Origin of the sequence: Bradyrhizobium guangzhouense (assembly GCF_004114955.1) — a bacterium.
GTDB classification, from domain to species: Bacteria; Pseudomonadota; Alphaproteobacteria; order Rhizobiales; family Xanthobacteraceae; genus Bradyrhizobium; species Bradyrhizobium guangzhouense.
In genome coordinates, this window is sequence record NZ_CP030053.1 from 3791546 (window position 1) to 3905435 (window position 113890).

At 64.7% G+C, this 113890-nt stretch carries 103 protein-coding genes and 4 tRNA genes (2 of these 107 cut by a window edge); 39 read left to right on the forward strand and 68 right to left on the reverse strand.

Annotated elements, in window-relative coordinates:
- Positions 1–1748: the 5' portion of an ATP-binding protein gene (locus tag XH91_RS18290; protein ID WP_128951858.1), read on the reverse strand. The gene continues 1294 nt to the left of window position 1, outside the view; the window shows 1748 of its 3042 coding nt (coding positions 1–1748); its start codon is at positions 1746–1748; the stop codon falls past the left edge of the window.
- Positions 1749–2038: 290 nt separating this feature from the next.
- The gene (locus XH91_RS18295) at positions 2039–2788 is read right to left on the reverse strand and encodes a trypsin-like peptidase domain-containing protein (protein WP_128951859.1); all 750 of its coding nucleotides are present in this window, start codon (positions 2786–2788) and stop codon (positions 2039–2041) included.
- Positions 2789–2908: 120 nt separating this feature from the next.
- Between XH91_RS18295 and XH91_RS18300 the strand changes: the two genes are divergently transcribed.
- Positions 2909–3211, forward strand: coding sequence for a hypothetical protein (locus XH91_RS18300; protein WP_128951860.1), 303 nt, complete (start codon positions 2909–2911; stop codon positions 3209–3211).
- A 193-nt stretch (positions 3212–3404) separates the two neighbouring features.
- On the opposite strand, the gene XH91_RS18305 is transcribed toward XH91_RS18300, so the two are convergent.
- Entirely contained in the window at positions 3405–4163 is a 759-nt protein-coding gene (locus tag XH91_RS18305; RefSeq protein WP_128951861.1) for a CBS domain-containing protein, read from the reverse strand.
- A gap of 139 nt (positions 4164–4302) precedes the next feature.
- Between XH91_RS18305 and XH91_RS18310 the strand changes: the two genes are divergently transcribed.
- Positions 4303–4989 carry a c-type cytochrome gene (locus XH91_RS18310; RefSeq protein WP_245477147.1) on the forward strand — a complete coding sequence of 229 codons (687 nt, stop codon included), beginning with the start codon at positions 4303–4305 and terminating at the stop codon, positions 4987–4989.
- 64 nt (positions 4990–5053) lie between these two features.
- Here XH91_RS18310 and XH91_RS18315 read toward each other — a convergent pair whose 3' ends face one another.
- A complete protein-coding gene (locus XH91_RS18315; protein WP_128951863.1) occupies positions 5054–5869 on the reverse strand; it encodes a hypothetical protein in 816 nt (271 codons plus the stop codon).
- A gap of 186 nt (positions 5870–6055) precedes the next feature.
- Here XH91_RS18315 and XH91_RS18320 point away from each other — a divergent pair, with 186 nt between their 5' ends.
- A complete protein-coding gene (locus tag XH91_RS18320; RefSeq protein WP_128951864.1) occupies positions 6056–6604 on the forward strand; it encodes a helix-turn-helix domain-containing protein in 549 nt (182 codons plus the stop codon).
- On the opposite strand, the gene XH91_RS18325 is transcribed toward XH91_RS18320, so the two are convergent.
- Positions 6601–8592, reverse strand: coding sequence for a primary-amine oxidase (locus tag XH91_RS18325; protein WP_128951865.1), 1992 nt, complete (start codon positions 8590–8592; stop codon positions 6601–6603). The two genes, XH91_RS18320 and XH91_RS18325, sit on opposite strands and share 4 nt — an antisense overlap.
- A gap of 15 nt (positions 8593–8607) precedes the next feature.
- Positions 8608–9804 carry a serine hydrolase domain-containing protein gene (locus XH91_RS18330; protein WP_128954897.1) on the reverse strand — a complete coding sequence of 399 codons (1197 nt, stop codon included), beginning with the start codon at positions 9802–9804 and terminating at the stop codon, positions 8608–8610.
- 180 nt (positions 9805–9984) lie between these two features.
- On the opposite strand from XH91_RS18330, the gene XH91_RS18335 reads away from it, so the two are divergent.
- Positions 9985–11016 carry a helix-turn-helix domain-containing protein gene (locus tag XH91_RS18335; protein ID WP_128951866.1) on the forward strand — a complete coding sequence of 344 codons (1032 nt, stop codon included), beginning with the start codon at positions 9985–9987 and terminating at the stop codon, positions 11014–11016.
- A gap of 17 nt (positions 11017–11033) precedes the next feature.
- Here the strand turns inward: XH91_RS18335 and XH91_RS18340 are convergent, their stop codons facing one another.
- Positions 11034–11840, reverse strand: a complete 807-nt coding sequence (locus XH91_RS18340; RefSeq protein ID WP_128951867.1) for an enoyl-CoA hydratase/isomerase family protein — start codon at positions 11838–11840, stop codon at positions 11034–11036.
- Positions 11841–11963: 123 nt separating this feature from the next.
- Here XH91_RS18340 and nthA point away from each other — a divergent pair, with 123 nt between their 5' ends.
- From nthA to XH91_RS18355, 3 genes are read left to right on the forward strand one after another with little or no spacing between them, the layout of a single operon-like run.
- Positions 11964–12599 (forward strand): nitrile hydratase subunit alpha, encoded by a 636-nt coding sequence (gene nthA, locus XH91_RS18345; protein ID WP_128954898.1) that lies wholly within the window; start codon positions 11964–11966, stop codon positions 12597–12599.
- The gene (nthB, locus tag XH91_RS18350; protein WP_128951868.1) at positions 12596–13255 is read left to right on the forward strand and encodes a nitrile hydratase subunit beta; all 660 of its coding nucleotides are present in this window, start codon (positions 12596–12598) and stop codon (positions 13253–13255) included. Before nthA ends, nthB begins: the two co-directional genes overlap by 4 nt.
- Positions 13255–13632: a nitrile hydratase accessory protein gene (locus XH91_RS18355; protein ID WP_164933961.1), complete on the forward strand. Its 378-nt coding sequence runs from the start codon at positions 13255–13257 to the stop codon at positions 13630–13632. Before nthB ends, XH91_RS18355 begins: the two co-directional genes overlap by 1 nt.
- 148 nt (positions 13633–13780) lie before the next feature.
- On the opposite strand, the gene queC is transcribed toward XH91_RS18355, so the two are convergent.
- On the reverse strand, positions 13781–14494 hold the full coding sequence (gene queC, locus XH91_RS18360) for a 7-cyano-7-deazaguanine synthase QueC (protein ID WP_128951870.1): 714 nt from the start codon (positions 14492–14494) through the stop codon (positions 13781–13783).
- Positions 14495–14620: 126 nt separating this feature from the next.
- Between queC and mazG the strand changes: the two genes are divergently transcribed.
- The gene (mazG, locus tag XH91_RS18365; RefSeq protein ID WP_128951871.1) at positions 14621–15475 is read left to right on the forward strand and encodes a nucleoside triphosphate pyrophosphohydrolase; all 855 of its coding nucleotides are present in this window, start codon (positions 14621–14623) and stop codon (positions 15473–15475) included.
- A gap of 95 nt (positions 15476–15570) precedes the next feature.
- Here mazG and hflX read toward each other — a convergent pair whose 3' ends face one another.
- The 4 genes from hflX to XH91_RS18385 form a co-directional block, all read right to left on the reverse strand.
- Positions 15571–16953: a GTPase HflX gene (hflX, locus tag XH91_RS18370; protein WP_164933960.1), complete on the reverse strand. Its 1383-nt coding sequence runs from the start codon at positions 16951–16953 to the stop codon at positions 15571–15573.
- 11 nt (positions 16954–16964) lie between these two features.
- Positions 16965–17213, reverse strand: coding sequence for an RNA chaperone Hfq (gene hfq, locus XH91_RS18375; protein ID WP_007591126.1), 249 nt, complete (start codon positions 17211–17213; stop codon positions 16965–16967).
- A gap of 247 nt (positions 17214–17460) precedes the next feature.
- Positions 17461–18831, reverse strand: a complete 1371-nt coding sequence (gene ntrX, locus XH91_RS18380; RefSeq protein WP_128951873.1) for a nitrogen assimilation response regulator NtrX — start codon at positions 18829–18831, stop codon at positions 17461–17463.
- Positions 18832–18848: 17 nt separating this feature from the next.
- Positions 18849–21284, reverse strand: coding sequence for a sensor histidine kinase (locus XH91_RS18385; protein WP_128951874.1), 2436 nt, complete (start codon positions 21282–21284; stop codon positions 18849–18851).
- A 183-nt stretch (positions 21285–21467) separates the two neighbouring features.
- Between XH91_RS18385 and XH91_RS38890 the strand changes: the two genes are divergently transcribed.
- Positions 21468–21614: a hypothetical protein gene (locus XH91_RS38890; protein WP_164933959.1), complete on the forward strand. Its 147-nt coding sequence runs from the start codon at positions 21468–21470 to the stop codon at positions 21612–21614.
- 192 nt (positions 21615–21806) lie between these two features.
- Here XH91_RS38890 and ntrC read toward each other — a convergent pair whose 3' ends face one another.
- From ntrC to dusB, 3 genes are read right to left on the reverse strand one after another with little or no spacing between them, the layout of a single operon-like run.
- Entirely contained in the window at positions 21807–23249 is a 1443-nt protein-coding gene (gene ntrC / locus XH91_RS18390; protein WP_128951875.1) for a nitrogen regulation protein NR(I), read from the reverse strand.
- A gap of 9 nt (positions 23250–23258) precedes the next feature.
- The gene (locus XH91_RS18395; RefSeq protein ID WP_128951876.1) at positions 23259–24428 is read right to left on the reverse strand and encodes a two-component system sensor histidine kinase NtrB; all 1170 of its coding nucleotides are present in this window, start codon (positions 24426–24428) and stop codon (positions 23259–23261) included.
- The gene (dusB, locus tag XH91_RS18400) at positions 24425–25426 is read right to left on the reverse strand and encodes a tRNA dihydrouridine synthase DusB (protein WP_206733141.1); all 1002 of its coding nucleotides are present in this window, start codon (positions 25424–25426) and stop codon (positions 24425–24427) included. Before dusB ends, XH91_RS18395 begins: the two co-directional genes overlap by 4 nt.
- 282 nt (positions 25427–25708) lie before the next feature.
- Here dusB and XH91_RS18405 point away from each other — a divergent pair, with 282 nt between their 5' ends.
- The 8 genes from XH91_RS18405 (at position 25709) to XH91_RS18435 (ending at position 32871) form a co-directional block, all read left to right on the forward strand.
- A complete protein-coding gene (locus tag XH91_RS18405) occupies positions 25709–26890 on the forward strand; it encodes a bifunctional 2-C-methyl-D-erythritol 4-phosphate cytidylyltransferase/2-C-methyl-D-erythritol 2,4-cyclodiphosphate synthase (RefSeq protein WP_128951877.1) in 1182 nt (393 codons plus the stop codon).
- 4 nt (positions 26891–26894) lie between these two features.
- Positions 26895–27503, forward strand: coding sequence for a CinA family protein (locus tag XH91_RS18410; RefSeq protein WP_128951878.1), 609 nt, complete (start codon positions 26895–26897; stop codon positions 27501–27503).
- 226 nt (positions 27504–27729) lie between these two features.
- Positions 27730–28437, forward strand: coding sequence for a c-type cytochrome (locus tag XH91_RS18415; RefSeq protein WP_128951879.1), 708 nt, complete (start codon positions 27730–27732; stop codon positions 28435–28437).
- A 10-nt stretch (positions 28438–28447) separates the two neighbouring features.
- The gene (locus XH91_RS18420) at positions 28448–29698 is read left to right on the forward strand and encodes a cytochrome c (protein ID WP_128951880.1); all 1251 of its coding nucleotides are present in this window, start codon (positions 28448–28450) and stop codon (positions 29696–29698) included.
- Positions 29699–29707: 9 nt separating this feature from the next.
- A complete protein-coding gene (locus tag XH91_RS38895; protein ID WP_164933822.1) occupies positions 29708–29884 on the forward strand; it encodes a hypothetical protein in 177 nt (58 codons plus the stop codon).
- On the forward strand, positions 29881–30447 hold the full coding sequence (locus XH91_RS18425) for a cupredoxin domain-containing protein (protein ID WP_128951881.1): 567 nt from the start codon (positions 29881–29883) through the stop codon (positions 30445–30447). The genes XH91_RS38895 and XH91_RS18425 overlap by 4 nt, the downstream gene beginning before the upstream one ends.
- Positions 30434–32056: a b(o/a)3-type cytochrome-c oxidase subunit 1 gene (locus XH91_RS18430; protein ID WP_128951882.1), complete on the forward strand. Its 1623-nt coding sequence runs from the start codon at positions 30434–30436 to the stop codon at positions 32054–32056. The genes XH91_RS18425 and XH91_RS18430 overlap by 14 nt, the downstream gene beginning before the upstream one ends.
- Positions 32056–32871, forward strand: a complete 816-nt coding sequence (locus XH91_RS18435) for a c-type cytochrome (protein WP_164933821.1) — start codon at positions 32056–32058, stop codon at positions 32869–32871. Before XH91_RS18430 ends, XH91_RS18435 begins: the two co-directional genes overlap by 1 nt.
- Before the next feature lie 153 nt (positions 32872–33024).
- Here XH91_RS18435 and XH91_RS18440 read toward each other — a convergent pair whose 3' ends face one another.
- Positions 33025–33507, reverse strand: a complete 483-nt coding sequence (locus tag XH91_RS18440) for a type II toxin-antitoxin system RatA family toxin (RefSeq protein WP_128951884.1) — start codon at positions 33505–33507, stop codon at positions 33025–33027.
- Positions 33508–33513: 6 nt separating this feature from the next.
- Positions 33514–34470 (reverse strand): lipoyl synthase, encoded by a 957-nt coding sequence (lipA, locus tag XH91_RS18445; RefSeq protein WP_128951885.1) that lies wholly within the window; start codon positions 34468–34470, stop codon positions 33514–33516.
- 130 nt (positions 34471–34600) lie between these two features.
- Here lipA and XH91_RS18450 point away from each other — a divergent pair, with 130 nt between their 5' ends.
- Positions 34601–35203, forward strand: coding sequence for a DNA-3-methyladenine glycosylase (locus XH91_RS18450; RefSeq protein WP_128951886.1), 603 nt, complete (start codon positions 34601–34603; stop codon positions 35201–35203).
- 95 nt (positions 35204–35298) lie between these two features.
- On the opposite strand, the gene XH91_RS18455 is transcribed toward XH91_RS18450, so the two are convergent.
- The 10 genes from XH91_RS18455 to XH91_RS18500 all read right to left on the reverse strand — a co-directional run bounded on the left by XH91_RS18455 (position 35299) and on the right by XH91_RS18500 (position 46517).
- Complete coding sequence (locus XH91_RS18455; protein WP_128951887.1) at positions 35299–38175, reverse strand: valine--tRNA ligase; 2877 nt, start codon at positions 38173–38175, stop codon at positions 35299–35301.
- Positions 38176–38304: 129 nt separating this feature from the next.
- Positions 38305–39069, reverse strand: a complete 765-nt coding sequence (locus tag XH91_RS18460) for a PopZ family protein (protein WP_164933820.1) — start codon at positions 39067–39069, stop codon at positions 38305–38307.
- Between the two features lie 303 nt (positions 39070–39372).
- Entirely contained in the window at positions 39373–40764 is a 1392-nt protein-coding gene (locus tag XH91_RS18465) for a TolC family outer membrane protein (protein ID WP_128954900.1), read from the reverse strand.
- A 206-nt stretch (positions 40765–40970) separates the two neighbouring features.
- The gene (locus tag XH91_RS18470; RefSeq protein WP_164933819.1) at positions 40971–41633 is read right to left on the reverse strand and encodes a protein-L-isoaspartate O-methyltransferase family protein; all 663 of its coding nucleotides are present in this window, start codon (positions 41631–41633) and stop codon (positions 40971–40973) included.
- A gap of 137 nt (positions 41634–41770) precedes the next feature.
- Positions 41771–41950: a hypothetical protein gene (locus XH91_RS18475; RefSeq protein ID WP_128951890.1), complete on the reverse strand. Its 180-nt coding sequence runs from the start codon at positions 41948–41950 to the stop codon at positions 41771–41773.
- Between the two features lie 214 nt (positions 41951–42164).
- Positions 42165–42239, reverse strand: a tRNA-Asn gene (locus XH91_RS18480).
- 136 nt (positions 42240–42375) lie between these two features.
- Positions 42376–42744, reverse strand: coding sequence for a hypothetical protein (locus XH91_RS18485; RefSeq protein ID WP_128951891.1), 369 nt, complete (start codon positions 42742–42744; stop codon positions 42376–42378).
- A 210-nt stretch (positions 42745–42954) separates the two neighbouring features.
- On the reverse strand, positions 42955–44658 hold the full coding sequence (locus XH91_RS18490) for a flotillin family protein (RefSeq protein ID WP_128951892.1): 1704 nt from the start codon (positions 44656–44658) through the stop codon (positions 42955–42957).
- Between the two features lie 19 nt (positions 44659–44677).
- On the reverse strand, positions 44678–45340 hold the full coding sequence (locus XH91_RS18495) for an OB-fold-containig protein (RefSeq protein WP_128951893.1): 663 nt from the start codon (positions 45338–45340) through the stop codon (positions 44678–44680).
- 13 nt (positions 45341–45353) lie between these two features.
- A complete protein-coding gene (locus tag XH91_RS18500) occupies positions 45354–46517 on the reverse strand; it encodes a PspA/IM30 family protein (protein ID WP_128951894.1) in 1164 nt (387 codons plus the stop codon).
- 289 nt (positions 46518–46806) lie between these two features.
- Between XH91_RS18500 and XH91_RS18505 the strand changes: the two genes are divergently transcribed.
- Positions 46807–47949, forward strand: coding sequence for a transporter substrate-binding domain-containing protein (locus tag XH91_RS18505; protein ID WP_164933818.1), 1143 nt, complete (start codon positions 46807–46809; stop codon positions 47947–47949).
- 228 nt (positions 47950–48177) lie between these two features.
- Here XH91_RS18505 and XH91_RS18510 read toward each other — a convergent pair whose 3' ends face one another.
- Positions 48178–48441: a hypothetical protein gene (locus XH91_RS18510; RefSeq protein ID WP_128951896.1), complete on the reverse strand. Its 264-nt coding sequence runs from the start codon at positions 48439–48441 to the stop codon at positions 48178–48180.
- A gap of 268 nt (positions 48442–48709) precedes the next feature.
- Here XH91_RS18510 and XH91_RS38900 point away from each other — a divergent pair, with 268 nt between their 5' ends.
- A complete protein-coding gene (locus XH91_RS38900; protein WP_164933817.1) occupies positions 48710–48916 on the forward strand; it encodes a hypothetical protein in 207 nt (68 codons plus the stop codon).
- Between the two features lie 41 nt (positions 48917–48957).
- Here XH91_RS38900 and XH91_RS38905 read toward each other — a convergent pair whose 3' ends face one another.
- The 9 genes from XH91_RS38905 to XH91_RS18555 form a co-directional block, all read right to left on the reverse strand.
- Positions 48958–49104: a hypothetical protein gene (locus XH91_RS38905; RefSeq protein WP_164933816.1), complete on the reverse strand. Its 147-nt coding sequence runs from the start codon at positions 49102–49104 to the stop codon at positions 48958–48960.
- A gap of 191 nt (positions 49105–49295) precedes the next feature.
- Positions 49296–49369: transfer RNA gene (locus XH91_RS18520), tRNA-Cys, on the reverse strand.
- A gap of 56 nt (positions 49370–49425) precedes the next feature.
- A complete protein-coding gene (locus XH91_RS18525; protein ID WP_128951898.1) occupies positions 49426–50178 on the reverse strand; it encodes an ABC transporter ATP-binding protein in 753 nt (250 codons plus the stop codon).
- Between the two features lie 8 nt (positions 50179–50186).
- Positions 50187–50891 carry an ABC transporter permease gene (locus tag XH91_RS18530; RefSeq protein WP_245477150.1) on the reverse strand — a complete coding sequence of 235 codons (705 nt, stop codon included), beginning with the start codon at positions 50889–50891 and terminating at the stop codon, positions 50187–50189.
- Between the two features lie 179 nt (positions 50892–51070).
- Positions 51071–51811, reverse strand: coding sequence for a tRNA-uridine aminocarboxypropyltransferase (locus tag XH91_RS18535; protein WP_128951899.1), 741 nt, complete (start codon positions 51809–51811; stop codon positions 51071–51073).
- A gap of 37 nt (positions 51812–51848) precedes the next feature.
- Entirely contained in the window at positions 51849–54953 is a 3105-nt protein-coding gene (locus XH91_RS18540) for an efflux RND transporter permease subunit (RefSeq protein WP_128951900.1), read from the reverse strand.
- Positions 54953–58099, reverse strand: a complete 3147-nt coding sequence (locus XH91_RS18545) for an efflux RND transporter permease subunit (protein WP_128951901.1) — start codon at positions 58097–58099, stop codon at positions 54953–54955. Before XH91_RS18545 ends, XH91_RS18540 begins: the two co-directional genes overlap by 1 nt.
- Positions 58100–58135: 36 nt before the next feature.
- Positions 58136–59548, reverse strand: coding sequence for an efflux RND transporter periplasmic adaptor subunit (locus XH91_RS18550; protein WP_128951902.1), 1413 nt, complete (start codon positions 59546–59548; stop codon positions 58136–58138).
- Positions 59538–60968, reverse strand: a complete 1431-nt coding sequence (locus tag XH91_RS18555; RefSeq protein WP_430644591.1) for an efflux transporter outer membrane subunit — start codon at positions 60966–60968, stop codon at positions 59538–59540. Before XH91_RS18555 ends, XH91_RS18550 begins: the two co-directional genes overlap by 11 nt.
- 500 nt (positions 60969–61468) lie before the next feature.
- Here XH91_RS18555 and XH91_RS18560 point away from each other — a divergent pair, with 500 nt between their 5' ends.
- From XH91_RS18560 to XH91_RS18575, 4 genes are all read left to right on the forward strand, one after another.
- Positions 61469–62782, forward strand: a complete 1314-nt coding sequence (locus XH91_RS18560; protein ID WP_128951903.1) for an NAD(P)/FAD-dependent oxidoreductase — start codon at positions 61469–61471, stop codon at positions 62780–62782.
- 4 nt (positions 62783–62786) lie between these two features.
- A complete protein-coding gene (locus tag XH91_RS18565; protein WP_128951904.1) occupies positions 62787–63623 on the forward strand; it encodes a DUF1365 domain-containing protein in 837 nt (278 codons plus the stop codon).
- Positions 63624–63717: 94 nt separating this feature from the next.
- Positions 63718–64947 carry an SAM-dependent methyltransferase gene (locus tag XH91_RS18570; RefSeq protein ID WP_128951905.1) on the forward strand — a complete coding sequence of 410 codons (1230 nt, stop codon included), beginning with the start codon at positions 63718–63720 and terminating at the stop codon, positions 64945–64947.
- A gap of 83 nt (positions 64948–65030) precedes the next feature.
- The gene (locus XH91_RS18575) at positions 65031–66065 is read left to right on the forward strand and encodes a cysteine synthase A (RefSeq protein ID WP_128951906.1); all 1035 of its coding nucleotides are present in this window, start codon (positions 65031–65033) and stop codon (positions 66063–66065) included.
- Between the two features lie 23 nt (positions 66066–66088).
- Here the strand turns inward: XH91_RS18575 and XH91_RS18580 are convergent, their stop codons facing one another.
- The 7 genes from XH91_RS18580 to XH91_RS18610 all read right to left on the reverse strand — a co-directional run bounded on the left by XH91_RS18580 (position 66089) and on the right by XH91_RS18610 (position 75925).
- Entirely contained in the window at positions 66089–66625 is a 537-nt protein-coding gene (locus XH91_RS18580) for a hypothetical protein (protein ID WP_128951907.1), read from the reverse strand.
- Between the two features lie 109 nt (positions 66626–66734).
- Positions 66735–68981 (reverse strand): O-linked N-acetylglucosamine transferase, SPINDLY family protein, encoded by a 2247-nt coding sequence (locus tag XH91_RS18585; RefSeq protein ID WP_164933814.1) that lies wholly within the window; start codon positions 68979–68981, stop codon positions 66735–66737.
- Between the two features lie 100 nt (positions 68982–69081).
- Positions 69082–71319, reverse strand: coding sequence for an O-linked N-acetylglucosamine transferase family protein (locus tag XH91_RS18590; protein ID WP_164933813.1), 2238 nt, complete (start codon positions 71317–71319; stop codon positions 69082–69084).
- Positions 71320–71409: 90 nt separating this feature from the next.
- The gene (locus XH91_RS18595; protein ID WP_128951908.1) at positions 71410–72150 is read right to left on the reverse strand and encodes an amino acid ABC transporter ATP-binding protein; all 741 of its coding nucleotides are present in this window, start codon (positions 72148–72150) and stop codon (positions 71410–71412) included.
- Positions 72151–72161: 11 nt separating this feature from the next.
- Complete coding sequence (locus XH91_RS18600; protein WP_128951909.1) at positions 72162–73682, reverse strand: amino acid ABC transporter permease; 1521 nt, start codon at positions 73680–73682, stop codon at positions 72162–72164.
- Positions 73679–74884: an amino acid ABC transporter permease gene (locus XH91_RS18605; RefSeq protein WP_128951910.1), complete on the reverse strand. Its 1206-nt coding sequence runs from the start codon at positions 74882–74884 to the stop codon at positions 73679–73681. The genes XH91_RS18600 and XH91_RS18605 overlap by 4 nt, the downstream gene beginning before the upstream one ends.
- Before the next feature lie 24 nt (positions 74885–74908).
- Positions 74909–75925: an amino acid ABC transporter substrate-binding protein gene (locus XH91_RS18610; RefSeq protein WP_128951911.1), complete on the reverse strand. Its 1017-nt coding sequence runs from the start codon at positions 75923–75925 to the stop codon at positions 74909–74911.
- A 372-nt stretch (positions 75926–76297) separates the two neighbouring features.
- Here XH91_RS18610 and metC point away from each other — a divergent pair, with 372 nt between their 5' ends.
- Together metC and XH91_RS18620 are read left to right on the forward strand one after the other, a co-directional pair.
- Positions 76298–77482, forward strand: coding sequence for a cystathionine beta-lyase (gene metC / locus XH91_RS18615; RefSeq protein ID WP_128951912.1), 1185 nt, complete (start codon positions 76298–76300; stop codon positions 77480–77482).
- 104 nt (positions 77483–77586) lie between these two features.
- Positions 77587–79269 (forward strand): Na/Pi cotransporter family protein, encoded by a 1683-nt coding sequence (locus tag XH91_RS18620; RefSeq protein WP_128951913.1) that lies wholly within the window; start codon positions 77587–77589, stop codon positions 79267–79269.
- A gap of 13 nt (positions 79270–79282) precedes the next feature.
- On the opposite strand, the gene XH91_RS18625 is transcribed toward XH91_RS18620, so the two are convergent.
- From XH91_RS18625 to XH91_RS18650, 6 genes are all read right to left on the reverse strand, one after another.
- The gene (locus tag XH91_RS18625) at positions 79283–79621 is read right to left on the reverse strand and encodes a lipid-A-disaccharide synthase N-terminal domain-containing protein (RefSeq protein ID WP_128951914.1); all 339 of its coding nucleotides are present in this window, start codon (positions 79619–79621) and stop codon (positions 79283–79285) included.
- Positions 79618–80349: a glycosyltransferase family 2 protein gene (locus XH91_RS18630; RefSeq protein ID WP_128951915.1), complete on the reverse strand. Its 732-nt coding sequence runs from the start codon at positions 80347–80349 to the stop codon at positions 79618–79620. Before XH91_RS18630 ends, XH91_RS18625 begins: the two co-directional genes overlap by 4 nt.
- A 62-nt stretch (positions 80350–80411) precedes the next feature.
- Positions 80412–81245: a phosphatase PAP2 family protein gene (locus XH91_RS18635; protein ID WP_128951916.1), complete on the reverse strand. Its 834-nt coding sequence runs from the start codon at positions 81243–81245 to the stop codon at positions 80412–80414.
- Positions 81246–82988, reverse strand: coding sequence for an ArnT family glycosyltransferase (locus XH91_RS18640; RefSeq protein ID WP_128951917.1), 1743 nt, complete (start codon positions 82986–82988; stop codon positions 81246–81248).
- A gap of 50 nt (positions 82989–83038) precedes the next feature.
- Positions 83039–85189: a penicillin-binding protein 1C gene (gene pbpC / locus XH91_RS18645; RefSeq protein WP_245477152.1), complete on the reverse strand. Its 2151-nt coding sequence runs from the start codon at positions 85187–85189 to the stop codon at positions 83039–83041.
- 83 nt (positions 85190–85272) lie between these two features.
- Positions 85273–90477: an alpha-2-macroglobulin family protein gene (locus XH91_RS18650; RefSeq protein ID WP_128951919.1), complete on the reverse strand. Its 5205-nt coding sequence runs from the start codon at positions 90475–90477 to the stop codon at positions 85273–85275.
- 405 nt (positions 90478–90882) lie between these two features.
- Here XH91_RS18650 and XH91_RS18655 point away from each other — a divergent pair.
- Both XH91_RS18655 and XH91_RS18660 read left to right on the forward strand, forming a co-directional pair.
- A tRNA-Arg gene (locus tag XH91_RS18655) sits at positions 90883–90959 on the forward strand.
- A 169-nt stretch (positions 90960–91128) separates the two neighbouring features.
- Complete coding sequence (locus XH91_RS18660; protein WP_128951920.1) at positions 91129–91365, forward strand: hypothetical protein; 237 nt, start codon at positions 91129–91131, stop codon at positions 91363–91365.
- Between the two features lie 67 nt (positions 91366–91432).
- Here XH91_RS18660 and XH91_RS39900 read toward each other — a convergent pair whose 3' ends face one another.
- Positions 91433–91564 (reverse strand): hypothetical protein, encoded by a 132-nt coding sequence (locus XH91_RS39900; RefSeq protein ID WP_283810021.1) that lies wholly within the window; start codon positions 91562–91564, stop codon positions 91433–91435.
- A gap of 353 nt (positions 91565–91917) precedes the next feature.
- Here XH91_RS39900 and XH91_RS38910 point away from each other — a divergent pair, with 353 nt between their 5' ends.
- Positions 91918–92067, forward strand: a complete 150-nt coding sequence (locus tag XH91_RS38910; RefSeq protein ID WP_164933812.1) for a hypothetical protein — start codon at positions 91918–91920, stop codon at positions 92065–92067.
- A gap of 296 nt (positions 92068–92363) precedes the next feature.
- On the opposite strand, the gene XH91_RS18665 is transcribed toward XH91_RS38910, so the two are convergent.
- From XH91_RS18665 to XH91_RS18675, 3 genes are all read right to left on the reverse strand, one after another.
- Entirely contained in the window at positions 92364–93155 is a 792-nt protein-coding gene (locus XH91_RS18665) for a hypothetical protein (protein ID WP_128951921.1), read from the reverse strand.
- A 199-nt stretch (positions 93156–93354) separates the two neighbouring features.
- The gene (locus tag XH91_RS18670) at positions 93355–93591 is read right to left on the reverse strand and encodes a hypothetical protein (RefSeq protein ID WP_128951922.1); all 237 of its coding nucleotides are present in this window, start codon (positions 93589–93591) and stop codon (positions 93355–93357) included.
- An 88-nt stretch (positions 93592–93679) separates the two neighbouring features.
- Complete coding sequence (locus tag XH91_RS18675) at positions 93680–93916, reverse strand: hypothetical protein (RefSeq protein WP_128951923.1); 237 nt, start codon at positions 93914–93916, stop codon at positions 93680–93682.
- A gap of 263 nt (positions 93917–94179) precedes the next feature.
- Between XH91_RS18675 and XH91_RS18680 the strand changes: the two genes are divergently transcribed.
- Positions 94180–94527 carry a DUF6481 family protein gene (locus tag XH91_RS18680; RefSeq protein ID WP_128951924.1) on the forward strand — a complete coding sequence of 116 codons (348 nt, stop codon included), beginning with the start codon at positions 94180–94182 and terminating at the stop codon, positions 94525–94527.
- Between the two features lie 169 nt (positions 94528–94696).
- On the opposite strand, the gene XH91_RS18685 is transcribed toward XH91_RS18680, so the two are convergent.
- Complete coding sequence (locus XH91_RS18685; RefSeq protein ID WP_128951925.1) at positions 94697–94939, reverse strand: pentapeptide MXKDX repeat protein; 243 nt, start codon at positions 94937–94939, stop codon at positions 94697–94699.
- A 350-nt stretch (positions 94940–95289) separates the two neighbouring features.
- Between XH91_RS18685 and XH91_RS18690 the strand changes: the two genes are divergently transcribed.
- Genes XH91_RS18690 through XH91_RS18700 form a run of 3 tightly spaced genes read left to right on the forward strand, consistent with a single transcriptional unit; the run spans position 95290 to position 98218 of the window.
- On the forward strand, positions 95290–96312 hold the full coding sequence (locus XH91_RS18690) for a TRAP transporter substrate-binding protein (protein ID WP_128951926.1): 1023 nt from the start codon (positions 95290–95292) through the stop codon (positions 96310–96312).
- Positions 96309–96863, forward strand: coding sequence for a TRAP transporter small permease (locus tag XH91_RS18695; RefSeq protein ID WP_128951927.1), 555 nt, complete (start codon positions 96309–96311; stop codon positions 96861–96863). Before XH91_RS18690 ends, XH91_RS18695 begins: the two co-directional genes overlap by 4 nt.
- Positions 96860–98218, forward strand: a complete 1359-nt coding sequence (locus XH91_RS18700; RefSeq protein ID WP_128951928.1) for a TRAP transporter large permease — start codon at positions 96860–96862, stop codon at positions 98216–98218. The genes XH91_RS18695 and XH91_RS18700 overlap by 4 nt, the downstream gene beginning before the upstream one ends.
- A 136-nt stretch (positions 98219–98354) precedes the next feature.
- Here XH91_RS18700 and XH91_RS18705 read toward each other — a convergent pair whose 3' ends face one another.
- The 4 genes from XH91_RS18705 to XH91_RS18720 are packed head-to-tail and all read right to left on the reverse strand — an operon-like array spanning position 98355 to position 104056.
- Positions 98355–99266 carry a hydroxymethylglutaryl-CoA lyase gene (locus tag XH91_RS18705; protein WP_128951929.1) on the reverse strand — a complete coding sequence of 304 codons (912 nt, stop codon included), beginning with the start codon at positions 99264–99266 and terminating at the stop codon, positions 98355–98357.
- A gap of 15 nt (positions 99267–99281) precedes the next feature.
- Positions 99282–101285 (reverse strand): acetyl/propionyl/methylcrotonyl-CoA carboxylase subunit alpha, encoded by a 2004-nt coding sequence (locus XH91_RS18710; RefSeq protein ID WP_128951930.1) that lies wholly within the window; start codon positions 101283–101285, stop codon positions 99282–99284.
- Between the two features lie 4 nt (positions 101286–101289).
- Positions 101290–102894, reverse strand: a complete 1605-nt coding sequence (locus XH91_RS18715) for a carboxyl transferase domain-containing protein (protein ID WP_128951931.1) — start codon at positions 102892–102894, stop codon at positions 101290–101292.
- Between the two features lie 34 nt (positions 102895–102928).
- Positions 102929–104056 (reverse strand): isovaleryl-CoA dehydrogenase, encoded by a 1128-nt coding sequence (locus XH91_RS18720; protein ID WP_128954905.1) that lies wholly within the window; start codon positions 104054–104056, stop codon positions 102929–102931.
- A gap of 172 nt (positions 104057–104228) precedes the next feature.
- On the opposite strand from XH91_RS18720, the gene XH91_RS18725 reads away from it, so the two are divergent.
- Positions 104229–105257, forward strand: a complete 1029-nt coding sequence (locus XH91_RS18725) for an AraC family transcriptional regulator (protein ID WP_128951932.1) — start codon at positions 104229–104231, stop codon at positions 105255–105257.
- Positions 105258–105288: 31 nt separating this feature from the next.
- Here XH91_RS18725 and XH91_RS18730 read toward each other — a convergent pair whose 3' ends face one another.
- Positions 105289–105780, reverse strand: a complete 492-nt coding sequence (locus XH91_RS18730; protein WP_128951933.1) for an Lrp/AsnC family transcriptional regulator — start codon at positions 105778–105780, stop codon at positions 105289–105291.
- Between the two features lie 89 nt (positions 105781–105869).
- The gene (locus tag XH91_RS18735) at positions 105870–106175 is read right to left on the reverse strand and encodes an ETC complex I subunit (RefSeq protein WP_128951934.1); all 306 of its coding nucleotides are present in this window, start codon (positions 106173–106175) and stop codon (positions 105870–105872) included.
- A 271-nt stretch (positions 106176–106446) separates the two neighbouring features.
- Here XH91_RS18735 and XH91_RS18740 point away from each other — a divergent pair, with 271 nt between their 5' ends.
- Positions 106447–107625 (forward strand): OpgC domain-containing protein, encoded by a 1179-nt coding sequence (locus tag XH91_RS18740; RefSeq protein WP_128951935.1) that lies wholly within the window; start codon positions 106447–106449, stop codon positions 107623–107625.
- A gap of 201 nt (positions 107626–107826) precedes the next feature.
- On the forward strand, positions 107827–108252 hold the full coding sequence (locus XH91_RS18745; RefSeq protein WP_128951936.1) for a translational machinery protein: 426 nt from the start codon (positions 107827–107829) through the stop codon (positions 108250–108252).
- 16 nt (positions 108253–108268) lie between these two features.
- Here XH91_RS18745 and XH91_RS18750 read toward each other — a convergent pair whose 3' ends face one another.
- Positions 108269–108463, reverse strand: coding sequence for a hypothetical protein (locus tag XH91_RS18750; RefSeq protein WP_128951937.1), 195 nt, complete (start codon positions 108461–108463; stop codon positions 108269–108271).
- A gap of 308 nt (positions 108464–108771) precedes the next feature.
- On the opposite strand from XH91_RS18750, the gene XH91_RS38915 reads away from it, so the two are divergent.
- On the forward strand, positions 108772–108930 hold the full coding sequence (locus XH91_RS38915; protein ID WP_164933810.1) for a hypothetical protein: 159 nt from the start codon (positions 108772–108774) through the stop codon (positions 108928–108930).
- A gap of 883 nt (positions 108931–109813) precedes the next feature.
- Here XH91_RS38915 and XH91_RS18760 read toward each other — a convergent pair.
- The 4 genes from XH91_RS18760 to XH91_RS18775 all read right to left on the reverse strand — a co-directional run bounded on the left by XH91_RS18760 (position 109814) and on the right by XH91_RS18775 (position 112221).
- Positions 109814–109890: transfer RNA gene (locus XH91_RS18760), tRNA-Pro, on the reverse strand.
- Between the two features lie 100 nt (positions 109891–109990).
- Positions 109991–110476 (reverse strand): DUF192 domain-containing protein, encoded by a 486-nt coding sequence (locus XH91_RS18765; protein ID WP_128951939.1) that lies wholly within the window; start codon positions 110474–110476, stop codon positions 109991–109993.
- A gap of 151 nt (positions 110477–110627) precedes the next feature.
- Positions 110628–111260, reverse strand: coding sequence for a cold-shock protein (locus tag XH91_RS18770; RefSeq protein WP_128954906.1), 633 nt, complete (start codon positions 111258–111260; stop codon positions 110628–110630).
- 199 nt (positions 111261–111459) lie between these two features.
- Positions 111460–112221: a Sir2 family NAD-dependent protein deacetylase gene (locus XH91_RS18775; RefSeq protein WP_164933809.1), complete on the reverse strand. Its 762-nt coding sequence runs from the start codon at positions 112219–112221 to the stop codon at positions 111460–111462.
- Positions 112222–112489: 268 nt separating this feature from the next.
- On the opposite strand from XH91_RS18775, the gene XH91_RS38920 reads away from it, so the two are divergent.
- On the forward strand, positions 112490–112654 hold the full coding sequence (locus tag XH91_RS38920) for a hypothetical protein (protein ID WP_164933808.1): 165 nt from the start codon (positions 112490–112492) through the stop codon (positions 112652–112654).
- A 74-nt stretch (positions 112655–112728) separates the two neighbouring features.
- Here the strand turns inward: XH91_RS38920 and XH91_RS18780 are convergent, their stop codons facing one another.
- The gene (locus XH91_RS18780) at positions 112729–113007 is read right to left on the reverse strand and encodes a hypothetical protein (protein WP_128951940.1); all 279 of its coding nucleotides are present in this window, start codon (positions 113005–113007) and stop codon (positions 112729–112731) included.
- A 279-nt stretch (positions 113008–113286) separates the two neighbouring features.
- On the opposite strand from XH91_RS18780, the gene XH91_RS18785 reads away from it, so the two are divergent.
- On the forward strand, positions 113287–113517 hold the full coding sequence (locus XH91_RS18785) for a hypothetical protein (protein WP_128951941.1): 231 nt from the start codon (positions 113287–113289) through the stop codon (positions 113515–113517).
- A 219-nt stretch (positions 113518–113736) separates the two neighbouring features.
- Here the strand turns inward: XH91_RS18785 and XH91_RS18790 are convergent, their stop codons facing one another.
- Positions 113737–113890, reverse strand: the 3' portion of a protein-coding gene (locus XH91_RS18790) for a hypothetical protein (protein WP_128951942.1). Its footprint extends 44 nt past the window's final position; only the last 154 of its 198 coding nucleotides appear in the window; its start codon lies beyond the right edge, outside the window; its stop codon occupies positions 113737–113739.

Consider the following 113890-nt stretch of genomic DNA (forward strand, 5'->3'; position numbering starts at 1 on the left):
AGCGTGTCTTCGCGGTCGGCCTGCTCGGACCGCGCCAGCAAACTGGCTTCGATGCGCTTGTGCAAGGCCTGGCGCTCGTGCAGGGTGATGGTGTCGTAGACAGCGTCCCGCGTGATGCCGTGCTTGAAGCGAAGCATATCGCCGGCTGGATCGGCGAAGAGAAAATCCGCGTCGGCCAATGCCCGCAAGGTCTCCGCGTCGGGCTCGCTGCCGCAGGCCGCCACGAGCAGGCTCTTCGGGACCGTGTTTCCGATCACCGCAGCGGCGCGGACAATCTTCACCTGACCCGGCGGCAGGCGCGACAGGCGCGACGCGACCAGCGTGGCGATCCATCCGCCTTGCTGGCTGCGCATCTCGAACGATGCATTGTCGTTGGCCGCGATGGAATGGCACAGCTCCTCGATGAACAGTGGCACCCCGCCGGCATAGGCGTGAACACGGGCCACGAGGAAGGGATCGGCTTGCGGCACCCAGCGTCGTACGGCGATGTCGGTTTCCCCTCCCGCAAACGGCTTCAGCAGCATATGCGGCGCGCCGGAAATCCACTCGGTGCCGTCGTCGCGCGGCCGGCTGGCGAGGATGAAGCGCGGTCCATGGGGCAATTGCAGGAGTTTTTCCAGCAACTGCCGGCTCGCGTCGTCGGACCATTGCCAGTCGTCGATCACCATCATCAACGGCCCTTGTGCCGACAAGACGGTAAAGAACCCGAGCAGGTCACCGACGACGCCATCGACGGTCATGCGGCCGCCGCGCGCATCGGCGCCGGTCGAGGCGAGTGCGACGATCGTTTCCGCGCGTGGACCGAGTTCGGCGAGCCATGGCTGCAGCGCGTCGCGGGCCGTCTCGTCGGCTTCGGCGATCGATGCGTCCGGTCGTATGCCCAAAGAGGCGCGCAGCATCTGCAGAAACGGTTGGAGCACCTCGGCGCCGACATAGCTCTCGCAGCTCCCCCGCAGCAGCTTGAACTGATCGGTATCGCAGTCTCGCAGCACCTCTTCCAGCAACCGCGTTTTGCCGAGCCCGGGACCGCCGACGACGACGGCACATCGTCGCGAGACCGGCTGTGGTTCGCTGAGAAAGCCCGTCAGAAAGTCGAACACTTCGTTGCGCCCGGTGAAGGGCGTCAAGCCGCGCCGGGACGTTGCGTCAAACCGCCGGGTCACCATGCTTCGTCGCAGCACCGCACGCGCTTGCGGCATCTCCGGCCCGGCGTCCGGCACCTGAACCAGGGCGCCGAGCTCGAAGAAATTCGCGTGCGGCCCAAGGGCATCAATGCTGGCGAGGATCTGGCCCGGGGCAGCCCGACGCGACAAATGCGCAGCCGTATTCACGACATCGCCGACCAGGTCATATCGGCCGGACTCGATATCCCCCTCGGTCAGAAGCAAGGTGCCCGCGTGGATGCCCGAATGCATGCGAAGCGGCAGTAGAGCCGGGGACACGCTGTCGTGGCGCAACAAGCCAACCCACCTGTGAATGTCGATGGCGGCTTCGGCGGCACGACGACCGTCATCCTCGCCGGACCGCGGATAGCCGAACACGGCCAGAACGCCATCTCCCTGCGTCCGGATGACGCGCCCGCCATGCTTGGACACCGCGCGATGCCAGATATCCCTGAGCTGCCCCAGCAGTTCGGAGAGATGCTCGGATTCGATTTCCCGGCCCAGCATGGTGGACCCGACGAGGTCAGAGAAAAGCACCGTCAATCGATGACGTTCGGCTTTCAGGTCGCGGGTCTGCGTGATCATCGGCGCTGTCGAGGCCAGCTCGTTCCCAAACAGCAAGCGCGGCCCAAGCTGGCGCCAGACCGGATGCCGCAAGATATATCATACACACCAGTAGGGTGCCGGCTAGCGTCCTAGATCACAAAGGTAAATCTCGCGCGACGGCATATAAAGATCGGCAGATTTGCCGCCGCGGTTGCTTTGGACCGGCGGACCACGACCGGCTCGCGCCTAAATCTGCGATATGGGGCACGCGTCAGCACGATACCGTCGCGGCCAGGACGATCCGTTGCGCCATCGCCTGCCGAGGCGTCCTACTGTGCGGCCACAAAGAGCCTCCGGACCGCGGCGACCGGCGCGGCAAAGGCAAACCCGTTGCGTCGCGCAAGGACAATTCCGACCAGATTCCCCTGCAGATTGACCAGCGCACCGCCCGAACTCCCTTGGCCGACGCGGACGTCCGATTGGATCAGATCGCCGTTGGCGATACCCGGGCACGAACGATGCAAGGCTGACACGATCCCAAGCGTCACGCTTTGCCCCCAATCCCCGGGGTTTCCGATCGCCAGGACCGACTGTCCCACCTCGATCGCGCCAGCGTAGTCGAGGGTCATCGCACGAAGATTGTCGGGGGCGACGCGGAGCAGCGCAACGTCATCCCGATCGGATCGCATGAGCACAAGGGCGTCCAGCGCCCGGCCATCCTGGAGTTTTGCCTTCACGACTGACGCGCTGGCAACCAGGTGATTTGCAGTCACGATGAAGCCTGCCAAGGCATCCACGATGACACCCGCTCCCTGCCATTCCCGCAGCGTCGGAGGATCGGGCAACCCGGCTTCCGGATCAAAGATCCGCGGCTCCGACGGCACGCCCCAAGCCCGGATTCCCACCACGGCCGGCGAGATGCGCTTCACGAGAGGCGCAAGGTTCGTCGTCGAGAACGTCTCAGCCTGCTCCCTATCGAATTCATTGGCGCGGCAGACGCCGGATCCAAGGACAAGCGCCAGGCCCAACACGGGCACGACCGTCCATGTGAGGGAGCGGCAGAAGGTGGCAAGTGGCATGAGAGACGCCTATCCGAACGACGCTACTCGAGCAGCCTAACAACAGCGGATCAGGCGCGATTTGAGGAGGCTCAAAGTTCGCCGCGCCCTCTTCGGTGCCGCTTACGGATATTTCCTTAGGTGAAGCGCCCGAATTTCGGCCCCAAGACTGGTGCGTTAGAAATCCATTGCCAGCACGGATTCGGCTCGTTGACGATGGAGCCTGCAGTGAACCATTCGATGTACACTGTCGACAAGACAACCCATCTGAAGGTGGTCGTTTTGGTGCTTGCCGGTAGCATCGCCATGATGGCGATCACGCTGAGCGCCCGACTGGCTCGTCCTGAAGTCAATGCGCAGGTGACGGCGACCCGGACCGTTTACAAGCCCCGTCCCGACCACACCCTGACCGAACTGACCCGGCTAGAGAAGCATCCAATCTAGAACGTTTGACGGAGTGCAGCGAATGACCAACGAAGCAATCAAGGCGTTGATGGTACTTGCGCTCTACGGAGTACTTGAGATCGCACTCTTCTCCCCGTCCATCAGCAGATTTGCCAAGCGCATGGTGCCGTCTGGCAATCGTCGCGGGGGCCGTCGGTAAATTCAGGAGGAGCGATTGGGCTGCGTGCCCTGACTACAATGGCTCGTCGTCCAGCGTGGACGGCTCCATCTGCAGCGACACGAAATCGCCTCCGCCGTAATCGTCCTCGGGATCCGGTCGATCCGGCTGGAGATAAAGCCGGTTCTCCACGGCACGAACGCCTGCAACATTCTCGCACGCCACGGTGACCGCCCGATGCGCGTTTTCACCCCTGATGACGCCACGGAGTGTGACCGTGCCGTCCTTTACGCTGACGTTCAGGCAGGTCGGCTGCCGCGGTATCCGGGCCAGCGCGGCGAGGACGGAACGACGAATCTGACCGTCGTCCCTGGAATAGCCGAAGGCACTGGTCAGCGGACCGGCAACGGCCGACAGGAAGTCGGATCGGGTAATGATTCCGACGATGCGCTCGCCGCGCATGACAGGCACGTGGTTCAGATGCCGCCGCTCCATCATGTCGGCGACCTCGACAAGCGGCGCGTGCTCGGTGGTGAAAACCGGCTGGCGTGTCATCACCTGCTCGACCGTGCGTCCGTGCTCCTTCACGAACTCAGCTGCAGTCCGATCGGCTCCGCGCAACATCGTGAGCAAACGGTTGCGTTCGTGCGCCGTCCCGATTTCAGTCCGCCTGAGGAAATCGCTTTCGCACAGGATGCCGACGAGTTTCCCGGCCAGGTCCACCACGGGCAGGCCGCTGATGTGATGGGCAAGCATCACCTTGATTGCATCGGCGACCAGTGCCTCCGGTCGTATCGTTACAACGCGTCTGGACATGATCTGGTGCGCGCGCATGTCTTCCTCCGAGAGAGACACAACAGGTATTTGCTGCGACAAATGACGTCTTGATCAGGATCAACGCCCGCCCGGTCCGCGATGCCATCCTGGAAACCAATATCGGAACACTTCGAACATGCGCTTACGAACGGTTCTGTTGACTGCGATCATCGTCGCGCTGTCCGCCTCCGGGGCGGCGGCGCCGGCCGGTTTGTCTGCGACACTGTCCGACCTCATGGCCAGACTTCAGCTTCAGCACGCAAAGCTTTGGTTTGCGGGCAAGCTGAGCAATTGGAGCCTGGCGAACTACGAGATTCAACAGATCGATGCCAATCTTGAAGCGACCAGCAGGTTGCTCGCGAACCCGTCACAAGCCGAACGCGCCAAGGAGCAGATGAGGGCCGTACGCCAGGCGGTCCAGTCGAAGGACGTCCCCGCGTTCATGGCATCGTATGCCGGCCTGACAAACGAATGCAACGGTTGCCACCGGAGCAGCGGATATGCATGGATCGTCATGCAGGTTCCGCTCACCCTGCCCGTTCCCAATCAGTTGTTCGTCGACCAGGTATCCGAGGGGCGCGCAATTGCCAACGCAACTTGCGGAACGTGCCACGTCGTCGCTGATGCTGCGAAGGAAGCACCTGCGTTCCGGCCGTCCCCGCCGACGTTTCCGGAGATCATCAGCCGACCGTCCTTCTCGGCCGACGGTCTGCGGCATTTCCTGACGTCGGGCCATCGGCGACTGGGACCAGACCAGGCAATGCCGAATCCGAGGCTCTCCGAATCCCAGGTCGAAGCCGTCGTGGCCTATCTGGAGACATTGCGCGCTGACAAGCAGCGCTGAGACGCGCCCATCTGCCCGGGGGTGCCCGTGCTCAAACGTTGCCGCAATCTCCGGCCGATGCACGCTAACGCAACGGCAGCAACTCCAGCTGGCTCTGCGCCGTCTTCACGGCCGCCGCGAACCAGCTCTGGCTGGGCGCCTCCTTGGCAAAACACTTGGTATAGGCCGCCATCGCCCGGTCTTCCCTGGCCATGTCGTCTTTCGGCACATTCTTTGCCATCATCTGCTTCCAGACCTTTTCGCAGGCCGGGATGTCGGCCGTCTTGATGGCCTCGCTCGCGGCAAGGAAGAACACCTTATCGCCCTGGATCGCAACGACGTCGATCTCGTGCGGCGGCCCCTTGAGGTCGCCATTGCCGCGCACGCCGAGCACCGCGACTGCGGCGCTGACTGACGCCGGCTTGGTGATCGGCAACTCGGCATATTTCGCGAAGGCGGCGTCCTGGATCGCGGCATAGTAAAACGTATCGGACTTGAACGCCGCGTCGATCTCCTGCGGCATGGGATCCTGGCGATGCTCGGCAAGCCAGTGCTTGAGCAGCGAGGTCGTCGTCACCACGGCCTGCTGCTTGTCACCCTCTGTGGCAAAGGCGAGCCCGTCAAGGTGGCCAAAGCCGATGTCGCCCTTGAACAGCGTGTCGACGTTCGACTTGCCCTCGGCCGGCAGCCCCTTGATGGCAACCGGCCCGACCAGGCCGCGCAGCACGCCGGTCAACTCGTCGAGCGCGGCATCGTGTTGCTTGCTGGTCTCGTCGCTCTCCTTGGCCTTCGAAAACTTTGCGATGTAGCGGTCGCGCAAATCGAGATAGTGCTGCTGGGAAGAGGCTGCGTGTGCAGACGTGGCGAGGGCAAGCAGGCAGAGCAGAGCGGTCAATCTCATTGCGATGTCCGAAGGGTTTTGCGGCAATCTCCAATCTTGGTGACGTTGCGGGCCCGGAAGGTTCATTCCTTGCGGTGTGCCCCGCTCCGCCGGAGAACCAATCCTTCACCAAGCCTGCCGGGTTCGATTGAGCGCCGGAAGCCCGGGAGGTAAATTCCGCTGCAATGTTTCCCGGGAACGACGTCCATGAGCGACTTGCGCGCTGCGACCAGGCAATCCACGGCAAGAACCGGGATCATCGAGTTCGAAGGCGCCAGGGGAACGGTGAGCATCCCCTGCACCATCGCTGACGTCTCCGGCACCGGCGCGCGGTTGAGGCTCGACTGGTCGCTGGCGTTTCCGAAAGTGGCCACGCTGATCTTCGCCGACGGCTTGCGCAAGGCCTGCCGCGTGGCCTGGCAAAAGCGGCGGCTGCTCGGTGTCGCGTTCGCCGATGGCGTCGCGAGTGCCGACGAGCAGGCCCTGATGATGACCGAGGAGGAGCAGGCCCTGCACCGGCGGCACATTGGCGCCCAGGTCAAAGGCGCGCGCGAGGCCCGTGGCTACACCGAGGCCCAGATCGCGAACCTCGTCGGCATTTCGCCCGACTTCGTCACGCGTGCCGAACGTGGCGAGATCAGCATCCCGCTGCACCAGCTCACCCGCATGGCCGACCTGTTTCTGGTTGACCTCGACAGTCTCGTCGCAGGCCCGGCGTCGATCGACCGTCCGCCGGCTGAGGCCCTGCTCCGCTAGCCCTTGTGGCAGCATGCCCCGCTGGCGGCGTCCTGTTCGCCCGCGAGCACGCTGCGGCTGTTGCGGTCCGGCGGGATGTCGAAGGCCGCGTTGGCCGCGAAGAAGCCGGTCGGCTTCAGCGTGAAGCCGGCATATTCGACCGGCATGATCGGAAAATCCTCGGGCTTGCAGATGTGGGTGTGGCCGAACGAGTGCCACAGCACGATATCGGCGTTCTCGATGTTGCGGTTCTGCGCGGCGTAGCGCGGCAACCCGTCGCCGCCGGCATGGTTGTTGGGATAGTCGCCGCTGGCGTATTTCTCGTCCTTGTCGAAGGCGGTGACCCAGACGTGCTTGGTGGCGAAACCGCCGCGCCTGCGCACATAGCTACCCTCCTGCGCCAGCATCAGCGGGCTCGGATTGACCATGAGCTTGTAGGCTGGCGCGTTGCCGACCGAGTTGGTCTCGTTGGGATTGCTGATCTTCCAGAACCGGCCGGTCTCGCCATTGGCGGTGGCCGCCGCATCGCGCTCGCGTGACAGCACGCGCGTCGTCGTGTCGAAGGCGTTGCCATGCGGGTTGTCCGCGCCCCAGGGCCGCGGCACGAATTCGTGCTCACTGACGGTGTTGCCGCCGCCGTCCAGATCCATGTGCATGCGCACGTTGAAGAAGTGCTGGTGCGTCGGGCCGCCGAGGACATCGTCGACCATGCCGCCCCATTTGTACGTCTCGCCCGGCTGCACGGCTGCGGTCTGGATGATGCCGGTGAGTTTTGTCTCGAGCTGGATGGTGCCGTCCTGGTAGAGGTACCAGTAGAATCCGTAATCGTAATTGCCGACGGTGGCGAAGAACGAGATCACGAGCCGTCGGGAACGGCGCACCTCGAACAGGCCGTTGCGGAATTCGTAGTGTTTCCAGGCAATTCCGTAGTCTTCTTCATGCATGCAGATGGCGTTCTGCATGACGAAGGGGTTGCCGTTGTTGTCGGCGGCCGGCACGTCGAAATACCTGATATGACCGAGGCAGTCGCAGCCGAGCTCCAGCGCGTTGGCCAGCATGCCGAGGCCGTATTCGCCGGCATCGAACGCCGACTTCCAGAAATGGTTCGCGGTCGGATCGGCGTAAGGCACCACCATCTCGGTGACGCTGGCGCGATGGATCAGCGAGCGTCTGCGCATCCCGTCCTGGTAGGCGAGCTGGTGCAGCACCAGTCCCTCGCGCGGCGTGAAGCCGACCCGAAAACTCCATTTCTGCCAGTCGACCTTCCAGCCATCGACCTTGAAGCTTGGACCTTCCGGCTGCTCGATATGCAGCGGCTTGATGTCGATGCGGGGATTGGCGACCTCATGGGCGCCGTAGTTCCGCTTCTTGCGCGGGATCGGCACGATCGGATCCGCGTCGGTGAGGTCGATGACCCTGCCGCCGATGAGGTCGACGACGGCGACCACGCCCTCGATCGGATGGGCGTAGCCGTTGTCCTGGAGATGTTCGCGGAAGAAGCTGACGGCGCGAACGATGCGCGCGCCGCGTTCATAGTCGAAATCGAAGAAGCCCGAGGAGAACGGATCGACCTGGACCAGCTCGATGTCCTTGTCGGTGAGCCCCCGCCGAACCATCGCCGCGCGCCAGCCCGGATCGGCCTTCACGACGGCCTCGCACTTGAAGAACTCCTCCAGCATTACCGATGGCTGCCCATAGGGTGCCTCGCGGTTCGGGATGACCTTTCGGGCGACGATCTCGTTGCGGCCGAGGTCGACGATGTGCTCGATCGCCTCGCCCGTCACCACGTCGAGAGTCAGCGCGAATGCACGACGTGGCGTCGCGCCCGCGGCCAGCTCCTGCTTGGTCGGCTCTTCCAGCCGAACAGTGGGGAAGCGGCAGTTCGCCGGCGAGGCTGACGCCGCGCGGACCAGCGCGCAGGCCGCAGTGATCTCCTCGGCGGTCAAGGGATCGAGCGGATGCGGCGTCGCGAGCTGCGTTGATGAACTGGCATTGACTGTATCGAGCATGGCGATGTCCTGACATCAGCGCGGAGCGAGATGTGTCGCGATGGCGCGGAAGGCGGCAAACCAACGCTGGTCGACCGGCACGTCCATCGCCTTGGGCTGCGTCGCCAGCTTGACGATGACGATGTCCGCGTCGAGATCGACATAGAGATGCTGGCCGTGGATGCCGATCGCGGTGAGCGCATTGCGCGCCGGATCGATCGTGAACCATTTGCCGCGATAGCGCGCGCCCGGGAAGAATTCGGCGAGATCGCCGTCCGCCCAGGCCTTGGGATCGCCGTTCTCTCTGATATCGTCGATCCACCAGCCCGGCACCACCTGCCGCCCCTCGACCACGCCGCGATTGCGCATCATCTCGCCGAAGCGCAACAAATCGCGCGCGGTCACGGAGATGCCGCCGGCGATGCGGCCCATGCCGTGGCTGTCCAGCGTGAGCGAACCGTCTTCCTCCGCGCCCAGGGGCTGCCACAGATAGTCGGAGAGGATGCGGTGGTAGGGCATGCCGCAGGCGCGCTCATAGATCCAGCCGAGCACCTCGGTGTTGGTCGAGACGTAGTGGAACACCTTGCCGTGCGGCTTGCCGGTGCCTCGCAGCGTCGCGAGATAGGCGCGCTGATGGCTGGGCTCGACGCCAGGCGGCGGCACATCCCAGCCCGAGGAGAAGCGATAGCGCGCCACATCGCCGGCGGGGTCCTCGTAGTCCTCCTCGAACTGGATGGCGACAGCCATGTCGAGAAGGTTGCGGACTGTGCAGGTTCCGTAGACCGAGGTCTCGAGCTCCGGCACGTAGCGCACCACCCTCGCCTCGGGATCGACCAGGCCGCGCGCGGCCAGTACGCCGCCGAGCGTGCCTGATATCGCTTTGCTGATCGAGCAGATCAGATGCGGCGTGGTCACGCTCATGCCGTCGCCGTACCATTCGTGGATCAGCGTGCCCCGATGCATGACCAGCAGCGCATCGGCGAAGGTCTCTCGCAGCGTCGCCTCGATCGTGGTTGCTTTGCCATCGGGGGCGGTGAAGGCGAGCTTGGCCAACTCGCGCGGTGCGCTCACGATCGGCGTCGGCTGTGCAGAGCGACGGATTTCGGCGGTCGGCAGCACTTCACGGGTGTGGGTAAAGCCCCACCGGATGGCTGGAAAACTCCGCCAGTTGGCGCGGGTCACCTGGGCCTCCGGCACCGGCGGGCTGCCGCGCATGATCTCGGTCGGTCGCATCTCGATCCCTCCGCAAGCCAGCCCGGCTCGGGCGCCGGGGGTGGTCATGGGAAGACTGCACGGCATCAGGGCCGGGCGTTATCAAAATCCCGCAATATTTTGCTGGACAGCGCCTCTGGCCGTGCCAGTCTGGCGTCCTTCTTGCTAGCTGCTCGGCGAACCGAATTCCGACGTGCCGTCATGGCCTTAAGCGCAACTCTTCCGATTCAAGACTCGGCTGCCAACCTGTTTCAGGCGAGCAGCACGGACGTGGACGAGCATTGCGCCGGGCTCGGTCGTTGGCGGCTGAGCTACGACCAGATCAGCGCCGGCGCGTTCCGCGGCAGCTTCACCCAGCTCTCCCTGCCCCGCGTCGAGGTGTTCCGCGAGATCACCAGCCAGCAGGTTCGCCAATATGGCCAGCTAGGCGCCAACAGTTTTGGCATCGGCCTGCCCTGGCATGGCGACGGCGAGATCAATTGCAACGGCGCCAGCGTTGCAGGCGCGCAAGTGATCACCTGCATCGACGCCGAGGTCGACATGTGCACGCCGAAGGCGTTCGAGTTTCGCGGCGTCGTCACCAGCGCGGCGCTGATCGAGGAGCTGGCCGCTCGCCTCGACATCGAGCTGCCGCGCACGGTCTGGCACCAGCTGCGGGCGATGGAGATGGCGGAGGCGCCGGTCGCGCGGCTGCGCGCGCACCTCGCAGCGATCCAGGAGATGATCACGACGGCGCCTGAACGCTTCGACGATGCGGGCGTCCGGCAAGCGCTGGTAGATGCTCTCCTCGTCGACATCATGGACATGCTGCCGACGGCACGCCCGACAGCTCCCGGCCGCAATGTCGTGGCACGCAAGCGTACTGTCGACCGCGCCCGCGCCCTGATGCATGGCAGCGGCGACCGCTCGCTCTCGCTGCTCGAGATCTGCAAGGCGGTGGGCGCCAGCCCGCGCAAGCTCGGCTATTGCTTCCAGGAGGTCCTGGGCACGAGCCCGATGCACTATTGGCGCGCGATGCGGTTGAACCGCGTGCGGCGCGACCTCAAGCGCGGCACTGAAGCGTCGGTCTACGACGTCGCCGTGCAGCACGGCTTCTGGCACTTCAGCCAGTTCTCGCTCGACTACAAGCGGCACTTCTCCGAGCTGCCCTCGGAGACGCTGCGGCGCGCCAGATCATCGCCGGCGATCTGCACGAGCTGGACCAGCCATCAATCGACTTCGAGTAGCCCGTAGGCCGGGCCGTGGATGGTCTAGCGTCCCCGGAAGCGCGGCTTGCGGCGGCCCAGGAATGCCTCGACACCCTCCTTGTGGTCCTCGCTGAGGCTTGCGAGCGCAAACTGGTCGACATCCATGTGGCTGGCGAGATCGTCCAGCGCATGCGCGAGCCGGTTGACGGTCAGCTTGGTCATGGCAACCGACAGCGGCGGCTGCGCGGCCACCTTGCGGGCCAGCTCGATGGCGGCATCAAAGGCCCTGCCGGGGTCGACGACCTGTTCCACCAGGCCCCATTGATAGGCTTCGTCTGCGTTGATGCGTTCATCGGCCAGAATCACCGCCTGCTTGGTGCGGGCCGGTCCGATCAGATGCAGCATGCGCGGGATGCTCTGCCAACTCATGTTCATGCCGAGCCCGATCTCGGGCACCCGCAGATGCGCGTCGCTCCCCATGATGCGGAAGTCGAGCGCGACCGCGAGCGCCACGCCGCCGCCGATGCAAAAGCCTTCGATCGCGGCGATCGTGATCTGCTCCATCTCCTGCCAGGCGTGTGTCAGGCGCGGCCCGAGCTTCAGATGCCGCCGCAGCGCACCGAGATCCATGTCCTTGCGCGCATGCCCTTCAGCGTCCTTCAGGTCGAAACCGGCGCTGAAGGCGCCGGCATTGCCGGCCAGAACCACGACCGACGTCGCCGCGTCGTCCTCAAAACTGCGCGCGGCCGCCGTGAGCTGCCGCATCGCCTCCGGCGACAAGGCATTGATGCCGTCATGACGGTCGAACCGCACGACCGCGATCCGTCCCTCGGGCCCGAGACCTTTCTCGATCTTGACCAAGTCCTTCATTGGCGCCTCCAAAGCTGATTTTTTCTTTGATCGTAGCGCACATCAGGCGTCACGAATATGAGACCAATGGTGCCGCTACGAGCGCTCGACAGGACAGGATCATTGAGCTTAATCTTTCCCGCCATGAGCCACGATCACGACCATCATCATCACCACGATCACGATCATTCGGAACTGTCCGAGACCGAACTGCGCGTGCGCGCGCTCGAGACTGTCCTGACCGAGAAGGGCTATGTCGAGCCGGCTGCGCTCGACGCCATCATTCAGGCCTACGAGACCAAGATCGGCCCGCACAACGGCGCCCGCGTCGTCGCCAAGGCCTGGACCGACCCGGCGTTCAAGGCGGCGCTGCTGGAGGACGGCAGCAAGGCGATCGGCACGCTCGGCCATGTCAGCCGCGTCGGCGACCATCTCGTCGTGGTCGAGAATACGGCCAAACGTCACAACATGGTCGTGTGCACGTTGTGCTCCTGCTACCCCTGGGAAATGCTGGGGCTGCCGCCGGTCTGGTACAAGGCCTCGCCCTACCGTTCGCGCGCCGTGAAGGATCCGCGCGGCGTGCTCGCCGATTTCGGCGTGAGTGTGCCCAAGGACGTCGAGATCCGGGTGTGGGATTCCACCGCCGAGACGCGCTTCCTGGTGCTGCCGATGCGCCCCGCAGGCACGGAAGGATGGAGCGAGGCGCAGCTTGCCGAGCTCGTGACGCGCGACTCCATGATCGGGACCGGCTTTCCCAAAACGCCGGGAGCACCGTCGTGAACGGCGTGCACGACATGGGCGGCATGGATGGGTTCGGCAAGGTCGAGCCCGAGCCGAACGAGCCGATGTTCCATGAAGAATGGGAGTCCCGCGTGCTCGCCATGGTCCGCGCGATGGGCGCGGCCGGCGCGTTCAACATCGACACCTCGCGCTTCTATCGCGAGACGATTCCGCCGCACGTCTATCTCTCCAGCTCCTACTACAAAAAGTGGTTCCTGGGCCTCGAGGAGATGCTGATCGAGAAAGGCTACCTCACCCGTGAGGAGGTCGCTGCCGGCCATGCCATGCAGCCCGGCAAGGCGCTCAAGCACGGCAAGTTCGATCTCGGTCAAGTCGAGCGCATCATGGTGCGCGGCCAATTCGCCCGCCCTGCTCCGTCGCCGGCAAAATTCAACATCGGCGACCGTGTGCGTGCCAAGAACATCCATCCGGCGACGCATACCCGGCTGCCGCGCTATGTCCGCGGCCATGTCGGCGTGGTCGAGCTCAACCACGGCTGCCACGTGTTTCCTGACACGGCGGCGATGGAGCGTGGCGAGAATCCGCAATGGCTCTACACGGTCGTGTTCGAAGGCCGCGACCTCTGGGGCGCGGACGGTGATCCGACCCTGAAGGTCTCGATCGACGCGTTCGAGCCCTACCTGGATCCGGCGTGATGAGCAGCAGCGCTGCTGCCGCAGCGACGGCCGCCATTCCAAGCATTCCGCGTGACGACGACGGTCCGGTGTTTCGCGCGCCGTGGGAGGCGCACGCCTTTGCGATGGCGCTGACGCTACACGATCGCGGCGTGTTCACCTGGCCCGAATGGGCTGCAGCCTTGGCCTCCGAGATCAAGCGCGCGCAGGCCGCCGGCGACCCTGATACGGGCGAGACCTACTATCTGCACTGGCTCGCTACGCTGGAGGGCCTCGTCGCACGCAAGGGAGTCGCGTCCGCGGAGACGCTGCATCGCTATCGTGACGCATGGGACCATGCCGCAGATCGCACGCCGCATGGCAAGCCGATCGAGCTGCGGGACGAGGATTTTTGCTAGCTGGCGCCGTTTGTTGTCGCCCGGCTTGACCGGGCGACCCAGTACGCCGCGGCTTTTCCGTATCCCACGATCGTCTCTGGAATACTGGATCACCCACTTTTTGCGGGTGATGACAGCGGAGGCGACGGTAACAGCGGAGACCGGAGCGCTATCGCCCTGCTACAAATTCCCGCCACCCCTTCGCCCGCAGGCTGCACGCCGGGCACTCGCCGCACCCATATCCCCAATCGTGCCGCGCGCCGCGTTCGCCGAGATAGCAGGTGTGCGACTGCTCGCGGATCAGATCGACCAGCGCATCGCCACCGAGATCATGCGCGAGCTTCCACGTCGCGGCCTTGTCGATCCACATCAGCGGCGTGTGTAACTCGAACCGCCGGGCCATGCCGAGCGAGAGCGCTGATTGCATGGCGCGGATGGTCTCGTCGCGGCAATCGGGATAGCCGGAATAGTCGGTCTCGCACATGCCGCCGACGATGTGGCTAATGCCGCGCCGATAGGCCAGCGCCGCGGCGAATGTCAGGAACACGAGGTTACGGCCGGGCACGAAAGTGTTCGGCAGGCCGTCGGCGCCCATCGCGATCGCGACATCGCGCGTCAGCGCAGTCTCGGACACGGCCGCCAGCGTCGGGATCGACAGGGTGTGGCTATCGCCGAGCTTTGCCGCCCAATCCGCGCGCAGGGCCTTGATGCCCTCGAACAGGCGGTCGCGGCAGTCAAGCTCGACGGCATGGCGCTGGCCATACTCGAACCCCAGGGTCTCCACGCGCGCGAAGCGGCTGAGCGCCCAGGCAAGGCAGGTGGTGGAATCCTGGCCGCCGGAAAACAGCACCAGCGCGGTTTCGGAGGAAAATTTGTCGCTCATGGGCCGCGCTTTAGCACCGCATGGCAGAGCCGCCAACCGGTGGAAATCGGCCTGTTCCGCACCGTGACGCTGGGATCGGTCAGCCGCTTTTGGCATAAGGCTTTGGACCCAGGAGACTGCCCCGCAATGACCCCTTCCCGCGATATTTCCCGCCTGATCGAGATCATGGCGGCGCTGCGCACGCCGGTGACCGGTTGCCCCTGGGACCTCGAGCAGGATTTTTCGACGATCGCGCCCTACACGATCGAGGAAGCCTATGAGGTGGTCGACGCCATCGACCGCGGCGATCTCGACGATCTGCGCGAGGAGCTCGGCGACCTCCTGCTGCAGGTGGTGTTCCACGCCCAGATGGCGTCCGAGCAGAACGCCTTCGCGTTCGGCGACGTGGTCGAGGCGATCACACGGAAAATGATCCGGCGTCATCCCCATGTCTTCGCCGACAAGGACGGCAATCTCGCCTCCTCCCACGTCAAGGAGGTCTGGGACCGCATCAAGGCCGAGGAGAAAGCCGAGCGCGCCGCGCGCCGGCCGCCGGAGACAACGCCGCAGCACACGTCGTTGCTGTCGGGCGTCAAGGCCGGCCAGCCCGCGCTGACGCGCGCGATGGAGCTGCAGCGCAAGGCCTCGACCGTCGGCTTCGACTGGAACGATCCGCGCGCGGTGCTGCAAAAAATCCGCGAGGAAGCCGACGAGATCGAAGCCGCGCTCGACCGCAACGACAAGCAGGAGATCGCGGAGGAGACCGGCGACCTCATGTTCGCCCTCGTCAACCTCGCCCGCCATGTCGATGCAGATCCGGAAGCCGCGCTGCGCGCGACCAACGCGAAATTCGAAAAGCGCTTTGCCTATATCGAGCGCGCGCTGGAGGCGCAGGGACGCACGCTGGAGCAGGCGTCGCTGGCGGAGATGGACGCGCTGTGGGATGCGGCGAAGCGCGAGACGAAACCTGCATCAGAAGGACGCAGGGAAGCGCGCCGCTAACTCCGCTGTCGTCCCGGATCTGCGCTTACGCTTGTCCGGGACGACGGTGCTGTTGAGGAACCAGTTGTGAAACTCACACGGCAGGGCCGCAGCGTCTACGTCGCGTGATGCGGCACAGCGTCGAACCGGTTCACCACGATATCCCGCTTGGTCTCGTCCACCCGCACGGTCATATCAAAACGACCATCGTGCAGCTCCTTCGCCAGCACCTCGGAATTGCGGTGCAGCCAGCTGATGCCGGCGCCGTCGGCGGCATCGATCGAGAGATCGAGCGTGGTGCGTGTTGCAGCGAGCCGCTCCTCGATCGCCGCGAGCAGCGCATCGATCCCCTCGCCCGACACGGCCGAGACCAGCATCGCCGGATGGTCCTCGGGCCGGCGGGCGGCGATATTCAGAAGCTCCTCGCGCTGTTCGGAATCGTAACGGTCGATCTTGTTCCAGACCTCGATGATGCGACCGGAATCGTCAGGATTGATGCCGAGCTGGCGCAGCACCGCGTCGACGTCGCTTTGCTGGGCCTCGGCATCCTCATGCGAGATGTCGCGCACATGCAGGATGACGTCGGCCTCCAGCACCTCCTCCAGCGTGGCGCGGAAGGCGGCAACGAGCTGGGTCGGAAGGTTGGAGATGAAGCCGACGGTGTCCGAGAGCATGGCCTTGCCGCCATGCGGCAGCGTCAGCGCGCGCAGCGTCGGATCGAGGGTCGCGAACAGCATGTCGGCAGCCTGCACGTCGGCGCGGGTCAGGCGATTGAACAGCGTCGACTTGCCGGCATTGGTGTAGCCGACCAGCGCAACCACGCGGTACGGCACGCGCTGGCGGCCGGCGCGATGCAGCCGGCGCGTTGCCTGCACCTTCTTCAGCTCGCTTTCGAGCTTGGTGATGCGCTCCTGGATCAGGCGGCGGTCGGCCTCGATCTGCGTCTCGCCGGGGCCGCCCATGAAGCCGAAACCGCCGCGCTGGCGTTCCAGATGGGTCCAGGACCGCACCAGGCGCGAGCGCTGATAGTTGAGATGGGCGAGCTCGACCTGGAGCGAGCCTTCCTTGGTCTTGGCGCGGCGGCCGAAGATTTCCAGGATCAAGCCGGTGCGGTCGAGCACCTTGGCCTGCAATTCCTTCTCGAGATTGCGCTGCTGGATCGGAGCCAGCGCGCAGTCCATCACCACGAGCTCGACGTCGAGGCTCTTGGCGAGCGCGGCGATCTCCTCGACCTTGCCCTTGCCGATATAGGTCGCGGGCCGGATCTGGTTGATCGGCGCGATGATGGCGTCGGCAATCACGAGATCGATCGCGCGCGCGAGGCCAGCGGCTTCATCGAGCCGGGCTTCGGCGTCGCGTTGGACGTGACTCTCCGATTGCGCGTCGGCACTTCCCGCGCGCACCCGCAAATAGGGGCCGACGACAAGCACCCGCCCCGTTTGCTTAGCCCCTGCCGATCGCGGACGATCGGCCTCCCCGTCGAAATTTCGGGGTTCCAATCAGATCACTCTCAAGCCGGCTGATCCTCGCCGCCTTCGAACAGCTGGATCGGAGCGCCCGGCATGATGGTCGAGATCGCATGCTTGTAGACCAGCTGCGAATGACCGTCGCGCCGAAGCAGCAAACAGAAATTGTCGAACCAGGTCACGATGCCCTGGAGCTTCACTCCGTTGACCAGAAAGATCGTCAGTGGCGTTTTGGTTTTGCGAACGTGATTGAGGAAGGTGTCCTGTAGGTTTTGTGCGCGGTCTGCCGCCATTGTTTTTTTCTCGCTTTGAGTTTCTTTTTATTGCGCCGGGAGCGACCCTGTTTTCAAAATTGGGCCTTCTTCCGGTTGCCGCTCCTCATGAGATCCCCCTCGGAGGAACGGCTGATCGATTAGAGGACAGGTGGACATTTTAGGCAAGCTGCTTCACGCGGCAGGCCCCGCCCTAATTCTCCGAAAAACTACGGAAATAGATGATCTTTCGCGGATATCCCACAGGTGCAACCCCGACCTCGGGGCCCTAACCGACCCCGAGCGCCTTCAACTTCCGGTGTAGTGCCGACCGTTCCATGCCAACAAACTCGGCGGTGCGAGAAATATTTCCTGAGAAACGGCTGATCTGGGCAATCAAATAGTCGCGCTCGAACACTTCGCGTGCCTCTCGCAGCGGCAGGCCCATGATGTGCTCGCCATTGTTGCTGGTCGGCATCGCCGGCACCATCGAGCCGACGTCCTGAGGCAGCATGTCGGCGGTGATGATCACCTCCGGACCGCCTCCAGCCAGAATCATGACTCTCTCAACGTTGTTGCGAAGCTGGCGCACATTGCCCGGCCAGACATGCGATTGCAGCACTGCCATCGCGTCCTGGCCGATCTGACGCTTCGGCAGGCCGCTGCCGGCCGAGATCTGCTCCATGAAATAGTCGATCAATTCAGGAATGTCCTCGCGCCGCTCCGACAGCGCCGGCACGCGGATCGGCACGACCGAAAGCCGGTGATAGAGGTCCTCGCGGAAATGGCCGGCCGCGATCTCCTCTTCGAGATTGCGCGCGGTCGAGGAAATGATGCGGACGTCGACCTGCACCTTCGCGGTGCCGCCGACGCGCTGGAACGACTGCTCGACCAGCACGCGCAGGATCTTGTTCTGGGTCTCGCGCGGCATGTCCGCGATCTCGTCGATGAACAGCGTGCCGCCGTGCGCCTCTTCCAGCGCACCCGGCTTGCGCGGCTGCTCGCCGTTGGACTGCTCGATACCGAACAGCTCATGCTCCATACGCTCCGGCGTGATCGCCGCGGCGTTGATGACGACGAACGGGCCGTCGGCGCGGCCCGAGGCCATATGCAGCGTGCGCGCGGTGAGCTCCTTGCCGGCGCCGGCGGGGCCGACGATCAGGATGCGGCTGTTGGCCTTGGCCGCGCGCTCGATGGTCTGGCGCAGCTGGTTCATGCTCGGCGAGCGGCCGACCAGCGAGCTTGCGCTCGGCGCGAGCTGCTTCAACTCCTTGACCTCGCGCTTGAGCCGCGAGTTCTCCAGCGCCCTGGTGGCGACCAGAATGAGACGGTCGGCCTTGAACGGCTTCTCGATGAAATCATAGGCGCCGCGCTTGATCGCGGCGACCGCGGTCTCGATGTTGCCGTGGCCGGAGATCATCACCACGGGCAGATCGGCATTGTCCTTCTTGACCTGCTCCAGGAGCTGCAGGCCGTCGAGCTTGGAGCCCTGCAGCCAGATGTCGAGGAACACCAGATGCGGCCGGCGGTTGGCGATCTCGGCCAGCGCCGAGTCGCTGTCGCGCGCGGTCCTCGTGACAAAACCCTCGTCCTCGAGGATGCCCGCAACGAGATCCCGAATATCGGCCTCATCATCGACAATCAGAATTTCACTTGCCATGTGTCGCGCCTGTCTTCTCAGCTGCCTGTCGAGGCTTCGATTTTCGTTGAATCATTGGTCTTTTCAGCGGGCTCTTTGGTTTCGGCCGCCGGCTGTTTTGTTTCCTGCGCCGCGACGGGCACCTCGGCGGAATCCGCGGCCGTTTGCTTGATTTCGGGCGCGGCTGCGCCCTTGGCCGTATCCGTCACCGCTGCTGGCAACGGCTCGGCATCTTCGGCCTTCTTGGCCTGTCCGGAAACCGCAAAGCGCATGCGCATCCAGGCGCCACGCTGGCCTTCGCGGAAGTCGGAGGCATCCTTCAGCTCGATGCGGCCGCCATGGTCCTCCAGCACGCGGCCGACGATGGCAAGGCCAAGGCCTGTGCCCTTGGCGCGCGTCGTCACATAGGGCTCGAGCAGCCGCGAGCGCGCGACCTTGGGCAAGCCGATGCCGTTGTCGATGACGTCGATCAAGACGTCCTCGCCCTCGCGCGACACCACGACGTCGATGCGGCCCTTGCCACCATCCTTGCCGAGCTCCTCCGGCGGGACCTGCTCGATCGCCTCGGTGGCGTTCTTGACGATGTTGGTGACCGCCTGCGAGATCAGCCGCCGATCGAACTGGGCGCGCAGCGGATCCTCTTTGAACTCGGCCTCGATATCGAGCTCGGGATGGGCGACCTTCATCAGGAACACCGCCTGCCGCACGGTGTCGGCGACGTCCTCGCCTTCCATCACGGGTTTTGGCATCCGCGCAAAGCGCGAGAATTCGTCGACCATGCGCCTGATGTCGTCGACCTGGCGCACGATGGTGTCGGTGCACTGGTCGAAGATCTGCTTGTCCTTGGTTTCGGTGATGTCCTTGCCGAATTTGCGGCGGATGCGTTCGGCCGAGAGCTGGATCGGTGTCAGCGGGTTCTTGATCTCGTGAGCGATGCGGCGCGCGACGTCGCCCCAGGCCGAGGTGCGCTGCGCCGAGACGAGCTCGGTGATGTCGTCGAGCGTGATGATGTAGCTGTCATGCGGCTGGTTCTTCTCGGCGCTGACGCGCACCGACAGATTTCGCTCGGCGCCGTCGCGCGTGATCGTGATCTGGCCCTGCACCAGGCGCTGGGTGCCTTCCCGCGACGCCTTCATCATCTCGTCGAGCTCGGGCAGCACGTCGGAGAGTGGATGTCCGAGCGTCTCGGCCTCGGAATGCCCGATCAGCTTCTCGGCGGAGCGATTGAGGATGCCGACGCTGCCCGAGGTGTCGACGCCGATGATGCCGGCGCTGGCGGAGGACAGCACGGCCTCGATGAAGCGCCGGCGGCTGTCGATGAGGTCGCTGGCATTGACGAGCTCGTCGCGCTGGCTGCGCAATTCCTGCGTCATCTTGTTGAAGGTCTCGCCGAGCTGGGCGAGATCGCCTTCGGACTGATGCACGGCCACCTTCACATGGAGGTTGCCGGTCGAGACGGTGTGAGCGGCGTTCATCAGCCGACGGATCGGCGCCACAAGCGAGTTGGCGAAGTTGAGGCCGATCAGCACGGACGCCATCAGGATGGTCAGCGCGATCACCGCGAACATCAGCGCGAACGCGACCTGAATGCCGAGCCGGCGCGACTCGATCTGCGCATACTCGGCGGCGCCGATCTCCGTCTGGTTGACCTGACTGACGACATTTGGGTCGAGCGGGCGGGCGACATACAGGAACGTATCGTTGAAGGCGCGCAGGCGGATCACTGCAGCGACGGAGCTCGCGTCCGGAAGGACCGCGATTTCCGGCTCGGTCTCCTTGACGTTGCTGAGAAAATCCGGTGCCGGCGGCGAATAGGCCAGCCGCATGCCGGTGTCGGCAGACTCCAGGATGTTGGTGTTCTTGTCGATGATCATCGCGCCCGGCAAGTTGCGGGACGCGGCGCTGGCCGTCAGAATTTCGCGGAACGACCGCCGATCCTGATCATAGAGCGGCCGTGCGTGGGCAATGTCGTTGGCCATTCCCAGAATGTCGCCCTGGATCAGCTGGGCATGGTCGTTCATGTAGGCCCGCGCGATCGTCAGCGAGTTCTGGATCAATTGGTTGGTGGGGCCCGAGAACAGCCGGTCGAGACCGCGCTCGATGGTGACGTTGGCGACGACGGCGACCAGCACCGCCGGCAGCACGGCAACGATCGAGAACAGGCTGACGATCTGGACATGGAGGCGTGCCGCCGCCCGTCCCCGCCGCCGGGCCAGGATCAGCTGCCAGAGCTCGCGGACGATGATGCCGACCAGAAGCAGAATCGTGCCGGCATTGATCAGGTAGAACGAGCGCACCACTTGCGGCGTCGGCTCGATGCCGGTCAGCCCGGTCAGGACCAGGAAAGTCAGGAGCGCCGAGAGCAGCGCCAGGGCCACCGCAAACGGGGCCAGCCAGCGTCGGGCGGACCAGCGCCGGGGCTCTTCGGCTGGGGCCGTGTCAAAGGATGCGGCCGAGGTGTCTGCGCTGGTCATTCCGGCAATGGGTGCTGAAAACGGGTCCGCCCGGGCGGATACTGATGTATTCGTACCACATTGTTGCCGAATTGCGACAATTCCGCGGCGTCTCCGCCGCGGCAGACCGGCGCATCAACAGGAGATGCTGGCCATTTGCGAGTTTCCCCGGAACGGAATCCGCCCATCCGAGCTTAAATCGGCATGGAAAGGATATTTCTCGCAACCATGGTGTCGGCCGTGCTGCTGCTGATCGTGGCCTCTGACCTGCTGGTCAACGGCCCGGGCAGGCAGGATCAGGCCGCGGAGCTCGCCAACATTCAGCCCGTCATGGCGCGCCTCATCAGGTAGCTGAGAGATGCAGCGCTCGGTGGTTGCAAGACCAGTCGAACGTTCCCGAGGAACATTTCAGCCCTATCAGGACTTTTGATCTCCGCGCCTGCCACGGACGGCCAGCGCGATCCGGACAGGCTCAGCTCCGCTGTGGTAGGGGGAGCTGAGCCACTCCCGCGCCAACGCTTTCCGCGCTTGTCGCGCGGGGGGCTACCCCCCGCTCCTGTACACCTGGATATCGAGATCCCGGATCTTCTTCCGCAGCGTGTTGCGGTTGAGGCCGAGCAGATCGGCGGCGCGGATCTGGTTGCCGCGGGTGGCGGCGAGCGCGGCCGTCAGGAGCGGCACCTCGATCTCCTTGAGGATGCGGTGATAGAGGCCCGGCGGCGGCACGCCGTTCGGGAAGCCCTGGAAGTGCGATGAGAGATAGGCTTCCACCGCGCCGCCGAGATTGTCGACACCTTGCTGAACCGCGGCACCCGGGCTGACCGAGGGCGGCGCCAGCTCGCCGTCGATGACGGACGCGGTGATCACGTCCTGCGGATAGAGCGCGGCGAGGCGACGGGCGAGGTTCTCCAGCTCGCGCACGTTGCCGGGCCAGCGATGCTGCTTCATCCGCTCCAGCGCCAGCGCATCGAGCTTCTTCGGCGGCAATCCGTCCTTCTCGGCCAGCGCGAAGAAGTGTCGCACGAGATCCGGAAGATCCTCGATGCGTTCGCGCAAGGGCGGCAGCCGCAGGGGCACGACGTTGAGGCGGAAGAACAGGTCCTCGCGGAACAGCCCCTGCTGGATCAAGACGCGCAGATCCTTGTTGGAGGCCGCGACGATGCGCACGTCGGTCTTGATCGGGGTGCGGCCGCCCACCGTCGTGTATTCGCCCTGCTGCAGCACGCGCAGCAGGCGGGTCTGCGCTTCCATCGGCATGTCGCCGATTTCGTCGAGAAACAGCGTGCCGCCTTCGGCCTGCTCGAAGCGGCCCGACGCGCGCGTATTGGCGCCGGTGAAGGCGCCGCGCTCATGGCCGAACAGCTCGGATTCAATGAGGTCGCGCGGGATCGCCGCCATGTTGACCGCGACGAACGGGCCGTTGCGCCGCTTGCCGTAATCGTGCAGCGCGCGCGCCACCAGCTCCTTGCCGGTGCCCGATTCGCCCGTGATCATCACGGTGAGGTCGGTCTGCATCAGGCGCGCGAGCACGCGATAGATTTCCTGCATCGCCGGCGAGCGGCCGACCAGCGGGATCGCCTCCATCTCGGCGTCATCGTCCGCCGCCGCGACCCGCTCCTTCGGCTCGGCCAGCGCACGGCCGACGATGGCGATCAGCTCCTTCAGGTCGAACGGTTTCGGCAGATATTCATAGGCACCGCGCTCGGAGGCGCGGATCGCCGTCATGAAGGTGTTTTGCGCGCTCATGACGATGACGGGCAAATTCGGCCGCATCTTCTTGATCCGCGGCAAAAGGTCGAAGGCGTTTTCGTCCGGCATCACGACGTCGGTGATGACGAGATCGCCCTCCCCCTGGCTGACCCAACGCCACAACGTTGCGGCGTTGCCGGTCAGCCTGACTTCATAACCGGCCCGGGAAAGTGCCTGGTTGAGAACCGTGCGGATGGCGGTGTCGTCATCAGCTACGAGAATGCTACCTGCGGGCATCGTTAATCCTCATTTTGCCCCCTGTGATGCAGACGACGACTTCCCGGCAGAGCCGTCGCGACTGCTGTGATCTGCGTGTTTGACCGATGTCGAGTACATCGGCATCAGCACGCGGAAGGTGGTCTTGCGCGGCTGAGACTCGCATTCGATGATGCCGCCGAGATCGCCGACGATCTTGGCAACCAGAGCAAGACCGAGGCCAGAGCCGGTCTGCTTGGTGGTCACGAACGGGTCGAACAGGTTGGGCAGAAGATCGTCCGGCACGCCTGGTCCATTGTCCCTCACGCAGAATTCGAGCGGCAGGGATACCCGGGATTTTTGACCGGGGACTGACAGGCGCACGCCGGGGCGGAACGCGGTGGTGAGCTGGATCTCGGCGTCGGGGACGTCGATCAGCGCTTCGGCGGCATTCTTCACCAGATTGAGGAACACCTGGATCAGCTGGTCCTGGTTGGCCAGCACCGGCGGCAGCGAGGGATCGTAGTCCTCGATGAAGCGGATGTTGCGGGCAAAGCCTGACTGCGCCAGCCGCTTGACGTGATCGAGCACGGAATGGATGTTGACGGGACCGCGCACCACGGGTCGCTCGTCGCCGAACACCTCCATGCGGTCGACCAGCGTCACGATGCGATCGGCCTCGTCGCAGATCAGGCGGGTCAGCATGCGATCTTCGGAGGATGCCTGCTGCTCCAGGAGCTGCGCCGCGCCGCGGATGCCCGAGAGCGGATTCTTGATCTCATGCGCGAGCATCGCTGCCAGCGCGATCACCGAGCGCGCCGCGCTGCGGTGGGTGAGCTGGCGATCCATCTTGTCGGCGATGGAGCGCTCCTGCAGCATCACCACGATATGGCCGGGCCGCTCGGTGAGCGGGGCGACATGCAGATCGACCTGCCGATCGCCGCCCATGCGCGGCGTGCCGAGATCGACCTTGTATTCGTTGACCGGCGAATTCGAGGAACGCACCTGATCGATCAGCGCCAGCAAGGGGCTGCCGAACGGCACCAGCTCTTTCAGCGACTGGCGCTTCAGAAACTGCGTCGAGATGTCGAAGAACGCTTCGGTCGCGATATTGGCGGCGACGATCTTGCCGTCCGGCCCGATCATCAGCACGGGATTGGGCAAGGCATCGAGGATAGCCTCGCTGTCGGCCGGCTTGCGATGGTCGGCGGCTGAGCTCATGCAGCGGCGCTCCATGCAAAATCGTCGAATGCATCCTGCAGCGATTGGTGGACGAGCCCAGGATCCTCGGAGGTCAAAATCTTCTGGCGCCACGCCTTCAGTGTCTGGGCCGGCGTGCCGCTGGCCGCGGCCGCAACATCGAGGGCCCAGCCGAGATGCTTGCGCGCATGCCTGAGACCGACGCGCAGGCCATAGAGTGCGCAGACGCCCTCATACAGCGTGCGGACATAATGCAATTGCGTCACGAGCGAGGGCGTGGCTTCAGCCGCCCCGCCCTTCAGCCGTCGCCCGATCTCGCCGGGCAGCCAGGGCTGGCCGTTGGCGCCGCGACCGATCATCACGGCATCGGCGCCGGAGGCCTCGAGCGCCGCGAGCGCCTTCTCGTAAGAAGTGATGTCGCCATTGACGACAAGGGGAATGGAGATGGCCTCGCGCACCGCGCGGATCGCATCCCAATCGGCCTCGCCCTTGTAGAACTGGCAACGGGTGCGGCCGTGAACGGTGACGAGCCTGACGCCGGCGGCCTCCGCGCGACGCGCCAGCTCCGGCGCGTTGCGGGTGCGATCGTCCCAGCCGAGCCGCATCTTCAGCGTCACCGGCACTTTCACCGCCGATATCGTGGCTTCGATCAGGCCGACGGCGTGATCGAGATCGCGCATCAGGGCCGAGCCCGACTGGCCGCCGGTGACGTGACGGGCCGGACAGCCCATGTTGATGTCGATGATGTCGGCGCCTTCGGCCTCGGCAATCCGGGCGCCTTCCGCCATCCAATGCGCCTCGCAGCCGGCGAGCTGAACGACGTGAGGTCCGACACCGGTCGCTTCGCAGCGCAACCGCGACATGCGATGGCCGCTGGCGAGTTCATCGCTGGCGGTCATTTCGGAGACGACGAGACCGGCCCCCAGCTCGGCGGCCAGACGGCGGACGGGTGAGTCCGTCACTCCCGACATCGGTGCCAGGAAGACCGGGTTGGCGATTTCAATATCGCCTATTTTCAACGGCTTAGAGCCGGATACTGCCGAGCCGGTCACAGGGGTCTCGTTGCGTGGGCAGCGCCTCATCGCGCCTGCCATGATCTATCTTGCGCACAATTCTTGTGCAGTCAAGCGTCATGCCTACAGTTTAGACAGTTCTGCAGATCTTTCAAGTGCAGTGCAGCAAAATGCTTGACGCCACAATCCCGGGAAACCCCTTTTTTTGCGGGCCTGCCGTGCTAGAGCCATGCCGGCAATCACCCCACTCTCCCCGGCTCCCCCTTAGCAGTTGAATATTTGAGTCCTATGGCGAAATCACAGCGCACCGCAGTCGTTCTCGTTGCGGCCGGACGTGGCCTGCGCGCAGGCGCCGGCGGCCCCAAGCAATATCGAGAGATCGGCGGCGTGCCCGTGATCTACCGCGCCATGGAAGCGTTCAGCACCCATCCTGACGTGTTCGCCGTGCAGCCGGTGGTGAACCCCGACGACAGCGCCATGTTCGCTGCAGCGGTCGCAGGCCTCAAGCACGAGGCACCGACCCATGGTGGTGCGACGCGCCAGGCCTCGGTGCTGTCGGGCCTCGAAGCGCTTGCCAAGCACAAGCCCGACATCGTCCTGATTCATGACGCCGCGCGGCCCTTCGTCTCGGCGGGCGTGATCTCGCGTGCGATCGAGGCGGCCAGTCGCACCGGCGCCGCCATCCCCGTCGTCCCCGTCACCGACACCATCAAGGTCACCAGCGCCGACGGCAATGTCGAGGACACGCCTGACCGGGCGCGTTTGCGAATCGCGCAGACGCCGCAATCCTTTCGTTTCGATGTCATCCTCGAGGCGCATCGTCGCGCGGCCAAGGACGGACGATCTGATTTCACCGATGACGCTGCGATCGCCGAATGGGCGGGATTGACGGTTGCGACCTTTGAAGGCGATGTTGCGAATATGAAGCTCACCACCCCCGAGGATTTCGTGCGCGAGGAAGCGCGCCTGGCCAGCCTGCTCGGCGACATCAGGACCGGCACGGGATACGACGTGCACGCCTTCGGCGAAGGCGACCACCTCATGCTCTGCGGCGTGCGCGTGCCGCACACGAAAGGTTTTCTCGCGCATTCCGATGGCGACGTCGGCCTGCATGCCTTGGTCGATGCGATCCTCGGCGCGCTCGCCGATGGTGACATTGGTTCGCACTTCCCGCCGAGCGATGCGAAGTGGAAGGGCGCCTCCTCCGACCAGTTCCTGAAATACGCCATCGAGCGCGTTACGGCGCGCGGCGGCCGCATCGCCAATCTCGAGGTCACCATGATCTGCGAGCGGCCGAAGATCGGGCCGCTGCGCGATGCCATGCGTGCACGCATCGCCGAGATCTCCGGCGTCGACATCTCGCGCGTCGCGGTGAAGGCGACCACCAGCGAGCGGCTCGGCTTCACCGGCCGCGAGGAAGGCATCGCGGCCACCGCGAGCGCTACCATCCGCCTGCCCTGGAGCGCGTAAGGTCATGGGCGGCAGCGACGCACGCGCCCTCTCCCGCTCGCTGCTCGATTTGTGCCGGATGCGCAAGCTGACGATTGCGACCGCCGAGTCCTGCACCGGCGGCCTCGTGGCCGGCGCGCTGACCGACATCCCCGGCTCGTCCGACGTCATCGACCGCGGCTTCGTCACCTATTCCAATGATGCCAAGCGCGCGATGCTCGGCGTCGAGGCAACCACGCTCGCCAATTTCGGGGCCGTCAGCAAGGAGACCGCAACCGCAATGGCGGTCGGCGCACTCGAACGCGCGGATGTCGATCTTGCCGTTGCCATCACGGGCATCGCGGGCCCTGGCGGCGCCACGCCGGGCAAGCCGGTCGGCCTCGTCCATTTCGCCGCCGCTGCGCGCGACGGCCGCATCATCCATCGCGAGCAACGTTTTGGCGCGATCGGCCGCACCGCGGTGCGCCAGCGCTCGGTGGTCGAGGCGCTGCGCATGCTGATGGAGCTCGCCCGCGGCCCGCAAGCTGCCGCCAAGCCGCAACGCGCCGCCGCGAGCCGCCTGCGTCCCCGCGTCACGCGCACGCCGCGCCGCCATGCGGCAAAGCGCCGGCCGCCACGGTCGCCGCGGGGGTGACCGCACCCCGCGCTGTCGCGCGCAACGCGCGTTGCGGGACTGCGCGTCCTGATTGCTTTTCAAATTGCACGCAAATTTGTCGAAATCGATCGCGATGTGCGATGCAATGATGCGACTAAAACGTCGTAACGCTCAAGCGATCTTGCGCCGGAAAATATTGGCGCAATAATGCCGCTCTACGTTGTGATCCGGAATCAACCGGACCAGCATTGTGGAGGGCGACGAAGTGTTCGCTCGCGCCGCGGCTTCGGCCGCACTTGTTGTCACTTTGGCCGCCTTTGATGGTGCGGCCGCGCAAACGGCGAGTCAGCCGCCCGATACGATGGCGGCGCGGGTGGAAGCCTGCACGCCCTGCCACGGCAACAAGGGCGAAGGCACCAGCGATGTCTATTTCCCGCGCCTCGCCGGCAAGCCGTCGGGCTATCTCTACAATCAGCTGCTTGCTTTCAAGAGCGGCCGGCGGAAGTACCCGCCGATGAATTACCTGCTGGAATTCCTCACCGATCCGTACCTGCAGCAAATGGCGGAGTATTTCGCCGATCAGCATCCGCCTTTGCCGCCCGTCGCAGCCAACGATGCGAGCCAGGAGGTGCTGCAGCGCGGTCAGCTCCTGGTGTCGCGCGGTGACCCTCAGCGCCAGATACCGGCTTGCGGGAGCTGCCACGGACCGGCCTTGACCGGAATGGAGCCGGGAATTCCGGGCCTGCTCGGACTGCGGCCGAACTACATCAGCGCGCAATTGGGGGCGTGGCGCTATGGCACCCGCACCGCGAAAGCGCCGGACTGCATGCAGCAGGTCGCTGCCCGGCTGACCGAGGAGGACGTCACGGCAGTGGCGGCATGGCTTGCAAGCCGACAGGCCCCGGTGAACCTTGCTCCGGTACCCAAGGGCACCTACGTGCTGCCATTCGCCTGCGGCAGTGAAGGGGATTGAGGAGATGGGGATGCGTTGGTGCTCACCAATCCTTGGCGCCTGGCTGTTGCTCCTGGCCGTTTCGACCGCCGAGGCCCAGCAGGTCGACCCCGCCGGCAGCAACATCATCGCGCGCGGCGAATATCTGGCCCGCGCCGGCGATTGCATCGCCTGCCACACCGCGCCGGAGGGCCGAACATTCGCCGGCGCGCGCGCCATGCCGACACCGTTCGGGACTCTGTATTCGTCCAACATCACGCCGGACCGGGAGACCGGGATTGGCAAATGGACCGCGGAGGACTTTTACAAGTCGATGCATTACGGCCGCTTTCCCGACGGCGGACTGATGTATCCGGCAATGCCTTTCGCGTCCTACACCAAGGTTACACGCGCCGACACCGATGCGATCTTCGCCTATTTGAAGTCGATCCCGCCCGTGAACCAACGAAACCGCGAGCATGATCTGCGCTTCCCCTATGACAATCGCCAGCTCATCCTCGGCTGGCGCACGCTGTTCTTCAGCGAGGGCGAATTCAAGCCCGATCCGAGCAAATCGGCCGAATGGAATCGCGGCGCCTATCTGGTCGAAGGCCTCGGCCATTGCGGCATGTGCCACTCGCCGATCAATGCGCTCGGCGGCACCTCGCAGTCCGACGCCTTCAAGGGCGGCCTGATCCCGATGCAGAACTGGTACGCGCCCTCGCTGACCTCCAATCGCGAGGCAGGTCTCGGCGACTGGAGCATCAAGGACATCACCGACCTGCTCCAGACCGGCGTCTCAGCACGTGGCGTGGTTTACGGCCCGATGGCCGAGGTCGTGCACAACAGCCTGCAATATCTCAATGACGAAGACACCAGGGCGATGGCGGTGTACCTCAAGGGCATCGCCGAAGGCTCGTCACCGCCGCCGGCAAGCACGGTGCTCCCGAACACCGAGAGCAGCCTGCTGATCAGCCTCGGCAAGACCGTCTACGACAAGAATTGCGCCAGTTGTCACGGCACCCAGGGCGAAGGAAAGCCGCCGCACTGGCCACCGCTCGCCAACAATCAGTCGATCGAGATGCAGTCCGCGGTCAATCCGATCCGCATGGTGCTCAATGGCGGCTATCCGCCCGGCACCAAGGGCAATCCGATGCCCTACGGCATGCCGCCCTTCGCCGGTCTCCTCTCCGACAACGAGGTCGCGGCCGTCGTTTCCTACATCCGCACGGCCTGGGGCAATCGCGGCACGCCGGTGTCGGCGCGCGAGGCCAATGACCTGCGCTCCGCTCCGTTGAACTGAGGATCCGCCATGTTCAATTCCGATCCTCCGACAAGCCCGGCCGCCGCCGACGAGGCCGTTGAGGAAATCGTTGCGCAGGGGCCGTCAGGCGCCATCGTGCTGGCCGGCATAGCCACGGCCTGCGTGGTCGCGATGTGGCTCGCCTTCTATCTGTTCGTCTTCCTGCCGCGCGGGCCGCTGCAATGAGCGCAGAGCAAGCCCACGGCAGCAGCGTCGAGGTCGCCGCCCGCGCCGAACGGCGCTGGGCCGCGATCGCCGTCATCATCATCGTCGGCATGGCACTTCTCGCAGCTTTCGCCGGCATCCATCAGGCGACCATGCCGCAGCCGCGCGTCGAGACCACCGATCCCTCGCGGATTCATCTGTCCGGTGAATTCGTCGAGAGCAATCTCGGCAGTGTGCTGGAGGATAACGGCAATGTCACCGTGCGCGCGATCGGCCAGCAATATTCGTTCACGCCGGCGTGCATCGTGGTGCCCGTGGATACGCCGATCACGCTGCGCGCCACCAGCGCCGACGTCGTCCACGGCATCCTGATCCAGGGCACGAATATCAACACCATGCTGGTGCCCGGCTACATTTCCGAGCAGCTCATGCGCTTCACGCGGACCGGCGACTATCTGATGCCCTGCCAGGAGTTCTGCTCCTTCGGCCATGAGGGCATGTGGGGCAAGGTCAAGGTGATCGACAAGACCGAATTCGCAAGCCGCGCGAAGACCGGCGGGAGGCTGAGCTGTGTTGGCCAATAGAAAGCTCATCCTCGCCCATTTCTGGCTGGCCTTCGCCGTGTTCGGCGTCGCGCTGACTCTCGGCGCCTGGCAGATGTTCATTCGCAGCCCGCTCGGCACCTGGCTCTCCAACCCCGAGCTCTATTACCGCTCGCTGACCGCGCATGGCACGGTCATGGGCTATGTCTTCCCGACCCTGGTCGCGATGGGATTTGGTTATGCCATCAGCGAGTCCGCGCTGGAGCAGCGCCTGGTCGGCGTGCGCTGGGCCTGGACCGGGTTCTGGCTGATCGTCGCCGGCAGCGTCATGGCGGTGATCCCGATCGCGCTCGGGCGCGCCTCGGTACTCTACACATTCTATCCGCCGCTGATCGGCAACGTGTTCTACTATCTCGGCGTGGTGCTGGTCGTCGTCGGCTCCTGGATCTGGGTCGGCTTGATGTCGATCAATCTGCGCGTCTGGCGCAAGGCCCATCCCGGCGCGCCGGTGCCGCTGGCGATGTTCGCCAATGTCGCGGGCTCTTATCTGTGGGCCTGGACCGCGGTCGGCGCTGCGCTCGAGCTACTGCTGCAGATCATCCCGGTGGCGGCGGGTCTGAAGAACACCATCGATGCGGGTCTTGCCCGCATCTTCTTCTCCTGGACGTTGCACGCCATCGTCTATTTCTGGCTGATGCCGACCTATATCGCCTATTACACCATCGTGCCGCGCGCGATCGGCGGCCGGGTCTATTCCGACACCATGGCGCGGATCTCCTTCATCCTGTTCCTGGTGGTGGCGATGCCGATCGGCATGCACCACACGTTTGCCGATCCGCAAGTCGGTGCCGGTTTCAAATTCATCCATTCGGCCTTCACGGCACTGGTCGCACTGCCGACGCTGCTGACCGTGTTCACGATCTGCGCCTCGGTCGAGATCGCGGCGCGCCTGCGCGGCGGCCGCGGCCTGTTCGGCTGGATCGGGACCCTGCCCTGGGACAATCCGATGATGCTGGCGCTGGCGTTTTCGTTCGTCATGCTTGGCTTCGGCGGCGCCGGCGGCCTCATCAACATGAGCTATCAGCTCGATGCGTCCATCCACAACACGCAATGGATCACCGGCCATTTCCACCTGATCTTCGGCGGCGCCATCGTCATCATGTATTTTGCGATCGCCTATGACCTGTGGCCGCATCTGACCGGCCGCGAGCTGGTCGATGTCAGGCTGATCCGCACCCAGCTCTGGCTGTGGTTCATCGGCATGATCGTGACCACCTTCCCGTGGCACTGGGTCGGCATTCTGGGCATGCCGCGCCGAATGGCCTATTTCGACTTCGGCGATCCCGCGATCGCGCCGCAGGCGCTGTCCGTCACCCTGTCCGCAATCGGCGGCTTCATTCTGCTGACCTCGGGCATTCTCTTCCTGGTCATCCTGGCCCGCGGCATGCGCGGGCCGCAGGTTGACGCCGGTGCCTATCGCTTCGCCTCAGCCGTGCACCAACCCACGACGGTGCCGGTCGCGCTCAACACCCATGCACTATGGGTGGCGCTGATGATCGCGCTCACCATCACCAATTACGGCTACCCGATCCTCAACCTCGCGACATCTGCGGGAACGTCGGTGCCGGCCGTCTATGTCGGAGCGCAGTGATGAGCACGCGCGATCTCTTCAGCTTTCAAAATCGCCACTTCAAGACCGCCGTCGGCGTCACCGCCGCGATCCTGATCGTGACGGCAATTGCCGGTTTCGTCGTGCTGCCCTTCGCACAGCCCTGGATCCAGTTCGCCAACGTCTGGGATGCGATTTGCAGCGCCGCAGGCGTGGTGCAGCGGACCGCAAGCGTTACAGCGCCCGAACAGACGAAACGCTTGTCCGAGGTCGTGCTGACCTCGCGCACGCTGGCGCGTCCGAGCCAGGAGGCGATCGGTCGCGGCGCAACGCTGGCGCAGCGCTGCGCGATCTGCCACGGCCCGACCGGCATCAGCCGCGCGGATTCGCCGAACCTCGCAGGCCAATATGCCGCGGTGATCTACAAGGAGCTGCACGATTTCCGTTCCGGCGCGCGCAGCAATGCCGTGATGTCGCCGTTCGCCGTCAACCTGACCGACGACGAAATTGCCGATCTATCAAACTATTACGCCTATCTGCCACGGCTGCCGGCCTACCATCCGACGCCGCAACTGCCCAAGCCCAACATCGTCATCTATGGCGCGCCAATGCGCGGCATCGCGCCCTGCGGCGCTTGCCATGGCAGCCTCGACAACAAGACCGGCAGCCCATGGCTGGAGGGACAGTCGGAGGCCTACATGAAGGCACAGCTCCAGGCATTTGCCGAAGGCGAGCGCCGCAATGACATCAGCCAGCAGATGCGCAACATCGCCCGCGCCATGACGCCGCAGGAGATCGAGGCGGCCGCCGCGTATTACGCCTCGCAGCCGCCCGACATCGTGAAGGCAGTGGATTGAAGAAGGTTTCGTGCCCCGGACGCAGCGCAGCGCTCCTTCAGCGGTGCGCTGCAGAGCCGGGGCTCATCTCTCCGAGGCGTTCGTGCTGCGTGGGTCCCGGCTCTGCGCCGCAAAGCTGAGAACGATGCAGCGCGTCCGGGACACGAGAGTTACCTACGACGACGCGAGCTTCGGCCGGCCGTAGATCGCATCCGCCCGTTTTTCGAACGCGGTGGAAAACCGCGCGAAGGCAGCGTCGAACATCGAGCCCATCAGCATGGCCAGCATGCGGCTCTTGAACTCATAGGCGAGGAAGAAGCCGACGTCGCAGACGTCATTGCCGTCCTGCTGGCCTTTCGGCTCGAACGTCCAGCGGTTTTCCAGATTACTGAACGGACCTTGCAGATATTCGACCAGAATCTTCAAGTTGGCGCGATCGAGCGTGACCCGGCTGGTGAAGGACTCCTTGACCAGCTTGAAGGACACCGTCATGTCGGCGACCAGCACCTCGGTGCCATCGGGCTTGGCCATGCGCTGGCGGATCTTCAGCGCGCTGCACAGCGGCACGAACTCCGGGTAGCGCTCGACGTCGGCGACCAGATCAAACATCTCGGATGCGCTGTGGTTGACACGGCGCTTGCTCGAAAATCGGGGCATATCGGTTCAGCGCGCGGTCGCGGCCCGCGCGGCCTTCAGTCTCGCAAAATCCTCACCGGCGTGATGCGACGAGCGGGTCAGCGGGCTCGCCGACACCATCAGGAAGCCCTTGGTGTACGCGACCTTTTCGTAAGACGAAAACTCGTCCGGCGGCACGTAGCGCATCACGGCGTGATGCTTGCGGGTCGGCTGGAGATATTGACCGATGGTCAGGAAATCGACGTCGGCAGAGCGAAGATCGTCCATCACCTGCTGCACTTCGTGGCGCTCCTCGCCGAGGCCGACCATGATGCCGGACTTGGTGAAGATGGCGGGATCGAGCTCCTTGACCCGCTGCAGCAGCCGGATCGAGTGGAAATAGCGCGCGCCTGGCCGCACCGTGAGATAGCGCGACGGCACCGTCTCGAGATTGTGGTTGAAGACGTCGGGCCGCGCGGCGACGACGACTTCCAGCGCGCCCTCCTTGCGCAGGAAGTCCGGCGTCAGGATCTCGATCGTCGTCGAGGGACAGGCAGCGCGGATCGCGCGGATGGTGTGAGCAAAGTGCTCGGCGCCGCCGTCGGCGAGATCGTCGCGGTCGACCGAGGTGATGACGACGTGGGCGAGACCCAGCTTGGCGACGGCCTCGGCGACGTTCTGCGGCTCGGCCGCATCCAGCGCATTGGGCAGGCCGGTCTTGACGTTGCAGAAGGCGCAGGCCCGGGTGCAGGTGTCACCCATGATCATGAAGGTCGCGTGCTTCTTGTCCCAGCACTCGCCGATGTTCGGGCAGCCTGCCTCCTCGCACACCGTGTGCAGGCCGTTGGCGCGCACGATGTTGCGGGTGTCGGCATAGCCGCGGGTGTTGGGCGCGCGCACGCGGATCCAGTCCGGCTTCGGCGGCGAAGCGGAATCGGGGCGGTTCACCTTTTCGGGGTGGCGCGGGCGCAGCGGGTTCGTGATGGTATCGACAATAACGACCATGATCTGTCCGGTCTGTTCAGGTCCTACCTAGTCGGTCTGGCTGTCTGCCGCAACCCGGCTCGCGCCGCTTCAGGGAACATGGCAGATATGGGCAATATCCTGCTCTGTTCTCAGGCGATTCTCACCTCGAATGGCTCCAGTCTCGAAGACTTCCACGCCCCGGCTCGGCAAGGCCCTGAAGCGCAGCTTTTTCGACCGCGACGTCCGCGAGGTCGCGCGCGATCTGATCGGGGCGACCATGCTGGTCGACGGCGTCGGCGGCATCATCGTCGAGGTCGAGGCCTATCATCATACCGAGCCGGCGGCGCACTCCTACAACGGTCCGACGCCGCGGAACCAGATCATGTTCGGCCCGCCCGGCTTTGCCTATGTGTACCGCTCCTACGGCATCCATTGGTGCGTCAACTTCGTCTGCGAAGAGGCGGGCTCGGCCAGCGCCGTGTTGATCCGCGCGCTGGAGCCGACCCATGGCCTCGCCGCGATGCGCCGCCGCCGCCATCTCCAGGAGGTGCACGCGCTGTGCTCGGGCCCGGGCAAGCTGACCGAGGCCCTCGGCATCACCATTGCGCACAACACCCTGCCGCTAGACCGACCGCCGATCGCACTGCATGCACGGACGGAGGATGTCGAGGTCGCGACCGGCATCCGGATCGGCATCACCAAGGCGGTCGAGCTGCCCTGGCGCTATGGCGTCAGAGGCTCGAAGTTTCTGAGCAAGCCGTTTCCGAAGTGATCATCGTCATTCCGGGGCGGCTCGAAGAGCCGAACCCGGAATTTCGAGATTCCGGATTCGATGCTTCGCATCGCTCCGGAATGACGGTGGTGGGGCTACGACGCCTGCTTGAGCCGCTCCAGCGCCTCGAGCAGCTTGGCCTTGCGGGCCAGCGCCGCCTCGCGCTTTTCGCGCTCTTCCTCAACGACCTCCTCGGCCGCGTTGGCGACGAACTTTTCGTTGGCGAGCTTGGACTCGGCACGCTTGATGTCGGCATCGGCCTTGCCGATTTCCTTGTCGAGGCGTGCACGCTCGGCGGCGAAATCGACCACGCCCTTCAGCGGCAGCGCGGCGACCTCGCCACGGACGAGGAGTTGAACCGCACCGTCAGGTGCGCGATCGGCGAAGGAGATGTCCGACAGCCGCGCCATCCGCTTGATGACGTCGGTCCAGCGCGGCGCGCGCTCCCTGGTCTCCGCCGAGGCCCCCGCGAGCACCAGCGCGGTCAAAGTCGCCGGCGCAATGTTCATCTCGGCGCGCACCGAGCGGATCTGCGTGATCAGGTCGATCACCCAGCCGATCTCCGCTTCCGCCTTGGGATCGGTGAAGTCGGCATGGTCGAAGATCGGCATCACGAACGCCGGCGAGACCAGTGGATCGGTCGGTCCGGCCGCAGCCGCAAGCATCGCAAGCTGCTCCGTCGTCGGTTCGGTCCGCTTCAGCGGCCATGGCGCCAGCGCGAGCAGCCCGTCGCGCTTGGCCGTCACCTCCCACAGCTCTTCGGTGATGAAGGGCATGAAGGGGTGCAACAGCTTCAGGATCTCGTCGCGCGCCCAGGCGACCATGGCGCGGGTCTCGTCCTTGGCGGGGCTATCAGGGCCGAGCAGCACGGGCTTGGCGAGCTCGACATACCAGTCGCAATAGACGTTCCAGACGAAGCGGTAGATGCTGCCTGCGGCATCGTTGAAGCGATAGGCTTCGATGGCCTCGGTCACCTCGCGCGTGGTTTGCGCACTCTCATGCGCGATCCAGCGGTTCAGCGTTTCCTTGGCCTTTGCCGGCTCGAAGCCCTCGGGCACGGCGCAATTGTTCATCTCGGCGAAGCGCGAGGCGTTCCAGAGCTTGGTCGCGAAATTGCGGTAGCCCTCGACGCGGCTGGTGGCGAGCTTGATGTCGCGTCCTTGTGCGGCCATCGCGGCCAGCGTGAAGCGCAGTGCGTCGGCTCCATATTCGTCGATCAGGTTGAGCGGATCGATGACGTTGCCTTTCGACTTCGACATCTTGGCGCCCTTCTCGTCGCGGACGAGGGCGTGGATGTAGATCGTCGAGAACGGGATCTCCTTCATGAAGTGAAGGCCCATCATCATCATCCGGGCGACCCAGAAGAAGATGATGTCGAAGCCGGTCACCAGCGCATTGGTCGGGTAATAGCGCTGCACTTCGGGCGCATCTTCAGGCCAGCCGAGCGTCGAGAACGGCCACAGCGCCGAGGAGAACCAGGTGTCGAGCACGTCCTCATCGCGCGTGATGAAGCCTTCGCGCTTGTTGCGGTCGAGCGCCATCTCGCGGCCCTGCTCGGCCGTGATGACCTCCTGCTCGACGTAATAGCCGAGCGCGTGGCTGATCGCCTCCTCCTCGGTCTCCGCGACGAACACCTTGCCGTCGGGGCCGTACCAGGCCGGGATCTGATGGCCCCACCAGAGCTGGCGCGAGATGCACCAGGGCTGGATGTTCTCCATCCACTCGTAATAGGTCTTTTCCCAGTTCTTCGGCACGAAGGTCGTCTCGCCCGAACGCACCGCCGCGATCGCGGGTTTTGCCAGCGTCTTGGCGTCGACATACCACTGGTCCGTGAGATACGGCTCGATCACGCTGCCCGACCGATCGCCGTGCGGGACCATGTGGGTGTGCGGCTCGATGCGCTCGACAAAGCCGAACGATTCCAGCCGCTCCACGATGCGCTTGCGCGCCGCGAAGCGGTCGACCTTGTGGAACTCCTCGGCGAATTGCGCGGCGCCTTCCGGCAGGCCCTTCAGATAGTCCTCGTTGTCGAGGAGGTCGAGGCAGCCTTCCTTGTCCAGCACGCTGATGCGGCGCAGGCCGTGGCGATTGCCGACCTCGAAATCGTTGAAGTCGTGCGCCGGCGTCACCTTGACCGCGCCCGAACCCTTTTCGGGATCGGAGTATTCGTCCGCGACAATCTTGATCTTGCGGCCGACCAGCGGCAGGACCACGTTCTTGCCGATCAGCTTCTGATAGCGCTCATCCTCGGGATGCACGGCCACGCCGGTGTCGCCGAGCATGGTCTCGGGCCGTGTCGTCGCAACCACGATGAAGGTGGAGCGATCCTCCGGGTCGAAACTCTTCCCCTCGATCGGATAGCGCAAATACCAGAGGTGGCCCTTCACCTCGGTCTGCTGCACTTCGAGATCGGAGATCGCGGTGAGCAGCTTGGTGTCCCAGTTCACCAGCCGCTTGTCCTTGTAAATCAGCCCATCGCGGTGCAGCTCGACGAACACCTTGATGACGGCCTTGGACAGGCCCTCGTCCATGGTGAAGCGCTCGCGCGACCAGTCGCAGGAGGCGCCGAGGCGCTTGAGCTGGTTGATGATGGTGTCGCCGCTCTCGGCCTTCCACTGCCAGACCCGCTCGAGGAACTTCTCGCGGCCCATCTCGCGGCGGCCGGGCTGCTGGCGCTCCATCAGCTGGCGCTCGACCACCATCTGGGTCGCGATGCCAGCATGGTCGGTACCGGGCTGCCACAGCACGTCGCGGCCGCGCATGCGCTCGAACCGGCACAGGATGTCCTGCAGCGTATTGTTGAGGGCGTGGCCCATGTGCAGCGAGCCCGTCACGTTCGGCGGCGGGATCACAATGGTGAAGGGCACCGCGTCGCGGCGGTCGGGACGGCCGGCCTTGAAAGCAAGGCTGTCCTCCCACACGACGGACATGCGGGCTTCGATATCGGCGGGCTGGTAGTTTTTCTCGATCATGGGGCTGCTAGAAAGCCGCGCGCGGGGTTCAAGTCAACGGAAAGCTCAGCGGCAAAAGGGCTTTCCGGCCCGACCGGCAGGTCAAGTATGACATAGGAGCAGGGCTTTATCGGGGCCGGACGGCCCGGTTCAGCGGCCGCCGCGCGAGACCCGCTCGATTTCCGCCTTCACAATGCGCTCGACCAGGCCCGGCAGATTGTCGTCGAGCCAGGATTTCAGCATCGGGCGCAGCATCTCCTTGACCAGATCCTCCAGCGTCCGCGCGTTGCTGCTGAGCACCGTGTGGGCCAGCGAGTTGAAGGCGGATTCGACCGCCGAGACGGTCGACTGGGCGAGAATCGGCTGCTGCGGCGGCAGTGGCGGCGCGTCATAATCGACCGGCGCGTAGGACGGCGGAGGTGTCGGACGCGGCGGCGGCGCCTCGGCGAATTCGAGATCGTCGCGTGGCTCGACCTTGCGGAAGCTGGGCGGTGGCGGCGCCGGTGTCGGCTCCGGATCCATCGCCATCTCGTCAGTCAGCTCCAGCACGTCGGGCTCTGGCTCAGGCTCGGGTTCTGGCTCCGGAGCCCGCATCTCGGGCGCAGGCGTGGCCTCGTCGAGCCCAGCCAGCAGCGCGTCGATGTCGTCCTGGCTGTTGGGACCGGCATCAGCGTCCGGCGCGGGCGGCGGTGGCGGCGCGGGTTTCGCAGCCGGCGGCGGCGCGGGCTTTTCGGCGGCAGGTTTTGCAGGCGCGATCTTGGATGGAGGAATGTCGGCCATCGGCTTCGCTGCGGGCGCTGCCGGCTTTGCAGCCTCGGCGGGCGGCGGCTTCGCCTCGTCATCGGCAATGATGCGCCGGATCGAGGCCAGAATCTCCTCCATGGAGGGTTCTGTGACCTTTGCAGGCTGCGTCATCTCCGACTCCACATCATCAACGCCCTCGCATGCGTTGTTTTACACCAAGCACGACGGGATTGGCCGGTTCCGGACGTGTGCCCCGACAATTTCGTCGCGACAGCCAGACTTGTCCCCAGATCACGGCTCAACGAGAGGCGGCGCGCCCCTGCCCCGTCACTCAAGCAACACGCACGCAACATCGGATGCGGGCCGAATCGACCAGCAGCATCTTGGCAAGGCTATGTCAGGGCTTTTGACGATTGCAAGCAAAGCGCCGGTCGGTCTCTGCAGTTTGCGAGGCCGACCGGAGAACTACGGCAATCAGCGTCCGTCAGGCGTACGCACGCCGGCCCAGCTGTCGCGGACCTGCTGGTAGTGCACGCTCGGATCATAGACGGTGGTGTTGAGGCCGAGCACCTGCGGTGCGAGGCGGCCGACGGCGGCGAGCACATTGTAGGATGCAACGACCCGATCGTGCTGTGCGGTAACAAGCGCGACGCGCGCATTGACCAGCGCCTGCTGGGCATTGAGGACGTCCAGCGTCGTGCGCTGACCGGCCTTGGCCTCTTCGCGTACACCGTTCAGCGCGATCTCGGACGCGGTCACCTGCGCCTGCGCGGACTGCACCTGCGCCTTTCCGGCCTGCAAAGTCCCCCAGAACTGCACCACGTTGGCGCGAACCGTGTCGCGAGTCTTTTCGAGGTTCAGACGTTGCTGCGCCAGGTTTTCCTTGGATTGGCGGATCAGCGAATATTCTGCGCCGCCCTGGTAGATCGGCACGGAAGCCGTCGCGATGGCCGACGCGGTGCTCGTTCGGAAGACCGTCAGCTGCTGCTGGTAGGCCGTGCTGGCAGTCGCCGCGACCGTGACCGTCGGCAGCAACGCGCCTTCGTTGATCTTGACCTGGAGATAGTTGACGTCGATGCCGTACATCGCAGCCGTGACGTCGGGATGTTCGGTCAGGCTGAGCTCGACGGCCGAGGCAAGCGTCGGCGGTAGGAACCGGTCGACCGGCGAGCCCGGCGCCAGATTCGCCGGCTCGTTTCCGATGATCCGGCGGAAATTTGCGCGCGTCGTCGTGAGCGTCGATTCCGCGGTCAGCGCTTGAGTCTTGCCGGCGGCGAGCTGCGCCTCCGATTGTGCGACGTCCGTGCGTGTCACCTCGCCCACGTTGAAGCGATCACGCGTCTGCTTCAGCGTCTGTTCGAGCACGCGCACGTTGCTGCGCTGGACCTCCAGTGTCGCGGAGTCGCGCAGATAGTCCATATAGATCGTAGCTGCACTCAGAAGCACGGATTGGTCCATGCTGCGCAGCGCCTCGCGCGTGCCGGAGACCTGGCTCTCCGCTGCGCGCGTCTTGTTGGCGGTCTGATTGCCATTGTAGAGAGTCTGGCTGACGCTCACGCTGGCGGCGTTGGGCTGAAGAGGCGGATCGCTATGGATCGCAAGGCCCTTCTGCGTCGCCTGGACATCCTGATACTGATACCCAGAGCTGAGGCTCAAATTGACCTTGGGGCGATAGCCGGACAGGGCTTGGGGCACGCCTTCGTCGGTCGAGCGTACCTGCGCGCGCTGTGCGTTGAGCTGCGGATTGTTCTGATAGGCGCGCACCAGCGCAGCCTCGATCGTATCCGCCAATGCAGGCGTCGGCCCGGCAAGTGCCATCAGCAGGACCGATACTGCCGCTCCGGTGAAAAGCTTCACCCCATGCATCCCTGAAATTCCGTTCATTCTCACGCCAAGCTCGTGCCCGCGAGCCTGGTAACCGTATCCGAGTGGAGTCGTTGCCCCGCCGCAACATAAGACGCGGTCAAGCGCGACGGAACTACCTCGGGGTGGTTCTCAGTGGAAACTCTTCACGTGCAGCATCCCGGCCACACTTCTGATTCAGAACGGGATTTTAACGGGGATTTCGGCCGTCAGAAGACGAAGGCGGCCGCCTGTTCCAGGCCGGGGAGCACCGGGGCAGCCGCGTCGAACAGCGGCCGGTAGCCGAACTCGCCATGGGAGCGGGTCACGATCACGGCCCGCGATGGCCTGGATTCGGCCGAGACCCCCACCAGACGACCGCCCTCCCCGAGCTGGCCAAACAGGCCGTCCGGCGTCACCTCGGTCGCACCGTTGAGGACGATCACGTCATAGGGCGCGGCAGCCGGGTCGCCCTCGGCGCAGGCGGCGGCCTTGCAGGTCACGTTGGTGAGCCCGAGCGCGGCGAAGGCGTCCTGGGCTTTCGTCACCAGCGCCGAATCGCTTTCCGTGGCCGTAACCTGGCGCGCGAGCTTCGCGGTCAGCGCGGCGAGGTAACCTGTCGCGCATCCGACCACCAGCACGTTGTCGCCCTCGCCGATCTCGGCGGCCTGGAGCAGCTTGCCGATCAGTTGCGGCTTGATCAGGAAGCGCTTGGCTCCGCCCTCGCTGACGTCGAGATCGAGATCGAGATAAGCCAGTGCCTGTCGGCTCGCAGGCACAAAGGCCTCGCGGGGAACCGTGAGCATGGCATCGAGAATGCGGCGATCGGTGACGTCATTGGTGCGCACCTGGCCATCGACCATTTTCTGGCGCGCGGTCGAGAAACCGGACATTTGCAGACCCTGCAAGGCGGACGATGCCGCGGAGATGAATTCGCGGCATCTTTGGAACAGGCTCCGCGAAAACGCAACACGTCCGTTGGCCGGTCGGCCAACGGCTGCGCAACGTCAGCGCATGGGGGCGCGGCGGCCTATTCGATCGCAACCGCCAGACGGCCAATCAGGGCCGCCACTTCGTCCAGCCGCGCCGAATCGGGTGTCTCGATCGCGCGAGCAAGACAGGCCAAGCACTGGTCATCGCTCAATTCAGGGATATCAGCCGGCAGAATCGAGGGGGCCTGGCGGGCACGATCGATCTGGATGTCGGGCATGTGAATCAGCTCCGTAAGAGTCCGGCCCAACTACGCTCGATGTGAATTAAGTCGATTTGGTGCCGCCTGTGTTGCGCTGCGTGTCTCGGCGTACACATCCGCTTGAACGCGATTCTGCTGGGAATACCGGCGAGATGGCGTTGAGAGATCGGTCGAGCAAGATCGCGCGCAACATCAATGCGCGCCTGCAAATAATTGAAAATAAAGCGGAATTTGGCTCCCCGGGCTGGATTCGAACCAGCGACCATCCGATTAACAGTCGGATGCTCTACCGCTGAGCTACCGAGGAAAAGGGCGAACCGTTCGTTCGCGCGCGGCTGCGTATAACAAAGCCGATTGCGCTTGCAAAGGACGAATTCGTCATCATCCGCAAAGCATCGAGGAAGGGCTGATCCAGCCCCTCCTCAGGCTCGGATCAGGCCGAGTTATTCGGCGACAAACGAGGTGGTCTTGGTGCCGGGGTCGTAGCGCAGCCGCAGCGCTGTGAACTTGCAGAGGTTGACGTTCTTCCACAGCACGGACTCGTTGTAGTTCTGCCAGTCGACGCGGATGTTCCAGACGCAACCTTCATCGTCATCGTCGAACTCGACATAGGTGCTCGCCTGGTTCTGCAAGACCTTGTCAAGTTCGTTGTCCCATTCGTCCAGGCCATCGTCAGGGGCATTGAAGCCCAGGAATTTGATGGCGTAGCCGGTCTCGTTGACGACAGTGACGTTGCGCGCATCGGCGGCAAAGGCTGCCGTGGCGGTGAGAGACAGGCCGACGGCAATAAGTCCGGAGAGAAAATACTTCATCTGAAATCCCCCGATCGAAACAGGCATCAGCGCCCGACGTCGATCGGCGCAGGCGCCGCGGCAACAAACAATGTTGCCTTGAGAAATTCGTCCGGAGCGCAGTCGAAAGGTTCAACACACAATCGAACTGCACTCCGGAGCCGTGCGCGACGCGAGACGCGCACGAGCAGTTTTTATCGTTTCGATTTCTCAGCAGCAATGAACCGGCATTCACAGATCGGCGGAGTTTGTTTTCTCCGGCGCGGGCACCGCCGCCGGCGTTACCGCCGCACCATTGGCCTTGCCGGTCACCGCGCCGACCAGTGCCTTCACGGGATCATCGCCGGGCGCAAAGCCGCCCTGGCGCAGGATCTCGTCGATCATCGGCCGCAGTGCATGCACCTTGAGGAGCTCGCCGGCGAGCCCCTCGCCGAAGCCGACGCCGCCGCCCGCAGCCCCGTTGCTGCCGAACGCGCCGCCCGTATGCAGGATGCGGACGTCCTTGAGATTGGCGATCGGCTTGACCATCTCCGCCAGCGCCAAAGGCATCGTCTCGATCCTCTTCTTGGCGATCTCGAAATCAATCACGTTGCTGCCAAGCTTGTTCTGCGCCTCGTTCTTCATGGTGATGACCGCAGCCTCGGCCTCGCCGATATTGCGGACGCCAACCGCCTTGATCTTGTTGGACTCAGCCTCGGCGGTCGCCAGCGTCTTGACGGCCTCGGCGCGGTCGAGCGAGGCCTTCTTGTCGGCTTCGGCCGCGACGATCAGCTCGGTCGATTTGCGCTCGGCCTCGGTGCGGGCCGCAAGTACCTGGGTGAGACGGGCGCGATCGGCGACCTCAACGGCGCGCGCGGTGACGACCTTTTCCTCCGCCGAGACGGCCAGCGCTTCGGCGGCCTTGGCTTGGGCCACGGCCTCGGAGGTCTGCTTGCTCTTGGACGCGATCTGGATCTCGTTCTCTTGCGTGGCGATCTGGATCTCGCGCTGCGCGTCGGTCTTGCGCTTGTTGATGGCGAGATCCGATTCGATGACCGCGGTTTCCTTGACCTGCTTGGCGCCGGCCTCCTTCTCCGCGACCGCCCGGTCGGTGTCGATGCGGGCGTTCTCTTCCGTCAGGCGCGCGGTCTGTGTCGCGGTTGCGACTTCGGCGCGGGTGCTCGCGGTCTTGTTGGCGATGTCGCGCTCCTGCGACAGCTCGGCCTCCTTCTTGGTCCGCTCGATCCCCAGCGTCTGCTGGCGCGCCTCGAGATCCTTCTGGGCGATCGCGACCTCGTTGTCGCGCACGATGGCATTGCGGTCGCGGCGGCGGGTCTCGGTGATGGTCTTGAGCTGGGTCAGGCCCTCGGCGTCGAAGAAGTTCTCCGGATTGAAGAACTTGACGTCGGTCTGGTCGAGCTTTGTCAGTGACACCGACTCCAGCTCGAGGCCGTTCGATTTCACGTCGGACTCCACGGTCGCCTGCACGTGCTTGACGAAGTCCGAGCGCTTTTCCTGGAGTTCCAGGATGGTCATGGTCGCCGCCACCGAGCGCAGGCCGTCGACGAATTTTGCCTCGACCTGGTTGCGGAGGGCCTCTGCATCGTTGGTGAGTGCGCCCAAGGTCTGGCTCGCGAGTGCAATGCTTTCGTCATCGGGGCGAACGCGGACGTAGAATTCGGCGACGATGTCGACGCGCAGCCGGTCCTTGGTGATCAGGGACTCCCGTTCCTTGCGCTCGACCGTGAGCCTGAGCGTTTTCAGGTTGACGCTGGCATAGGAGTGGAAGATCGGCAGGATCATGGCGCCGCCGTCGAGCACGACTTTCTTGCCCCCTAAGCCGGTGCGCACGAAGGCCTCGTCGCGCGTCGCGCGTTTGTAGAGAATGGTGAAGATAATGCCCAAGACGATGATCAGCGCGACGCCGATCATGGCCGGGACTGCAATGTCGAACATGACTTTCTCCAATAATGACCTAGCTGCTGCTTAGAGCGGGTTTGGTCGGTTTTAGTTCATCGTCGGCCCTGACAGCCACGAAGCGGGTATCGATGCGATCGACCAGCAGCACGAGCGTGCCCTGCGGCAGAGGCGAAGAACTGGGAGCGGCCACCGCGGAGACGAAGTGGCGGTTGCCGTGGATATCGGCGACGCTGACGCGCCCGGGCGGGCCCTGGTCGAGCGGGCCGACGACCACCTCGCCGACGCGGCCGACGAGATCGCCGAGGCCGATCGCGTAGCTTTCATCCTTCGGAATGATCCGGGCGATGCCCCGGCTCATTCCGCGGACCAGCGGGATCGAGACGCCGACCGCCGCAAGCGAGGCGAGACCGGCCGGCAAGGGCCCGGCCACCATCCGGGCAACGTCCTGGATGAGGAAGCCGGTGATCGAGAAAGCCCCCAGCGCCAGCAGCAGGAAGATCAAGAGCGGCACGCCGCCGACATTGATCCAGGAGATGGCGTTGATCACACCATTGTCGCTGGGATGGCTGAAATCGATGCTGGTGCCGAGCATCTCGCTCAAGGAGGCCCCGACCAGCATCGTGACCACTTCGAGCGTGCCGACGATGAGGATCATGGCCGCCGTGATCGCGAACGGCCGGACCTCGGGCGACATGACGTGTTCGAGCAATGCGCTCATGACACGATACTCGTCAGGAGCGCGACTTCAACCGCGCGAGCCTGGCCGCAATCTCCTTGTCGCGATGGAGCGCGCTGAGCTCGTCGATGTCGCTCGAATACGGAATGCCCGCCGGCACGCCGGTGACGCGCGCCACCGCCCGGCCGGCACGCAACGCCTTCGCCGCAGCCGACGTGCCGCCGCGCTTGCGGGGCGAATGCGAGGCCTGGTGGCTTGCTTCGGCCTCGCTCTTTGCGAGATCGACGCGGCGCTGCTCGGCATCCTGCAGCGCCGAGAGCACGGCGCGCAGCGACGTCACGCATTGCTCGATCTTCTCGTTGTTCTCGTCGATGGCGCGGGACAGCACCTCGAACTGTGCCTCAAGATCCATCTGCCGGGCGATGCCGGCACGGGCGAGATCGTCGCGACCGTCGGTGATCGCGCCCTCGATCTTGGCGGCGAGGTCAGTCATCTCGCGTTCGATCTCGGTGCGGCGGGCGTTGAGGCGGTATTCCTCGGCGCGCGCGGCGGCGAGCGCATCGCGGGCCTCGCTCTCGGCGCGCTCGATCTCGCGAATGGCCTGGCCGACCACTTTCAGCTTGTTGTTACCTTCCGCCTGCTCGATCGCGTCATAGGCGATGCCGGCGATCAGACGTCCGACCCGGGACAGGAAATTCTCGGGAGCGGCTGCGATGGTATCCATGGCGTTCTCCTCCTCTGGCAGACTGTTCGGCGTGACGCCGTAGTGAACCTCGAAACCGTCGTCGGTGCGGATCAGGTGCGCGGGCACGCTCTGGCCCCAGCCCTCCGCGTAGCCGACGTAGTCGAAGGGCACGCTGAAGCGCCCCTGCACGGTGGAAATCGAAATGGTGGCCGGCCCCTTGATCTTGGCGAGCTTGTCATCGAGCGGCAGGCGGCGGCCATACGCCGCGCGATACTCGGCCCGGTCGCGCAGGCCCAGCGTCACCAGCCGCGACGGCAGCGCAGTCTCTTTCCGGATCGGCTCATAGGCATGGGCGTGCAGCAGCACGACGTTGGAGCCCACATTGTGGGTCCGCGCGACCTCATCGAGGATCTCCATCATCCGGTCATAGGCCTGGAACGTCGCCTCCATGGCGGCCTTGGCGGCCGGGTCAGGGGCAAGCCTGTATCGAAGCGCCGATGGCGCGTTTCGGGGCGACGGGCTCATGGAAAGCACTAAAGCACCATTTTGGTGCTTTACAAGGGGAGAACTCGATCACGTTCCACTGATCCTGATGCACTCTATGGGTTAGTCGCCGTCGCCGGGGGCCGCGTTCAAGGCAGGGCCGTCACTCCCAGATCACCGCCGATCAAGACTTCTTGCACGCGCGGGTTGCAGTTTGATGGAAAATCGGAAGCCGATTAGCTCACCCACTTCCCCGACGGATCATCCGACTGTTAATCGAATGGTCGGCGTTCCGATTCACGTTATCCAGAAGCGCTCAGCTCCGACCGGACAACCATCGATGGCTCCTCCGCATCAGGCGACCGGCTCTCGCGCTCGAACCGCCCGGCTGCCGTGGGCGCTCGCAGTCAGGATCGTGTACTGGCTGGTGTTGACAATGTTCATCTCCGTGGCGTGGTCGGCGGCTCAGGCCGAGACCGCCAAGCTGCGTGTCGCGACCCGCATCGTGCCGCCCATGGTGGTCGAAAAGAACGGCGTGCTGGGCGGCTTCAGCATCGAACTCTGGAACAGCATCGGCAAACGACTGAACCGCGAGACCGAATATGTCGTGTTGCCCGATGTGAGCGAATTGCTCGACGCGGTGGCAAGCGGACGCGCCGATCTCGCCATCGCAGCGATCTCGGTCACGTCGGAGCGAGAGGACAGGTTCGACTTCTCTCAGCCGATCATGAACTCAGGCTTGCAAATCCTGGTACGCGGCACGGCCGTCAATGTCGAAGCCAATCCGCTGCGCGAGCTGATGCAATTGTTCTTCTCGCGCACCCTGCTGGTCTGGCTCGGCATTGCGCTGCTCCTGATCCTCGTGCCGGCGCATCTGATGTTCCTGGTCGAACGCACGCATCACAGCGGCATCATTCCAACCAAACAATATTTCCCCGGCATTTTCCATGCGATGTTCTGGGCGGCGGGCACGCTGGCCACCCAGGCCGATCAGATGCCGCGGCACTGGATGGCTCGCATCGTGGCCGTGCTGTGGATGTTCACGGGCGTGGTGTTCGTCGCGTTCTATACGGCGCAGCTGACGGCTTCATTGACGGTGCAGCAGATCAAGGGGCCGATCAATAACCAGCAGGACCTTGTCGGCAAGACCGTCGGCACCACGAGGGGTAGCACGGCAACGGCCTATCTGAACGAGCTCAAGGCACAGGTTCGCGAGTTCGAGAAGGTCGATGACCTCTACAAGGCGCTGCTGGACCGGCAGGTCGACGCCGTCGTGTTCGATGCGCCCGCCCTGCTCTACTACACCACGCACGACGGCAGCAGATTGGCGCGGACCGTTGGTGACGTGTTTCACAGGGAAGACTACGGCATCGTCTTTCCCACCGGCAGTCCATTGCGCAAGCAGGTCAACGAAGCCCTTCTGGGACTGCGCGAGAACGATACCTACCAGCGGATCTACGAGGAATGGTTCGGCAAGCGCTAGTCGATCAGCGAACCGGGATCCCGTCATTCGACGGCGTGCAAATCAGATGATTTCGCTGCAAAGCGTATCTACGTCATGAATCTGTCAGATATGATTCGAAGCCCTTCCGGGTCTGCGTCGGATATCAGCCATTCAACAGCTTGTCCGCAGCATATCCACAGTCATCGCCCGAAGGATTTGTGCAGGAGTCGCAAAGTACTTGCTGCGCACAAATCCACAGGGAGATCGTCAGCCTCCGGCCTGGTCGAACACGCTGCGGCAGGCCTCGCTCAGGCTCGAGCGGTTGCGGCGCAGGCACGCGGTGATCGCACGCACGTTGGGGATTTCGCCGGCGCAGAGCCGGTAGACGTCGGGGGTGCAGGCCCGGCGCTGCTCCGCTGTGCCCTGCTGCGCGTCCGCGGTGGATGCAAACAACGTCAGGAACAGGCCGAGTGTGGAAGCGCGACGCGCCCGGCTTCTCACACCCGCAAACCGCAAGAACCTCGCCTTCATGACCGGTCTCCTGTCTACCCTGCCCGCCCGGCCGCCTTGGCCGGTGTGGGCAAAGAGGTAGGAGGAATAAATCGCGGGGGATGTGATCTCCTTCACACTTGCCGCCGCCTGGAGCCGCCTAGAGTTCCATCGGGGCTTTCTGGGGACTTTTCAGAAATCGCTAACCAAATCGATCCCGATCGCCCGATCGTTAAAATGCGAACGATCGGATCAATCGGGAAACAAACCGGCTTTGCGACAGTGCGCCATCCGCGTTCCGGAGGGTGTGATGAGCGAAGCCGAATTCAATTTGATGCTGGATGCCGTCCGGGACGCCATGATTCACGACAATTTCGCAGCCGCGCCGGAGGAGGACTTCGTGCCCCGTTCGTGGAGCTTCGACGCGGCGGGCAAAACCGCGCTCAAGGCCGCGAACGACAATGAGGGCGCCTGGCCCCTGCTGCCCTTTCCGGACGGCTGGTACGCCGCCTGCTGAGACCCTCCGGCCGAGCCTGACGGCCGGCCACTAGCCTCCGATCAATTCTTGACGCTGTCCTCGTCGTCCTGCTGCGCCCTGTCGGGTGCCGCCGGCGGGAAGATGCTGTCATAGATCGCGCGCGCCTCGGCAATGAGGCGAGCCCTCTCCAGCTCGGATTTCGGGATAAACCGGACGATCTCGCCCACGTGTGCTCCAGCGCTCGATGGATGGGACTGATCCCTTCGCAGATGCGAAGTTTATGCCATCGGGCCTGAATCGAGGGTTTCCAACAAGCCCCGGGCAAACCCGGTGGGCGCGGCTCGCGGCGGCGCTGTCCGCGTCTTTCACGGACCGGCACGACATCAAAATTTATGATGAAATATCAGAAGCTTGATGATGGAGGCCACGTCGGGACTCGAACCCGAGTAAACGGTTTTGCAGACCGGCGCGTAACCACTCCGCCACGTGGCCCCGTAAGGGCGGAGCAATATAGGGGATCAACGGCTTAGGCAACCCCGACGGGGCAGTTACACCTTCGCGGCCCCGAGGTATCGGGCGAGAACCTCCTCCGTCGTGCCTGATACCACGATCCGCCCCTGTTCCAGCAGGATGGCGCGGTTGCAGGTGCTCTTGATCAGATCGAGATCGTGCGAGGCCAGCACCAGGATGCCGGCGCGGGCCACGATCTCATCGAGTCGCAGCCTGGCTTTCTTCCGGAACTGCTGGTCGCCGACGCCGATCCATTCGTCGAGCAGCACGATCTCGCCTTCCACGGCGGTGGCGACCGCGAAGATCAGGCGCAGCATCATGCCGCTGGAGTAGGTGCGCAGCGGCAGGTCGAGCCGATCGCCGAGCTCGGTGAACTCGGCGATCTCGGCGCGCCGCGCGTCGATCTCGATGCGCCGTGCGCCGATCACGAGGCCGCGGCGCATGATGTTCTCGTAACCGGTCGCCTCCTCGTCGAAGCCGGCCGAGAGGTCGAACAGCGAGAGGCGGCGGCCGAGCACGTCGAGGCTACCGGCGGTCGGATGGTAGATGCCGGCGAGAACCCGCAAGAGCGTGGTCTTGCCGGCGCCATTGGCGCCGACGATGGCGAGGCGATCCCCCGCACGGATATCGAGGTCGATGCCGTCAAGCGCCGTGACGATGTGTGGACGCGCTGCCGCACGGCGCAGCGTCACGGCGCGAACGAAGCGGCTGCGCAGCGAGCGATCGCGGAACGAGAGTACCGGGAACGTCACCGAGACATTGCGCAGCATGATGTGGGCTTGGGGGCTCATCCCGCGCCTCACAGCCAATACGCCACGCGGCGGCGGTATCTTGCGTAGCAGCCGAGCCCGATGGCCGCCGCAGTGAGCGCGTACGCGATGCCCAGCAGCCAATGCGCCGCGTCTATCGGCTGCGACAATAGCGGCTTGCGCACGAGATCGAGCAGCGTCGTAAACGGATTGACCCATGTCAGCCAGGCGAGCGCGGTGCCGCGCACGCTGTCCTCGGTCCAGATCACGGGGGTGAGGAAGAAAACAAATTGCAGGCCGCTCACGATGGCAGATCCAATGTCGCGAAAGCGCGCGCAGAGCACACCGAGCGCGACTGCGCCGCCGAGAAGAACGATCAGCAGAAGCGCAAAGCCGGGCAGCGCGAGCAGCATGGTCGAGCGTAGCGGCCAGGGCATCGCGACATGGAGCATGACGACGATCAGGAGATGATGGGCGAAGATGAGGACGTTGCGCGCGATCATCTGCAGCACGTGCACGATCAGCGGTGCCGGCACGGCCTTGATCAGATGGCCGGAGGCCACGAAGACGTTGGCGCCTTCCTGGAGCGTGGTCGCGATCAGCGTCCAGACGATCAGACCGACCGCGAAAGGCGGCAGGAAAGCAGCGATGTCCTGCTTGAACAGCGCGGCATAGACCGTGCCGACGCTTGCGATGGTCGCTGCCAGCGTCAGCGTGATCCAGAGCGGTCCGATCACGGTTCGTCGGTAACGCAACGAGATGTCCATCAGGGCGAGCGTGCCCCAACGATCGAACTGCGCGGCCTGGGCCAGGATCTCCTTCGCTGCGCTCAGAATTCGGCTGCCCCCTTCTGGCTCCGGACCGGTCGACCGGCGGTCTGTATCTGCCCGTTCATTGCAGGGCAATCAACCGTTGAAGGGACGTCGGCCTGACGTCATGACCGTTTGCCGCGGCGGAAATCGCGCCGGCGGCCCTTTGGCGCCGGCTTCGGCGCCAGGTCCGGCATCTCGGCCTGAACTTCGCGGTAGCGTGTCAACAGCCGTTCAAAACTGGCGTTCAGCGTCTCGGCGATGTCGGGGCGCCGCTCGAGCCCCGCCAGCAGCGTGGCCGCGGCCTCGATGGTCGATAGTCCATCCTTGCGCGGCTCCTTGCGCAGGCGACCATAGCGCGACGGATGTTTCGGGTTGAGGATGATGCGCTGGCATTTCAGCATCCAGGGATTGCGCCACCACAGCGCCTTCGCCTGGCTCCAGGTGCCGTCGAGCAGCACCACGCCTTCGAGCTTGTTGAAGATGGCACGCTGGTTCTCCGCGACCTCGCCCTTGCGGTTGAGCGCGACGATCTCGCCCTCCACGTCGAGGTCAGCCGCGCGCGCCGAGCCGAGATAGAGCACAGCCCAATGCGAGGCGTTCTCGATGGGATGGCCGAGCGCCTTGGACAGGCTCGGCCAGGACAGGCCGACCTTCACGGTCGCATCAGCGAAATGCTTCGCCAGCAGTCGCGCAGTGCCGAGCGCCCTGTCCTGCTCCTGCGGATGCTGCAGGATAAGGAGCGACAGCTTGTTCTCGATCGGGGTGACACTGTCGCAGATGCAGAGCGGCATCGGCTTCTGGCAGTGCGGGCATTCAGGGATCGGCTCAGGCGCTGTGGCCGCGGTCTCGGCTGGGTTCGACATGACCGCCGCTATACGCTCCGCACGGCGGTTCAACAACCTATTCCGCCGGGGCGGCCAGCGGCTGCGGCTCGGACCGCCGACGCAGGCGGTCAATCAGCAGGTAAATCACGGGCGTGGTGTAGAGCGTCAGGACCTGCGAGACGAACAGGCCGCCGATGATGGTGATGCCGAGCGGGCGGCGCAGCTCCGTGCCTGGCCCGGTCGCGACAACAAGCGGAATGCCGGCGAACAGCGCCGCCATGGTCGTCATCAGGATCGGGCGGAAACGCGCCTGGCAGGCCTCGAAGATCGCCTCCGCCGAGGACAGGCCGCGCTGGCGCTCGGCGTCGAGCGCAAAGTCGACCATCATGATGCCGTTCTTCTTGACGATGCCGATCAGGAGGATGATGCCGACAAAGGCGATCACCGTCAGCGGCGTGTTGGTGATCTGCAGCGCCAGCAGCGCGCCGAGGCCGGCCGAGGGCAGCGTCGAGATGATCGTGAGCGGATGGGCGAGGCTCTCGTAGAGCACCCCGAGCACGATATACATCGCCACCAGCGCGCCGAGGATCAAGAGCGGCTGGCGGCCGCTGGTCTTGGCGAAATCGCCGGCATTGCCGTCAAAGCTGCCGCGGATGCCCTCGGGCATGTGCAATTCATCGACCGCACGCTGGATGTTCTGCGTGGCGGCCTGGAGCTCGACGCCGGGCAACGTGTTGAACGACACTGTGGTCGAAGGGACCGACTGCGAATGATAGACCGCGAGCGCGGCAAGCCCGCGTGTCGCGTGGACCACCGCCGAAAGCGGCACCTGCACGTCGCCCGCACCCGCGACATAGATCCGCTCGAGATTGGACGGATCGACCTGGAATTTCGGATCGATCTCCAGCACGGTCATGTACTGGTTGCGCTGGGTGTAGATGATCGAGATCTGGCGCTGCGAGAAGGCGTTGTTCAAGGCATTGTCGATGTCCTGAACCTTGACGCCGAGCGCTGCAGCCTTCTGGCGATCGATGTTCAATGTGAGCTGAAGTCCGCCGGGATCGCGGTCGCTCGAAATGTCGGTGATGCCCTCGACCGTCTCCATGCGCTTGGCCACGATCGGCGCCCATTTCTGCAGCAGGTCGAGGTCGGTGCTCGAGAGCGTGTACTGGTAATTGGAATCGCTCTGCCGGCCGCCGGCGCGGACATCCTGCGCGGCGAACATGAACAGGCGAATGCCCGGTACGGGGAACAACGCCTTCCGGAGACGATCGATCACGACCTGGGTCGAGACGTGGTCGCGCTCCTCGGGCGGCTTCAGGCTGATATACATGACGCCGCGGTTCGAGGTCGCGCCTCCCGGCCCGGCTCCGCCCCCTACGGTCGAACCGATGCCGGCCACAGCCGGGTCCTGCATCACGATGTCGGCCAGCCTTTGCTGGAGCGTCAGCATCGACTGGAACGAGATGTCCGCCGAGGCCCGTGTCGCACCGATAACGAAGCCGGAATCGTCCGTCGGGAAATAACCCTTGGGCACCTTGGCATAGAGCACCACCGTCAGGCCGATGGTGGCGAAGAACACCAGCAGCGTCAGCAATGGGAATTCGAGCACCGCCCGCAGGGTGCGGGCGTAGAACGCGACGATGCGCGACAGCGAGCCTTCGATCAGGCGATCGAACAGCGTGGCGGACTCCGAGGTGGTCTGCTTGACATAATGCGCGCAGATCATCGGCGTGACCGTCAGCGACACCAGGGTCGACACGACGATCGCGAAGGTCAGCGTCAGCGAGAATTCGCGCAGCAGGCGGCCGACGATACCGTCCATGAAGATCAGCGGCGTGAACGCCGCGATCAGCGACAGGCTGATCGAAACCACCGTGAAGCCGATCTGCTTGGCGCCCACGAGCGCCGCCTGCATCGGCCGCATGCCGTGCTCGAGATTGCGGAACATGTTCTCGATCATGACGATGGCGTCGTCGACCACGAAGCCGACCGAGATCGCGAGCGCCATCAGCGACAGATTGTCGATCGAGAAACCTGCGACCCACATGCCGGCGCAGGTGCCGGCCAGCGCCAGCGGCACCGATATGCCGGCGGCAATCGTCGGCGTCAGGCGGCGCAGGAACACGAACACCACGACCATCACCAGCACGGCGGTCGCGAGCAGCGTCCACTGCATGTCCATCACGCTGGCGCGGATCGTCGAGGTGCGATCGACCAGGGTGGAGACGTCGACACCGGCCGGGATCCACTGCTTCAGCGCGGGGATCAGCGCCTTGACCCGGTCGACCGTGTCGATGACGTTGGCATCGCCCTGCTTGGTGATCTGGATCAGCACCGCCGGTTGCTTGTTGAACCAGGCGATCGAGCGCGCGTTGCGGACGCTGTCCTCGATGTCGGCGACGTCGGAAAGGCGGACGAAATTGCCGTTCGAGCTCTTGATGACGATGTCGCGGAATTCCTGCGCCGTGCGCATCTGCCTGTTCAGCGACAGCGTCTCGCTCTGGCGCTCGCCGTTGAAGATTCCGACGGGACCAAGCGGGTTGGCGTTGACGATCGCGGTGCGCACGTCGTCGGTCGCTATCCCCGCATTCGACAGTGCCACCGGGTTGAGTTGGATCCGAACCGCAGGCTGGTCGGCGCCTGACACCGTCACGTCGCCGACGCCGGGCACCTGCGAGATGCGCTGCGCCAGCACGGTATCGGCGACGTCGTAGATCGCGCTGGCGGACAGCGTCCTGGAGGTCAGCGCCAGCACGAAGACCGGTGCGCCGGCCGTGTTGGCCTTGCGAAAGCGCGGCAGCGCCGGCAGGTCGCTGGGCAGGTCGACGAGAGCCGCATTGATGGCGGCCTGCACGTCGCGCGCCGCCTTGTCGATGTTACGACCGATGTCGAACTGGAGCTGGATGTTCGCGGTGCCGAGCGACGACGTCGACGTGATCTGGTTGATCCCCGCGATCTCTCCGAGCCGCCGTTCCAGCGGCGCAGCCACGGTCGCGGCCATCACCGACGGGTCGGCGCCGGGCCGGCTTGCCGAGACGAAGATGGCGGGGAAGTCGACGTTCGGGACCGAGGCGACGGGGAGAAACTCGTAGGCGACGGCTCCCAGCAGGAACAGCCCGATCGACAGCAGTGTGGTCGCGACGGGGCGGCGGATGAAGGGCTCCGAGATCGATGCCATCACTGCATCCCCTCGGTCGCGCCGGCCGTCGGCGCCTCGGGCTCGGGCGGCGGCAGCGCCTGCTCGAGGCGGCGGTTGATGCGGTCGAGCGCGAGATAGATCACGGGCGTGGTGTAGAGCGTCAGCAGCTGGCTCAGCAGCAGGCCGCCGATGATGGAGATGCCGAGCGGAAAGCGCAGCTCGGCGCCGGTGCCGCTCTCGATCGCCAGCGGCAGCGCGCCGAACAGAGCTGCCAGCGTCGTCATCATGATCGGGCGAAAGCGCAACAGGCAGGCCTGCACGATGGCTTCGTGGGCCGGCATGCCCTGCCCGCGCTCGGCTTCGAGCGCGAAGTCGATCATCATGATCGCGTTCTTCTTGACGATGCCCATCAGGAGGATGATGCCGATCAGGCCGATCACCGAGAGGTCCTGCCCAAACAGCATCAGCGCCAGGATGGCGCCGACGCCGGCCGAGGGCAGCGTCGAGAGGATCGTGATCGGGTGGATGTAGCTCTCATAGAGCACGCCCAGCACGATGTAGATCGTGATCACCGCGGCGAGCAGCAGCCAGGGCTGGCCGGCCAGCGCTTTGGCGAATTCGGCGGCGTCGCCGGCATAGACGCCGACGATGCTATTGGGCATCTCGATCCGGGTTTCGATCGCTTTCACCGCCTCGACGGCGTCGCCGAGCGCAGCTCCCGGCGCGAGGTTGAAACTGAGCGAGATCGCCGGGAATTGCGCCTGGTGCGAGATCGCCAGCGGCGCCGTGGTACGCTTCAAGGTCGCCACCGCGTCGAGCGGCACTTGCGCGTTGGGCGCGCCGGCGGTCGCGCTGGCGCCGCCCGGTAGATACAGCTTCGACAGGATCGAGGGATCGCGCTGGTACATCGGCAGCGCCTCCAGCACCACGCGGTACTGGTTGGCCTGGCCGTAGATGGTCGAGATCTGCCTTTGGGCAAAAGCGTCGTTGAGCGTGTCGGTGATGGCTTGCAGGCTGACGCCGAGCTGGCCGGCGCGGGTGCGGTCGACCTCCAGCTGCGCGCGCAGGCCACCTTCCTGGGCTTCCGAGGAGACGTCGCGGAACAAGGGATCGTGCCGCATCTCGTCGACGAGCTTCTTCGCCCATTCCGACACCAGCGCCGCGTCGGTGCCGGTCAGCGTGTACTGGTACTGCGAGCGGCTCGACTGGGTCGAGATCTGCACGTCCTGCACCGGCTGGAAATAGACGGTCATGCCGGGAATGCCGGAGACCTTCTCCTTCAACCGCGCAATGACCACGCCGACATCGTCGCGTCGCTCGCCGCGCGGCTTCAAGGTCATGACCAGGCGCCCGACATTGGTGGTCGGATTGACCGAACCCGCGCCGATCACCGAGACCACGCCCGTGACGTCAGGATCGGCCTTGATGGCGTCGGCGGCATCGGTTTGACGCTTCTGCATCTCGGCAAACGACACGTCAGGCCCGGCTTCGGTCACGGCCGTGATCGAGGCGGTGTCCTGCAGCGGCAAAAACCCCTTTGGCGCGACCACATAGAGAACGAGAGTTGCGGCCAGCGTGACAAAAGTCACGACCAGCGTGGTGCGCTGGTGCCGCAAAACCACGAGCAGCGTGCGGTGATAGGATTCGACCGTGCGGTCGATGAAGCGGCTGACGGCGGCGAGGCCCGGAATCGCGAGCTCCTCATGGGCGTGCTTGAGCAGCCGCGAGCACATCATCGGCGTCAGCGTCAGCGAGACCACCGCCGAGGTCACGACCGCGATGGTCAAGGTCAGCGCGAATTCGCGGAACATGCGTCCCACGAGGCCAGACATGAACAGCAGCGGGATGAACACCGCAATCAGCGACACCGTCAGCGAAATCACGGTGAAGCCGATTTCGCTGGCGCCCTTGAGCGAGGCCGTCATCGCGTTGTCGCCATTCTCCATGTGGCGGACGATATTCTCGATCATGACGATGGCATCGTCGACGACGAAGCCGGTGCCGATCGTCAACGCCATCAGCGACAGATTGTCGAGGCTGAAGCCGGCGAAATACATGATGCCGAAGCTCGTGATCAGCGACAGCGGCAACGCGACGCCGGCAATCACGGTTGCGCGCAGCGAGCGCAAGAACAGCAGCACGACCAGGGTTACCAGCACAACGGCAAGCACGAGCGTGAACTGCACGTCATGGACCGAAGCGCGAATGGTGACGGTGCGGTCGGAGACGATCGTCAGTTTGACGCCGGCCGGAATCGCACGTTGCACCTTCGGGATCTCGGCACGGATCTGCTTGACGACGTCGATGACATTGGCGCCGGGCTGGCGCTGGATGTCGATGATCACGGCCGGCGTGCCCTGGTACCAGCCGCCGGTGCGGTCGTTCTCGAGCCCATCGACGATCTGCGCGACGTCGCCGATCGTCACGGGCGAGCCGTTGCGATAGGCGATGATAATCGGTCGGTAGGCGTCGGCGGCGGCGATCTGGTCGTTGGCCGCGATGATGTAGGCCTGCTGGGCGCCGTCGAGCGAGCCCTTCGGACCCGAGACGTTGGCGTTCGCGATGGCGGCGCGCAAGTCCTCCATGGCGATGCCGTAGGCGGCAAGCCGCGCCAGATCCGCCTGGATGCGCACGGCCGGCTTCAGCCCGCCGAGCACGGAGACGCGGCCGACGCCGGAGATCTGGCTGAGCCGTTGCGCCAGCAGCGTGTCGGCGATGTCGCTCATCGCCCGCAGCGAGATGGTGTCCGAACGCAGCGCCAGCGTCATCACTGGCGCGTCCGCCGGATTCACCTTGGCGTAAGTCGGTGGATAAGGCAGCGTCTTTGGCAGGACGCCGGCGGCGGCATTGATCGCGGCCTGCACGTCCTGGGTCGCACCGTCGATGTCGCGGTTGAGATCGAACTGGAGCGAGATCTGGCTGACGCCGAACGAACTCGTCGAGTTCATCGCCGTCAGCGACGGGATCTGGCCGAGCTGCCGCTCCAGCGGCGCGGTGATCAATGAGGCGATCACGTCGGGGCTGGCGCCCGGCAGCTGGGTCGACACCTGCACGGTCGGAAAGTCGACCTGCGGCAGCGCCGAGACCGGCAGCGCGAAATAGCCGAGCACGCCGCCAATCAGCAGCGCGATGCCAAGCAGCGACGTTGCGATCGGACGACGGATGAAGGGTTCAGAGACGCCCATGGGATGCGCCTGCCGCTCAGGCGGCTGTTGCCGGGATCATGGCTGCTTGGCTCCAGATCCGGATGGTTGAGCCCCCGGCCCCGGCGCAGGCCCGGTCTGGCCCTTCTGGTCGCCCTCGCTGCTCTTCCGCTTGGCGCGGAATTCGCCGTCCTTGCCTTGTCCGCCCTTCTGGCCATCTTTGGCCTGACCGCCCTTCGCGTCAGCTTGCGGAGCGCGCGTGCGCTTGCGCGGAGCGAGGTCGGCCGACGGCGTCTGCTCGTCGCGGCCGATGATGACCTTGGAGCCGTCGGACAGGTTGGCGAAGCCCGTGGTGACCACCTTGTCGCTCGCCGTCAGGCCGCTCGCGATGACCGCGTCATGCTCATTCTGCTGCGTCACCGTCACCGGCTTGGCCGAGACGATGTCGCCCTCGCCGATGACATAGCTGAACGTGCCGATCGGTCCGCGCTGCACGGCAGACGTCGGCACCACCAGCGCCTGGTTCAGCGTTTCGACCTTGAGGCGGACATTGACGAACTGGCCGGGCCAGAGCTGGTAATTCGCGTTCGGGAATTCCGCCTTGAGCCTCAGCGTACCCGTGGTCTGATCGACCTGGTTGTCGATGCCCGTGAGCTTGCCGGTGTCGATCACGGTGACGCCGTCATTGCCGAACACGTCGACCGCCAGCGCGCCTTTTGCCGCGGCCGCGTTCACCCGCATGATCTGCTGCTGCGGCAGGCTGAACCACACCGCGATCGGCTGCAATTGCGTGATGACGACGAGGCCGGTGGTGTCGGAGGCGTGGATGATGTTACCCTGGTCGACCTGGCGCAGACCGACGCGGCCCGACAGCGGAGCCACGATCTTGGTGTAGCTCAGCGTTGCCGCCGCATTGTCGATCGCGGCCTGGTCGGCCTTGACCAGCGCCTCGGTCTGCGCGACCGCCGCACGCTGGGTGTCGGCCTGCTGCTTGGAGCCGGCGTTGGAGGCGGCGAGTTGCTCGTAGCGCGTCAGGTCGATGCGCTGGTTGGCGAGTTGGGCTTCGTCCTGGGCCTTCTTGGCCACAGCCTGGTCATACGTCGCCTGGTAGAGCGCCGGATCGATCTCGCCGAGCACGTCGCCCTTCTTGACGTCCTGGCCTTCGGTGAATTTCACCGCGATCAGCTTGCCGTCGACCTGGGAGCGCACGGTGACCGTGTTGAGCGCGCGGATGGCGCCGACGCCGTCGAGATAGACAGGCACGTCCTGGACCCTCGGCGTTGCCGCCAGCACCGGCACCGGCAGATCGGGCCGCTGCTGGCCGCGACCTCCGGCCGCCTGCTGCGGTTGCTGATGCCACACGGTCCAGCCGAGATAGCCGAGCCCGCCGAGGATCGCGAGCGTGATCAGGGTCATGACGAAGCCGCGGCCGCGCGACTTTTTCGCCGTCCCTGCTTTCGCGCCGTCCTTCGTATCCGGCTTAAAGAGCATTGACCGGTTTCTCCATTCGCGGCTCCCAGCCGCCGCCGAGCGCCTGATACAGGCTGACGATGGCCAGAAGGCGTGCGAGCTGTGCCTGTGACAGCGTGTCTTCGGCCTGGAACAGCGTCAGCTGGGTGTTGAGCACGGTCACGATATCGGCCGTGCCGGCGCGCAGCTGCTGCTCGGCGAGATCGAAGGCGCGCCGCGAGGCGTTGACCACGTCGCGCTGCAATTGCAGCTTGATCGTGGTCTGCTTGATTGAAAATAGTGCGTTGTCGACGTCGGTGAAGGCCTGAACGATGGTCTTGCGATAGGTCTGCAGCAATTCGTCCTGCCGCGCCTTGGCATATTCGAAATTGCCGAGGATCTTGCCGCCGTCGAAGATCGGCTGGGTCGCGCTGCCGACCAGCTGGAAGAACGCCGCGTGCGGCTGGAACAGCGAAAACAGCGCCGAGCTCTGATAGCCGCCGTTGCCGGTGAGCTGAATGCTCGGGAAGAATTGCGCACGGGCATTGCCGATATTCGCGGTGGCGGAGGCAAGCTGCGCCTCCTGCCGCCGGATATCAGGCCGCTGCGTCAGCAGCTCCGACGGCAGCCCGGGCGTGACGCGCGGAATGGCGATCCGGTCCAGCGAACCGCCGGCAAGCCGCACGCTCTCCGGCGGGCGCGACACCAGCACCGCGAGCGCGTTGGCATTCTGGTCGAGGGTCTGGCGCAGCGGCGGCACCAGCGCCTTCTGGTTGGCCAGCACGCTCTCCTGCTGAGCGACGTCGAGATCAGTCCCCGTCCCGGCCTTGCGGCGTTCGCCGATGGCATCGAGGATGCGCTGGGCGCTGGCGATGTTGCGCTGGGCGGTGCGCAGGCGGTCCTGCGAGGCCAACACCTGGAAATAGGCGTTGGCGACGGCGGCGAGCGTCGTCAGCGCGACGGTATCGCGATCGAAACGGTTGGCCTTGGCGGTCTCCTCCGCCGTTTGCAGTGCATCGCGGTTCTGGCCCCAGAAATCGAGCTGGTAGCTGGCGCTCAGCGACGAGGAGTAATTGACGACCTCGCGGCCGCCGTTGGTGAGGCCGGATGAGCTCGAGCCCGACGTGCGCGAATAGGTCTCCGATCCGCTCCCCGACAGGCTCGGCAACAGCGCCGCGCCTGCCTGCCGCGCCTGGGCGTCCGCCTCGACGATGCGCGCGACGGCGGCAGCGATATCGAGATTGACGGTCTGCGCCTCTTCCATCAGTTGCGTCAGCTCGGCCGAGCGGAAGCCGCGCCACCAATCCAGCGTCGGCGGCACGTCCGCCTTCCCGGCGTATTTGTACTGCGCAGGGACATCGAGCGCGGGATCGGGCAGGTCCTGGGTCAGCACGCAGGCGCCCGAGCTCGCAGCCAGGCACAGGACCGCGACGGCTCGCAATGTCCGGGATGCCGGTCTCAGGGCTCCTCCCAGGACTTGTCCAAGGACTTGCCCAGGGATCTGCCCAAGTATCTGCCCAAGGAATTGCCGCCCGGCGAGGGCCGGAACCCGCTGTGTCACATCCACCCCCTGCCGGGCAGAGCACGCCGCCGCGACGCGGCCGGACAAGCCGATTCGCGGGCGGGCGGCCGGAGGCCATTCTGTAACTCATTCACAGCGTGATGCTTTCTGCGGAACCTGAAATCCATACTAGCCGGGCACGGAACTGCGGGACAGTCCCGCACCTGCGAAACGCACAGCGGACCGTGCCCGCGCCCCAGCCATCGGAATGAAAGATATGCCTGTCTTGCAGCAGTTTTTCGATTCCGGAAAAGTTCGGAAACACGATCAAGCTTACAAAGATTTCATGTGATATTGCAGCCACAGTTGTTCCTAAGACGCAACGCCGGGGCCCGCTCTCCACTGAAACCCGCGCCGCAACGCACCGTAGCTTGTCCAGCACGAGGCAGGGACATTGACGCATGCGCATCGCGGTGATCGGAACGGGCATTGCCGGCAACACGGCGGCCTGGACGCTTTCCCAGCGCTATCCCGTGACTGTCTACGACCGCGAGCTGCGACCCGGCGGCCACAGCCATACCGTCACCATCGACTATCAGGGCACGCCCGTGACCGTTGATATCGGCTTCATCGTCTACAACGAGCTCAACTATCCCGACCTCACCGCGATGTTCGCCCATCTCGGCGTCGAGACGGTCGCAAGCTGCATGAGCTTTGCAGTGTCCGCCGATGGCGGTCGTTTCGAATGGCGCGGTGGTGGCAATGATTGGTGGGCGACCGGGGCCGGCCTGTTTGCGCAGCCCAGCAATCTTCTCTCCCCCTCCTACCTGCGGATGCTGACAGAAATATCGACATTCGGCCGTCAAAGCGTCGACGACCTCCGCAACGGCCGTTTGAGCGGACTGACGCTCGGCGCCTATTTCCACCAGCGGCAGTTCTCCAAGCGGCTGCTGACCGACTATCTCGCTCCAATGGGAGCTGCCATCTGGTCTGCTCCGGCCGACGAAATCCTCGATTTCCCCGCCGAGAACTTCGTCGCCTTCTTCGACAATCATCGCCTGCTGCACTATGACCGGCCGGTCTGGCGCACGGTCAAGGGCGGCAGCCAGACCTATGTCAGGCAGCTTCAGGCCGCGTTCAGCGACCGCATCCGGCTCGGCTGCGCCGTGACGTCGATTACGCGCACCGCGCATGGCGTCGTCGTCGGTGACAGCCACGGCCGGCACGAGAGCTTCGACCATGTGGTGATTGCGGCGCACAGCGATCAGGCGCTTGCCATGCTGGCGGATGCAGATCCGCGCGAGCGCGACATCCTCGGAGCCATCAACTATTCCCCGAACAAGGTCTATCTGCATCGCGACACCAGGCTGATGCCAAAGCGCCGTCGTGCCTGGGCCTCGTGGAATTTTCTGCGTTGGCAGCGCGAGGGAGCGGCAATGAACGACGTCGCGGTGACTTACTGGATGAACCGGCTCCAGGGTATCGATGCCGACAAGCCGCTGTTCGTCAGCCTCAACCCGCCGTTCGAACCCGCGCCCGAGCTCACCTTTGGCCAATATCTCTGCGAGCATCCGCAGTACAATGCGGCCGCCTTTGCCGCGCAGAAGCGGCTGGCAGAGATCCAGGGGCTGCGGCACACCTGGTTCTGCGGCGCGTGGACCGGCTACGGCTTTCACGAGGACGGCCTGCGCTCGGGCCTTAGCGTGGCCGAGGCGCTCGGGGCGACCGCGCCCTGGCGCACGGCTCCCGTCGAGCTGGCGGAGGCCGCGGAGTAGCTTGATGGTGAGGAAAGCCCACCCAGCATCGGAGGCCGCCGCGCTCTATTTCGGCGACGTCATGCATGCGCGGCTCAAGCCCATGGGACATCGCTTCAGCTACCGCGTCATGAGCCTCTTGATCGATCTCGACCGACTGGACCAGGCGGACAGGCAATCGGCGCTGTTCGGTGTCAACCGTACCGCCCTCTACAGTTTCCACGAGAAGGACCACGGCCCGCGTGACGGCTCCTCGCTGCGAGCCTATGCGGAGCGCTGTGCCGCCGCTGAAGGCATCGACCTCGGCGGCGGCCGGGTCGAGCTGCTGTGCTATCCCCGCCTGCTCGGCTACGGCTTCAATCCGCTCTCGGTCTATTTTTGCCGTGACGCCGATGGCGAGCTGGTGCTGGTGATCTACGAGGTCCGCAACACATTCGGCGAGATTCATCCTTACATCCTGCCTGTCAGGGCCGGCGAGCTGAACGCCGCGGGTCTTCGGCAGCAACAGGACAAGCTGTTCTACGTCTCGCCCTTCGTGCAGATGGCGATGCGCTACCATTTCCGAGTGCTGCCGCCGTCCGACACGGTCAAGCTGCGCATCCTGGAGACCGACGATGATGGCCCGCTACTCGCAGCGACCTTCAGCGGCCGCCGCAAGGCTCTGACTTCGCCTGCCCTGCTGCGATCCTTCTTCAGCCTGCCGCTCGTCAGCCTCAAGGTGATGGCGGCGATCCACTGGGAAGCACTGCGGCTCTGGCTGAAGGGAGCCCGCCTGGTGCCACGCCCCGATACCGCAGGGCAGCGCAGCGACGAAACCATCTTGGCGCGCGGTAAATCGCGCCCCTATATTGTTGGTCGCTGACCGTTTGCGGGGCGCGCTCGGATCAAGCAACAGAGCGGGATGGGCGCGCTCGGCTCGCGGTCGGACAGTATCCGTTGAGGTGATGGATCTGCCGATGCCCAATGCCATTTCGGTGACACCTGATGACGTCGAGACGGTGCTCGCCGACCTGCCGCGCATCGTTCGCCTTGCGCTGACCTTCGGGTCGCGGCTGCGGCGCGGCACGCTCGACGTCACTCTGCCCGACGGCCGGGTGATCCGGCTCGGCGGACACGAACCGGGTCCGGAAGCCGCGATGCGGCTGCACAATTACGGCTTCGCATCGCGCCTGATCAACGGCGGCGACATCGGCATCGCCGAAGCCTACCTCGCCGGCGATTGGGACACGCCCGATCTCACCCAGTTTCTCTACCTGTTCTGCGTCAACCACGACCTGATTCAGGCGATGCTGCGCGACAAGCCGCTGATGCGGTTCGTGCAAATGGTGCAGCACTGGTTCAACCGCAACACGCGCCGCCAGGCGAGGCGCAACATCCACGCTCATTACGACATCGGCAATGCGTTCTATTCCGCCTGGCTCGATCCGAGCATGACCTATTCCTCGGCGCTGTTCGAGGGCTCGACCACCGACCTCACGACAGCGCAAACCAACAAATACCGCCGCCTCGCCGAGGCGCTCGACTTAAAGCCCGGCCAGAAGTTGCTCGAGATCGGCTGCGGCTGGGGCGGCTTCGCCGAATTTGCCGCCAAGACGTTTGGCGCGCGCGTCGTGGGCCTGACCATCTCCACCGAGCAGCGCGATTTTGCGCAGAGGCGGATCCACGAGGCAGGCCTCGCCGAACAAGTCGAGATCCGGTTGCAGGATTATCGCGACGAACGCGATCGCTACGACCGGATCGCCTCGATCGAGATGATCGAGGCGGTCGGCGAGGAATTCTGGCCGCGCTATTTCGCCCAGCTGCGCGACCGGCTGCTGCCCGGCGGATTGGCAGGCATCCAGGCCATCACGATCCAGGACCGGCTTTTCCAGGGCTACCGGCGCGAGGTCGACTTCATCCAGCGCTATGTTTTTCCAGGTGGCATGCTGCCTTCGCCCGAAGTGCTGAAATCGCTCGGGGACCGTTTCAGCATACCCGTCATCCGCGAGCGCATCTTCGGGCAAGATTATGCCAAGACGCTCGCCACATGGCGGAATAATTTTCGCGCGGCATGGCCGGCTCTCGCTCCCCTCGGATTCGACGACCGGTTCCGGCGGCTGTGGGAATATTATCTGGCCTATTGCGAGGCCGGATTCCTGTCCGGCAATATCGACGTCCGGCAGGTCATCTTCGCAAAGCAGCAATAAGAGTTGGCGCCCTCGCCTTGTGTGGCTGGCGACCCTACTTTAGGGTCTGACGACTTCTCGCCTCCAGCTGGTAATTGCCTGACATGACCATCAAAAACGACGTTGTCGACGCCATCGGCAACACCCCGCTGATCAAGCTCAAGCGCGCATCCGAACTGACCGGTTGCACCATTCTCGGCAAGGCCGAGTTCATGAATCCCGGCCAGTCGGTCAAGGATCGCGCCGGCAAATGGATGATCCAGGAAGCCGAGAAGCGCGGCGAGCTGAAGCCGGGCGGCCTCGTCGTGGAAGCGACGGCCGGCAACACCGGCATTGGTCTCGCGGTGGTCGCGAGCGCCCGCGGCTATCGCACGCTGATCGTGATCCCGGAGACGCAGAGCCAGGAGAAGAAGGATTTCCTGAAGCTGTGCGGCGCCCAGCTGCTGGAGTCTCCGGCGCTGCCCTACTCCAATCCGAACAATTACCAGCATGTCGGTCGCCGTCTTGCCGACGAGCTGCGCAAGACCGAGCCGAACGGCGTGCTGTTCGCCGACCAATGGAACAACCTCGACAACGCCAAGGCGCATTATGACTCGACCGGTCCCGAGATATGGGCGCAGACCGGCGGCAAGGTCGACGGCTTCGTCTGCTCGGTCGGCAGCGGCGGCACCCTCGCCGGCACCAGCCGTTTTCTGAAAGAAAAGAACAAGGACATCCGGATTGCCTGCGCCGATCCACACGGCGCCGGCATGTTCGAGTACTTCCGGACCGGCACCGCAAAGGCGAGCCCGGGCGACTCCATCACGGAAGGCATCGGGCTCGGCCGGAAAACCGCGATCGTCGAGAGCGCCAAGGTCGACGATGCCTATCTCATTCCGGACGCCGAAGCCGTGACTGTCATCTACGAGCTGCTCCAGCACGAAGGCCTGTGCCTCGGCGGCTCAACCGGCATCAACGTTGTCGGCGCGATGCGGCTCGCCAAGCAGCTCGGGCCCGGCAAGACCATCGTCACCATCCTCTGCGATTCCGGCAGCCGCTATCAATCGAAGCTGTTCAACGCCGACTTCATGCGCGCCAAGAACCTGCCCGTGCCGGAATGGCTCGAGAAGCGCAGCAACATCAAGCTGCCGTTCGTCTAGCCCGAGCCGTCGGCTCCAGCCGCTCAGCTCCAGCCCGGACGCGCCGAGCCTTGCGACACGCGCGCCAGGCGCTGGTCGGACGCCGATGGCTTGCCGGCCGCACGCGCGGGCGGCTCGAACGGGTTGATGTAGACGGCCCCGCTGCCGGCGCTCGGCCAGAAGGTGAGCGCCAGCAGCAGGCCGAGATTGACCAACCCGCCGACCATCGTGCCCTGATGCTCCCCGCCGATGGCCCAGGCCGGAAACCGCCCCGCCACCACGTGATCGACGATCATGAGCGCGATCCAGGCCGGGATGACGCAGACCGGATCCCACCCGATGTCGCGGATGCGCATCGATTGCAACATGAAGGTCGCAAGACCAAAGCAGACGATCGCGCCGATGATGGCCCAATTTCGGGTGAGGTCCTCGGGGCGGACCATGCTCGGCGACGTCGTGCGCAGCATGGCCATCGCAATTGCAAAGCAGATCGCGGTCATCACGATCGCCAGCGCAACCGTGGCCAGGAAGAAATGCAATCGCCCCAGGCGCGCATTGAGGCCGAACACGAAACCGAGCATTTGACGCTCCCCTTTTGCGCCACTTGCGCAAAAAGAGCTTTCGGACGCGTGAAGCGGCGGGCGTCATCATCGGCATGGTTATTGGCCGGCGATGAAGTCGCGTAAAACTTTAGGTTTCGGAGTCCTCGCCGGAGGCCGAAGCCGCCGCACAATAGTCCCGCCAGAACCGGCGGTAACCCGCTTCGAGCTCTCGCGTGTAGATCTCGACATTGCCGGCCGGCGAGGCTGCGATCTGGGCCGGCAATCCCGCGCGTAACTTCGCCAGATAATCCGGCTGCGCCGCAAACTTGGACGCAATCGCGACATAGCCGTCATCGTCGTCGGCGACCCAGTCGCCGAGCCCGACGGAGGCCACGATGGAGCCGCCGGCCCGCGAGGAGGCACCGTTGCCGAGCTTGGCGACGACGGGAACGCCCTTGTAGAGGGATTCCCAGGTGCTGATGCCGCCATTTTGCGGAAACGTATCGAGCGAGATATCGATCTGGTCAAAGGCCATCAGGTGGTCGTCGCGCGAAGTGCTGCCGAGGCACGTAATGTTCTCCTCGGCAATGCCCTGCGCCACGAAACGCGCGATCAGACTGTCGCGCAGCAAGGGATCGTCGAGCAGACCGTGCTTGAGGATGATCTTCGATCCCGGCACCTCGCGCATGATGCGCGACCACACCCGGATCGCATCATCCGATATCTTGTAGATGCGGTTGAACACGCCGAATGTGACGTAGCCGTTGCGAAGCATCGGCAGTTCGCCGGGATGCAGATTGGTGACAGGCTCCATCGTGATCAGGCATGGCAGATCGTAGATCTTTTCGGCAAACAAATGCCGAACCGAAGGCGGGATGAAAATGGGATCCGCGAGCACGTAGTCCATGGTCGGTATGCCCGTGCCCGTCGCGTGTCCGAAGCCGGTGGCCTGGATAGGGGCAGGCTTCCGAGCGAAAACCGCCAGCCTGTTACCGGTCGTATGGCCGGATACGTCGATCAGGATGTCGACATTGTCAGCCTGAATGCGATCGGCGAATTCGTCGTCCGAGAGGCCCCAGGCGTCGACCCAGACGTCCGCCATCGACTTGAACGCGGCGGTGTACTCGTCGGCTCCCGGCCAAGAGTAATAGCAGATGATTTCGAATTTGGCGCGATCATGGTTGCGCAGCACCGGCAGCAGGGTCAGGGCCGCCGAGTGATGCCGGAATTCGGCAGCGACATAGCCGACCACAATCCGCTTTTCCGGATCGAGCGGCCGCTTCGGCAGCTTCAGCCGCGACAGCTTTGAGCCGATCAAGTCCCACCAATCCCGTCGTACCGCCTGCTGGAGCGCGAAATCGGCCTCGGCGCGGTAGTCTTGCAAGAAGATCTTTCCCCTGATCGCGTCCTCATAGTCCGGCCGGATCGCCAGCGCGCGATCGAGATATTCGATCGCGGCGTCCATCTCTCCCTGGTTCGAATGCGCAAAGCCCATCAGCGCAAGCCCCATTTCGGAGCGCGGATTTTGTTCGATCAGGGCCGTTGCGGCGGCAATCGCCTGCGCGGTCCTGCCCATCACGACGCAGACCTGAGCCTTTCCCCGGAGCGCCAGTTCGAGCTTGGGCGAGATCGCAAGCGCCGCCTCGAAATCAGCAAGCGCCGGTTCGAGACGCTGCAACCTGTAACTGAGCCGCCCACGCTGGGCCAGAATCCTCGGCGAGCCCGGCTTGATCGCGAGCGCCATGGCAAGCTTGGCTGCCGCCTCGTCGTAATGCCGGAGATCCATGCTGACCATGCCGTTACCGACGATGGCCTCGGCGTGACGCGGCTGAAACAGCAGGGCGCGATCGAAGCTCTCCTTGGCGCGCGTGAGCTGCCCAAGCAATATCTCGACCATGCCGCGATTGCAGAACGCATCGGCATAGTCGGGTTTGATCTTGATTGCGCGCTCGTGCAACTCGAGCGCCTGTTCGTACTGCCCCAGATGCATCAGCGTATTGCCGAGGTTGGTGAGCGCCACCACAAAATTCGGCTTCAGCGCAATGGCCCTCTCCTGGCATCGCCGCGCCTCCTCGTAATTGCCGAGGTCGAAATGCACGGTCGCGAGGTTGTTGTGGGCATCGTGCAGGCGCGGATCCAGCGCAATCACGCGCTCGAGCAGCTGTTGCGCCTCCTCCAGCCGGCGGCCGTCATGCGCGCACATGCCGAGCAGATGCAGGGCGTCGACATGATCCGGGAGCGCCTTCAGGACCTCCCGGCATAGCGCCTCTGTCTCGGCATATCTGCCTTGGCCATAGGCGGCAGCCGCGGCGGAGATGACGGCATCCGCCTGCTTCATCAACTTCTTCTGCAATCGCGCGTTCTGGAATGCGCGCGCGCCGCCGCTGTTCTGCAAGGTTGCTCTCCGGAGGATGCCCTAGCGAGAGTCTAACTGATTCGCCCGGCCGGTCAGCCGGCCCAGCGCCCCCCGGGATTTCCCGGTGCTCGACACGGGACTAAGGGACGTCGCCGCCGGCCGCGGTCGCCGCACAATAGTCGCGCCAGAACTTGCGATAGGCCGCCTCGACCTCGCGCGCATAGTGTTCGACATTGCCGGCCGCAGAGGCTGCGATCCGAGCCGGCAGATCCGCCCGCAGCTTCGCCAGATATTCCGGCTGCGCTGCATATTTGCAGGCGATCGCGGCATAACCGTCATCATCGTCCGCGACCCATTCGCCAAGGCCGGCTGCGGCGACGATCGAGCCGCCGGCGCGCGACGATGCGCCGTTGCCGAGCTTGGCCACGACGGGAACGCCCGCATAGAGCGATTCCCAGGTACTGATGCCGCCGTTCTGCGGGAACGTGTCGAGCGAAATATCGATCTGGGAGAAGGCGCGCAGATGCTCGTGGCGCGGCGAGGAGCCGAGGCAGGTGACATTTGCTTCGGCGATGCCCTGCGCCGCGAACCTCGCAACAAGACCGTCGCGCACCAGGGGATCGTCGAGCAGGGTATGCTTTACGATGATCCGCGATCCCGGCACGTCGCGCATGATGCGCGACCACACCCGGATCGCCTCGTCCGAGATCTTGTAGATGCGGTTGAACACCCCGAACGTCACATAGCCGTTGCGGAGCATGGGCAACTCCGACGGCGGCACGTCCAGGATAGGATCGATCGTGATCAGGCATGGCAGGTCATGGACCTTCTCGGCCAGCAGATGGCGCGCCGATTGCGGAATGAAGACCGGATCCGCGAGCACATAGTCCATCGTCTGAAGGCCCGTCCCGGTCGCATGCCCGAAGCCCGAGACCTGGATCGGGGCCGGCTTGCGGGCGAAGACATGGAGCCTGTTTCCGGTCGTATGTCCGGATACGTCGACCAGGATATCGACCTTGTCGGCCTGGATGCGATCGGCCAGTTGGTCGTCGGAAAGCTGCCCGGCCTCGACCCAGACATCCGCCAGGGACTGGAATTTGGCGGTCATCTCATCCCGCACCTGCGCGCACGAATAGCAGATGATTTCGAATTTGGCGTGATCGTGATGACTGAGCACCGGCAGCAGGGTGAACGCCGCCGAATGGTACCAGAACTCGGCAGCAACATAACCGATCACGATCCGCCTGTCGGGATCGAGCTGGCGCGGCGCAAGCTGCCGTTGCGGCAATCTGACGCCGATCACGTCCCACCACTGCTTTCGCGCGGCCTGCTGAACCGCGAAATCGGCCTCGCCGAGATAATCCAGAAAGAAGATCTTGCGCCCGATCAAGCTGGCATCCGGCGCGATGGCGATCGCAGCGTCGAGAAGCTCGACCGCCGATGCGATCTCGCCCTGGTTTGCCAGACAGGCGCTCAGCAGTGCCATCGCCACCGCGGAGCCCGGATTTTCCTCGAGCAGCGTGGTGCAGGCCAGCATCGCCTGCGCCGTATTGCCCTTGCTGAGCGCGACCTGGGCCTTCCCCTCCAAGGCGACCTCGAGCCTTGGAGACAGCGCGAGCGCAGCGTCAAAATCCGCCGCGGCCTGCTCCAGCCTCGACAGCTCGAGATTGACCCGTCCACGGTTCGCCAGGATCTTCGCCGAGCCCGGCCTGAGCGCGAGCGCCGCTTCAAGGGCGCTCTTGGCCTCGTCGTAGTTCTTGAGCTGGATATTGACGAGGCCCTTGCCGACCAGCGCCTCCACGTGTCGCGGTTGAAACAGCAAGGTACGATCAAAGCTCTGCCTGGCGCGATCGAACTGTTGCAGGGCCAGCTCCGCCAGGCCGCGATTGCACAGCGCATCGACATAGTCGGGCTTCAGCTTGATCGCGCGATCATACGTTTCGATGGCCTCGGCGACCCGGTTCAGGTGCAACAGGGCATTGCCGAGATTGGCCAAGGCCATCGGGAAATTCGGCTTCAGCCCAATGGCCTTTTGCAGGGACGCGCGCGCCTCCTCGTATTGCCCGAGCGCGAAATGCGTGGCTCCCAGATCGGACAGGGCCTGTGCCGAACGCGGATCGACAGCCACGGCTTGACTGAAAGCCTGTCTCGCCGCCTCGAAGCGCTGCCCAGAGAACGCGCACAAGCCGAGCAGGTGCAGAGCGCTGAAATGCTCCGGGAGCTCATTCAGGATCTGGCGGCAGAGCGCCTCGGTCTCGGCATGCCGGCCCTGGCCATAGGCCGCGTTCGCAGCGGAGATGATGGCCTCCGCCTGCTTCTTGAATTTCTTCTGCAATCGCGCGTTCTGGAATGCGCGTGCGCCGGCGCTGCTCTGCAAGGTCGCTCTCCACGGGATGGCCGACGGAGAGTCTAGCTGATTCGCACGGCCGGCCGGCCGAACGGCGTCGCCCCCGGGATACCCCCGATATCAGCGCAGGATCTGGCTCAGGAACAGCTTGGTGCGGGCATGCTGGGGCGCGGCGAAGAATTCCTTCGGCGTGTTGGCCTCGATGATCTGGCCGGCGTCCATGAACACCACGCGGTTGGCGACTTCCTTGGCAAAGCCCATCTCGTGGGTGACGACAAGCATGGTCATACCCTCCTCGGCGAGGTCGACCATGGTGTCGAGCACCTCCTTGACCATTTCGGGATCGAGCGCCGAGGTCGGTTCGTCGAACAGCATCACCTTCGGGTTCATGGTCAGCGCGCGCGCGATGGCGACGCGCTGCTGCTGGCCGCCGGACATCTGGCCGGGAAACTTGTTGGCCTGATGCGGGATCTTGACCCGCTCCAGGAATTTCATCGCGGTTTCCTCGGCGTCCTTCTTGGGAATGTTGCGGACCCAGATCGGCGCCAGCGTGCAATTGTCCAGCACGGTGAGATGCGGGAACAGATTAAAGCTCTGGAACACCATGCCGACCTCGCGGCGGACCGCGTCGACATGCTTGAGGTTCGGCCCGAGCTCGATGCCGTCGACGACGATCTCGCCCTCCTGGAACTCCTCGAGCGCGTTGATGCAGCGGATCAAGGTCGACTTGCCCGAGCCCGAGGGGCCGCAGATCACGATGCGCTCGCCCTTGTTGACCGCGAGGTCGATGTCGCGGAGCACGTGAAACTCGCCGTACCATTTGTTGAGGCCGGAAATGTTGACGATGGGACCTGCGGACATGGGGGCCTCGATCAGTTGCGGCGGTGGGCATTGAGGCGGTGCTCGACGAAGAGCGAGTAACGCGACATCCCAAAGCAGAAGATGAAGTAAATGATGCCGACAAACGCGAATCCGGTGAAGGCGGTCGACGGCGTGGTCCAGACCGGATCGGCAAACGAGGCCCGCAGCGAGCCGAGCAGATCGAACAGCGCGACGATCGAGACCAGCGAGGTGTCCTTGAACAGCGAAATGAAGCTGTTGACGATGGCGGGAATGACGTGGCGCAGCGCCTGCGGCAGCACGATCAGCGAGGTCGTCTTCCACCAGGACAGGCCGAGCGCGGAGGCCGCCTCTCCCTGCCCGCGCGGCACCGCCGCCAGACCGCCGCGCAGGTTCTCGGCCTGATAGGCGCCGGTGAACAGGGAAACGCCGATCAGCGCGCGCACCAGGCCGTCGACGGTGAAGTTTCCCGGCAGGAACAGCGGCAGCATGTAGGTCGCGAAGAACAGCACCGTGATCAGCGGCACCCCGCGCCAGAACTCGATATAGGTGATCGAGAAGATCCGGATCAGGGGAATGGTCGAGCGCCGGCCGAGCGCGAGCGCGACGCCGATCGGCAGTGACGCCACGATGCCGGTAATCGCGATCACCAGGGTCACCAGCAGCCCGCCCCACAACCGCGTATCGACGATCGGCAAGCCTCCGCGATCGAGCCCCATCAGCTTGATCACGGCCGCAATTCCGACGAACGTTGCGAGGCTTGTGATCAGCGGCCGCGATCCGGCACGCGCTCCGCCACCGAGCACGAACAGGACGGCCGAGACGACCACGGCCGTGATCAGGAAGTCGAGCCAGGGCCCCTGTCCTGCCGCCTGCATCTGGTCGCGCAGCCAGGTCAGCGGAAAGATCACCCAATGCAGCAACGTGCCGACCAACGCGATGACGCTGCCGATCGCCCAGAGTGCCGGGCCGGCGGCCGAGGACTTGCTCAGACCGACCACGACCTCACCGGCTCCGCTGATGCTGTCGGCGAACAATTGCAGGAGGTCTGCGACCCAGCTCACGCCGAAGCCCGCCATGCCGCCGCCATGCAGCAGGAAGAATGCGACAGCGGGAAAGGCGAAGAAGAACAGCCCGGCGTTCACGCTCTTGGCCGGCAGACGCGGAATCAGCAGCGGCAGCAGCAGCACGGCGCCCATCGCGAAGGTCAGGTTGACCCGCCAGCGTTCGGCCTCGGGATAGAAGCCGTAGAAAAGCTGCGTGAACTTGGCCTGGATAAAGGGCCAACAGGCGCCGACCGGACGGCCGGCATTCTCGGCAAGGCAGGCCGTGCGGTCCTTGCCGCTCCAGACCGCGTCGACCAGAAGGAACTTGATGCTTGGAACAACGGTGTACCAGACCAGCAACAGGCCGAGAATCGTCAGCAGGATATTGGTCGGCGAGTTCAACAGGCGCGTGCGCACGAAGCCGAGGAAGCCTGCGGTCCTGACCGGCGCCGGACGCTCGGCAACCAGGTCCTGACGGACGAAGGATGACGCCGTGATGTCGGTCATGCGCCGAGACTCCGGCTGATGCGCCAGCCGTAGATGCTCATGACGGCGCTGGTGAAGAGCGAGATCAGGAGGTAGACGCCCATCGTCGTGGCAATGATCTCGATCGCCTGACCCGTCTGGCTCAGCGACGTGCCGGCCCATACCGACACGAGATCGGGGTAGCCGATGGCCACGGCCAGCGAGGAATTCTTGGTGAGGTTGAGATACTGGTTGGTCAGCGGCGGCACGATCACGCGCATCGCCTGCGGCACCACGATCAGCCGCAACGTCGCACCGCGACTTAGGCCCAGCGAGGAGCCCGCCTCCATCTGCCCCGTATGGACCGACAGGATGCCTGCGCGGACGATCTCGGCGATGAAGGCCGCGGTATAGGTCGACAGTCCAACGGTCAGCGCGACGAATTCCGGAATGATCCGCGCGCCGCCGGCGAAGTTGAATCCCTTGAGTTGAGGAAATTCGAACGTCAAGGGCGCGCCGAACGCAATAATCGTGACGATCGGCAACCCGACGAGCAGTGTCAGCACGTACGGCCAGATCCGGAGCACGCGGCCTTGCGCAAACAGCGCCCGCCTCGCAAAGATGCGCAATGCGAGCGAGGCGACGATGCCGAAAGCCAGCACGGCAAGGAAGGGCACAAGGCCCGGCTGAGCCAGCGGCGACGGCACGATCACGCCGCGATTGTTGAGGAAGAAGGTGCCGAAGACCGACACGCTTTGCCGCGGCGCCGGCAGCGCCGCGAGCACAGCGAGATACCAGAACAGGATCTGGAACAGCAGCGGCAGGTTGCGGATGGCCTCGACGTAGAGACCGCCGACGCGCGACACCAGCCAGTTGGGCGACAAACGGCAGAGCGCGACGACGAAACCGATCACCGTGGCGAAGAAGATGCCGACCACCGAGACCAGCAGCGTGTTCAGGACGCCGACGACGAAGACGCGGAAATAGGTATCGGACCCCGAATAGGAGATCAGGGTCTGATTGACATCGAAGCTGGCGCTGTTTTGCAGGAACCCGAAGCCGGCGGCGATGTGCTGGGTTTCCAGGTTGGTCCGGGCGTTCGATATGATCTCATAGGCAATCCAGGCCAGGATCGCGCCAAAGACAAGCTGGACGGCGACCCCGTTCCAGCCTGCCTTGCCACCGAGCGCGCGCCTCAGCTTCAGCGCGATCTGCGGTGGCGGTTTCCGGGCCTCGACGCCCATCGGCGCAGCCTGCGGCTTTGCCGATCAGCGGATCGGCGGCGAGTATTGCAGGCCGCCCTTGGTCCAGAGATTGTTGATGCCGCGGCTGATCTTGAGCGGCGAGCCTTCGCCGACATTGCGATCGAACGACTCTCCGTAATTGCCGACGGCCTTCACGATCCGGATCACCCAGTCCTTGGTGAGGCCAAGCTGTTCGCCGAGATTGCCGTCGGTGCCGAGCACCCGCTTCAGCTCCGGCTTGTCCGACTTCGCCATCTCGTCGACGTTCTTCTGGGTGATGCCGAGTTCCTCGGCCGAGACCATCGCAAACAGCGTCCATTTCACGATGTCGAACCACTGATCGTCGCCGTGACGCACCATCGGACCCAGCGGCTCCTTCGAAATGATCTCGGGCAGCACGACGTGATCGGCGGGATTCGTCAGCTTGAGGCGGCTGGCATAGAGTCCGGACGAATCGTCGGTGAAGACGTCGCAGCGCCCCGACTCGTAGGCCTTGATCGCTTCGTCGATCGTGCCGAACGCGATCACCTCGTACTTCATGTTGTTGGCCTTGAAGTAATCGGCAAGGTTCAACTCGGTGGTGGTTCCGGTCTGGACGCAGACGGAGGCGCTGTTCAGCTCGAGTGCGGAATTGACCTTGAGGGACTTCTTCACCATGAAGCCCTGCCCGTCATAATAGGTGACGCCGGTGAAATTGGCGCCGAGCGAGGTGTCGCGCGAAACCGTCCATGTGGTGTTGCGTGACAGCACGTCGATCTCGCCGGATTGGAGCGCCGTGAAGCGGTCCTTGGCCGACAGCGGCACGAACTTGATCTTGGTTGGATCGTTCAGGACCACGGCCGCGATGGCACGGCAGACGTCGACGTCGAGCCCGGTCCAGTTGCCCTTGTCGTCGGGCGAGGAGAAGCCTGGCAGGCCCTGGCTGACGCCGCAGGACAACATGCCCCGATCCTTGACGGTCTTGAGCGTTTGCGCGTCGGCAGCTTGGGCAGACAGGCCGGCGGCGAGAGCAAGAGTGAGAGCCAGAGTTACGCGTTTCATGGGCTTCAAGCCTTTCAAAGTCGTCTCAAGGTCAGGAACGGAATCCCTGCAAGGATGCGCCCTTGCAAGAGTCATGCTGGAAAACCTTGCCGAACACCCGCCCATCCCAAGGAGGCCATACCTTAATCCCCGCCGCAGGCGCCCGCCGTTGTGGGTGTGGCGCAAGGTCCGGTCAGACGATGGATCGAAGGTCGCGGCAGGCCCCTCAACATGCGGCGACTGAATAGCACCTGCGCATCACAGAACGACTGGCGAGCCGGGTCAAGGGGTTGACGAGACTCTTCTGTGCTCTGTTATTAACGATCGCGGCCCCGAGGCCGCCCCGGCCGTGCGATCCGCGCCCGGCGGAAACGGTTTTTTGAAAGCAGACGCATGGATTCCTCGCACCCTGCAGAGCAGCACGCCGAAACCCGCCTGGTGACCTCCGGCCGCGACACCAAGGCGCAGAAAGGGTTCGTCAATCCTCCCGTGTTCCACGGCTCGACCGTGCTCTATCCGACCGCCGAGGACCTGCACGCCCATCGGGGCGAGTTCACCTATGGCCGTCACGGCACCCCGACCACGCGGGCGTTCCAGGACACGCTGATGGCGCTGGAGGGGCCGCAATGCGCCGGCGTCGGGATCGTGCCCTCGGGCCTGTCGGCGATCTCGACCACCCTGCTCTCGGTGCTGAAGACCGGCGACCACATCCTGGTCGTCGACAACATCTATCGGCCGTCGCGCAATTTCTGCAACGGCATGCTCGCCCGCTACGGCGTCGAGACCACCTACTTTGATCCGCTGATCGGCGCCGGCGTCGAGAAACTGTTCAAGCCCAATACCCGCGCCGTGCTGGTCGAGGCGCCGGGCTCGCAATCCTTCGAGATGCCCGACATTCGCGCCATCGCCGACGTCGCGCATGCGCGTGACGCACTCGTCATCGACGACAACACCTGGGCGACGCCGCTCTATCACCGCTCGCTCGAACAGGGCGTCGACATCAGCATGCAGGCCGCAACCAAATATATCGGCGGCCATTCCGACATCATGTTCGGCACGATCTCGGCCAATGCCAGGGCCTGGCCGCAAGTGTCCGAAGGCATCCGCCTGCTCGGCGTCTGCGCCGGCCCCGATGACGTCTTCCTTGCGCTTCGTGGCTTGCGCACGCTGTCGGTGCGGCTCGCGCAACATCATCGTTCAGGCCTGGAGATGGCGCGCTGGCTCGCTGGCCGGCCCGAGGTTGCGCGCGTGCTGCATCCGGGGCTCGAGACCGATCCGGGCCACGCGATCTGGAAGCGCGACTTCACCGGCGCCTCCGGCCTGTTCAGCATCGTGCTGAAGCCCGCGCCGCAGGCGGCGGTCGACACCATGCTCAATACGCTCAAGCTGTTCGGCATGGGTTTTTCATGGGGCGGCTTCGAGAGCCTTGCAATTCCCTTCGATTGCGATGCTTACCGCACCGCGACCAAATGGACGCCGGGCGGCCCGACGCTGCGACTCCACATCGGGCTTGAGAGCACCGACGACCTCAAGGCCGATCTCGATCGCGGCTTCGCTGCCTTCAACGCGGCCATGTGAGCCTGCCGAGGAGGCATCTCGCCCGCTGACGCGCCAACAAGGGGTTGATCCGACGACGTTTGGCGTTAGCCTGACCCCTTCGACTCCAAGTCCGGATACGGAGAATGGGTACGTTGGTTCTGCTCGATCTGATGGGGGGCGTGGCGCTGCTGCTGTGGGGCCTGCATATGGTCCACAGCGGAATCCTGCGCGCGTTCGGTCCTGACCTCAGGCATCTGCTCGGCAAAGCCCTCGGCAACCGCTTCAGCGCCTTCGCCGCCGGCCTTGGCCTCACCGCGCTGCTCCAGAGCAGCACGGCAACGGCCCTGCTCACCAGCTCTTTCGCCGCCGAGGGGCTGCTCAGCCTCGTCGCCGCGCTTGCCATCATGCTCGGGGCCAATGTCGGAACGACCCTGATCGTGCAGGTGCTGTCGTTCAACATCGCCGCTGTCGCGCCCGTGCTGTTCGTGCTCGGCCTCGTCGCCTTCCGTTCCGGCCCGCGCTCGCGGATCAAGGACATCGGCCGCGTCTGTATCGGCCTCGGCTTGATGCTCCTGTCGCTGCATATCCTGCTCGACACGCTGGCGCCGGCGGAGAATGCGCCCGGCATGCGGGTGGTGATGACGGCGATCACGGGCGATCCCGTCCTGTGCATCGTGATTGCCGCCCTCCTCACCTGGCTGGTGCATTCCAGCGTCGCCAGCGTGCTGCTGATCATGTCGCTGGCTTATTCGCAGTTCATCACGCCCTATGCTGCGCTGGCGTTGGTGCTTGGCGCCAATCTCGGCAGCGCCATCAACCCCGTGTTCGAAGGCGCACGGCGCGACGATCCTGCGAGCTACCGCCTGCCGGTCGGCAATCTCATCAATCGCGTGGTCGGTATCGCCCTGGTCCTGCCCTTCCTGGGCACGATCGCGGATCACATGCATGCCTGGCAGCCGGATCTCGCCCGGATGACGGCCGCCTTCCATGTCGCCTTCAATGTCGGCACGGCCATCCTCTTCGTCGGCCTGCTCGACACCATGTCGCGTCTGCTCACCCGGCTGCTGCCGGATCGCGTGCGGGAAACCGACCCGGCGCGCCCGCGCTATCTCGACGAAACCGCACTGGAGACACCTTCGCTTGCGCTCGCCGATGCCGCGCGCGAGACCCTGCGCATGGGCGATCTGGTTGAGATCATGCTGCGCAAGGTGATGGCGGCGATGATGACCGGCGACCGTTCGCTGGTCGACCAGGTCTCGAAGACGGACAACATCGTCGACAGCCTCGACGAGGCCATCAAGCTCTACGTCACCAAGCTGACCCGCGGCAGCCTTGACGAAAGCGAGGGCCGGCGTGCGATGGAGATCATCTCCTTCGCCATCAACCTCGAGCACATCGGCGACATCATCGACAAAAATCTGAGTGAGCTCGCCACCAAGAAGATCAAGCGCCGCTTCCAGTTCTCGCCCGAGGGCGCGGACGAGCTTGCCGCCTTCCACAAGCGCACGATGGATTCGCTGCGGATCGCCTTCGGCGTGTTCATGTCGGGCGATGCCAACGAGGCCCGCAAGCTGCTGGTGGAGAAGACGGCGCTCAAGAACACCGAGCTCGCCGCTGTCGAGCGTCATCTCGACCGCCTGCGCGAGGGCCGCCCCGAGACGATCGAGACGACATCGCTGCATCTGGACGTGCTGCGCGACCTGCGCCGCATCCACTCGCATATCTGCTCGGTGGCCTATCCTGTGCTGGATGCGGCCGGCGAGCCCAGGACCGAGGCAGAGACGGCTGCCCTGCCCGCCTCAGGCGCGACGGCGCTGCCACGCTAGCCAGGGCCAGGGATCAGCGCCCCAGCGTCTTCGACGAGCGGCCGCGGTTCTTGATGATCAGCATGATGTTGCGGACATAAATGATCGTCGCCAGTGCCTGTCCGAGGATGATGACTGGCTCGCGCTTGACGACGCCGTAGACCAGCGTCATCAGGCCGCCGCCCATCGAGCAGAACCAGAACGCGATCGGCACCACGCTGTTGCCGGCCCGCTCGCTCGCGATCCATTGCACCAGGAAGCGCGCGGTGAAGAACAGTTGCGCGACCAGGCCGAACGCCAGCCAGAAATCGAACTTAGCGACGAAGACGTCGTACAAATAATTGCTCAGCGCCTGGCCGTATTGGATGATCATGCGTTCACCTCAGTCACTTCGGGCGTCGGCTTCTTGCGGCGGATCAGCCACCACACGCCGGCGAGATCCATGATCCCGATCCACAGCCGGTCGAAGAAGCCGTAATTGGACACGCCGGAATGGCGCGGCCGGTCGATGACGTCGACATAGGCGATATCAAATCCTTCGCGTCGCATCAGCGCCGGCAGGAAGCGATGCAGCCCGTCGAAGTAGGGCATCATCAGGAAGACCTCGCGGCGGAACGCCTTCAGCCCGCAGCCTGTGTCGCGCGTGCCGTCCTTGAGGATGGCGTTGCGGACCTTGTTGGCGATGCGCGACTGGAATTTCTTGAAGCCGGTGTCCTTGCGCCCGACGCGCTGTCCGGCGGCAAGCCCGACATTCGCGCCTTTCTCGACCGCCGCGATCAGGTCCGGCAGGAAGGCGGGGTTGTTCTGGCCGTCGCCGTCGAGCGTCGCCACGATGCTCCCGCGCGCCGCACGCACGCCGCTGCGAACCGCGGCCGATTGGCCGCCGGATTTTGCGTGACAAAGCTGCCGCAGATTGCCGCGCTGTCTCATGATCGCCGCGAGCCGTTCGCCGGTCGCATCCGTCGAGCCGTCGTTGACATAGATGATCTCATAGGCCCAGCGGCCATCGAGCGCGGCCGTGATCTCCTCGATCAGGGGCACAATGTTGTCGGCTTCGTTGCGCACGGGGACGACGATGGAAACCGAAGGCTGGGACGACAAATCGAAAGCTCGTGGTTGGATTGGCCCGCTCCGGGAACCCTTGGGCCCGGAAGCAGCCGCTTTTATGGGGCGGATGGGCCGCGGGCAACCCTTTTGAGGCGTCCCGGAAGCGGCACGATGGTGCCGTCGGCGCGGATGGCAAATCCAAGCCTGCGGGCCGCAAACCAGTAGCGCACGGCCATGGCGCTGACGATCCCGACCAGGGCGCCGGCCGTGACGTCGCTCGGGTGGTGCGCGAGCAGCACCAGGCGCGTCAGGAGGATCAGAGCAGCGTAAATGAACATGTATACGCGCAGCCGCGGCCAGAGCGCCGAGACTGCAAAGGCAAGCGCGAACGCCGTGACCGCATGGGCGGATGGCAGGCTGAAATAGGCCTCCGTGCCCTGGAACGGAACGAAGTTGAACGGATTGGCCTTGCCGCCGACAAAGGGCCTGCCGCGTCCGATGACGAATTTCAGGATCTCGGCGACGAACACCGACAGGACGACGGATAGAAACACATATTGCAGCTTGGTGCCAAAACCGAGCAACAATCTGCGGCGTGTGCCGCGCAGCCCCGCCGCAAAGAGTGCGACCGCCACCAGCGCAATGGCGAGCGCGATGAGGACATACTCGTCCTTGCCGAAATCGGTGAGGATGCGGATCGGCCACAGCCACGCCGTGCCACGCGCCGGCATCAGCTGGATCTCGGCCTGGTCGAACGCGACCATCAGCACGATGACCAAAGCCGCTCCCGCCGCGCTGAGCCACAGCGAATGCCGCGCCAGTTTTCGCGCGGCCGCGGCGCGCCGCGAATGGGAGGGTGCGCGCACGAGCTGCACCAGCGCGCCTCCCGCGACCGCCAGCAGCTGCGCGGGGTAGCCGGCGCGCGGTGCGATGGTCGGCGCAACAGACATTTACTCGGTGCCTTCGGAACGGAAGATCGAGATCGAGATCGCGCGCCCTTGCGAGAAATTATAGCCGTCGATGCGCGCGCCGACCTTGTAGCGCAGCCCGATCGCCTCGGCGCGCTGCACGAAGCTGCGCTCCGAGCGCTGCTCGACCAGCGCGAACCGGCAGCTTCCCTGCCTGAGGAAATCGGCAGCTCCCGATCCGTCGGTCAACAGCGTCTGGGTCCCGGTCAGGAAGACGAGGCTCGGCTCGGCGTAGCCGGCCGAGGCCGCCTTGGGTCCGACGCAGGTCACGTTGCGCAGCGCGCGCGCGATCTCGATGCTGGGAAACAGCGGCGTTAGCGAGGGCAGCACGATGCCGTAGACCACGACCGCCAGCATCAGCGCGGCGACCAGCGCGTTGAGCACGGAGCGCTCGGCGCGATTGGTGTCGAACAGCCACCAGGCGAACAGACCGAAGATCAGCGAGGCCGCGATGAACGGCCAGGCCACGAAAGCCGGTTGCCGCGTCAGCATGACGGCGCCGACCACCGCAATGATCGAACCGCCGGCGGGAATGGCGAACCACCAGGCCGAGCCGCGTGCGAGCCAGGAGCGCGACAGCACGTTCCGCTCCAGCGCGCCGACGGTGAGGATCGCAACCGCGGGATAGAGCGGCAGCACGTAGTGCGGCAGCTTGGTCAGCACCGCCTCGAACACGATCCAGGACGGGATCAGCCAGGCCAGCAGGAATTGCGCGCCGGGCTCACGCCGCGCTCGCCACACGGCTGGCGCCGCCATTGCCGCGAGCGGCGCGCCGGGCCAGAAGGTAATCCAGAACAGCGCCAGATAGACGCCGGGCGGAGCGCCATGGGATTCCTGCGCGCCGATCTTGCTCAGCATGTCGCCGCCGACGGAGTCCGCGAAAAAAGCATCGCCGGCGCGCCAGAAGATCGCCACGAACCAGGGCAGCACCAGCACCAGCATCCACATCAGGCCCCAGACCGGGCGCAAGCGCCACAGCCAGGAGGCATCGCGGTCCTGGATCGCGAGCATGATGATGGTAAGCCCGGCGAACATCAGGATCAGCGGGCCCTTGATCAGAATGCCGACCGCGAGCGCGGTCCAGAAGATCGCGGGCCAGCTCCACGGCGGATGTGCGTCGTCCTCGGCACGCTGCCAGGACAGATAGGCGCGCGACATCGCGCCCATTGCCGCGATCACTGTGAACAGCAGCACGGCGTCCGTTTTGGCGAGGCGCGCCTCGACGCCGAGCAGCACGGAGGCGGCCATCAGGAGCGCGGCAAGCACCGCCGCGCGCCGCGTGACGAAGCCCAGCGCCGTCCAATAGGTCATCAGCACCGCGCCGATCGCACCGATCAACGAGGGCAGCCGATAGACCCAGATGCGCAATTCGGCCTTGGGCAGCTTCAGCGCCGTCGCAAGCTCGACCGCCGCGGATTGCAACCAGTAGATGCCGACCGGCTTCTTGTAGCGAACGTCCTCCTGGAAGCGAATGTCCACATAGTCGCGGCTCTCGACCATCTGCTTGGTGGCCTGGGCGAACCGTGCCTCGTCGCGGTCGACGGGCGGGATGGTGAAGAAACCGGGCAGGAACAGCAGCAGCGCGCACAACACCAGGAAGCTCACGGCGCGGGCGTGGCTGGCGGTGACGAAGTCGAGCATCAGAACGAGCCGGCTGCCCGGATTCACGGGCGTTTTCGGCTCTCGGGGCGCGCCAAATCGGGGAGTCGGATAGGTCTCGGCCATTGGTTCCGCTTACGCTGAAACCGCCATCGCCACAACCGCTTGAGCCGCTCTCATTGAATTCGAATGACAACTGTGTCCGCGGCGCCCGTGGCGTCGATCACGGTCAGCCTTGCAAAGCCCGGGCCGGGAGGATCGATCAGGCGCTGGCGCCGTCCATCGATCTCGCCGCGCGCGGTTCCGTTGACCATGACAGTCATCGGCAGCACCCCACCGGCCACCTTGATGGGCATGGCGGCAGCCTCGGTGCCAGCCGATCGATCCACATCGACCCGGGAACCGTTGAGCGGGAATTGGATGTGGAGCGCCTGTTCGCCGCCGGTCCGGACGAGTTCCCCCACGGGGCGGAACCGCCTCAGCGGTATTGGCAACTTCGCGTTGCTGGCAATCAGGGTTCCCTTGGGCGCCCTGGGCAGCGGGGTTAACGTCTTTCCGGTCCGCGCGAAGGCATCGAACAGGATCGGTGCAGCGGCAACGCGGCCGATCAGGCCGGGAACCGGCGCGCCGTCGGGCCGGCCGACCCACACGCCGATGGTCATGCGGCCGTCGAAGCCGACCGACCAGGCATCACGATAGCCGTAGGAGGTGCCGGTCTTGAAGGCGATGCGGTTACGGACCGCATTCTCCGGCGGCGGGGTTCCCAGCAGCACATTGCCGACCTGCCAGGCCGCGACTGGATCCAGCAGCCGCATCGGCTCGCGATCGTCCCCGGCAACCATGATCTCGCGTAATGGCCTGGTCGTTCCGAGCCGGGCGAGACCTGCATAGAGTTGCGCCAGATCCTGAAGCGTGACGCCGACGCCGCCAAGGCCCATGGCAAGGCCGGGTGCCTCGTCCTTGGGCAGAACCAGATTGCCACCGGCCTGCCGCAGCCGCGAGGCCAGCCGGCTCGAGCCGACGCGGTCGAGCAGCACGATCGCCGGCACGTTCAGCGACAATTGAAGCGCCTTCTTCACCGGCACGGTGCCCTGGAACGTCATGTCGAAATTTTCCGGCGCGTAGGAGCCGAAGCGCACCGGCCGGTCGTCGATCAGACTATCGGGATGAACAAAGCCGTCCTCGAAAGCGAGGCCGTAGATGAACGGTTTGAGTGTCGAGCCCGGCGAACGGATGGCTCGGGTCATGTCGACCTGCCCTGCCCGGCTCTCGTCGAAATAATCGGCCGAGCCGACGCGCGCCAGCACGTCGCCGCTGTCATTGTCGACGACGATGATGCCGACCGAGATGTTCGGCCCCAGCGCAACGGCACGGTCGCGTGCCAGCGGCTCAAGCACTTTCTGCAGATTTGAGTCCAGCGTCAGCTTGATAACGGGCGCGTCCTTGACCGTTGCCAGCGCGCTGTCGGCCGAATGCGGCGCCAGAATGGGCATCGGCTTGCGCAGCTTTGGCACCGGCACGGCCTTGGCCTGTTTCGCGTCATCCAGGCTGACCACGTGCTCCTCGACCATGCGATCGAGCACACGATCCCGCGCGATGCGCGCGGCTTCCGGGAAGCGGTCGAGCCGGCGCGTCTCCGGCGATTGCGGCAACGCGACCAGCAGCGCCGCTTCCGCCAGCGACAGCCGCTTCGGCTCCTTGCCGAGATAGGCGATCGATGCGGCCCGTATGCCTTCGAGGTTGCCGCCATAGGGCGCAAGCGCGAGGTACAGGTCGAGGATCTCGTCCTTGCTGAGGGCCCGCTCCAGCTCGATCGCGCGCACGATCTGGTGCAGCTTTGCGTAAAGCGAGCGCTGCCGCCGCGGCTCCATCAGCCGCGCCAGCTGCATCGAGATGGTCGACCCGCCCGACACGATGCGGCCGCGCGTGCCCAGTTGCACCGCCGCGCGCCCAAGCGCCAGCGGGTCGATACCGTCATGGGCATAGAAGCGCTGGTCCTCATAAGCGAACAGCAGCTTCAGGTAAGTCGGATCGACATTGGCCTCGGCATCGACAGGCAGACGCCAGCGCCCGTCCGCCATCGCATAGGCGCGCAGCAGTTTTCCGTTGCGGTCGACGACCGTGGTCGAGACACGGCGCGCCTCGTCGAGCGGCAGCGGGCCGAGGGAATAGACCCAGCCGACGAAGCCGATGATGGCGAGCATGAGAGTGCATGCGGCGATGGAGAGGAGACGATGGCCCCAACCCCTTGCTCCGTCTTGGCCGGGCTTGTCCGGGCCATCCACGTTCTTCTCAGCCGGGCCAAGCTCCGTGGATGCCCGGGACATCTGCGCGAAGACGCGCTTCGCGCTTCTGCCCGGGCATGACGACGGAGATTGTGGCTCGTTCGGAACGCTTACCATCTCACCACTCACTTCGCCGCCCGTACCTCGACGGTCCCCGTTCCGGTGCGGCCATAGCGCGAGGGATTGTACATGTCCTCGACATAGGCCTGCGGCAGCACGTATTTGCCGGGGGAAACCACGCGCACGACGTAGGCGACGGTGAAGACCGCCTTGGAGTCCGAGGCCCTGTCGACGGCAGCGGTGAAGCGGTCGTCGCGGAACTCGGTATCCTCTGGCTCCGCACCGTCTTCGATCCAGTCCAGCGTCCCGCTGTCGCCCGACGACACCAGCTTCGGGTTGTCGATCTCGAGGCCCGCCGGCAGATAGTCGGAGACCATGATGTGGCCATACTCGGGCTTGGCTTCCGTAATCTTCAACACCACGGCATAGCGATCGTTCTGCTTGACCTTGCTGATATCGGCGGGCTTGCCGTCGAGCGTGAAGTAGTTCCGCTCGATCTTGAAGCCGTTCGACGCGGCCGGCTCCGGCGTCACCGGCGAGCCGGATACCGAGACCACCGCCTGCACCGGCGCATCGCCGGTGTTGGTGATCTTCAGCGGCTTGCCGCTCAGCGCATCAGCCTTGTAGCTGCGGTAGAGCGCAGTCTTGACCGGCTGGCCGTCCACCTCGATCGAGAGGTTTTCCTTGGCCAGCGCCCGCGCCGCCAGCACCAGCCAGGCATTCTCCTGCGTGGAGGTGTAGGGCGTGAGCGCGCGCGCGACTTCCACCCGCGAAACCGCCTGAGTCAGCGTCGCCTTCGGCGCATTGCCTTCGCTCGCGAGCGAAACGAGCGCTGCGGCGTCACGGAGCTGCGAACCATAGTCGGTGCGGCCGAACTCCAGCACCGGCTTTGGCGCGAGGCTGTCGAGCGCTGCGCTGTAGACCCGCTCGGCGCGGTTGCGGTCGCCGACCAGAGCGAGCGCCGCTGCAAGCTGAGATTTGGCGATCGGCGTCGCCAGATTGTTCAGCTTGGTATCGGCGAGATAGCGGAGATCGCCGATCGGAGCTGCGCCATTGCGGGCGAGCACATAGAGGCCATAGGCGAGATCACGGCCGCCGTCCTTCTCCGGCTCATTGCCGTTGACGACGGAGTTTCTGATGCGGTCGAGCGCGTTCTTGAACAGGACGTCGGGTACCACAAAGCCCTTTTCACGGGCGCGGGTCAGGAAGTCCGTGACGTAGGCATCGAGCCAGGCATCGTCACCGCCCGCCGACCACAGGCCGAACGAGCCGTTGGAGCCCTGACGGGCCAACAGCCGCTCGATGGCGTCGCGGATGCGCTGGTCGACCTCGGTGTCCATGGCAAGGTGCGCCCCGGCCGCGAGGTCGTTGACATAGAGCAGCGGCATCGCGCGGCTCGTGATCTGCTCCGAGCAGCCGTAGGGATAGCGATCGAGCGCCTTGAGGATGGTCGCCGCATCGAGCGCCGTCGACAGGCTCGCCGAGACCGAGACGCTGCCGGTGCCCGGCACGAGGTCGGAGAACATGTCCGAGGTCAGCGTCAGGCTCTCGCCTTTCGCCAGCGTCCGGATCGAACGCCGCGCCAGCACTTGCGTGGCCGCTTTGACGTCGAGCGCGTAGTGGCGCGCGAGCGTGAGGCCATTCGGCCCCTTGATGTCGACGTCGAGCGTCGCCTGCCCGGCCGCGGTCGCATCGAGCGCGAGCGCGAACGAGTTGCGCTGCTTGGCGGCAAGCCTGACGGTGGTGGCGGGATTGCCCGACATCTTCACGGGGCCGCCGGTCTTGACGTTGATGACATAATCGCCGGCCTGGCCCTCGACATTGTCGATCTCGAGATTGACCGTGCCGTGGTCACCGTTGAGCAGGAAGCGCGGCAGGGTCGTCGTCAGGACGACTGGGTCGCGGATCACGACATCGGTGTTGGCGCGGCCGAGTTTTGTCGCGGTCCACGCCACTGCCATCACGCGCGCCGTGCCGGCGAACTCCGGAATGTCGAAGCTCACTTCCGCGGTGCCGTCGGCGCCGACGGTGACGATGCCCGAATAGAGCGCCAGCGGCTTCTGCGCGGGGGGCGAGCCCTGGAGCTCCGCAGCGCCGGCGTCGCCGCCGGACTTGATCTGGCCGCGCGTGCCGGACATGCCGTCGATCAGCTGTCCGTAGAGATCGCGGATCTCCGCAGTCAATTGGCGCTGGCCGAGATAATAATCGTCCGGCGCCGGCGGCTTGTAATTGGTGAGGTTGAGGATGCCGACGTCGACTGCGGCGATCACGACCTTGGCATCCTCGCCGGGATTGAGCCCGTCGAGCCTGACCGGAATCTTCAGCACCGAATTCGGCCGGATCAGATCCGGCGGCGACAGCTTTACGGCGAGCGTGCGGGCCTGCTTGTCGATGCCGAACCATTTCAGGCCGATGGCGCGACCCGGCATGCGCTGGGCGGCCGCATCGAGCGGACGGCGCAGCGTCGCCACCACATAGGCGCCGGTGCCCCAATCCTTGCCGACCGGGAGCTTCACCTGCGCGGTGCCTTCCTTGACGTCGATGGTCTGCGTCGTCAGCAAGCGGTCGCCGACGACGTTGACGGTGAGCTTGCCGGCAGAGCGGGCGTTCACCGACACTGTCATGGTGTCGCCGGAGGCGTATTGCGGCTTGTCGATCGAGGTCTCCAAGAGGTCCGGCGTGTCGGCGCTGCCGTCGGAATACCAGCCGACGTCGAACTGCACCGAGGTCACCGGGCCGTCGGCGTCGTTCGACTTCACGTCGAGCCGATAGCGGCCGGGCCGCGGCGCCAGCGAGATGCGGGTCGGCTTGTCGGTCGCGATCGTGACGTCACCATCGGCGACGCGCGAGGTCGACTTGACCGGCTCGTACTCCCAGTAATTGTTCTGGCGGTACCACTGATAGCGCGACTCCATCTTCAGCAGCTCGTAGCGCAGGCCGTCGCGAGGAAGTGTCTTGCCGTCGGGCGAGACGAACACGACGTCGAACTCGGCCTTGTCGCCTTCCGCGACGTTCTTGTCGCCGAACAGCGGCTTGATGCCGATCAGGGCGGTCGCGGGTGCGACCGGCAGAACCAGCTTGCGCTCGACGGCGCGGCCGCCGGTCTCGACCATGCGGATGAAGATCTGCGCCTCCTGCGGACGCGTCGAGGCCGGCTGCTTCTCCAGCGTCACCGGGAAGGTCGCAACGCCATTGGCGTCGGCCTCGGGAAGGTTCTCCAGCGGCGTGCGCTCGTTCGACGTGGTCTGCTCGTCATCGACGCCGAACTGGTAGCCGGCAAAGCCCGGACGTTCGCTGGCCGGCGCGATCAGCATATCGCCTTCGAGGCTGAGGCCCGCAGCCGGCGCGCCATAGAGGAAATGACCGTCCGCCTTAAGCTCCACAGGAGCGTTAGCTTTGATCAGCTTGTCCTTGCTGGATAAGTCAAATTCGATCCTGTCAGGGACGTAATCCTCGACCATGAAGGTGGTCTCGCCGACAGACGAGCCCTTCGGGTCGGTGAAGGCGCGCACCCGCCAGGTTCCAGTCGGAACGGCCGAGTTGAGCGGCACGGACAGCGTGCGGCCGCCGGCGCCCTGGTCGGCCAGCACGGCACGGCGGAATTCGACGCCATCGGGACGCTCGATCACCAGGGTCAGCGGCCCGCCATTGACGGCATTGCCCTGCCCGTCGCGCAAGAGCGCCGTGAGATAAACGGTCTCGTTGGAGCGATAGACGCCGCGCTCGGCATAGACGAAGGCATCGGCGCCAGAGGGCACCGCACGGCCCGCGACGCCGCGGTCACTGAGGTCGAAGGCCGAGGTCTTCAGGCTGAGGAAGGCATAGTCGGCCTTCTCTCCGGTGACCGTCAGCATCGCCGGCGACAGGCCGCCCTCGCCGCGCGCCAGCCCCGCCTCGAACAGCACGTGGCCGGCCTCATCGGTCTTGCGCGTCGCCAGAATCTCGTTGTTGCGGGCGACCAGCCGCACCTCGGCTTTCCCGACCGGATCGGTCGAGGCCAGCGAATTGACGAAAACATGGATGCCGTCATTGCCGGAATAGGCCGTGACCCCGAGGTCGGACACGATGAACCATTGCGTGGCCAGCTGATAATCATCGTCGCTGCCCGGGCCCTTGGCCGCTGCCGTCATCACATAGACGCCCGGCTGGAGCTCACCCAGCGCTTGATCGACCGGGAATGCGGTGATGACGTCCTGGTTCAGAGTCATCGCGGTCGCGAGTTCGCCGGACCAGACCTTGACGCCGCGCTCGTCGCCCAGATCCGAGAGTTGATATTTCGACAACGTCTTCTGGAAGTCGCTGTCGACCACCGTGTTGATCAGATTGCGGTCACCGATCCTGAACACATTGATGTTCACCGCGGGCGTGTTGACGCTGACCACGGGAATGCCGCGCTGGCCGGTGCGCGGCAGCACATAGGCGCGGCTGGTGAAGCGCACGAACGGCTTGCGGTCACGCACATAGATGTTGAACTCGGCCGATTTCGGCAGGCCCTCCTTCACCGTCGACGGCAGGCCGGCACGCAAATTGATGTTGTAGCGCTCGCCATGCTTCAGCCCGTCGACGCAGAGCTGCTTGCCTTCCGCCGACAGCGCCGGCTTGTCTTGGCCAGCGAGCGCCAGGAACGGCGCGAAATCGGTGCGCTTGGCGAGCTCTTCCGAGAACTGGAAGCAGGCGCGCGGGCTCGCCGAATCCGAGTCCACGGTATAGTCGAGCAGGCGGAAGCCATGCTCGTCGCGCAGCTTCTCATATTGGCCGCGGACATCGGCGACCTCGCGCATGTCCAGCGACAGCCGCAACGCGTCGAGCGCCGGGCGGAACAGGTGCCGCTCGGCGAGCGACTTGCCGAGCACCGCGAGCGCATCAGCCTCCTCGCCCGCATTGCCGGCGCGCATATAGGCGATATAGGCGGCGGTCGAGGCGCGCTCGAAGAGGAACGTCTGCTCGCTCGAGCTCTTCGGCGTGATCTGGAAGATGACCTTTGCGAGCCGCAGCCAATTGCCGGCGTCATCGGGCGTGGTGGCGGCGATCTGGCCGAGGACCGAGAGCCCGGTGCGGTAGTCGTTGCGCCTGAAGGCGGCGTCGGCGTCGGTCTTCAGCGTCGCGTTGGTCTTGGCGACCGGCCCCGCTTCACTCTTGATCTGCGCCTCGAGCTTGATCGCGGAATCGGCGAGATCGTCACGCTTGAATGGCTTGTCCGCTGCCTGCGCAGCGCAAAGGCCAAACGCCAGCACGGCGCAGAGAGCGACGGCGCGAACCAGACCAATCATGAAAGGACTCCCGGAAATCGCGGACGAGCGCCGCGGCGGCGATAATGTGTGCGGAAAGGTGACGGACTCATGGCGATGGAACCAAAGGTGCAAAACGTCGCATTCGCCATGGCACGGCACGCCCAGAGGAGACCGATCGAGATACCGCCGCGCACGCCGTCCTGTGGCGCAGGCCATATCTGAAGCAGTCGACCGGCGACCGTGTCCCGGAAGCTGGTCAGCGTTGCCGGCGACGTTAATCCGTCGTCCAGTCCGCTGCCGCTCAACCCGGCACCCTGACACTCCGCCGTTCCGATTTGTCGTACCACTGAGGAAAACGGTTCGGTTCAGGCTTGGCGAAAGACCAGATTTTTCATATTGCCATGATATATGAACGGCCGGCCCCCAAACCGGGTTGGCCAGAACGGTCCCGTAGCTCAACTGGATAGAGCATCAGATTTCTACTCTGAGGGTTGCAGGTTCGATTCCTGCCGGGATCGCCAGATGTCGGGTCGAGATGCGCTGACGTTCATCATTAACGCGCCACCTGGTTTACCATCGCAAATCCGTCGTCTTTCACGAACGCGTGGGTCGCCTTGCCGCGGGCTTTGAACCCGGGATGTGCGTCCTATCTGAACGCGGCGAGCCAATTGCGCTCAAGAAGGACTGCCGATGCCGCGAGCCGAATTGACGCGAATGGGGATCGCCCTTGCGGTGGCGCTGGTCGCGATGTCGTATCTGGCAATCGACGCCGGCTTCGTGGACATCAACTCCGGCACGATCGCAAAGCGGATCGAAACAGCCCAAGCGTCCCTTGCGGATGCCGCCATGAGCCAGCATCAACTCGCCTCCGCCGTTCAGGCGTGGACGCACCGCGGTCATCAGAAGCCGCAGTCGGCGATCGAGTGATCCTGGTCTTGCGCGCCATCGCCGCCATGGTCAGCAGTGCCGGGCTCGCGTTGGACGCCACGGGGCCCTAGGGCCGAATGCGATCAGTCCCGGCGCTCGGCTCGTCATCACGACGATCGCGCGCAAGCTGATGCCAGGCCAGCGCCAGTTCGATGAGGCGTTGCCGGTCGGGGCCTTCCGACTCCGCGGCGCGCTTCATTGCCGCCTCGGCCTCATGCTGTGGGTCGTACTTGGTACACATGAGTGCCGACTCTAGCCCCTCGATCGGGACAAGTGCGTGGCAATTTCGTCCGTAAGATTGCGGAGAACGGGGCGTGTTACGGGCGATTTCGGCACGCTCTAATTGTGGCCCCCAAGGAATTGCACTGGCGGTTTCAAACCGCGCGCAAACGCCGCGCGTTGCGCGATTGTGCCGATCGTACGCACCAAACGGTGAAGCGGGCTCATTTGCGCCGATCTGTGAATTGCATCACAGCCATGGCCCGGCGCGTTCGCTAAAGATCAACATCGTGCTCCGCAGAACACGACCGAGGATCGATGGCTGTCCCGCTCATGAGACAAGAAGCCCCAGCGCCCGCGTCAACGCGCAAGGCCGACCTGCACGGCTTCGCCTTTCTCGCAACCATCGCCATCGTGATGACCGCCTGGATCGGCGCCCTGGTCTGGGCTGCGATGGCGTTCCTGAGCTGGCTTGTCTCGTAGCGCCGATCGCGCGCTAAAGCAGGTAGTGCACGATCTGCACCCCCTTGATCCCCCCGCAAACGATCATGGCCCAGAGCGCCAGGCTGATCTGGATCGCGTCCAGCATATTTCCGTCCCCCGCGAATCACGTTCGATTTTTTCTTTGATCAATCGCGTGATGCCGCATCGAGCGCCAGTGGAAATTTGAGGCAGTTGTTGTGCGCCGCCACAGGGGTTCACCTGCAGAACATGGGCGTCCGGAAACAAATGAGGCGGGCCATGGCCCGCCTCATTCAGTACGGATCTCGCTGAAAGCCTCAGTAACACGCGCGCGGATCGGCCTGCACATATTGGCCACTCGGATAGCGGTAGTAGCAAACGCCCTCGGCGACATAGTAGCCGGGACGCGAAGCGGCCGTTGCTCCCGCGATGGCGCCAGTCGCGCCGCCGATCACGGCACCTGCCGCCGCACCCGAAGCGTTGCCCGAAAGCAGGCCGCCGAGCACACCACCGACGATGGCGCCGCCCAGCGCACTCGCACCGGGATCGGGGGCCGGCGGCGGGGGCGGCGGTGGTTCGTAGGCCACGGGCGGGCCCGGCGGCGGCGCGTAGGCCACCGGCACGTCGTCCACATACTCCTCGGAGATATAGGCTGGCGGGCCGTCCATCCGTTGCGGATAATAATACCAGACGCCGCCGACGTCCCACCACCAGCCGGGGCGGCCATCGTGGACCTCATGACGCCAGCGTCCGCCCTCCCAGGCGAGATTGCCACGGTAGGCATGCCCACCCCAGTTACGTGCGGGTGCCGGACCGCGCGCCATCGTGCGGCCGGGCCCAGGGTGCGGTCCACCGGCATGGTGCGAACCGGGACCCGGTCCGGGCACCGCATGGGCCTGACCGACAGGCTGGGGTGCGGATCGCCCTGCCTGCGGTGGGGGGCCTTTGCGGGCGTTCTGATTGGCCGGCGGCGGGGTAGCTGCGCCCTGCCCTGGCGGCTGGCCGGCGCCCTTTGGCGGACCTGCGTCCTGCGCCTGCGCGGACAATGCCAGCAACGACATGGCCGAAACCAAGGGAATGATGATCTTCATGCGACTGGACGCACTCATTGGTGCCTACCCCTCAACTTTCGGAAATTGCCGTGGCCCACGCGCGATAGACGATTCGGATCGCACTTGGCTGATGCCGGCTGACATGACTGACTTGCCGGATTGAGCTGCCAGATTGAGCCGCCAAGCCCGGTGATGTCCCGTTACAAATGTTTAAGATCGCGGCAAATTTTCGTCCGGACGGGCAGCGAGCCTCCGCCTAGCGCGCCGGCTCGATCACATCGCAATTGCGTCGCCCCGACATAAAGCAATCCTGCATCTTGCTGGCGGCGGTGAGGTCCCGAGCGAGCCACAGGCCGACCGCGAGGATTACGGCGGCAATGATGAGCCCCGCGACCGCGCCGCGACGGTTGTCGCCGGATTGGCGCTTCGGCGAAGCTTTGGGCTTCTCCGCGGGATCGGGCGTCGAATCGGGCTTGGAGTCAGGCTGAGACATTGGGACCTTGGCGGAGACCCTGGCGCTCGGTGAAGGCCGTTTACCACCTCTGCGACGTCGCGTCACATCGCCGCTCGGCCCTCGCCGTTCAACCCTTGGTCTGCCTCACCGCTTCCCTGCGCAAGGTCTCGACCGCCGGGATCGCCTCCTGCGCGCGCGGCGCGCAGCTCGTCAGGATGAATGCGGTTTGGGTGCACTCCCAGGCGGCCCCAAGAACGGTACTCTCGATGGGCTGCGGACGTGCGGCCAACAGGACCGCACCTGCGACCGCCGCCGCGGCGACCGTGATTGCAAGAGCTTTCAGGCTCAGCCGGAAAAAGATCATGCCCGTGCTCCGTCTTGCATGGCGGACGCTAGGCGCCGCCGCTGGGTGCCCTTATGAGGGACATCACAATTCGGCAGTTTTTCCGGGCTACGAAGGATCGGCTGGTTCAGCGATTTCGTTGACCTGATCGGCTGCGATTATGGGTGGCTTCGCGGCGCGTGGCGATGTACACGCTTCTGCGTCGCGTGGCGCCTGCTTGTGCCCAGCCGACGTACCAACACGCAGTGATTTAGGATCGAAAGCGAGGAAGACAAGGCTCGTCGATGAGTGGATTCAGGGAACCCGGCTTCGCAGACCGGCAAAAGGCTGCACTGGAAGCCCGCAAAAATCTTTTAAACAAATTCAAGTCGCAGCCGGGACCTGACGATCCCGCTGTGGTGGCGAAGCGTGCCGAGCGCGAGGCGCTCGCGGCAAAGCGCGCCGAAGCAAAGGCTGCGCGCGAGGCCGAAAAAGCCGAGCAGAAGCGTATCGAGGAAGAAGCCAAGGCCGCTGAAGCAGCGCGCCTTGCGCGTGAGGCCGAGGAAACGGCTGCCAAGGCGGCGGCGCTCGAGGCCGAGCAGAAGGCGAAGCGGGACGCCCGTTACGCGGCCCGCAAGGCCAAACGGAAGTAGACTTCAACAAAATTTGACCTGGGGCGTGTGCGCTTGGGGCGCGTGCGCTTCAGGTCAAATCATGCTGGACCGGCCGCGGACGCCGCGGCGATGGACCGTGGATGGACGAGGCTGACTCAACGCATGCCGGGCTCGCCTCGTTCGAGGCGGCCGGCATGACGGCACGAGATCAGTTCTTCTTCATCATGCCGTCGTCCTTCTTCATGCCATCCTTGGACATCGTGTCCTTCTTCATACCGTCGTCCTTGGACATGTGATCCTTCTTCATGCCGTCCTTGGACATCGTGTCCTTCTTCATCATGCCGTCGTCCTTGCCCATCTTGTCCTGGGCAAAGGCGGCCGGCGACAGCGCCAGGGCAAGCGAGAGAGCGGCAGCCGAGACGCCGAGCACGATGCGGGTGCGAATGGTCATGAGAAATATTCCCTTCGAGATGGTGTTGTGAAAGCGACAGGTGCCGCTACTCAATCTCGACGGATCGACACACATGCTTGTTACGCGACGTTGCGAAGTTTTTTCGTGAGCCCCGGACGCTTGCGCGATCGCTCCCTGACCAAAAGCGTTAACGACCGAAACACCAGGCCCCGGCGAGTGCAGCGCAGCAATGCGAACACTTGCCGCGGCCTGCGGTCTCGAACTATCAACCGAAGCAAGTGAAGACGGGCTAGGATGGGCCCCCGCGCCGGTCTCAAGACCCAGTCAGACCACGTCATCCAAGAACGATTCAAAAAGCCGTCCAAAGAAACGTCTTAAGGGGATACTTCATGTTCACGCGTCGTCACCTGCTCGCGACTGCCGTCGCAGCCCCCGCCATTCTCCGCTTCGGCATCGGCACCGCCCATGCCGCGACCACGTTGAAGATCTCGCACCAATTCCCTGGCGGCACCATCGACAAGGGCGATTTCCGCGACCGGCTCTGCCGCATGTTCGCAGCCGAAGTCGGCAAGCGCAGCAATGGCGACATTGCCGCCGAGATCTATCCGAACTCTTCGCTGATCAAGACCAACGCGCAGTTCTCCGCGATGCGCAAGGGCGCGCTCGACATCTCGCTGTATCCGATGCCCTATGCCGGCGGCGAATTGCCCGAGACCAATATCGGCCTGATGCCGGGCCTCGTCACCACTTACGACCAGGGCATGCGCTGGAAGAAGGAGCCGGTCGGCAAGGCACTCTCCGACTTCCTCGCCGACAAGGGCATCATCCTCTTGAGCTGGATCTGGCAGGCCGGCGGCGTCGCCAGCCGCTCCAAGCCGATCGTGGCGCCCGAAGATGCCAAGGGCATGAAGGTGCGCGGCGGCTCGCGCGAGATGGACATGGTGCTGCAGACCGCCGGCGCCTCGGTGCTGTCGGTACCCTCGAACGAAATCTATGCCGCGATGCAGACCGGCGCGTGCGATGCCGGCATCACCTCCTCCACCAGCCTGATCTCGTTCCGTCTCGAAGAGGTGGCGAAGTCGCTGACCTCGGGCGCGGGCGCGTCCTACTGGTTCATGCTGGAGCCGCTGATGATGTCGAAGGCGATCTTCGACAAGCTGCCGAAGAACCAGCAGGACATCGTGGTCGCTGTCGGCGAAGAGCTCGAGGCCTTCGGCCGCAAGGGCGCGCAGGATGACGACGTCGAGGTCGCCAAGGTCTACGAAAAGGCCGGTGCCAAGGTGAGCGCACTCGACGCGGCCACCGTGGGCAAATGGCGCGACATCGCGCGCGACACCGCGTGGAAGGATTACGGCGCCAAGACTGCGACCGCCGCAAACCTGCTCAAGCTCGCCTCCGACGTCGCTGCATGAGTCACGGCCCTCTGCCGGATCGTGACGATCAGGCGAATGCTGCCGCAAGGACCGGCCTTGCGGCGGCGCTTGATCGCGGCCTCGCCATCCTCAACCGCATCATCCTCGTGTTCGCGGCGCTTGCGCTGGTCGCGGCCTGCGCCATCCTGAGCTACAGCGTGCTCAGTCGCGCCTTGTTCAAGGCCGCAAATTACTGGCAGGACGAGGCGGCCGTGTTCCTGCTGGTCGGCGCGACCTTCATGACGGCGGCCTACGTGCAGCAGAACCGCGGCCATATCGGCATCGAGGCCTTCGTCGGGCTGCTGTCGCCGCTGGCGAACAGGATCCGGCTCTGGTTCGTCGACGCCGCGACGTTCCTGTTCTGCGCCTTCTTCACCTGGAAGTCGTGGACGCTGACGCATGAGGCCTATGTCGACGGCCAGGTCTCGAACTCGATGTGGTCGCCGCCGCTCGCCATTCCCTATTCCCTGATGGCGTTTGGCATGAGCCTGCTCTGCGTCCAGATCCTCGTGCAACTGGCGCTGCCTTTCGCAGGAGCCAAGCGGCCATGAGCGTCTTCGGGATCGGTATCGCTTACGGCGTCGCGACGCTGCTCGTGATGTTTTCGGGCATGCCGATCGCGTTCGCGCTCGGCGCGGTCGCGGTCGTGTTCATGGGCATCTACATGCCCTCGGCCTCGCTCGATACGGTGACGCAGAATGTCTACGAGGAAATGGCCTCGATCACGCTGCTGTCGATCCCGCTTTTCATCCTGAAGGGCGCGGCGATCGGCAAGTCGCGCGCCGGCCACGATCTCTATTCGGCGCTGCACGCCTGGCTGCACCGGGTGCCCGGCGGCCTCGGCGTCGCCAACGTGTTTGCCTGCGCGCTGTTCGCGGCGATGGCGGGCTCCTCGCCCGCGACTTGTGCTGCGATCGGGTCGGCCGGCATTCCCGAGATGCGCAAGCGCGGCTATTCCGGCGGTTTTGCCGCCGGCATCATTGCCGCCGGCGGCACGCTCGGCATTTTGCTGCCGCCTTCGATCACTATGATCCTGTTCGCGGTCGCCGCCGAGAAGTCGCTGGGCCGGCTGTTCCTGGCCGGCATCGGGCCCGGCCTGCTGCTGGTCTCGCTGTTCGGATTCTACGCCGTGTATCGTTTCCGCCGGGAATATGCGGCGGCGGAAGCGATCTACAAGAACGGCGGCCCGGAGGCTGCAATTCTTGCGCGCGACGAGTACACGCTCGCCGAACGCTTCAGCGTCCTGCCGCGGGTGATCCCGTTCGTGCTGCTGCTGACCGGCGTGATGGCCGCGCTCTATGGCGGCTTCGCCACGCCATCGGAAACGGCCGGCCTCGGCGGGCTTCTGGCGTTGGGCTTGATCGCGGCGATCTACGGCGTGTGGCGGCCCGAGGACCTTGGCCCCATCATGAAGTCGACGATCCGGGAATCGACCATGCTGATGATGATCATCGGCATGTCGCTGCTCTATTCCTACGTGATGAGCTATCTGCACATCTCGCAATCGGCAGCCGAATCCGTCGTGGCAATGCATCTGCCGCGCTGGGGCCTGTTGTTTGCGATCCTCGTCATGGTCGTCGTGCTCGGCTTCTTCCTACCGCCGGTCTCGATCATCCTGATGACCGCGCCGATCATCCTGCCGCCCCTGCGCGCCGCCAATTTCGACATCATTTGGTTCGGCGTGGTCATGACCATCGTGATGGAGATGGGACTGATCCATCCGCCCGTGGGGTTGAACATCTTCGTCATCCGCAATGTCGCGCCGGACATTTCGCTCAGCGAAGTGATCTGGGGCACGCTGCCCTTCGTGCTCCTGATGATGGGCGCCGTTTTGCTGCTGTGCCTCGTGCCGGAGATCTCGACCTTACTGCCGGATCTTGTGATGGGGCCGGACGGGAGCAGGTAGCGACATAGAAGGTGCCGTAGGGTGGGTTAGCCGCAGGGCGTAACCCACCTCTTCTGTCGCTGCGGACAAGAACAGTGGCGGGTTACGCCCTGCAATTGCGCTTCACGCAATTGCAGGGCTAACCCACCCTACGCACCTACAACGCAGCCCGCTTCTTCTTCGCATTCAGCGCCGACGCCACACGGCTCACCGGCGGCTTGCCGAGCACCTTGCTCATCTCGTTCGTTGCCGCCAGCAGCTTCTCCATCTCGACGCCGGTCCTCACGCCCATGCCTTCGAGCATGTACACGACGTCCTCAGTCGCAACGTTGCCCGTCGCCCCCGGCGCATAAGGACAGCCACCCAAGCCGCCAGCGGCCGCATCGATGACGCGCACGCCCTCCTCCAGCCCGGCATAGAGATTGGCCAGCGCCTGGCCGTAGGTGTCGTGGAAATGCATAGCGAGCCTTGCCGCCGGGATGTTGGCGGCCACCGCGCGCAGCATCGCCTTGGCCTTGGCGGGAGTGCCGACGCCGATGGTGTCGCCGAGCGAGATCTCGTAACAGCCAAGATCCCACAGCGTCTTGGCAAGATCGGCCACCGCCTTGGGCTTGATCTCGCCGTCGAACGGGCAGCCGAGCACACAGGAGATATAGCCCCGGACCTTGACGCCATCGGCCTTGGCGCGCGCCAGCACCGGCTTGAACCGCTCGATGGATTCCGCGACCGTGCAGTTGATGTTGGCCCGCGAGAAGCCCTCGGAGGCTGCCGCGAACACCGAGACCACTTTCGCGCCGGCGGCGCGCGCCGCGTCGTAGCCCTTCTCGTTCGGCACCAGCACGTGGAATTCGGCGCCCCTGATATGGGCAACGCCGCGCAGCACGGCATCGGAACTCGCCATTTGCGGGATCGCCTTGGGCGAGACGAAGGCGCCGACTTCGACGGTCTCGAGGCCAGCTCCAACCAGCGCCTCGATGAAGGCGATGCGGGCCTCGACGCTGACCGCCGTCTTTTCGTTCTGGAGCCCGTCGCGCGGCCCCATCTCGATGATGCGGACGGGCTCGCTCATGTCACTCTCCTCAAGTCATTCTTCCGATGGCTCAACCACGGCGAGCTCGACGCCTTCCTGCACGATGTCGCCGACCTTGCACTTGATCGACCTCAGCACGCCGGCATAGGGCGCCCGCAGCGTCTGCTCCATCTTCATCACTTCCAGGGTCAGGATCGGTGCGCCCTTTTCGAGCTTCGCTCCCTCCTCGGCCAGCACGGCCACGACCGTGCCCGGCAGAGGCGCTGCAATCTTGTCCGCGCCTGTCTGCTCCTCGGTCTCGCCGCCGAACGGATCGACCCAATGCAGATCGAAGCGGCCGTTGCGCGTGCGCAGATACAGTTCGTGGCCGTCGATCACGGCGGCGACCGACGATTTGACACCATCCAGCGTCAGATCGAACCCGCCGTCTTTCGGCACGACCGCAAATGCCAGCTCACGCTCACCAATCACGAGCGTCGATGGTCCGCTGCCATAGTTCAGCGCGATCTTCTGCTCAGGGCCGTGACCGACTCGGAAGGCAAAGTTGCGCTGGCGGCGGCCGACCGGCTGCCAGCCAAAGGTCTGCCACGGCGAATTTGCCTCGCCTTGCGCAGCCTGCCGCTCGTCGTTGACGATTGCGGCAACTGCAGCGCACAGCTCGAGCTCGCCGGGCGCTGGCGAGGCCGAGGTCAGGGCGGCCAGCTCGCGCTCGATGAAACCGGTATCGATTGCATTGGCCCGCACCTTCGGATGCGTGATCAGCGCCGACAGGAACGGAATGTTGGTGACGATGCCGCGGACGTCGGAATCCTCTAGCCCGCGGTTGAGGCGGTCGATCGCGACATCGCGCGACGGTGCCCACGCGATCATTTTGGCCAGCATGGCGTCGTAATATGGCGAGACCGTATCGCCCTCGCGATAGCCGGCATCGATGCGCAGGCCGCCGGTCTCCGCGGGCAGCCGCCAGGTCGAGATCCTGCCGACCGACGGCATGAAGTTCTTGGTCGGATTTTCCGCGTAGACGCGCGCCTCGACGGCATGGCCGTTGAGCTTGATCTCGTCCTGCTTCAGCGGCAGCGCCTCGCCGAAGGCGACGCGCAGCTGCCATTCGACGAGATCGATGCCCGTGATCAGCTCGGTCACGGGATGCTCGACCTGGAGGCGCGTGTTCATCTCGATGAAGAACACATCCTTGCCGTCGGAGACGAATTCGATGGTGCCGGCGCCGACATAGTTCACCGCGCCCGCCGCTTTGCGCGCGGCGGCGCAGACCGTTTCGCGCTGGGCAGCATTGAGCGTCGGCGACGGCGCTTCCTCGATGACCTTCTGATGGCGGCGCTGCAAGGTGCATTCGCGCTCGAACAGCGACAGCAGATTGCCGTGGCTGTCGCCGACGATCTGCACCTCGATGTGCCGGGGATTATCGACGTATTTTTCGATCAGCATGCGATCGTCGCCGAACGCCGCCTTGGCCTCGCGCTTGGCGCTGACGATCGCCGGCCCTAGCTCGGCGGCCGAACGCACGATCCGCATGCCGCGGCCGCCGCCGCCGGCGGACGCCTTTACCAGCACGGGGAAGCCGACCTTCTCGGCCGCCTTCGCCAGCGTCGCATCGTCCTGCGCGTCGCCGTGATAGCCTGGCACCAGCGGCACGCCCGCCTCCTCCATCAGCGCCTTCGAGCCCGACTTCGAGCCCATCGCATTCATCATTTCGGCGGTCGGGCCGACGAAGACGAGGCCTGCATCGTAACAGGCCCGCGCGAACTCGGCATTTTCCGACAAGAAGCCGTAGCCGGGATGCACCGCCTCGGCGCCGGTCTTGCGCGCGGCCTCGATCAGCCGCTCGACATTGAGATAGCTGTCGCGGGCCCGCGCCGGGCCGAGCAGCACGGCCTCGTCCGCAAGCGCGACATGCATCGCGTCGCGGTCGGCCTCCGAATAAACGGCAACCGTGCGCAGGCCCATGGCACGGGCGCTGCGGATGACGCGGCAGGCGATCTCGCCGCGATTGGCGATCAGGAGCGTGCGAAACCGGCGGTAGAGCTTTGTACGGTCCATCGCATCACATCCTGAACAGGCCGAATGTCGTCGGCTCGATCGGTGCGTTCGACGCCGCCGACAGGCCGAGGCCGAGCACGAGCCGTGTGTCGGCCGGATCGATCACGCCGTCGTCCCAAAGACGCGCAGTCGCGTAATACGGATGGCCCTGGCTCTCATACTGATCGCGGATCGGCTTGCGGAACTTATCTTCCTCCTCCTTCGACCAGCTGTCGCCCTTCGCCTCGATGTTATCGCGGCGGACCTGGCTCAACACCATCGAAGCCTGCTCACCGCCCATCACCGAGATGCGCGCATTCGGCCACATCCAGAGGAAGCGCGGCGAATAGGCGCGGCCGCACATGCCGTAATTGCCGGCGCCGTAGGAGCCGCCGATCACGACGGTAAACTTTGGCACCGACGCTGTCGCCACCGCCGTCACCAGCTTGGCGCCGTCGCGCGCGATGCCGCCGGCCTCGTATTTCTTCCCGACCATGAAGCCGGTGATGTTCTGCAGGAAAACCAGCGGAATGCCGCGCTGGCAGCACAGCTCGATGAAATGCGCTCCCTTCAGCGAGCTCTCGCTGAACAGGATGCCGTTGTTGGCGATGATGCCGACCGGAAAGCCCCAGATGTGGGCGAAGCCGCACACCAGGGTCGTGCCATAAAGCTTCTTGAACTCGTCGAATTCGGAGCCGTCCACGACGCGCGCGATGATGTCGCGCACGTCGAACGGCTTTCTGCCGTCAACCGGCACCACGCCATAGATCTCCTCCGCCGCAAACAGCGGATCGCGCGGCCTGTGCATGTTGAGGTTCGGCCGCGCTGACGGCTTGAGCGTGCCGACGATGCGCCGGGCGATGCCGATCGCATGCGCATCGTTCTGGGCGTAGTGGTCGGTCACGCCGGATTGGCGCGAATGCACGTCGGCACCGCCGAGCTCCTCGGCGCTCACGACCTCGCCGGTTGCGGCCCTCACCAGCGGCGGGCCGCCGAGAAAGATGGTGCCCTGATTGCGCACGATGATGCTCTCGTCCGACATCGCAGGCACATAGGCGCCACCGGCGGTGCAGGAGCCCATGACGATGGCGATCTGCGGGATGCCCTGTGAGGACATCTGCGCCTGGTTGTAGAAGATGCGGCCGAAATGCCGCTCGTCCGGAAAAATCTCGTCCTGCAGCGGCAGGAAGGCGCCGCCGGAATCCACCATGTAGACGCAGGGAAGGTTGTTCTGCCGCGCGATGTCCTGCGCGCGCAGATGCTTCTTCACCGTCATCGGATAATAAGTGCCGCCCTTGATGGTGGCGTCGTTGGCGACAACAACGCATTCGCGGCCCGAGATCCGCCCCACGCCGGTGACGATGCTCGCCGAATGCACGTCACCGCCATAGAGGCCGTGGGCCGCGAGCGGCGACAGCTCCAGGAACGAGGTGCCGGGATCGACCAGCAGATCGACGCGCTCGCGCGCCAGCATCTTGCCGCGCGCGGTGTGGCGGTTGCGCGAGGACTCGCCGCCGCCGCCGGCGACCTGGGCGAGCTTTTCACGCAAATCTGCGACGAGGCCGCGCATGGCGTCCGCATTGCGCGCAAAATCGGATGACGATGGGTCGATGCTGGAATGAAGCGGCATGAGGTCCCGCGTTTCTGATCACGTGGTGGAGAGTTTAGGCGGTTTCCGACATCAGCTCACGGCCGATCAGCATGCGGCGCACCTCGGACGTGCCCGCGCCGATCTCGTAGAGCTTGGCGTCGCGCCAGAGCCGGCCGACCGGAAATTCGGATGTGTAGCCGACGCCGCCCAGCGCCTGGATCGCCTCGCCCGCCATCCACGTCGCCTTCTCCGCGGAATGCAGGATTGCGGCCGCCGCGTCCTTGCGCAGGCTGCGGGCGTGGTCGGCGCGGTCGCAGGCCTTGCCCACGGCGTAGACATAAGCGCGGGTGGCCTGCCATGTGGCATACATGTCGGCGAGCTTGCCCTGCATCAGCTGGAAATCGCCGATCGGCTGGCCGAACTGCTTGCGCTCGTGCATGTAGGGCACCACCGCGTCCATGCAGGCCGCCATGATCCCGAGTGGTCCGCCCGATAGCACCGCGCGCTCATAGTCGAGGCCCGACATCAGCACCTTGACGCCCTCGCCCACCTTACCCATCACGTTCTCCTCGGGCACCTCGCATTCATCGAAGAACAGCGGATAGGTGTTGGAGCCGCGCATGCCGAGCTTGTCCAGGTGCTGGCCGTGGGTGAAGCCCTTGAAGCCCTTCTCGATCAGGAATGCGGTCATGCCGCGCGGGCCGGCCTCCGGATCGGTCTTGGCGTAGACCACCAGCACGTCGGCATCGCCGCCATTGGTGATCCACATCTTCGAGCCGTTGAGCAAATAACGATCGCCGCGCTTGTCGGCGCGCAGCTTCATCGAGACCACGTCCGAGCCGGCGCCCGGCTCCGACATCGCGAGCGCGCCGACATACTCGCCCGATATCAGCTTTGGCAGGTAACGCTGGCGCTGCGCGTCATTGCCGTTGCGGCGGATCTGGTTGACGCAGAGGTTGGAGTGAGCCCCGTAGGACAGGCCCACGGCCGCGGAGCCGCGCGAGATCTCCTCCATGGCGACGATATGGGCGAGATAGCCCATGTTGGAGCCGCCATATTGTTCCGGCGCGGTCATGCCGAGCAGGCCGAGGTCGCCGAGCCGCTTCCAGAGGTCCGCGGGGAACAGATTGGCCTTCTCGATCTCGGCGGCGCGCGGGGCGATCTCCGCCTCCACGAAGGCGCGCAGCGTGTCGCGCAGCATGCCGATGTCTTCGCCCAGATCGAAGTCGATGCTCGGGATGTTCAAGGCGATTCCTCCAAGGATTCTTGCAAAGTTCTTGTCGGGTCCGAACCTACCCCCGCCCGGGCGTTCCGGCGGTCGAAAAGGTTGCATTTTCCGCCAAGTTTGGCGAGGATTTTCAGGGGGATTTCCGATGCCGTTCCAAGCCGCAACAAGCTCGCCCCGCCGTGCCGTGACCCCCGCCGCCTTCGTCCGCGGCGTGATCGCGGCCTATGTCCGCTATGGGCGGGATCCGGCCGAGGCGCTCGCCAGGGGCCAGGTCCTCTCCGATCTCGTCCGGTCGGCCGACGGGCGGATCACGGCGGCCCAGTTCGAGGCGCTGGCCGGCCACGCCATGCGCGAGCTCGACGACGAGGCACTCGGCTGGTTCTCGCGCCGCCTGCCCTGGGGCACCTATGGCATGCTGTGCCGTGCCTCGATCACCGCGCCCAATCTCGAGGTCGCGCTGAAGCGCTGGTGCCGGCATCATCGTCTGCTGACCGAGGACGTGCTGTTCGAGCTTGCGGTCAGCGGCGAGACCGCGACCATCTCCATTCGCGAGCAGCGCGATCTCGGCGACTGCCGCGAATTCTGCCTCGTCACCCTGCTCCGCTACGTGCTCGGCTTCTCCTGCTGGGCGGTGGATTCCGCGATCGCGCTGCGCGCGGCGGAATTCCCTTATGCGGAGCCCGTGCACGTCTCGGTCTATCCGACCATCTTCTGCAAGCACACCCGCTTCGATGCGGAGGCGGCACGCATCGTCTTCGACAAGCATTATCTCTCGCTGCCTCTGACGCGCAACGGCGCCGATCTCGACGGCATGCTCAAGGGCGCGCTGCGATTGACCGTGCTGCCTTATCGCCGCGATCGCCTGCTGGTCGAGCGTATCAGGCGCGTGCTGCGCGAGGCGCGCGGACGCATTCTCGGCGCTGAGGACGTCGCGAGCGAACTCGCGCTCTCCACCCGCACCATGCACCGCCGCCTGCGCCAGGAAGCAACTTCCCTGCGCGATCTGAAGGAAGAAGCAAAGCTCGAGCTCGCCAAGCAGGAGCTGATGCGCGGCCGCACTCCGATCAAGCGCATCGCGGAGATCGCCGGCTTCCGCAATGAGAAAAGCTTCTCCCGGGCTTTCCGCTCGTGGACCGGCGCCAGCCCGCGCGAATTTCGCGCCCGCTATCGCTGAAGAGCGCGGCCGCCGTCGTCTTGCGCGGCCCCTATCCTGTCGATGCGGCGGCGATCTCCTGCACCGGCAGCGGCACGTCCTTCGCCACGCCCAGCACCGGAAAGCTGCGGACATTCTTCACGTTTGGCATGGCGGCGAAATGCAGCAGCTGCTGGCGCATGCTCTCGACGCTCGGCGCCACGCATTTGAGCAGATAATCGGTGTCGCCCGAAATGCGCCAGCACTGCTGGATGCGCGGGATCGCCGAGATCGAGCCCTCGAAGGCCTCGAGCACCGGCTGCGCCTGGCTGCCGAGCTGGATCGAGACGAACGACACCACCTCATAGCCGAGCAGCCGCTCGTCGATGACGGCACGCACGGCGCGGATCACGCCGCGGCTGAACAACGATTTGAGCCGGCGCAGGCAGTTCGGCGCAGACACGCCGACGCGCAGCGCCAGCTCGTTGTTACGGACACGCCCGTCCTGCTGCAATTCGGAGAGTATCTTCAGGTCGACGCCGTCGAGCTGGTCACGCCCGGCCATCCCTTAACCTCGTCATGGTCCCGTCATCCGGGCGAGCGAAGCACGGGGTGGGCGCAGTGCCAAGGCCGGTCCAGTCGGACGGCCGGCCCTCAATGCGTCCAGGGCTCGCCGCGGCGGAAGGAGAAATTGTCGGCGTAGGCAATCTGGCGGTGCAGCGATTCCTTGGGCTCGATCACCTGGTAGGCGATGCCCTTGCGCTCGCAATAGGCGACCGCTTCGTCCTTGGTGTGGAAGCGCAGCGTGATCTGCTGCTTCATATCGCCGGACGAGGTCCAGCCCATCAGCGGCTCGACCGAACGGGGCTGCTCCGGCTCGTAATCGAGCTGCCATTCCTTGGTCTTCGACCGGCCGGATTGCATCGCGTTCTTGGCGGGCTTGAAAATGCGTGCGGTCATTGGCGGTCCGGCCTCTCGGTCTTTTCGTTCGATTTTCGTGCGTCACGGTAGCGATTGGTGGAAACCGCGGGCATAGTATAGAGACACCTTTCGGGAACTGATCGGTGATTCCGGCCCTCCCGGGTCCCTCGCCGACGGGTATAGTCATTATGCTGCACTGTGACAATTGCGTACCCGCCTTCCGCCCGGAAATCCCGCCGGACGGCCAAACCCTGCCAAGTTTTGCCTCGCCGCCTTCAGCGTAACCGTCCCCTTCGAGAGCTTCCGTCGCATGGCCTTCCTGAACATCAACGCCACGCTTCCCGACAAGGGCCGTGACCTCAGGCTCGACCTGTTTCGCGGTATCGCGAACTGGGCGATCTTCCTCGATCACATCCCCGACAACGTCGTGAACTGGATCACGACGCGCAATTACGGATTCTCGGACGCCGCAGACCTGTTCGTCTTCATCTCCGGCTACACGGCTTCGTTCGTCTACGCCCGCATGATGCTGGAGCGCGGCTTCATCGTCGGCGCCACAAGGCTGACCAAGCGGGTCTGGCAGCTCTATGTCGCCCACATCATCCTGTTCGTGATCTACATCGCCTCGATCAGCTATCTGGCGCTGCGCTTCGGCGACTCCGAGATGATCAACGAGTTCAACGTCGCAGGCCTCGTCGACAACGCCACCGAGACCTTGCGCCAGGGCCTGTTCCTCCGCTTCAAGCCGCTCAATCTCGACGTGCTGCCGCTCTACATCGTGCTGATGGGACTGTTTCCGCCGGTGCTGTGGTTCATGCTGCGCAAGCCAGATTTGACGATGGTGCTCTCCATCATCCTGTGGCTGACCGCGCGTCACTTCGGCCTGAACCTCAACGCCTATCCGGCCGGTCAGTGGTACTTCAACCCCTATTGCTGGCAGGTGCTGTTCGTGTTCGGCGCCTGGTGCGCGATGGGCGGCGCGCGTCGCTCGGGCTGGCTGATCAATTCGCCGATCACGATATGGCTCTGCTTCGGCTATCTCGCCTTCGCGCTGGTCATGACCATGGCCGGCCGTTTCCCGACGCTCGGCGCCATGTTCCCGGAATGGCTGTTCTCGGCGTTCAACCCGAATGACAAGACCAACCTTGCGCCCTATCGCTTCATCCACTTCGTCGTGATCGTGATCCTGGTGATCCGCTTCGTGCCGAAGGAATGGCCGGGGCTGGAGTGGAAGGTCTTCGATCCCGTGATTGTCTGCGGCCAGCAATCGCTCGCGGTGTTCTGCGTCGGCGTGTTCCTGTCCTTCGTCGGCCATTTCGAGCTGTCGATGAGCTCGGGCTCGCTGTTTGCGCAGCTGTTCGTCTCCATCGCGGGCATCGCGATCATGACGACGGTGGCCTACTACATCTCGTGGTCGAAGCGGCAGGACAAGCCGCTGAAGCCGCCGCCGGCGAAGCCCGCAGCTCCCCCGGCGGCAAAGGCCGCCTGAGCCGCCGAACGCCCGCTCGGTCGAGCGAGCGTCCGTCCTTGATTGCCGTGTCCGGCTTGCCGGGGATCGGATCGACCTGCATCGGATCGGGTTGACTTGAGTCAACCAGGAGCCAGGCCGATCGGCCTAGTGTTTCCAAGACACGCGCCGCCGCAATTGATGTCGGCGGCCTCCTCTCGGACAAGGCCCAAGGACAAGCAGATGCCCTCTCATTTTCACGCCGTGGTCTGGATTGATCACTCGCAGGCCCGGATCTTCCATCTTGGCCTGAGCGGCTCCGACGAAGTCACGCTGCATCCGCACTTGGCAACGCGGCACATTCATCACAAGGCCAACGCGATCGGCAGCGGCCACGCCGCCCCCGACAGGACCTTCCTCGCCGAGGTGACCAAGGCTCTCGCCGACGCCGGGGAAATCCTCATCATCGGTCCGGCGAATGCGAAGACCGAGCTCGCCAGCCATATTCGCGCCCATGCGCCGGATCTCGCCAAGCGGATCGTCGCGGTGGAAGCGGCCGATCATCCCACCGACAACGAGATCGTCGCTTACGCCAAGCGTCACTTCAAACTGCCGCTCCCGCGCGTGCAGACCCCCGGCGCCGCCGCGGGCGAAAGGCATCAGGGCTAAGCAAAGCCCCTCCGGCTCAGGCCGCCGCCTCGCCGTCGTATTCGGTGAACTTCTTGTAGATCCAGTCGCGCCCGTCGTGACGACGCCAGACCTTGCCGTAGACGAGTTGCCCATTGATTGAGCGGCGCGGCACGATGACGGTCCAGAGATGCCAGATCTCGGTCCAATCAGACCGTTGGCGGGATGTTTTCGTGGTGAGATCGAAAGCCATGACGGATAACTCGCGCGAAACGAAACGCCGCGACGAATGTGATCTCGTGTGAGCCTCTGCCGGGGCGTCGTCGCGTGCCTGCAACGGTTGATACCATCGGTCAAAATGGCCGCAACGACGGTCCGTGCTTAACCTAACCGATCAACCTTACTCGCGGGCGGACAGCCGCGTTGCCGGTTGAAACGCCGGCCCAACCTTTCTAAGATGCACGCGCGATTTGAGAATGAATGCGCCGTTTCCGAAGAGCGCACGGGGGCTGATTTCAGGCCGATTTTTTTTCAAGCGACTGACTGCGCGGGTCGACGATCATGAATTTGCAATGTGCCTATTTGCGGCTGGCGATGACTTCGCCGCCCCCGACACCGGTTGCCATACGGCCGCAGGACGGCGCGCCGAAGGCTGCCAACGACAATCATCCGGTCTGGCCGCTGATCCCGTTTCCGGCGGGCTGGTACGCCGCGGGCTGAGTCCCGAAAAGCGCAACGCCGCGCAAGCGGAGTATCATCGCTTGGCGGCGTCCGTTAGGCATTGGGCGCTGAAATTCCCAACACCGATATGTCGATCGCGACGCCCAAAGGTTCGATGAAGCTTTGGTAATTCTGCGCCTGTTACCCCACTTAAATTGCAGCAAAAATCCCTGCAAGGTTGCGCAGAAATAGTGCGCCGCGACGAACGGGCGCCCGCCGGTCACTGGCGGGCCACCGACGTTGAACGCGTGCATGTCCAGCAGCGAATGGTGCGGCGCTAGTAGCGCGGGTAATAGCCTGGCGCGTACCTTGGATAGCCATATCGATGAGGCCGATAGTAGCCATAACCCATCGGAGGGTACTCGGGGATCGGCCTCGCGTAGACGCCGGGCGCCTTGTATGAGTTGGGATAGCAACGGCCGTTAGAGTAGTTGAAGTCATATCCGTCCGGGCATCCGCCTTCTGGGCTGCCCCGAAATTGGATCTGCTCGATCGGTGGTCCGGCAGGCGGGGGAGCGGCCACGCCGGGCTGTAGGGCGAAGGCGGCGCCGACGATCGCTGCAAGCATTTCCGTGTCCTCCGTACAACCACCCCAGATCGTTTAAACGCTTGTGGTGAGTAATGGTCCCTGAACTGAATATTCACCTCCCGTTCACCTCGAAACGAGGTGTCGGTTCGGCGCGCGCATGATGCCGATCCGCGCCATCATCGTTGAGCGACCGCGCTCGACCACCGGGAGCAAGGCTCATGGCGCACCTCGCAGCCGGCACAGTTTCCTGTTTGAGCAGGCGGACCGTCGTCCCGGCATCGAAACGCGGTGCCGGCGAGGTCAAATCGTCAATTGATGGTGGACTGGAACGAGGAACAGGCCGCTTGAAGACGTTGGTCGGGGCAGCTGGATTCGAACCAACGACCTGCAGTACCCAAAACTGCCGCGCTACCAGGCTGCGCTATACCCCGAATGTCCGGCGAGCCCCGTCGATACACGCTTCCAGGAGGGCCATCAAGCTTTCCAGCCGCCCGAAAATCCGCTGGCCGGACCGCAATAGCCCTGCCCGGCCTATTTGCTGCCGAACAGGGGATGCCCGACCCGGTCGCCGACGCGGATACCGTATTTCTGGGCTGTTCCCGCCACCACCTCGAGGACGGCCCGGGCGGGCCCCTTGGACGAGATGATCCTGGTCGAGAGCGGCTCGGTGTTTTCGGCGATCCGCAGGATGCGTCCGTCGGCGCGAATGAAGATCATGTCGAGCGAGACATAGGTGTTCTTCATCCACATCGACACTTCCTGTTCGGGATTGAAGTCGAACAGCATGCCTTTGCCGTCAGCCAATTCCTTGCGGTACATCAGCCCGGTCTGCTTCTCCTCGTCCGTGGTCGCCATCTCCACCGAGAACACCTGCACGCCATTCTTGGTGACGATTTCGAGCGGCTGGAAACTGGCGGCACGAACGGCTGAGCCAGCGAGGGCGAAGCCGACAATGACGAGAGCGGCGGCAAGAAAGCCCCGGGCAACGGACCGGACGGCCTTACGATCAAAGCTCATGGCAGGAAACTCGGCAGGAAACGCGGGCCCACAATGACTGGCCCGACGGTTACGGGACTGCGACATCCTTACGCGGCCACCGCCCCAAAAGCCAGAAGCGCGCGAGGCCACCCTGCGCACTTCCGCCCACCAATACGGAAATTTGAAGCCGCTAATGCGACTGGAGGCCGGGCGAGCCGGTTTCGGGGTGGATCTCCGCGGCCATCATGCCCTTGGAGCCGGGCCCAAAGCGGACCAGCACATACTGGCCCGGCCGTAGTTCGGTCATGCCGAAGCGGCGCAGAGTTTCCATGTGCACGAAGATGTCGGGCGTGCCCTCGCCGCAGGTCAGGAAGCCGAAGCCGCGCAGCCGGTTGAACCATTTGACCTGGGCCCGCTCGAGGCCGCTGGTCGCGGTCACAGTGACGTGGGTGCGCGGCGGCAGCATCTGCGCCGGATGGATCGCGGTCGACTCGTCCATCGAGACGACGCGGAAAGCCTGGTAGCCCTTGGCGCGCTGGATGCACTCGACGACGATGCGGGCGCCCTCGTAGGCGGTCTGGAAGCCGTCGCGCCTAAGCACGGTAACGTGCAGCAGGACATCGGGCCAGCCATTATCGGGTACGATGAAGCCGTAGCCCTTTGAAGCGTCGAACCATTTGATGACGCCATGGACCTCGACGAGGTTGGCGCTGCCCTCACCTAAGCCGGTGAAGGGACTAAGCGCATTGTCGCGACCGCCGCCGTGCTCGCCCGACGCGGGAACTCCCAGCTTCTTGGACTCAAATCCGTCCGACGACCCCATAACCCCGGACCCCGCAACTGCCATGCAACCCGCCACATTGGCGGTGCTCGAATCACGCGTCTTAAGAGAATCTTCTCACTTGGACGCGACGCGAATCTTTCGACTCAAAAGATAACACTCCCGGTTGCGACGCATAGACAAAAAAGAGATTCGCCGGAACCTATGAACAGCTTGCACAGCCGCGAATCAAACTAACGCCTCAATTGCCGACAAAGGGTCCGAGGGTTTCGCCGATGTCGTGGCGGATGACGAGATCGGCGATGTCGTCCTGCTCGGTCGGCTCGCGATTGATGATCACCAAACGTGCACCCGAATTCTTCGCCATCATCGGGAAGCCGGCCGCCGGCCACACCACGAGCGAGGAACCGATGGCGATGAAGAGGTCGCAGGACTGCGACAGCTCGGTCGCGCGTTGCATTTCATCCTCGGGCATCGCCTGACCGAATGAGATCGTTGCTGTTTTCACCGGCTCCTCGCATGCGCTGCAGTCGGGCGCGGCGCCGTCCTGGTCGAAGCGGCGTTTCACCCAGTCGAGCTGATAAACCTGCCCGCATCCGATGCAGCGCGCATAAGTGGTGTTGCCGTGGAGTTCGATCACGCAATCGGGGGCGAAGCCGGAGGCCTGGTGCAAATTGTCGATGTTCTGGGTGATCACCGCCGGAATCTTGCCGGCGCGATGCAGCGAAGCCAGCGCACGATGACCGCGGCCGGGCTTTGCTGCGGCGAACACGTCCTCCATCGCGAAGCGGCGGCGCCAGGATTCATCGCGCGCTGACTGGCTTGCGACGAACTCGTCGAACTGGATCGGACGGTTGCGGGTCCAGATTCCGCCCGGCGAACGGAAGTCAGGGATGCCGCATTCGGTCGAGATGCCAGCGCCGGTAAACGGCACGATGGTGTTGGCGCGCGCGATCATGTCGCCGAGCTGTTCGACGCCGCTCTGAAGGTCCTTTGCAATCACGTGCCGCCTCCCGATTCAATGTCGCGCTAGCTGCACCACCCGCAAGCGGCAAGATTGTTGACGCTCTTATCCACCGCCGCGCAAGCCTTGCGCTGCATTGGGCGGCAATTTTTTCCGACCGTCGCTTATCACAATCCTGCAATGCCTCCTCCCCATTGACGCCCCAATCAGAAGCGCCAATGCATGTGTTGACGCGACTCAACGTGATTGCGGCGGCAGTGCTTGAGTTCACACGTGCACATAGACTCAAGTGGAGTGGGGATTCGACATGACCGAAGACGAACAACGCAAGATCCGCGAACGTGAAGAGATCGCCGCCCGAGTTGCCGCCTTCCGTGCCACGCAGGAGAAATTCAAGCGCGAGCGCGAAGAGTATTTCGTCTCGACGCTGGAGAACGCGCGCAAGGTGGAACGACCCTCGCTCTGGCCATGAGCGCATCGCAGAGGACGTCTGCGAACGAAAAAAGCCCGGAGCATCGCTCCGGGCTTTTCGATTCTCTTCAGCCGTTACCAGTGACGGTAATAATGGTGGTGCCGATAGTACGGTCCGCCATAATAGGCGTACGGGCCGGGGCCGTAATAGGCCGGGCCGCCATAGTAGCCGTAGCCGGGGCCATAATAGCCATAGCCATACGGATGGGACGCGGCGACGGCGCCCGCGGTGATCGCACCGGCGGCGAGACCGAACGCGAGGCCCGGGCCAATGCCGCGCGCCTGTGCAGGTGCCGCAACCGCGGTCACGCCGACGGCAGCTACGGTGGCAAGGACTGCGAGTGTCTTCTTCATGATCTCCTCCTTCGCATCTTCTCGGACAACGCCGGCCGGCCGCAATGGTTCGCTCCGGATGGAACCGCAGCGGGCGGAAATATCTCGCGGGAGGATGGAACGTTTTGGCCTGCGGTGGATTGACGCCTTACATGCGAAGGCCTCCGCCATCCGGGTGGGGCAAGAGCATGAAGACCCCGTCAGCATCTCCGCGGTGCTGGCGGGGTTTTCAATTTCGCGGACAAAAATGGCAGCAGACATCAATGGCTGCCAACGGGGCGGAAGGCCGAGGAGACAAGATTGCCGATATCCGCTTTGCTCGCCCGCATCCGCAGGCTCGTTCCCCCAACAAACACGCAACATTACGACGAGATCGTCCGGAACTTCGGCGTCGGCGCGCTCCGCCCGCCATCGACACCGATGAGCGACGGCGAGCTCGCCCGCGCCATCGCCGAGTTCCTCAAATCATCGCCGTCCGCGGAGTCGGTCGCGACGCTCGGCCGGCGGCTCGATCCCACTACGCCGCTTTGAGCGGCGTTTCTTCGCACGGCCGCGGAACATGCGCCTCGCGCGCGGGTTGAAATCGTCTTCCCGCGAGGGATGGAGGCTCATCTTGCCCGTCTGGCTCGAAGTCTTGCTCAACCTCTTCGGCTATGCCGGTTTCGTCGCGCTGGCAACAAGCGGCGCATGCTCGCACGAGTCCGCCGGGGATCAGACCTGCGGCAGCTAACGCTAGTTGGCCTGCGGCGCTTAGTTGGCCTGCGGCGCTTGGCCCGCAGTCCGCACCAGCCGGTCGGCCTTGACCGCGACGCGCGCGTCCTCGTCCTGCGGCCGCAGCGAGACGCTGATCAGCACAAAAGCGAGACAGAAGAGCGCGCCGACGACAGCGACGCGGCGATAGGTC

Bases quoted from the DNA above. Each gene is read 5' to 3' on its own strand.
- XH91_RS18320 (WP_128951864.1), top strand. From the start codon at position 6,056: ATGAGCGACTTGCGCGCTGCGACCAGGCAATCCACGGCAAGAACCGGG.
- XH91_RS18420 (WP_128951880.1), top strand. From the start codon at position 28,448: ATGCGTTGGTGCTCACCAATCCTTGGCGCCTGGCTGTTGCTCCTGGCC.
- XH91_RS18410 (WP_128951878.1), top strand. From the start codon at position 26,895: ATGGGCGGCAGCGACGCACGCGCCCTCTCCCGCTCGCTGCTCGATTTG.
- XH91_RS18525 (WP_128951898.1), bottom strand. From the start codon at position 50,178: ATGAGCCCCCAAGCCCACATCATGCTGCGCAATGTCTCGGTGACGTTC.
- XH91_RS18710 (WP_128951930.1), bottom strand. From the start codon at position 101,285: ATGGACCGTACAAAGCTCTACCGCCGGTTTCGCACGCTCCTGATCGCC.
- XH91_RS18335 (WP_128951866.1), top strand. From the start codon at position 9,985: ATGGCCTTAAGCGCAACTCTTCCGATTCAAGACTCGGCTGCCAACCTG.
- XH91_RS18295 (WP_128951859.1), bottom strand. From the start codon at position 2,788: ATGCCACTTGCCACCTTCTGCCGCTCCCTCACATGGACGGTCGTGCCC.
- hfq (WP_007591126.1), bottom strand. From the start codon at position 17,213: ATGGCGGCAGACCGCGCACAAAACCTACAGGACACCTTCCTCAATCAC.
- XH91_RS18665 (WP_128951921.1), bottom strand. From the start codon at position 93,155: ATGAGTGCGTCCAGTCGCATGAAGATCATCATTCCCTTGGTTTCGGCC.
- XH91_RS18600 (WP_128951909.1), bottom strand. From the start codon at position 73,682: ATGACCGACATCACGGCGTCATCCTTCGTCCGTCAGGACCTGGTTGCC.
- XH91_RS18725 (WP_128951932.1), top strand. From the start codon at position 104,229: ATGCCGTTCCAAGCCGCAACAAGCTCGCCCCGCCGTGCCGTGACCCCC.
- XH91_RS18605 (WP_128951910.1), bottom strand. From the start codon at position 74,884: ATGGGCGTCGAGGCCCGGAAACCGCCACCGCAGATCGCGCTGAAGCTG.
- XH91_RS18660 (WP_128951920.1), top strand. From the start codon at position 91,129: ATGCCGCGAGCCGAATTGACGCGAATGGGGATCGCCCTTGCGGTGGCG.
- XH91_RS18580 (WP_128951907.1), bottom strand. From the start codon at position 66,625: ATGCTCGGTTTCGTGTTCGGCCTCAATGCGCGCCTGGGGCGATTGCAT.
- XH91_RS38900 (WP_164933817.1), top strand. From the start codon at position 48,710: ATGAGCGAAGCCGAATTCAATTTGATGCTGGATGCCGTCCGGGACGCC.
- XH91_RS18505 (WP_164933818.1), top strand. From the start codon at position 46,807: ATGGCTCCTCCGCATCAGGCGACCGGCTCTCGCGCTCGAACCGCCCGG.
- XH91_RS18780 (WP_128951940.1), bottom strand. From the start codon at position 113,007: ATGAAGAAGACACTCGCAGTCCTTGCCACCGTAGCTGCCGTCGGCGTG.
- XH91_RS18355 (WP_164933961.1), top strand. From the start codon at position 13,255: ATGAGCAGCAGCGCTGCTGCCGCAGCGACGGCCGCCATTCCAAGCATT.
- XH91_RS38890 (WP_164933959.1), top strand. From the start codon at position 21,468: ATGGAAAGGATATTTCTCGCAACCATGGTGTCGGCCGTGCTGCTGCTG.
- XH91_RS39900 (WP_283810021.1), bottom strand. From the start codon at position 91,564: ATGAAGCGCGCCGCGGAGTCGGAAGGCCCCGACCGGCAACGCCTCATC.
- XH91_RS18440 (WP_128951884.1), bottom strand. From the start codon at position 33,507: ATGCCCCGATTTTCGAGCAAGCGCCGTGTCAACCACAGCGCATCCGAG.
- ntrX (WP_128951873.1), bottom strand. From the start codon at position 18,831: ATGGCAAGTGAAATTCTGATTGTCGATGATGAGGCCGATATTCGGGAT.
- XH91_RS18560 (WP_128951903.1), top strand. From the start codon at position 61,469: ATGCGCATCGCGGTGATCGGAACGGGCATTGCCGGCAACACGGCGGCC.
- XH91_RS18705 (WP_128951929.1), bottom strand. From the start codon at position 99,266: ATGAGCGAGCCCGTCCGCATCATCGAGATGGGGCCGCGCGACGGGCTC.
- XH91_RS38915 (WP_164933810.1), top strand. From the start codon at position 108,772: ATGAATTTGCAATGTGCCTATTTGCGGCTGGCGATGACTTCGCCGCCC.
- XH91_RS18735 (WP_128951934.1), bottom strand. From the start codon at position 106,175: ATGACCGCACGCATTTTCAAGCCCGCCAAGAACGCGATGCAATCCGGC.
- XH91_RS18315 (WP_128951863.1), bottom strand. From the start codon at position 5,869: ATGAGATTGACCGCTCTGCTCTGCCTGCTTGCCCTCGCCACGTCTGCA.
- XH91_RS18545 (WP_128951901.1), bottom strand. From the start codon at position 58,099: ATGGGCGTCTCTGAACCCTTCATCCGTCGTCCGATCGCAACGTCGCTG.
- XH91_RS18700 (WP_128951928.1), top strand. From the start codon at position 96,860: ATGAGCGTCTTCGGGATCGGTATCGCTTACGGCGTCGCGACGCTGCTC.
- XH91_RS18395 (WP_128951876.1), bottom strand. From the start codon at position 24,428: ATGAGCTCAGCCGCCGACCATCGCAAGCCGGCCGACAGCGAGGCTATC.
- XH91_RS18730 (WP_128951933.1), bottom strand. From the start codon at position 105,780: ATGGCCGGGCGTGACCAGCTCGACGGCGTCGACCTGAAGATACTCTCC.
- XH91_RS18485 (WP_128951891.1), bottom strand. From the start codon at position 42,744: ATGAAGTATTTTCTCTCCGGACTTATTGCCGTCGGCCTGTCTCTCACC.
- XH91_RS18690 (WP_128951926.1), top strand. From the start codon at position 95,290: ATGTTCACGCGTCGTCACCTGCTCGCGACTGCCGTCGCAGCCCCCGCC.
- XH91_RS18550 (WP_128951902.1), bottom strand. From the start codon at position 59,548: ATGCTCTTTAAGCCGGATACGAAGGACGGCGCGAAAGCAGGGACGGCG.
- XH91_RS18495 (WP_128951893.1), bottom strand. From the start codon at position 45,340: ATGAGCGCATTGCTCGAACACGTCATGTCGCCCGAGGTCCGGCCGTTC.
- XH91_RS18640 (WP_128951917.1), bottom strand. From the start codon at position 82,988: ATGGCCGAGACCTATCCGACTCCCCGATTTGGCGCGCCCCGAGAGCCG.
- XH91_RS18330 (WP_128954897.1), bottom strand. From the start codon at position 9,804: ATGCGACCGACCGAGATCATGCGCGGCAGCCCGCCGGTGCCGGAGGCC.
- lipA (WP_128951885.1), bottom strand. From the start codon at position 34,470: ATGGTCGTTATTGTCGATACCATCACGAACCCGCTGCGCCCGCGCCAC.
- XH91_RS18535 (WP_128951899.1), bottom strand. From the start codon at position 51,811: ATGTCGAACCCAGCCGAGACCGCGGCCACAGCGCCTGAGCCGATCCCT.
- XH91_RS18475 (WP_128951890.1), bottom strand. From the start codon at position 41,950: ATGCCCGACATCCAGATCGATCGTGCCCGCCAGGCCCCCTCGATTCTG.
- XH91_RS18325 (WP_128951865.1), bottom strand. From the start codon at position 8,592: ATGCTCGATACAGTCAATGCCAGTTCATCAACGCAGCTCGCGACGCCG.
- mazG (WP_128951871.1), top strand. From the start codon at position 14,621: ATGACCCCTTCCCGCGATATTTCCCGCCTGATCGAGATCATGGCGGCG.
- XH91_RS18385 (WP_128951874.1), bottom strand. From the start codon at position 21,284: ATGACCAGCGCAGACACCTCGGCCGCATCCTTTGACACGGCCCCAGCC.
- XH91_RS18680 (WP_128951924.1), top strand. From the start codon at position 94,180: ATGAGTGGATTCAGGGAACCCGGCTTCGCAGACCGGCAAAAGGCTGCA.
- XH91_RS18685 (WP_128951925.1), bottom strand. From the start codon at position 94,939: ATGACCATTCGCACCCGCATCGTGCTCGGCGTCTCGGCTGCCGCTCTC.
- XH91_RS18455 (WP_128951887.1), bottom strand. From the start codon at position 38,175: ATGATCGAGAAAAACTACCAGCCCGCCGATATCGAAGCCCGCATGTCC.
- nthA (WP_128954898.1), top strand. From the start codon at position 11,964: ATGAGCCACGATCACGACCATCATCATCACCACGATCACGATCATTCG.
- XH91_RS18405 (WP_128951877.1), top strand. From the start codon at position 25,709: ATGGCGAAATCACAGCGCACCGCAGTCGTTCTCGTTGCGGCCGGACGT.
- XH91_RS18610 (WP_128951911.1), bottom strand. From the start codon at position 75,925: ATGAAACGCGTAACTCTGGCTCTCACTCTTGCTCTCGCCGCCGGCCTG.
- XH91_RS38910 (WP_164933812.1), top strand. From the start codon at position 91,918: ATGAGACAAGAAGCCCCAGCGCCCGCGTCAACGCGCAAGGCCGACCTG.
- XH91_RS18595 (WP_128951908.1), bottom strand. From the start codon at position 72,150: ATGTCCGCAGGTCCCATCGTCAACATTTCCGGCCTCAACAAATGGTAC.
- metC (WP_128951912.1), top strand. From the start codon at position 76,298: ATGGATTCCTCGCACCCTGCAGAGCAGCACGCCGAAACCCGCCTGGTG.
- XH91_RS18570 (WP_128951905.1), top strand. From the start codon at position 63,718: ATGCCCAATGCCATTTCGGTGACACCTGATGACGTCGAGACGGTGCTC.
- XH91_RS18745 (WP_128951936.1), top strand. From the start codon at position 107,827: ATGCCCTCTCATTTTCACGCCGTGGTCTGGATTGATCACTCGCAGGCC.
- queC (WP_128951870.1), bottom strand. From the start codon at position 14,494: ATGAGCGACAAATTTTCCTCCGAAACCGCGCTGGTGCTGTTTTCCGGC.
- XH91_RS18740 (WP_128951935.1), top strand. From the start codon at position 106,447: ATGGCCTTCCTGAACATCAACGCCACGCTTCCCGACAAGGGCCGTGAC.
- XH91_RS18465 (WP_128954900.1), bottom strand. From the start codon at position 40,764: ATGCATGGGGTGAAGCTTTTCACCGGAGCGGCAGTATCGGTCCTGCTG.
- XH91_RS18750 (WP_128951937.1), bottom strand. From the start codon at position 108,463: ATGGCTTTCGATCTCACCACGAAAACATCCCGCCAACGGTCTGATTGG.
- XH91_RS18490 (WP_128951892.1), bottom strand. From the start codon at position 44,658: ATGTTCGACATTGCAGTCCCGGCCATGATCGGCGTCGCGCTGATCATC.
- XH91_RS18565 (WP_128951904.1), top strand. From the start codon at position 62,787: ATGGTGAGGAAAGCCCACCCAGCATCGGAGGCCGCCGCGCTCTATTTC.
- XH91_RS38895 (WP_164933822.1), top strand. From the start codon at position 29,708: ATGTTCAATTCCGATCCTCCGACAAGCCCGGCCGCCGCCGACGAGGCC.
- XH91_RS18675 (WP_128951923.1), bottom strand. From the start codon at position 93,916: ATGATCTTTTTCCGGCTGAGCCTGAAAGCTCTTGCAATCACGGTCGCC.
- XH91_RS18670 (WP_128951922.1), bottom strand. From the start codon at position 93,591: ATGTCTCAGCCTGACTCCAAGCCCGATTCGACGCCCGATCCCGCGGAG.
- XH91_RS18620 (WP_128951913.1), top strand. From the start codon at position 77,587: ATGGGTACGTTGGTTCTGCTCGATCTGATGGGGGGCGTGGCGCTGCTG.
- pbpC (WP_245477152.1), bottom strand. From the start codon at position 85,189: ATGTCCCGGGCATCCACGGAGCTTGGCCCGGCTGAGAAGAACGTGGAT.
- XH91_RS18695 (WP_128951927.1), top strand. From the start codon at position 96,309: ATGAGTCACGGCCCTCTGCCGGATCGTGACGATCAGGCGAATGCTGCC.
- XH91_RS18715 (WP_128951931.1), bottom strand. From the start codon at position 102,894: ATGCCGCTTCATTCCAGCATCGACCCATCGTCATCCGATTTTGCGCGC.
- XH91_RS18540 (WP_128951900.1), bottom strand. From the start codon at position 54,953: ATGGCATCGATCTCGGAGCCCTTCATCCGCCGCCCCGTCGCGACCACA.
- XH91_RS18340 (WP_128951867.1), bottom strand. From the start codon at position 11,840: ATGAAGGACTTGGTCAAGATCGAGAAAGGTCTCGGGCCCGAGGGACGG.
- XH91_RS18765 (WP_128951939.1), bottom strand. From the start codon at position 110,476: ATGAGCTTTGATCGTAAGGCCGTCCGGTCCGTTGCCCGGGGCTTTCTT.
- XH91_RS18770 (WP_128954906.1), bottom strand. From the start codon at position 111,260: ATGGGGTCGTCGGACGGATTTGAGTCCAAGAAGCTGGGAGTTCCCGCG.
- XH91_RS18635 (WP_128951916.1), bottom strand. From the start codon at position 81,245: ATGTCTGTTGCGCCGACCATCGCACCGCGCGCCGGCTACCCCGCGCAG.
- XH91_RS18575 (WP_128951906.1), top strand. From the start codon at position 65,031: ATGACCATCAAAAACGACGTTGTCGACGCCATCGGCAACACCCCGCTG.
- XH91_RS38920 (WP_164933808.1), top strand. From the start codon at position 112,490: ATGACCGAAGACGAACAACGCAAGATCCGCGAACGTGAAGAGATCGCC.
- XH91_RS18720 (WP_128954905.1), bottom strand. From the start codon at position 104,056: ATGCTGCGCGACACGCTGCGCGCCTTCGTGGAGGCGGAGATCGCCCCG.
- ntrC (WP_128951875.1), bottom strand. From the start codon at position 23,249: ATGCCCGCAGGTAGCATTCTCGTAGCTGATGACGACACCGCCATCCGC.
- XH91_RS18470 (WP_164933819.1), bottom strand. From the start codon at position 41,633: ATGTCCGGTTTCTCGACCGCGCGCCAGAAAATGGTCGATGGCCAGGTG.
- XH91_RS18650 (WP_128951919.1), bottom strand. From the start codon at position 90,477: ATGATTGGTCTGGTTCGCGCCGTCGCTCTCTGCGCCGTGCTGGCGTTT.
- XH91_RS18305 (WP_128951861.1), bottom strand. From the start codon at position 4,163: ATGCGCGCGCACCAGATCATGTCCAGACGCGTTGTAACGATACGACCG.
- XH91_RS18625 (WP_128951914.1), bottom strand. From the start codon at position 79,621: ATGATCATCCAATACGGCCAGGCGCTGAGCAATTATTTGTACGACGTC.
- XH91_RS18460 (WP_164933820.1), bottom strand. From the start codon at position 39,069: ATGACGCAGCCTGCAAAGGTCACAGAACCCTCCATGGAGGAGATTCTG.
- XH91_RS18450 (WP_128951886.1), top strand. From the start codon at position 34,601: ATGGCTCCAGTCTCGAAGACTTCCACGCCCCGGCTCGGCAAGGCCCTG.
- XH91_RS18435 (WP_164933821.1), top strand. From the start codon at position 32,056: ATGAGCACGCGCGATCTCTTCAGCTTTCAAAATCGCCACTTCAAGACC.
- XH91_RS18425 (WP_128951881.1), top strand. From the start codon at position 29,881: ATGAGCGCAGAGCAAGCCCACGGCAGCAGCGTCGAGGTCGCCGCCCGC.
- XH91_RS18510 (WP_128951896.1), bottom strand. From the start codon at position 48,441: ATGAAGGCGAGGTTCTTGCGGTTTGCGGGTGTGAGAAGCCGGGCGCGT.